The organism is Collinsella aerofaciens, assembly GCF_039836695.1.
Lineage (GTDB): Bacteria > Actinomycetota > Coriobacteriia > Coriobacteriales > Coriobacteriaceae > Collinsella > Collinsella aerofaciens_BD.
The window spans coordinates 57672-143301 of the sequence record NZ_JBDPAC010000004.1 but is presented as its reverse complement, the minus strand read 5'-3'; the positions used below and the strand labels follow the sequence as shown (position 1 = coordinate 143301).

Below are 85630 nucleotides of genomic sequence, written 5' to 3'. Positions count from 1 at the left end.
AGGTATCGGGTTCCCACATTCATCCGCACATGTGCGGATGAATGTGGGAGGTGTTCGGATAAAGTTGATAATCAAGGGGAGGGACCCAAAAAATTTTTTCAAAAAAGTTGTTGCGCGCCAGACAGACTTCTGTGTATACTAATCCCCGCAGCACACGCGAGCGGAAACAAACGCGAACGTCTGCCTGGGGAGTTAGCTCAGTTTGGTTAGAGCGCCGGCCTGTCACGTCGGAGGTCGCGGGTTCGAGCCCCGTACTTCCCGCCAACGCAATTAAAGCCACGTCTTCGGACGTGGCTTTTTGCGTTTGATGCACTTTGTTTCGATAGAACGATCGCCCTGGTGCATCTTCGCCCAGAATCCCCGCGCCTTCGGGAACGCAAGTAAAATCTAATAAGTATATCTGTCTGAACAACAGCTTTGTTGCGCAACACCTGTTCTACGAGACAGGGGGTTAGGCTATACTAAATTGCACTGTGCGCCGCATCTGATGCATTTCGCTCCAAGCGCGGCACTCAGTGGATATCCGATTTACCATTTGGATGTCCTGGCGGTCATTTAGCGTCTCGACACAAGCTCGGCCCCGGAGCTCGTTCGAGCTGTTCGTATTCCTTGAAAGGGGAAAAATGGACATATCGAGGAAGACTGATTACGCCCTTCGAATGCTGGCGATGCTTGCTGAGGATCCGGAGTGTTTGCTTTCTGTTCGCACCGCTGCCGAAGAGGTCAATGTCCCGTATTCGTTTGCCCGCTCGATTCAGCACGGTTTGGTCCGGGCCGGTATTGTGGAGAGCCTGCGTGGCGTCCACGGTGGCATGCGTCTCAAGGTCAGTCCGGACGACGTCACTATCCGCCAGGTCGTCGAGGCCGTTCAGGGTCCTATGGTTATGAACGATTGCACCGCGCCCGATGGTGACTGTGCGCGCATGGGCGCGTGCTGCTATCATCCCCTGTGGGCCGGAGCTCAGGCGTTGATGCGCGACTACCTCGATTCCGTTTCGCTCGGCGACATCGTCGCTCACCGCCAGTTCCCGGCCGTCGATCCCAAGTTCGCCAACCGCGAAGCGTTTCCCGAGTACGCCACCTGCGCGTGCGCTTACCGGGAGGAATAGCGCCGCATAAGGAGCATAGCCATGATTCAGGACCCCTTTCGTTCGATGATTCGTTCGGAAGGGGTCCTGCGTTATCGCGACCTTCCGTGGCGCCGCACACGCGATCCGTACATCATTTGGCTTTCTGAGGTCATGCTGCAGCAAACACAGGTGCCGCGTGTGGAGGCGCGCATGCCGGTGTGGCTCGATCGTTTTCCGACTGTGCAGGCGCTTGCCCAGGCCGCGCCTTCCGATGTTTTGGACGCTTGGCAGGGCATGGGCTACAACCGACGCGCTCTGGCGCTTCACGGGGCCGCTCAGCGCGTTGTAGAGGACTGGGACGGGGAGTTTCCGCGTGAGACGCGTGACTTGGTCGCTCTGCCTGGTATTGGCCCGGCAACGGCGCAGGGTATCCGTTCGTTTGCGTTTGATCTTCCGGGCGTGTATTTGGAGACCAATGTGCGCACGGTCTTTTTGCATCATTTCTTTCCCGATGTGCCGGCCGTTCCCGATCGCGAACTGGTGCCGCTGATCCAAGCTGCCTGTCCGGCGGTCCCCGGTGCGGCGGCGGACGAGATCGCGCCCTTTGCCGCGCCTCAAGACGATGCCGACACGCCGCGCGCGTGGTATTACGCATTGCTGGATTACGGCGCGTATCTTAAAAAGACACTGCCCAATCCGTCCAGGCGGTCGGCGGGCTATAGTCGTCAGTCCAAGTTTGAGGGCTCGCGCCGCCAAAAGCGCGCGCATATCGTGCGTATGTTGTTGGCAGCGCGCGATGGGCAGCCGGCGGGGATTACGGTTGATGAAGCTGTTGCAGGCGTTAACGAGATGGAGACGGCAGCCGGCCGAGATTCGGTCGAGCGCGAGCTGGTCGCAAGTATTCTTGCCGATCTGGAGCGTGAGGGCTTTTGCCGAGCCGAGGGCGATCGCTGGCTGAGCATCTAGCCTGTGCAAATCTGAAGAACAGGATTGTAAGGTTTAGATTTCCGGCATGAGGGCATCCTAAAGACAAGGTCGCTCAAAGCCTATGGGCGGCACGTGTTGAAGGGAAGTACACCTATGGATTTTGAGAATTCCCAAACCAAGAAGAACCTCGAGACCGCTTTTGCCGGTGAGTCCCAGGCACACACCAAGTATCGCTACTACGCATCTAAGGCCAAGAAGGATGGCTACGTTCAGATTTCGAATATCTTTGCCGAGACGGCGGGCAACGAGTCCGAGCACGCCAAGCTGTGGTTTAAGTATCTGCACGACGGCGCCGTTCCGGGCACTCTGGACAACCTGCGCGACGCCGCCGCGGGCGAGAACTACGAGTGGACCACGATGTACGACGAGTTCGCCAAGACCGCCGAGGAGGAGGGCTTTGCCGAGATCGCCGAGAAGTTCCGTGGTGTCGCCGCCGTCGAGAAGGCCCACGAGGAGCGCTACAACAAACTCGTCGAGCGCATCGAGTCGGGCGAGGTGTTTGAGCGTGAGGGCGTGAAGGTATGGAAGTGCCTGAACTGCGGGCACCTGCACGTTGGTGCCGAGGCGCCTGAGGTGTGCCCGGTGTGTAACCACCCGAAGGCGTACTTTGAGGAGCAGGTGGTGAACTACTAGCGCTTGGCGCTGGCTGCTGCGGAGCGCAGGGCGGGAGGCCTGATCGCCTTCCCTCCCCGCTCACGGCTCCGCAGGGTCGCGTTGAGGGAAGGCAATCCGGCCTCCCGCCCTGCGCTCCGGCGTTGGGTCGTCGCGTGCTCGTTACAGAAAAGCTGATAAGAAGTTTGTGTGCCGCCCCTTATGGGGCGGCACGTTTTTGTGGGGGCCGGTTGGGGCGGTGACGTTGCTTAGAGGGTACACTGGGTAGCGTTGGCTATTCGTTTCCTCTTGTGAGGTGTTGGTTATGGGTAAGAAGTCTCGGGCTCGGGTTGCTGCGGCGGGAACTCGCAAGGATCCTGGTCGTCGGGTTGCCGAGGGTAAAAAGGCCGATCGTGCCGAGAAGGACAAGAAAGTCGGCGCGCATGCTCATCCTGAGTGGGCGCCTCATTTGAATTCGGCTAGTGAGGATTTGACTGCCAAGTTGTTTACTCTGGTCGAGGTAATTTTGGGCGTGGTGCCCCTTGTGGTTATCGGTTTATTCTTGGCTTCGAAGGACGCCACGAGTGTCGATAAACTCACCGAGGTCTTTTCGCAGGACCCCTCGATGGTGGTCTCGTTTATTTCTGCGTGCTTGCAGCCGTTTGTGGCGTACATGCTGTATATGGTCTACCGCAAATACTGCGAGGGTGATGCGGGCTTTGCCGCCGGTAACCTGATCGGTCTTTTGTGCTCCGAGATCCTACTGCTCAATATCCCGGGCGTCATCGGTATGGGCATCTTGCTGTGGCGTGTTTGGCGCAACGTTGCCCCGCACTTCGAGAGCTGGTTGTTTGAGCGTCGCTTTGCGGGCGTGGTGGCCGATATTGCGGGCTCGCTCGTGATTCTAGCCTTGGCGTTTCTGTGCGCCACCGCCGCCCGCGGTCTCGCGGGCATGTAGTCTGTTCTCACCGACCACGGGGCGCAGGGCGGGGAAACCTTCCCCTCTCGCTCACGGCTTCGCAGGGTCGCGCGAGGCAAAGGTTTCCCCGCCCTGCGCCCCGGCGTTGAGTCGTCGCATGCTCGTTACAGAAAAGCTGATAATAAGTTTGTGTGCCGCCCCTTTGGGGCGGCACTTTTTGTGTGGGGTCCCGGTCTCCACAATTTTCGTCAAGCTTTTGGTTAGATTTTGGTCAGTTGGCGTAAGGGTGGAAGGCCAAAAGATTGCTGGCGAAAAAAGCTCAGAGAAAGTGCTGGTAGGGGAGTTGTTGAGCTTTTCGACAGCTTTTGAGCAAAAGAAACTTTGTGGCTATTGCCGGCGATTGCGTTGTCGCGGTCATGGCGGTGCGGGATGCTGGTCGTAAGCGTCGAATGCTCCGATTTTGGAGGCCAGCATGGATCTGTTTCTTGAGACTCCGCAGCAGCAAGCCGAGCGCATGTTGCGTCAGCAGCAACGACTCATGGAGATACAAATGCAAGGGGCGGCAGTCCAGCCCTTTGCGCAAAATGTCGTGCCCGCTGCTGTACCTGCAGCTGTGCCCGGGTGCGAATCGGCACCAGAGGCCTATTCCGTACAGCAAGATTCATATGCGCAGGAGCTCGCGTTCGACAAGTGTCGTGCGCGTCGTCGCCGTGTGGGCCAGCGCTTGCGCACATTGGCGATGATCGTGCTCATCCCGTTAGGGCTTGCGGCCATCTTTCTGGCGTCGTATGCGCTCACCTGCATCCTCAACGGTGCTTCGCCCGGCGAAGTGCTCCAACATCTGTCGGCCCTCGGCCAGCGCCTAGGCGATGTCATAACAACAATCCGCGCCGGCTGGGAGAGTTAGCGTTTGTCACATTAGGACTTCTAGGGTGTAGGGATTATCGCCACGAGCGGAATTCTTGCATCCTGTTGGTCCTGTCGTGCGACTGAATAGTATTATTGAAGATGAATAATAATAGGATTTGTTATGTATAAGCAGGATTTAGAACAGACTCTGTTGGGCATTGACGAAGAGGCAGAGCTGGAAATAGGTCCAAGAGACGACAGGCCGAGCGTTGTATTGGTGGGAGGAGGCGCCTTCATGCTAAACGATGTGACGAATCGTTCGGTTACACATGACATCGATGTGTTTGAGGCAGACAGGTGCCTCCGCGAGATCATAGCTCGATACCCCGAGGTGAATGGTATGGCGGTGGCATATTGTAATCAGATGCCATTCAATTACGAAGATCGTTTGATCCCCTTGGATATTGGGGCGCGTTTTATCAGGTACTTTACGCCATCCTTGGAGGACCTGGCGGTAATGAAGCTCTATGCCTACCGCCCGAACGACATCGTCGATCTTCATAGCCAGGCATTCGTCGACCGACTTGATTGGGGACTGCTCGAACGGCTTATATTCGACGAGGGCGAGGCGCTGGCGTCGTCGCCTTCGGAGCGGAGTTATCAAGAGATGGTCTGCGCATACAGCCAATACAAAAAGGAGGTGCTCGGTTGAATCTGACCTTTGAGGGATTCTTAAAAGGCTATTGCCGAGAGCTATCCGGACAGCAGTCGCTCAGTTTTAGAAAACTGGTTAAGCAGGCGACGACGGTTGCGCCGCGCGTGGCGGAGCCCCTGTTTTTGCTCGCTTTGGCACAGGGTAAAGCCGAATACGTTCTGGGCTTATCCGAGGGTTTGTGGATGGAAGAGGGTTACCGAGGCGTTTTGTCCTTGTACGCCCAAACGGGTAGCCTGGCATCTCTATGCGCCGAGGACAAACTTCCTAATCGTTATGCCAACGTTTGGCGTGCGTATAGAGCGGTGAAGGAAAAGCCGACGGTCGACAGAAGGGTGAACGCCCTGATGAGAAAGAAAACGCTGGGAGCATTGGAGGAATCGGGTGAAACGCGCTATGGCCTCTGCCGTGCTCTGCACCTGAATAAGGGAAACGTTTACGCATACTTAGCCGGTGATGACTCAAAGGTGAGCAGGAAGACAGCGCGCCGTATTATGGAATATGCGGAAGAGAGAAGCACCCAAGAAGGCGCCGGGCGCCCGGTGCGTGTGGCGGGGTAAGATTGATCGCGGTTTTGATTGATGGTCGATTGAGTTTGTTGGGCGAAGTCTATGTCTGCTATTGATATCGTGCTTGTTGTGATCGTCTTGGTGGCGGTGGGGGTTGCTGTGGCTTGTGCCCTGCAGCTCAAGGGCCTTCGCGCCGAGCTGCAGGAGCGTGGCGATGACGGGGCAGAGATGCTGGCTGCGCTCGAGCAGGCCAACAACGCGCTCGACACCCTCAACGTCGCGTTGGCAGAAACCCGCCGCACGGCAAATGCCATCGCGCAGCAGCAGACGACCGATGCGGCCGTAGAGCAGCAGCGTTACCTGACCATCGCGCGTGAGTTCTCGCAGGCTGGCGACCGTATGGATGACCTTCGCCGCGAGACGGCCCAACAGCTCGGTGCCAACCGCGAGGGCATCGAGCACCGCCTGGACAAGGTGCGCGAGACGGTCGATGCCCAGCTGGGCGCCATCCGCAAGGACAACAACGTGCAGCTCGATCAGATGCGCGCGACGGTGGACGAGAAACTCTCCCGTGCGCTCAACGATCGCCTGTCTGCATCGTTTAAGCAGGTGAGCGACCAGCTCGAGGCCGTGTATAAGGGTTTGGGCGATATGCAGTCCATTGCCACCGGCGTGGGCGACCTCAAGCGCGTGCTGGGCAATGTAAAAGCGCGCGGCATTTTGGGCGAGGTACAGCTGGGTGCAATCCTGGCGGACATCCTTACGCCCGACCAGTATCTGGAAAACGTCGCCACCAAGCCCGGCGCCTCGGAGCGCGTTGAGTTTGCCGTCAAGCTGCCGGTGGACGAGGGCGATCCCGTGCTACTGCCGATCGACTCCAAATTCCCGGGCGACGCGTACGAGCATCTGCTCGACGCGCAAGAGTCGGGTGATGCCGAAGCTGTGGCCACCGCGCGCAAGACACTCGATGCTATGGTGAAACGCGAGGCAAAGGACATCTGCGAAAAGTACCTGAGCGTGCCCGCGACCACCAATTTTGGCATTATGTTCGTGCCGTTTGAGGGCCTGTACGCCGAGGTCGTCAGCCGCCCCGGGCTTATCGAGACCCTGGGCCGCGACTATCACGTTAACGTTGCCGGCCCCAGCACCATGGCGGCCATCCTCAACAGCCTGCAGATGAGCTACCAGACGTTTAAGTTGCAAAAACGCACCGATGACGTGCTGCGCGTGCTCTCTGCCGTCAAGGCCGAGCTGCCGCGCTATCAGGCGGCGCTGCGCCGCGCCCAGCAGCAGATTGAGACCGCAGGAAAGACGGTCGAGGGCATCATCACCACGCGTACCAACGTTATGGAGCGCAAGCTCAAGGATATCGACGCGCTGGAAGACGCGCGGGAGGCCGACGAGATCTTGGGACTCACGTCTGCGGAGCTGCTCGCAGACCAAAAAGACGAGGACTAGCTGCATCTGACGGCGGGGCGCCTGCGCAAGCGCGGGACGCGGGCGCTTTTCGCGTCGCACTTGTCTGAAGTGCGCTTTAGTGTGCAACAATGGCGTTTCGCCCTATCAGACGCGAAAGGAAGCCCATGTCTCAGAGAAACACCAGTCCGCTCAAACGCTCCACCGTGCGCCGCACGCTGCAGCGCTTTTGGGACGTCACGCGCACGCGGCCACTGATCGTCTTTCTCTCGGTGTTCTCGTCGGCGGGCTACATCTTTTTGCTCACGTTTGCCAACACCTACGTGATGGCCCTCATCGTCGACCGCGTCCAAGCGGGTCCCGTGGCGGGCGACCAAGTATTCGAGGTCTTTGGCCCCTACATTCTGGCGCTCGTGCTCGTTAACCTAGTGGGCCAGATCCTCTCCAAGCTGCAGGACTACACCGTCTACAAGCTCGAGATTGCGGGCAACTATCACCTGGCGCGCCTGTGCTTTGACACGCTCTCCAATCAATCCATGACATTTCACACCAGCCGCTTTGGCGGATCGCTTGTGAGCCAGACGAGTCGTTTTATGAGTGGCTACACGGGCTTGGTCGACGTGACGGTGTATTCGCTCATTCCCACCATCACCTCGGTTGTCTGCACGGTGGCGGCGCTCGCTCCGGTGGTGCCGACGTTTACCGTGATCCTGGTGGGCATCATGGTCGTCTACATTGCGTTTGTCTGGCTTATGTACAAGCGCATCATGCCGCTTTCGGCCGCGACGTCCGCCGCTCAGAACAAACTGTCGGGCGTGCTGTCCGACGCGGTCACGAATATCCTGGCCGTCAAGACCTGTGGGCGCGAGGACTTTGAGCGCGACCTGTTCGATACCGCCGACCGCGCCGCGCGCGATGCTGAAACGGTTTCGATGCACGCCATGATGCAGCGCAACTTTACGACCTCGGGCCTTATCGTCATCACCATGGCCGTGGTGAGTGTGTTCGTCGCGGGTGGCAACGCGTGGTTTGGCATCTCGGCCGGCGCGCTCGTCATGATCTTTACCTATACGTACAACCTCACCATGCGTCTGAACTACGTGAGCTCCATGATGCAACGCATCAACCGCGCGCTGGGCGATGCGGCCGAGATGACGCGCGTGCTGGACGAGCCGCGCCTGGTAGCGGACGACGAGAACGCTCCCGAGCTCAAGGTGGGCGAGGGTGCGATTGATTTTGAGCACCTGAGCTTTGCATACCGTGACGCCGCGGCGGGCGAGAGCGTGTTCGACGACCTGACGCTCCATGTGGCGGCGGGCCAGCGCGTGGGCCTGGTGGGCAAATCGGGCTCGGGCAAGACGACGCTCACCAAGCTGTTGCTGCGCCTGGACGACGTACAGGGCGGCTGCGTGCTCGTGGACGGCCAGGACGTCTCGCGCTGCACGCAGCAGAGCCTGCGCCGCCAGGTTGCCTACGTGCCGCAGGAGGCGCTACTGTTCCATCGCTCCATTCGCGAGAATATCGCCTACGGTCGCCCCGACGCCACCGACGAGCAGATCCGCGAGGCGGCTCGCTTGGCTAACGCGACCGAGTTTATCGACCGCCCGCCCCGTGGCTTTGACACCATGGTGGGCGAGCGCGGCGTTAAGCTTTCGGGCGGCCAACGCCAGCGCGTGGCCATTGCCCGCGCTATCCTGACCGACGCGCCGATTCTGGTGCTCGACGAGGCGACGTCTGCCCTGGACAGTGAGTCCGAGGCGCTGGTGCAGGAGGCGCTCGAGAACCTGATGCGCGGCCGCACCTCCATTGTGGTGGCACATCGCCTGTCCACCGTGGCGGCGCTCGACCGCATCGTGGTGCTGGCGGACGGCGAGATTGTCGAGGACGGTACGCATGCGCAGCTTGTCGAGGCGGGCGGCGAGTATGCGAGCCTGTGGGGCCGCCAGACCGGCGCATTTTTGGAGGCGTAAAGACCCCATACGTGGGACAATCGTGCCCATAGGTTTGTTATGCCGCCGAGCCGAGGAGTCGATATGCCACGCGAGACCAATGCCGCCAAACGCGAGCGCGCCGTTGAGGTGTGCGAGCGCCTCAACCGTCGCTATGGCCCGGTCGAGTGTTTTTTGGATCACGAGAATCCCTTTAGGCTGCTCATCGCGGTGCTGCTCTCGGCGCAGACGACCGACGCGCAGGTCAACAAGGTGACGCCGAAGCTGTTTGCCCAGTGGCCCACACCCGAGGCCATGGCGGGGGCGAGCGTGGCCGATGTGGCCGATACCATCAAGTCGCTTGGCTTTTATAAGAGTAAGGCCAAGCACGCCGTGGAGGCCGCGCAGATGATTGTCGCCGATTACGGCGGCGAGGTACCGGCCGACATGAAGGAGCTCGTCAAACTGCCGGGCGTGGGGCGCAAAACGGCGAACATCGTGCTCAACGTGGGATTTGGCATTGTCGAGGGCATCGCGGTCGATACACACGTCAACCGCATTGCGCACCGCCTGATGCTGAGTCCCAAGACGCATGCAAAGGAGCCGCTCAAGACCGAGCAGGATTTGCTCAAGATTTTGCCGCACGAGTATTGGGAGTCGGTTAACCATCAGTGGATCACCTTCGGTCGCGAGATCTGCGACGCCCGCAAACCCAAGTGTGACGAGTGCCCGCTGGCAGATTTGTGCCCCAGCGTGCGCGTAGCGGGGTAGGGCGGAACGCATCTTCGTCTGGCGTTTTTTGCGGGGCTGGGTTTGCCCTTGAGCCGGAGTCCTCTCCATGCGCTACCATGACAGACAATGTATTTGACGTACGACCCGCCGAGCTTGCCTCGGCGGGCTTTTGGCGTTGCAATGCCGGAGGAACAGCATGCTCATTCACCGTATAGCCGCGCAGCTCTACACTGCCGAGGCACTGCAGACCGTCGAGGCCGGGCTCGATTCTGGCGAGGACGTGACGCTGGCCGTGTCGCAGTCGGGCCGCACGCTTATGGCCGCCGCCCAGTTTGCGCGTCGTCCGCGCCCCACGGTCTACATCGTGAGTGGCGAGGATGCGGCCGATCGCGCCGCACGTGGTCTGGCCGCCTATGTGGGCCTCGCGCGCGTGTGCCGCTTTCCCGAGCGCAAGGACTACCCTTGGCGCGAGCAGGCGCCCGACGACGCCGTGGTAGCCCAGCGCTGCGAGGCGCTCGGGCGCATCGTGCGCGGCGACAACTGCATCATGGTCGCCTCGGCTCGCGCGCTGCTGCGCTGCGTGCCGCCGGTCGAGAGCCGCTACTGGGAGTCCACTACTTTTGCGGTGGGCGAGGAGATTCCTTTTGACGAGGTGCCGCAGCGTCTGGTGGGCATGGGCTACACCAATGCCGGCGCCGCCGACGCGCCCGGCCTGTTCCGCGTGCACGGCGACACCGTCGAGGTGTTTCCCGCGCAGGAAAAAGCGCCCGTGCGCATTGAGTTCTTTGGCGACGAGATCGACCGCATCCGCCGCATGGTGAGTTCAACGGGCCAGACCATCGGCAACGAGGACAGCATCGAGATCTTCCCCTGCCGTGAGCTGGCGCTTACCGACGAGGCCGTCCACAACATGCATGTGGCGCTTTATCGCGCCAGCCAGGACGACAGCAAACTGGCCGCATTGCTCGAGATGGTGGATGCGCGCATCGTCACGCCCGAGCTCGACCGCTTTTTGCCGGTGATGTACGGCCAGACCGTGAGTCCGCTGTCACACGTGAGTGGCAAGGCGCTCGTGGTACTGTCCGAGCCGCGTTCGCTGTTCGACGACTGCCTGCGTGCCTATGAGGATATCGAGGCCCGTGCCGGCGAGGCGGGGGTTGACCGACTGGATGGCCTGTATGTACGTGCCCAGCAGCTCGATTTTGGTGCCCAGCAGCGCTTGAACTATGTGAGCCTCATCCGTGCCGGCGGTGCGGTGACGGCCGAGCTCAAGATTGAGCAGCCGGCCATCGCGGGCTCGGACAACCGTTTTATGACGCGCATTCAGGAAGTCGTGGGCAAGCGCTACGCCTGCGTGTTTGCCATTCCCGACCGCGGCGCGCGCGAGTCGATGGAGCTCACCTTTGGCGACGAGGGCATTACCTTTGAGGAATCGCTGACCGCGGCGCCCGAAAATGCCGGTGCCATCGGCGACCGCGTGCGCGTGGCAGCGGCGGATTCCGCCGATCGCGCCGCACGCCAGGAGGCCCATGCTTCCATTCGCGAGCGTCGCGCCGACGCGCTCAACGCCCGCTCGCTCGAGGCGGGCGCCGCGCAGGCTGCCGCCGGCGCCGCCGTGCCCACCATCTCGCGCGGGCGCGTGACCTTTGTGGACGCTGCCCTGCCGCAGGGCGTGGTGGTGCCCGACGCCAATTTGGCCGTGTTCTCGATCGCCGACCTCAACGCCCGCATGGATGCCAACCGCGCGCGCAGCCGCCGCAAGGTTGACATTACGCAGATCACCTTCCCGTTTAAGCCGGGCGACTACGTGGTGCACGCCACTCACGGCATCGCGCTCTTTAGCGAGATCGCGCGCCAGGAAGTGGGTGGCAAGGAACGCGACTACTTTTTGCTGGAATACGCCGATGGCGACAAGCTCTACGTGCCGCTGGAGCAGGTTGACCGCATTACGCGCTATGTTGGTCCCGACGGCGATAAACCGCGCTTGACCAGGCTCAACACCGCCGACTGGACGCGGGCTACCAACAAGGCGCGCAAGAATGCCAAAAAGCTGGCGTTTGACCTGGTCGACCTGTATACGCGCCGCTCGTCGATTACCGGTATCGCCTGTCCGCCCGATACGCCCGAGCAGATCGAGATGGAGGAGAGTTTCCCCTACGACGAGACGCGTGACCAGCTGGAGGCTATCGCCGACATCAAGGCCGACATGGAGGCGCCCAAGCCCATGGACCGCCTGCTGTGCGGCGACGTGGGCTTTGGCAAGACCGAGGTCGCCCTGCGCGCGGCCTTTAAGTGCGTGGACTCCGGCCGCCAGGTCATGGTGCTCTGCCCCACGACCATTCTGGCCCAACAGCACTACGAGACATTCTTTGAGCGCTTTGCCCCGTTTGGCCTCGAGGTCGAGGTGCTCAGCCGCTTCCGCACGCCGGCGCAGCAGAAGCGCGCGCTCAAGGCATTTGCCGAGGGCACGATTGACGTGCTTATCGGCACGCACCGCCTGCTTTCGGCCGATGTGAACCCCAAGAACCTGGGCCTAGTGATCATCGACGAGGAGCAGCGCTTTGGCGTGCAGCACAAGGAGCAGCTCAAGAACCTGCGCGAGCAGATTGACGTGCTCACGCTTTCGGCAACGCCTATTCCGCGAACCATGCAGATGGCCACGAGCGGCGTGCGCGACATGAGCCTGATCACCACGCCGCCCACCGGGCGTCGTCCCGTGATCGTGCACGTGGGGGAGTACGACCCCGATGTGGTGAGCGCGGCGATTCGCCTGGAGGTGGGCCGCGGCGGCCAGGTGTACTACGTGTCCAACCGCGTTAAGACCATCGATGACGCCGTGGCGCGCGTGCATGAGGCCGCGCCCGAGGCGCGCGTGGGCGTGGCACACGGCAAGATGAGCCCGCGCGAGGTCGAGGACGTGATGATCGAGTTCGCGACCAAGAAGATTGACGTGCTTATCGCTACGACCATCGTGGAGAGCGGTATCGACAACGCAACGGCCAACACGCTCATCATCGAGGACTCGCAGCGTTTGGGCCTGGCGCAGCTCTACCAGCTCAAGGGCCGTGTGGGCCGCTCTGCCACGCAGGCCTACGCGTACTTTATGTTCCCGGGCGAGCTGCCGCTCACCGAGGAGGCAACGGCGCGCCTGACCGCGCTTTCCGAGTTCCAGGACCTGGGCAGCGGCATGCGTATCGCCATGCGTGACCTGGAGATCCGTGGTGCCGGCTCGCTCATGGGCGCCGAGCAGCACGGCAACCTGTCGAGCGTGGGCTTTGATCTGTTTACGCAGATGCTGGGTCAGGCAGTGGCCGAGGCGCGCGGCGATGATGACGCCGGCGTGGAGGCGGCGAGCGTGGGCATTAATCTGCCGGCCGACTACTTCTTGTCCGAGGAGTACATGCCGGCGGTGGACCAGCGCGTGCTCGTGTACCGCAAGCTCGCTGCGGCTGAGGACCTGGAGAGTATCGACGAGGTGCAGGAGGAGACCGAGGCCGCGCATGGCGAGCTGCCGTTGGCGGGACTCAACCTGTTCAATCGCGCGCGCATCCGCATTCGCGGCGAGCGCCTGGGGCTCGAGAGCGTCACGCTCAGTGGCGGCCGCATCACGTTTTTGGGCGTCGACGTGCCCAAGAAGGTGGCCTTTGAACTAAAGACCCGCTATGGCGCGGTGAACTTCCCCAAGAGTCGCAAGCTGTCGGTGCCCTACAAGGCGGGCGCCGGCGCGGGCAGCGGCCTGGGTCGCGGCCTCGATGCCAACGACGGCACCGGCCCGGTGGCGGCCGCGCTCATGCTGCTGCAGCAGCTGGGTGCCAGCGACGACGACTAACAAGTAGGGGCGTGGCGGGACGGAGCTATCAGCTGCTCTTTGCCCCGCCGCCTCGCAGGTTGATTCTGACCCCATCGAAAGGAAAGCATGTTCGGATACATCTATAAAAAAGATGTCGCCATGATCGCGGTTGTCCTGTGTCTTTGTCTGGGCGTGGGCAGCTTCTTCGATTATCAGATCTCGAGTGCGCTGTTCAACATCGGTAGCATGTACGGTCGCCTTATCGAGGCCGCCGGCGAGCTGCCGTTCGAGCTGACGGCAAGCGTCGCGGGCGTCATGCTCGTGCGCGCGGTGCGTCCCGATTCCAGAGGGAGCAAATGGCTCGCCGTGCTCGGCATCCTCGTCAACGTTGGCCTGGCCGGCTACGAGATCGTCTCGTCCCTGAAAGTCGGCGGCAAACTCATCGCTGTTCAGTTGGTGCTGACGTTTGTGCTGGTCATCGCCGCCAACCTTATCGTCTATCGCCTCACGCGCACGACCGCGCCCGACGAACTCACACGCTGGGCGTTGATGGTGCTTGCCGTGTGGGTCGCTCAGGCCATTATCCTCAACGTGATCGTCAAGCCGCTGTGGTCGCGCCCGCGCATGCGCGTGATCGAGGTCACGCCGGGGCTCAATTTTCAGCCGTGGTGGGTGATCGGCAATCCCGACAAGTGGACCTATATCGCCGCCGGCGTGATCAAGGACGGGTTCAAGTCGTTTGCGAGCGGACACACGGCGCATGCGGCGATCGGCCTTATGCTCGCCGGGCTTCCTGCAGCCGCCTTTAAGGAAAAGCCGTCGCGCCGCCGCGTGGTCTTTTGGACGGCGGCTGTGGTTGCGGCGCTCGTCGCGCTTGGCCGCATCGTGATCGGTGCGCACTTTTTGAGCGACGTGAGCTGCGGCTTTGCCCTGGTACTGGCACTTGAGTGCCTTGCCGCGCGCATTGCCTATCCCAACGGCGTACAATAGCTCCGTTTGAATCATCTGGCCGATACCCGGTAAGAGAGGATTGCCATGCTCGCGTTTAACAACGACTATTCCCACGGCGCACATCCGGCAGTGCTGCAGGCGCTCGTCGATACCAACATGGAGCCGCAGCCCGGCTACGGTACCGATGTACACACCGAGCGTGCCAAGCAGCTTATCCGCGAGGCCTGCCAGGCCCCCGATGCCGACGTGTTTTTTCTGGTGGGCGGCACGCAGGCCAACGCGACGGTGATCGACATGCTGCTCGCGCCGTACGAGGGCGTCGTTGCTGCTGAGACTGGCCACGTTGCCTGCCACGAGGCGGGCGCCATCGAGTTTGGCGGTCACAAGGTGCTCACCATCCCCGGCTACGAGGGCAAGATGCACGCCGAGGACCTCGAGAGCTATATCCAGGTGTTCTACGAAAACGAGAGCTACGAGCACACGGTGTTCCCGGGTGCCGTGTACGTGAGCCTATCGACCGAGTACGGCACGCTGTACTCCAAGGCCGAGCTCGCGGCGATTCACGCAGTGTGCCAGAAGCGCCAGATTCCGCTGTTTGTGGACGGTGCTCGCCTGGCCTATGCGCTGGCGGCCGATGAGTGCGACATTACCCTGCCCGAGCTGGCACAGCTGTGTGACGTGTTCTACATCGGCGGCACCAAGTGCGGCGCTCTGTGCGGCGAGGCCGTGGTGTTTTGCGGCATGCATGCTCCGGCGCATCCCATTCCGCGCATTAAGCAGCACGGTGCGTTACTGGCCAAGGGCCGCCTCACGGGCGTGCAGTTTGAGGCGCTCTTTACCGACGGCCTGTATTTTGAGATTGGGCGCCAGGCGATTGAGACCGCTCAGACGCTGCGTCGCGTGCTGCACGAGCGCGGCTACCGGTTCTTCTTGGAGACGCCGACCAACCAGCAGTTCGTGATTCTGCCCAACGAGGATATGGCCCGCATTCGCGAGCATGCGGCGATCGAGTACTGGGAAAAGTACGACGATACCCACACGGTGGTGCGTTTTTGCACCAGCTGGGCCACGACGCAGGAGGACATCGACGCACTGGCGGCTGTCCTGTAAGTTGACATGATGACGGGGCCGCCTTGCGCTGGGTTTGGCGCAAGGCGGCCTTTGTTTTTGAGGAGGAAGGGTTGTATGACCGAGATGTCCGAGCCGACGATTCGCCTGGCGACGCCCGAAGACGCACCGGCGTTGCTTGCCATCTATGAGCCGTATGTGCGCCAGACGGCGATTACCTGCGAATACGAGGTGCCGAGCGTTGAGGAGTTCGCCGGGCGCATCGAGCGTACGCTCAAGCGCTATCCGTATCTGGTGATGGAGCTGGACGGGCGTCCGGTAGGTTATGCCTATGTGAGTCCGCTCAACAGCCGCGAGGCATACGACTGGTCGGTCGAGACGTCGATCTACCTGGCGCGCGACGTGCGTCACGGCGGGCTGGGCCGCAAGCTGCACGATGCGCTCAAGCAATGCCTGATCGCGATGGGCATCACCAACATGTGCGCCCTCATCGCCGTGCCGCACGACAAGGACGACGAGTACCTGACGCACAACAGCCAGGATTTCCATGCCCATATGGGATATCGCCTGGTGGGTGCCTTTGACCGCTGCGCCCAAAAGTTCGGCCGTTGGTACGACATGTGCTGGATGGAGTTGGTCCTGGCCGAGCGCACACCCAACCAACCCAAACCAACCTGGTTCCCCGACCTCCCCAAACCTACCATTTAGGGACAGGTTTATTTTGGCAGGTTAGCCGATGGGCTCGGTGTATTTGGCGCGGTCGGTGCGTTGGATGCGCTTGGAGACGTGGAGCGGGCGACCGTCGGTGTCGTAGACGTAGTCGGTGATTAGGATCAACGCCTGCCCGCGCTCAACGTTGAGCAAAAACGCCTCGTTTTGCGAGGCGTAGCACACCTCAAAGGTCTTATGCCCCTGTGCCGGCGCGCGATGGAACTCCTGTCGCAGCGTGGCGTAGAGTGAACCGTTAATATCGCGATCGATGAGCGTCTCGAAGCTTGGCGGCAGGTAGGTGGTCTCCAGGCACAGCGGCGCGTCGTCCAGGTAGCGCAGGCGGACAAGTTTGACGAGCTTGCTGCCCACGGCGGCGTCAAAGAACTTAGCTATGCTGCCGGCCGCCTTGGCAAAGCCCGAGTCCACGGTGCGCGTGGTGGGCTTCATGCCCTGGCCTTCGACCTGCTTGGTATAGCTCGAAAACACCAGGTTGTTCTCGTGGAGCGCGGGCGTGTCGGCCACAAAGGCGCCACGCCCGCGCTCGGTGCGCACCAGGCCCTCATCAACGAGCACCTTAAGGGCGTGGCGCACGGTGCTGCGTGACAGCCCCGATTCGTCCATGAGCTCCATCTCGGACGGCAGCTTGTCTCCGCGTGCGTAGGTGCCGGCGGCGATGCGGTCGCGCAGCATGCCCGCCAAGCGTTCGTATTGGCTCAGTTTCTTTTTAGATGAAGCGTTCATACGATCAACCTGTATCTAACTTGTATGCTAACCTAATCAAACATGTATTCAATACAACAACAAAACCGCTGGTATCGAGCTATCGAAAACCTTACCAGCAAAATTTCTAAGATAAATATAGCATACAACTAGTCGACATAACCAAAACATGTATGTAACTTGTATGGCATCGAGAGCATCAAACGAGAAGAAAGGCTGATGCACGATGACTACTCAGGAACAGGTTAAGGATGTCGTCTCCCAGGTTTTGGCTGACAAGGCAGACAAGGGCGGCATCAAGCGCGTCGTGTGGATTGGCGCTGGCGGATCCAACGGCGGCAACTATCCTGCCCAGTACTTTATGGAGCACGAGGCCACGCAGGTCGTGAGCTCCAGCTATACCAGCAACGAGTTCGTGCACGCAACCCCGGCCTACGTCAACGAGAACACCCTGGCCGTGGTCGTGTCCATGCGCGGCACCAAGGAGACCATCGTCGCCGCCCAGGTCGCCAAGGACCACGGCGCCAGTACCATCGCCATCTATGTTGACGAGTCCGGCCTTACCGAGGTCTGCGACTACAAGATCCAGTACGATAGCCTGGCCGTCGATGAGTCCTGCATGGGCCGCACAAACTCCGCCGTCGTGACCATGATCGCCATGGAGCTTACGCAGCAGACCGAGGGCTATGCCGAGTACGAGACCGCTATGGCCGCGTTCGACTTGGTCGACCCCATCTATCGCAAGGCCGTCGAGTACACCCGTCCGCTCGCTGCTAAGTGGGCCGAGCAGAACGCCGACAAGCCCTGCATCAACGTCATGGCCCAGGGCCCGCTCTTTGGTGCCGCCTACGTCTTTAGCATCTGCAACGTGCAGGAGATGCTGCAGATCGACTCCTGCACCATCAACACCTGCGACTTCTTCCATGGCCCCTTCGAGATCCTGGACAAGCGCACCTCGCTGTTCCAGCTCATCAGCGTCGGCCGCAGCCGCTGCAACGACGAGCGCGGCATCCGCTTCGTCAACCAGTACGGTGGCGAGCGCGTCTATCAGCTCGACGCCAAGGAGCTCGGCCTCAACGACATCAAGGACAGCGTGAGCGAGTACTTCAACCACCTGATCTTTGCCCCGATCCTCAACAACGTGTACATGCGTGCGCTCTCTGCCGTAACTCACAAGGACTACATGACGCGCCGCTACATGTGGAAGCTTGAGTATTAGTTACGCGGTTTTACCAAACCGCGTAACGGCTCGACGCTGCAAACCCGCCAGAGGGGCAAATCTGCCTTTCAGCTTCAGCGGCATGACCAGAAGGTCAATGCCGCTTCGCTTCAAGGCACCTTGCTCGCTCTGGCGGGTTTTCGCTGACGCTGCCAAAGCATCGGCGTCGCCTTGGTCCAGATGTGGCACTTGGGGGCGTTCCTTTTCTGCCGGCAGTTGGGGACAGTCCTAGTCGTTGGGGACGTCCCCAATGACTACCCAATGAGTGTGTGGGCGAGCAGATTTTTCCGTTCGGCGATTTGTGTCTTGAAAAATGTATATAACGACTATAACGTAGTATGAAACATATTGGAAACAATACCGAGGAGGCTGCGTTGAAGAAAAGCAATCTGGGCTATGTGCTGGTGCTGATCGCCGCGCTTATGTGGGGCACCATCGGAATCTTTGTTAACGGAATATCGGCCCTGGGTGTTTCGTCTCAGAGCATGGCGGCCTTTCGCCTGTTGTCGGGTGCTGTCTTAATGGCTCCGGTCTTGGCATTTATAGGTTGCCAGGGAGGTGCTCGTGAGGGAAAAGCCTCGGGTCCCATGGCACTGTTCAAGGCAAGTCCTAAAGAGCTTGTTCCCTGCGCGCTTCTTGGCATTATCGGCCTCGCCACCGCTAACACGCTTTATTACGAGTGCATGGGCGAGGTGGGCATGTCCACGGCCTCGGTGCTGCTTTACACCTCGCCGGTGTTTGGCGTCGTGCTCGGCCGCGTGCTTTATCGCGAGGACGTGACCCCCAACAAGCTCGTCGCCATCGTCTTTAACATTGTGGGTTGCGTGCTCGCGGTGACGAGCGGCGACCTGTCCGGTTTCCATTTCTCGGCTTGGGGCGTCGTGTCGGGTGTGATCGCCGGACTTTGCGGTGCGCTACTGGCTGTGTTTAGTCGCATGGCCACCAAGACGCTGCATCCTCTGGCGGTGACGTTTTGGGGCTTTGTCTTTGGCGGATGCTTTATGGCAGTGCTTTCGGCTCCGTGGTCCGATGTGGCCGCGGCAATGTCCCCGCAGCTCATTCTGCTGTTCGCGGGCTTTGGCTTTATTCCGACGGCTCTTGCGTACATCTTCTATATGCAGGGCCTTTCGATGGATCTTGAGACGTCAAAGGTGCCGGTCGTGGCTTCGTTTGAAACCGTGGCGACCGTTTTGGTCGGTATTGGCATCTATGCCGAGCCCGCCGGCGCGATCAAGGTCCTGGGCATTGTGCTGGTGCTCATGTCCATCCTGATCATGAACACCGACTTCTCCAAGCTGCGCAACAGTGAGTTTGTCGGTCATGTCGTTGAGAGCATGACCTTTAAGCCCAACGCGTGGTGGACCGAAAAATCTCAGGACATGGATCTGTTCCGCGAACGCACCGGCATCGCGCTGGAACCCACCGTGCAGGAAAGCCCCTGGTACTTCGTGCGATAGAGGATTGCACGCAGGGTCTGACCTGGGGTTATCCAGCCAGCGCTGGCCTACCCGTCCCCAACGTTTCAAGTGCGTTAAACCCGTCAACGGTCGATTTTCACCCGCGAACGGTCTTTATACTAATTAGCAATATAAGCAACGTATAAGACGTTATAATGACCATAACGAAAAGGAGGAGGCAAGATGAATCAGATCATTCTCGCATCTCATGGCGGCCTGGCCGCAGGCGCCAAAGACACGCTCGAGATGGTTCTCGGCGACGTGTCGAACGTCCACGTCGTGTCGCTTGCTCGTGACGACAAGGAGCCCATCACCAATAAGGTGGACGCCATGATCGCCACGTTCAACACGGACGACACCGTCTATGTGCTGACCGATATGCTCGGCAGCTCGGTCAACAACAACATGGTCGAGCTTTCCAAGAACGGCACGAAGTTCACGGTTGTCAGCGGTTTCAACATTCCGCTGGCACTGACGCTCGCTATGAGCCCCGTCCCCGTCAAGGGCGCCGAGCTCGCGGCCCTCATCAACGAGGCCCGCACCGGCCTGACCAACCCCAACGCACCGGTCGAGGCTGCCGCGGCTCCCGCCAAGAAGGCCAAGGCGCCCCGTCACAGCTCCGGTCCCGCCAAGATCGTCCTCGCACGTCTTGACTACCGTCTGCTGCACGGCCAGGTCGTCTTTACCTGGACCACCAAGGTTCAGGCCGAGCGCATCATCGTCGTCGACAACGCTGCCGCCAACGATGACATCAAGAAGGGCGCTCTTAAGCTGGCCAAGCCCCAGGGCGTTCGCCTGAACGTCTTCACCGTCGAGCGTGCCCTCGCCAAGATGGACAAGCTCAACACCCTCGGCGAGCGCGTCATGTTCGTCTTTGGCAACACTGCCGAGATGCTGCAGTTCTGCCAGGGCTACAAGCTCGACGCCATCAACCTGGGCGCCACCGCCAACCACGACGGTGCTGATCAGGTCGGCGGCAAGGACAGCTCCGTCTTCCTCGACGCCACCCAGAAGGCAGACGTCAACCAGCTGCTCGACATGGGCATTAAGCTCTACGTCCAGCAGACCCCTACGTATCAGAGCGTCGACATCGACGCCAAGCTGTAATCAACCAGGCTTTTGCCTGACTGAAAGGAGAAGGGTATGAATACGTTCATCAGTGCGGTGCTCGTCGGCCTCGTCGGCGTGTTCTGCATGTGGGACTCCCGCCTGCTCGGTCGTCTTAACTTCGAGCAGCCCCTCGTTGGCGCTACGCTCGTCGGTCTGCTGCTGGGCGATGTGCCCACCGGCCTTGCCGTCGGTGCCGCCGTCGAGCTCGTGTCCATGGGCCTGGTGCAGGTCGGCGCCGCCGTTCCGCCCGATATGGTCCTGGGCGGCATCGTGGCCGCTGCCTTTGCGTGCCTGACCGATGCTTCCGCCGAGACCGCCATGACGATCGCCATCCCGGTCGCCGTCCTGGGTCAGCTCCTCGGCATCGTGTTCCGTTCCATCATCGCCGCCCTCACCCATGTGGCAGATAGCGCGATCGATAACGGAAAGTTCAAGACCGCCTACCGTATGCACATCTGCGCCGGCTCCGGTCTGTACGCCGTCATGTACTTCCTGCCGATCTTCCTCGCCGTCTTTGTTGGCACCGACCTGGTTCAGGCCATCGTCAACATGGTTCCCGAGTGGCTGTCCACTGGTCTTAACGTTTCGACCAAGATCATGACCGCCTACGGCTTGGCCCTGCTGCTCACCATGATGATCAAGAAGGGTATGACTCCGTTCCTGTTCATCGGTTTCCTGCTCGCCGCTTACCTCAACCTGTCCGTCATCGCGGTCGCTCTGATCGGTGTGTGCCTGGCTGTCGTCTTCATGGGCTTCAAGTTCAACGGTTCCCATGCAGCCGCCGGTGTCGATTCCGACTACGATCCGCTCGAAGACGACGAAGACTAAGGAGGAACACACTATGGCAACCGCAACCAAGGACGTGTCCCTGAACAAGAAGGTCAGCCAGTTCTTCTGGCGCTCCTGGGCCATCCAGGCCTCTTGGAACTACGAGCGTCAGATGAACATGGGCTTCCTCTACGGCATGGTTCCCACGCTCGATCGCCTCTATCCGGATGAGTCCGACCCCAAGCAGCTCGCTGCTAAGAAAGAGGCTTACCACCGTCACATGGCGTTCTACAACTGCACCCCGCAGACGAGCGCTTTCATTCTGGGCCTCTCCGCCTCCATGGAGGAGGAGTACGCCAAGGATCCCGAGAACTTCGATCCCGATTCGATCAACGCGGTCAAGACCTCCCTCATGGGTCCGCTTTCCGGTATCGGTGACTCCTTCTTCCAGGGCACCATCCGCGTTATCGCCTTTGGCCTGGGCGTTCAGCTGGCTCAGCAGGGCTCCATCATGGGCCCGATCCTGGCCATGCTCATCTCCATCGTCCCCTCTGTGCTGATCACTTGGTTCGCAGCCAAGATGGGCTATCAGGGCGGCCACGAGTACCTGAGCAAGCTTCAGGGCGGCGACCTCATGGAGAAGCTCATGTATGTCTGCGGCATCGTGGGTCTTATGTCCGTGGGCGGCATGATCGCTACGCTGATTGGCGCCACCACCCCGCTGCAGTTCGCTGAGGGCACCGTCGTTATCCAGGACATCCTGGACGGCATGATGCCTCAGATGATTTCCCTTGGCCTCACCGGCCTTATGTACTGGCTCATCAAGAAGAACGTCAACACCGGTTGGCTTCTCGTGATCGCCATCGTGGGCGGCATCGCCCTCTCCGCGGCCGGCATCCTGGCCTAGTCGCGACCAAGCGTCTAACCGCTTTCCCCCGGGGGCCTGCCTGGCATCCCATACCCCAGGCAGGCTTCCATCCCTATACGTGACAATGGGACAGTCCCTTTGTCGCATCCTTAACGGGCCGGCGACTCGGTCCAAATCACGGTAACCCTGCGAGCGCCCGGCAATGTGGTGCCGCAAAAAATCGAAAGGAATGTGTCAGATGTACGAGATCGACCTTAACCTCCCTAAGCAGATCGTCGCTGACGTCCTGTCCAACCACGAGATCCACAGCGTCGCTTTCGTCGGCTGCGGTGCCTCCATGTCCGACCTTTACCCCGCCAAGTACTTCCTGGCCAACAACACGGACAAGCTGAACGTTCAGATCTTCACCGCTAACGAGTTCAACTACGACACGCCTTCCTGGGTCAACGAGCACACCTTCGTGATCACCTGCTCTCTCGGTGGCTCCACGCCCGAGACCGTCGAGGCCAACAAGACCGCCAAGAAGCACAACTGCCCGGTCGTCTCCCTCACCAACAAGGCTGGCTCCGCTCTGACCGTCGACGCCGACCACGTTATCGTTCACGGCTTCCACGCCAACTACGCTGCCAAGTGCGAGAAGCCCGGCTATGCCATCGCTCTTGCTCTCGAGATCCTTCAGCAGACCGAGGGCTATGACCACTACGAGGACATGATCACCGGCCTCACCAACGTCTTCGAGCTCTGCGAGAACGCCGCTCAGCACTGCAAGAAGCTCGCCAAGAAGTTCGCCGAGGACTTCAAGGACGACAAGATGATCTACTTCATGGCTTCCGGTGCCTCCGAGAAGATGGCTTATTCTAACGCCGCCTTCCTGTTCACCGAGATGCAGTGGATCGACGCCGCCGCCTACAACACCGGCGAGTACTTCCACGGCCCGTTCGAGGTTTCCACCGAGGGTAAGCCCTACGTCTTCCTCATGTCCGATGGCGCCACCCGTCCGATGGACGCCCGCGCCCTCACCTTCCTTGAGCGCATGGGCGCCAAGGTCGCTCTGATCGACTCCAAGGACTACGGCCTGGCCGACGCCGTGCCCGCGAGCGTCGTCACCTACTTCAACCCGCTGCTGCACCTCGCCGTTATGCGCGAGTACGGCAACCAGATCGCCGAGGCCCGTCAGCACCCGCTGACCATGCGTCGCTACATGTGGAAGCTTTCCTACTAATCACAAGTAAGTAGACCTTACGGGTTGATTGAGAGGGGATGGGGTTTGCGCCCCATCCCCTTTTTTGCTTTGGGGAGGGCGTGTCTGTCGCGTCGCAAAGCCCCAGATAAAACCTACCAAAATAAACCTGTCCCTTTTTGGCAGGTGGGAGGAGATGCGTATGATCAAGGCAGTGCTGTTTGACATGGACGGCGTGCTGGTCGATACCGAGTGGTTCTACAACCGCCGCCGCGTGGCGTTTATGGAGGAGAAGGGGTTCCACTTTGACGAGATCCCCGATCTTTCGGGGTCTAACGAGCCGGCCATTTGGGAGGCGCTGGTGCCCGACGATGTTGAGCTGCGCGAGCGTCTGCGCGTGGAGTACAAGCAGGTCTACAGCCCGGATCACCCCGTTCCGTATGCCGAGCTGCTCAACGAGCAGACGGAGCCGGTGATGCGCGAGCTGCACGAGCGTGGCGTGAAGTGTGCCATCGCGAGCTCGTCCTATCGCGAGCTGATCGACGAGCTGGTGGATATCGCCGGCATCGCCGACGTGCTGGATTACACCATCAGCGGCCACGAGTGCAGCGCGTTTAAGCCCGATCCCGAGATCTACCTGCGCGCCATGGAGGCGCTGGGGGTGGAACCTGCCGAGTGCCTGGTTATCGAGGACTCGCCTTTGGGTATCGAGGCCGGCAAACGCTCCGGCGCCCGCGTCCTGGCGCTGCGTCCGCACGAGGGCGTCAACCTCGATCAATCGCGAGCCGATGCCGTTATCGATAATCTGACCGACATTCTGGCCGCTTTGTAGTGTCAATCCGCCGCGAGAAGCACGGGTTCACGCGTCTTTTGCTGCGGATTGGCTTAATTTGTCATCTATTTTGATCCGTTTGGCTTCGATTCGGACTAAGTGAGTAGACTTTTTGGCGCAGGCCGAGCACAATGCATATCTTCCTTTGTAAAACCGCAGGTCACAGAGTTGGCGGTTTTGGGTGTGCTCGGCAGATCGTAAAAAGTCTACTCACTTGTAATTTGGGCCTTTGGTCGTGGGGGTTGTTGGTCCCGCTTTGGTTGTCGAGGGAGGGTGAATTGAAGCGCCCCCGTACACTCCATGCTACAATCGCGGGCATGCCCCACAACTACATCTGCCTTCGAAAGGAGCCTGCGTGGCGAACGCCATCGATCAGCTCACGGACCGAGTGCTCGTGCTCGGCCGCCTTACCATCGTCCGCCGCGCCATTACTGCCGTGGCGGTCGCCATTTCCGCCGTTCTCCAGACATTCCTGATCCAGGCGTTCATTCGGCCCGCCGACCTGCTTCCGAGCGGTCTTACCGGCGTCGCGGTCCTGCTCGATCGCGTTACCTCGCTGGGCGGCGTTCACATCGACATCTCTCTCGGTATGCTCGCGCTCAACATTCCCGTGGCGCTCCTATGCTGGAGCGGCATTAGCAAGCGCTTCGTCATCTTCTCGATGATGCAGGTCGTGCTCTCGTCGCTGTTCCTCAACGTCTTTCACTTCGCGCCGTTTTTGGGCGACAAGATTATGCTCATCATTTTTGGCGGCGTGGTCTCGGGTCTGGGCGCTGCCATCGCGCTTAAGTCCGGCGCATCCTCCGGCGGCACCGACTTTATCGCGCTGTGGGTTTCCAACCACACGGGCAAGACCATCTGGGGCGTCATCTTTGGTTTTAACTGCTTTATCCTGGCGATCTTTGGTTTTATGTTTGGCTGGGACAAGGCGGCGTATTCCATCGTGTTCCAGTTTATTTCGACTAAGACCATCGACAGCTTCTATCGTCGCTACGACCGCGTGACGCTGCAGATCACGACGCGCAAGGCAGACGAGGTCATGACCGCCTATGTTGACCATTTTCAGCACGGCATTAGCTGCGCCGAGGTCATCGGCGGATACAGCCGCGAAAAGATGTACCTGCTGCATGCCGTTGTCTCGACCTACGAGAGTCAGGACATTATCAAGCTGGTGTGCGACATTGATCCCGGCGCCGTGATCAACGTGTTCCACACGCTCAACTTTGTGGGCGGCTGGTGGGGTGGTCATGTCGACGAGCCCATGCCCACGGCCGTACCCGATCCCGACAAGCCCGCACGTATGGCCAGCAGGCGGGCGCACCTCTGCGAGCAGGACAGCCTGCAGCAGGATGACGGGAAGTAGGGTTTTGGCATTTTGCCGGCCAAGCGTAGTCCATCCGAATGAGCCCCTCGAAAGCCTCGTTGCTTTCGAGGGGCTCTCGTTTGCCCAGATAAAACCTACCAAAATGAAGCTGTCGCTTTTTGGTAGGGAGGGTGTATCGTTTTATCAATATGAGGTAACATGAAACTAGACGTTATATACGTATTAGTTATTTCAATATTTCGATAAGAGTGATTAGATATGCCTGCGCCCAAAAATGCACCGCTTTACCAGCAGATTTACGACGAAATCAAGGATGCGATCGAGAAAGGTGTTTATGCACCCAAGGAGCGTATTCCGTCCGAGCTTGAGCTAGCCGAGCAGTACGACGTGAGCCGCATTACGGTGCGCCGCGCCGTCGAGGAGCTGTGCTCCGATGGCTACCTGGTTAAGCAGCAGGGCCGTGGCACCTTTGTCTCCACGCCGCACATCAATCGCCAGTTTCACGCCTCGACGTTGCAGACGTTTACCGCGCTGTGTGCCGGCAATGGCATGAAGGCCGGTGCGCACGTGATCGATCGCCAGATTGTCCCGGCGCGCCAAAACGAGATGGAGTTCTTTGGCCTGCAGAAGGATGCGCTGCTGCTGCATATCAAGCGCGTGCGTACGGCCGACGGCGAGCCCATCTTTGAGGAGAACATCTTTGTGCCGTTTGATGCCTACCGCGAGCTGTTGACGGCCGATCTTGAGGACAAGTCGATTTTTGCCGAGGTCGAGCGTGTTGGCGGAATCCCGATTGTCTCGGTTGGCTACCGCACGGTCGAGGCCGTTCGTGCCAATACCGAGCAGGCGGCCGAGTTGGGCATTGCTCCGCACGATCCGCTGCTCAACCTGCGTGCCAGCTTTACCGGTCCCAATGGAGAGCCGGTCCTGATGGGTAAGCAGTACTACGTGGGATCGCGCTACGTTATGGTCATGTAAGTTACGCGGTTTTACCAAACCGCGTAACGGCTTGACGCTGCGCCTTTGGTTCCGCCGTTCTAACGAACGGCGGACCGGTCGACGCTGCAAACGCCCCTAAGCGGCAATCTGACGTTCAATCGTCGGTCGCGTACAAAAGTACGCTTCCCTCCTCTTTCACGTCACCTTGCTCGCCTAGGGGCGTTTTCGCTGACTTATGCTCAACCTACGATAATTCCGCGTTTGTCAAGAGATTAGCCGTTGGGGGCGTTCTTAAACGACTAGTCTGGGCGGCGGCCGTGTGCTGCTGTCTGCGTGGCGGCGTATAATCGGCGGCAGATGACTTGAACGTTAGGAAACCATGACCGATAGCATGCAGCAGATGGCGCTCGACACGCTCGGCGCCTATTTTGGCTACACCTCGTTTCGCCCGGGACAGGACCGCATGGTCGATGCGATCCTTGCCGGTCGTGATGCGCTGGGTGTTATGCCCACGGGCGCCGGCAAGTCCATTTGCTACCAGGTGCCCGCGCTCATGCTGCCCGGCATCACCTTTGTGGTGAGTCCGCTGCTGTCGCTTATGGAGGACCAGACCCGTGCGTTGCTCGCGGCGGGTGCGCGACCCAGCTATCTCAACTCCAGCCTTACTCCGGCCCAGCAAAACACTGTGCTCAAGCGGGCGCGCGAGGGCCGCTACCAGCTTATGTACGTGGCGCCCGAGCGCTTGCTCGAGCCGCGTTTTTTGGCCTTTGCGCAGGAGGCCGCGGCGGACGGCGGCATTGGCGTGCCGCTCGTGGCCATTGATGAGGCCCACTGCGTGAGCCAATGGGGTCAGGATTTTCGCCCCGCCTACCTGCAGATTCGCGAGTTCATCGACTCACTGCCGCAGCGCCCCATCGTGGCGGCCTTTACCGCTACGGCAACCGAGCGCGTGCGCGCGGACATTCAGCAGATGCTCGGCCTGCAAAATCCCGCGACGGTGGTGACGGGCTTCGATCGCAAGAACCTCTACTTTGGCTGCGAGGAGATGGGCGACAAAGCCAAGGCAGCGTGGGTGCGCGACTATGTGATCGCGCATTCGGGCGAGAGCGGCATCGTGTATTGCTCGACCCGCAAGACGGTCGATGCGCTGGCAGGCGAGCTTGCCGAGGCGCTGGGCCCCAGCGGCATTCGCGTTGGCCGCTACCATGCCGGCATGGGCAACGACGCCCGCCGCCAAAGCCAGCGCGCCTTTATCGATGACGATATCCAGGTGATGGTTGCCACCAACGCCTTTGGCATGGGCATCGACAAGCCCAACGTGCGCTACGTGATTCACAACAACGTGCCCGAGAGCATCGAGGCCTACTACCAGGAGGCGGGCCGCGCTGGCCGCGATGGCGATCCGGCCAGCTGCTACCTGTTGTGGAACGGCAACGATTTTCGCATGCGCCGCTTTCTGATCGACCGCGGCGATGCTGCCGATGAGGCGCTTGACGACGAGCAGCGCGCGTGGGCGCTCCAGAATCGATATCGTCTGCTCAGCCAGATGGAGGGCTACTGCAATACCACCGGTTGCCTGCGCGAATACATGCTGCGCTACTTTGGCGACGAGGCCGCGGCCGAGCATACTGCCGCGGCTGGTGCGGGCGGCACCGCTATGGACGAGGCCGACGGCTGCGGCAACTGCAGCAATTGCCTCACGCAGTTCGAGGTCGAGGACGTCACCGATATGGCCCGCGCCGCCGTGCGCTATGTGGCCACGCGACCCATGCGCTTTGGCAAGTCGCTCATCGCCGACGTGCTCCACGGCGGCAACACCGAGCGCATTCGCCAGATGCATCTGGACGAGGACCGCGGCTACGGTGAGCTGTCAAGCGAATCGGTCGGGCGCATCAAGGACATCATCGGCCAGCTGTGCGGCCGCGGTTACCTGGCCACCTCGCAGGGGCAGTACCCGGTCGTGGGGCTGGGCCCGCGCGCCGCCGAGGTCGAGGACGAAGCGTTCGCCTTTACCGTTAAGCGTCGCGCGTCCAAGCGCAAGGCCTCGGCTCGCGCCCGCCGTGCGGTGGATCTGCTGCGCGAGGAGGCCGAGCTGGATCAGCGCCCGCGCGTGGGTGACGATGCCGAGCTGTTCGAGCGCCTGCGTGCCCTGCGCAAGGAGATTTCGACCGAGCTGGAGATGGCGCCGTACATGGTCTTCTCCGACAAGGCTCTGCGCGGCCTGTGCCGCCTACGCCCGCAGACGCGCGACGAGCTTATCCAGGTCAACGGCATCGGCGAGAAAAAGGCCGATGCCTTTGGCGAGCAGTTTATGGCGGCGATTGAAGAGTTTGAGTTCGAGCATGCACGGAATGGAGCATAACGATGACATCCGACGATAAAACCGAGCGCACTGAGGTGTCCGCCGTGCCGCTGTACCAGCAGGTTATGGACGACCTAAAGGGCGAGATTGCGCGCGGCGTGTACGCATCCGGCTCGCGCATTCCTTCCGAGATGGAGCTCGCGAAGTCTTACGGCGTGGGGCGCGTCACCGTGCGCCGCGCCGTCGAGGAACTGTCGCGCGCGGGGTATCTCAACCGCCAGCAGGGGAGGGGCACGTTTGTGTGTGCGCCCAAGCTCAAGCGCAAGATTGTCCAGAAGGGCGACGTTCAGAGCTTTTCCGAGGGCTGCGCTGCCAACGACATGGTGGCCGGAGCGCGCCTGGTGTCGCGCACGGTGGTTGCGGCGACGCGCGAGGACGCGGCGTTTTTTGGGGTGGAACCCGGCTGCGAGCTCATCGTTGTCGAGCGCGTGCGTACGGCAGATGGCGTGCCCGTCATGCTCGAGAACAACGCCTTTGTGCTGGCCGATCATCCCTATCTGCAGACGCTTGCCGACAAGGACCTCACGGACAATTCCATCTTTGCGCTCGTTGCCGAGCATTCGGGCCGTGCGCCGCTCAAGTCCGACCCCTGCACCGTGGAGATTGCGCTTGCCGATGCTCAGGCGGCCCCGCTGCTGGAGGTGCCAGTCGGCGAGCCGCTGTTTTATATGGAGGCGTACTTTACGGATGCGGACGGGCGGCCCTTGCTGCTCGGACGCCAAAAGATCGTGGGCTCGCGCTACGTGTTCGACATCTAACGTCCACAGATAGAACAATATAGAACAAGTTTGGTGAAATGACTTCACGGGCGTCGTCGTGCGTGCTATAAATAGGACAACATAGAACGACTGCAGGTACGAGCTGCAGTCGTTCAAAACCGCCACACAAGAAGGGGCATCACCATGAACGCACACGATCTGATTCAGGAAATCATCGAGCGCAAGGGCAAGATCGAGAATGTCTTTTGGATCGCCTGCGGCGGTTCGATGATCGACCTGATGCCGGCCAACGAGCTGCTCAAGCGCGAGGCAACCACGTTTACCTCGACGGTCTACACGGCACGCGAGTTTTGCCTGATGGCTCCCAAGAGTCTTGGCGAGAAGTCACTCGTCATCGCCTGCAGCCACAGCGGCAACACGCAGGAGGTCGTCGACGGTTGCGAGATGGCGCTGGCCGCCGGCGCCGAGGTCGTGGCCATGACCGACTGCGAGGGCTCCAAGATCGATAACGGCAAGTGGACCACCTGGGTCTATCCGTGGGGCGAGGGCGTGCCGCAGGCCGAGGTACCGCAGGGTATCGGCGCTCTGATCGCCGCCGAACTGCTCGACCAGCAGGAGGGTTACGAGGCGCTTGCCGACATGTACGCCGGCCTCAAGCAGATGGATGCGCTGTTGCCCGCCGCCCGCGAGAAGGTCAACGCCGAGCTGGGCGATCGCTTTGCCGAGCTCTGCCAGCAGCACAAGTTCTTCTATATCCTGGGATCCGGCCCCAACTTTAGCCAGACCTACGCCATGGCCATCTGCTCGCTCATGGAGATGCAGTGGCAGCACTGCTGCTACATCCACTCCGGCGAGTACTTCCACGGCCCGTTCGAGGCCACCGAGCCCGGCGTGTTTTACTTTGTACAGCTCGGATCGGGCGAGTGCCGCCCCATGGAGGAGCGCGCGCTGGCGTTCCTCAACACGCACACCGATACGGTCATGGTGCTCGATGCGCTCGAGTACGGCGTGGGCGAGGTGCCCACCAGCGTGCGTTCGTTCCTGGAGCCGATCTTCTTCTATGCGATGAGCTGCGAGCTGCGTGCCGCTCGCGGCAAGGTGTTCGACCACAGCCCCGAGGTTCGTCGCTACATGGGCATCGAGCAGTACTAGGTACCGGGAATTATCTTTTTTGACGGGGTCTGCGCTGCGCGCGGGCCCCGTTTTGCGTTGTGGCGGCCGGATTCGTGTCTGCGCGAAAACGAAGGTGAATACTTTTCCGCGAAGTGAACGACCTGTTTTGAGCCCCTGAAGCATCCACACTTTTTGGCGGCAAAACCGCAGGAAAAACTCGACGAAACCGCAGGAAACAGCGCCTGAAAAATGTCGATGCTTCGGGGGTCCAATTTTGCTCGTTCACTTCGCGGAAAAACATTCACCTTCGATTCGCAAGGGCACTGCGCGAGTCAAAAAAAGCGGGCTACGCCGGGGATTGCCGGCGCGGCCCGCTTAGTATCGCGCTTAGATTCGTAAAGTTGCGGCAGCCAGCGGTCTACTTGCCGACAACGCCTTCGGCGTCCCACCAGTCGAGCTGGGCGATGTTGTCGCGGATGTGCTGGCAGCTCTTGTGGAAGCCCTCGAGCTCGTACTCGGACAGGTCGAGCGTGTAGACCTCCTCGACGCCCTCGGCACCGATCACGCACGGCAGGGATGTGAAGATGCCCTCCTCGCCATACTGGCCGGTCATAAGCGTAGAGGCCGAAAGCACGGCGTGCTCGTTATGCAGCACGGCGGCGCAGACGCGCGCGGCGGAGTTGGCGACGGCGTACTCGGTGCACTGCTTGCCCTGGTAGGTCACATAGCCGCCCTTACGCGCGAGCTCCTCGACTTCCATGTGGTCGAAGGCGTACTTGTCGGGGTTCTCGGCCTGAAGCTCGGTGAGGCTCTTGCCGGCGATGGTTGCGGCCTTAAAGGCGGCCAGTTGGCTAAAGCCGTGCTCGCCGATCATGTAGGCGTCGATGGACTTGGGGCTCACGCCGACCTTCTTGGAAATCTCGGTGCGCAGGCGGGCGGAGTCCAGGCCGCAGCCCGAGCCGATAATCTTCTTGGGATCGTAGCCGGTCAGGTGCCACAGCTCGGTGCACACGACGTCGCAGGGGTTGGAGATGCTCACGAAGATGCCGTCAAAGCCGGCGTCGACGATGCGCTTGGCAAAGGTGCGGGTGGCGTCGGTGGTAAAGAACAGCTCGCCGTCGCGGTTGCCGGCGGCCAGTGCGACCTTGCCGGCGGCGTTGACGATGACGTCGCAGCAGGCCAACTCCTCGTAGTGATCGTAGCAGTTGACGATCTTGGTGTTGTACGGGACAAACGAAAGGGAGTCGCGCAGGTCCTGGACCTCGGACGTCACCTTGGCCTCGTTGATATCGCACAGGTACAGCTCATCGGCAATGCCCTGCATGAGCAGGCTGTTGGCGACATGTGCTCCTACGTGGCCCTGGCCGACCACACCGATCTTACGCGTCTGGTACATATATGTATCCTTCCGGCCGAGTTTTTCGCGTCGAACCATTGTAGCGTCCTGCTACCACTTTGCTAGGCTAAAGCGTCGCAGATTTTTGGGACATGCCTTAATCTCTACTTTTGGAGTGATTTGGCCGCTGACGGCATCGCTGGGCGATGTGCTCGCGCGGATGGGGCCGCTCGTTGTACCATAGCTGCAACTGACTCGTAAGGAGCATCCATGCCCATTCGTATTCCCGACGCCCTTCCTGCCGCTGCGCAGCTCGAGAGCGAGAACATTTTTGTCATGACCGAGTACCGCGCGCTGCACCAGGACATCCGTCCGCTGCGCGTGCTCATCCTCAACCTCATGCCCACCAAGATCGCCACCGAGACGCAGATCATGCGCAAGCTCTCCAACACGCCGCTGCAGGTGGAGGTGGACCTGCTGCGCACCAAGACGCACGAGGCCACGCACGTAAGCGCCGGCCACCTGGAGACGTTCTACCGCACGTTCGACGACATCCGCGACATCCACTATGACGGCCTGATCATCACGGGCGCGCCGGTGGAGCAGATGCCGTTCGAAGAGGTCGACTACTGGCCCGAGCTCTGCCAGATCATGGATTGGTCCACCACGCATGTGCACTCTACGCTGCACATTTGTTGGGGCGCACAGGCCGGCCTGTACCATCATTACGGTATCCAGAAGCACGACCTGCCGGCAAAGGCGAGCGGCGTGTTCGAGCATTATCTGGTGAAGCCGCAAAGCCCGCTGGTCCGCGGCTTCGACGACCGTTTCTATGCCGTGCATTCGCGCAACACCGATGTGCGCCGCGAGGACGTGGAGGCCGAGCCGCAGCTCGAGGTCGTGGCCGTGTCCGACGAGGTGGGCCTGTACATCGTCAAGTCGACCGACAGCCGCCGCTTCTTTGTCTTTGGCCATCCCGAGTACGATACCGACACGCTGCGTCTGGAGTACGAGCGCGACGTGAAGCGCGGGCTCAACCCCCAGGTGCCGGCGCATTACTTCCCAGGTGACGACCCCACCGCCGAGCCGCGCAACGTCTGGCGCAGCCAGGCTCAGCTGCTCTACACCAACTGGCTCAACTACTACGTCTACCAGACCACGCCCTACGACCTAGCCCGCGCCGGCGAGGAGCACTAGGCTACGGCTGCTGCTGTGCCGGCGGCGTGACGAGCGTGGATATCCGGACGGACGAGCGTGGATTTTCGGACATTTACAAATCGAGCGTGGATAATCTCCCACTTTTGGCTTGAAACTAGGCTCAAAACGGGAGATTATCCACGCTCATTTTTTAGGCATGTAGATGCCGATGGCTCGGCTAAGCGACGGTGCGTGCAGAGGCAAAGTCGCATTTGGCGTAGTCTTGAATCTCGACGGGTTTTTCTTTCTGATAATCCGATGGACTAAGGCCTCAAAATGTGGAGACAGGGACCTCTCGACAACCGCCCTACCTGCAGATATAAGACATCAGCCTAAAACGTCCAAAACCGTCAAGCATTTGGTCAGCGCCTGGACGGTATTTGGTCAGACTTCGCATGAAACCGTCTGGTACGTTTGCGCCGTTCCAAGATTTGGGAGGCGACATGGGAAACATGACGGCGAATCAAAGGCTTGCAAGTCACATTAAAGCATGCGAACAGCAGATGAGCTGCGTGTACGCGCGCACGGCGGCGGAGGCAAAGCAGATTGAGCGGCGGGCGGAGGCGGGAAGTCTCGAAGCGGTCATGCCGGGGCTGTATGCGCGTCCGGAATACTGGTCCGAGCTCAAGTTTCGGCAGCGTTATCTGCATCGGGTGCGGGCGCTTGCGCAAAAGCACCCCGACTGGACATTTTGCTCCTATACGGCGGCTGTTATCTATGGCCTTTCGGTTTCGCATGCCAATTTGACGCACATCCATATCGCCGCGATGCCAGCCCAATCGACGACGCCGGGCTCTCAGGTCATTCGTCATCGCTATGCTCGTCAAACACGGGCCACCCAGATGGATATCGCCGTAACCGATATCGATCAAACGATTACGGATTGCTTGGTCGATGCATCGTTTGTCGAGGGACTGATCATCGCGGACTCGGCGCTCCATGAGCAACTTTTGTCGAAGGAGCATCTCGTTGAGACTGTCGACAAGCTTGGTCTGAATCGTCGCGGCGTTGTGACGGCGCGCAGGGTTGCACGATGTGCCGATGGGCTGTCGGAAAGTGGCGGCGAGTCCAAGGCGCGTGCCCTGATGATCGAGCGCGGTTGGCAGACGCCGGAGCTGCAAGTTGAGCTGTTCGACCCGGTTGAGCCGGGACGACCGTATCGCGTCGACTACTTGTGGCGCGTGGGCGACCGGCTGATTATCGGGGAGTTCGACGGATTCGTTAAAAGCGAGAAGGCGGCGGAGGAGGGCAAGCTCGCGAAGGCGCAGTTCGATGAGCGTCAGCGCGAGTCGAGACTTTCGCTGCTTGATAACTGCAAGATTGTGCGCTTGTGCTGGGATGATCTAAGGGATCCGACAAAGCTCGATCGCAAGCTCAAGGTCGCCGGCGTGCCGCGTGCGTGCTGAGGCAGTTGCAGGGCGTTTGGCTGGACAAGCGTGGAAAATCGGACGGCCGAGCGTGGATTTTCGGACGCTTGTTGAATGAGTGTGGATAATCTCCCGTTTTTGGCTCGTAAGGGGGCTCAAAGTGGGAGATTTTCCACGCTCATCTTGCGGGTGCGATACAGCGGCGGCTAGGCGCTGACGATGTTGGGCAGTGGCAGGTCGTGGGCGTCGGTGGGAACGTGGTCGACACGCTGCTCGTCAAAGGCGATGCCGATGATTTGGCATGCGGGCGAGAGCATGGGCAGGTAGCGGTCGTAGCAGCCTCCGCCGTAGCCCAGGCGCGCACCGGTTCGGTCGAAAGCCACGAGCGGCACCACAACCATGTCGAGAGCCTTGGCGGGCACGATGGGGAAGTGGTCGCTGTCGACGTCCGTGGCTGCGAAGGCCCGCGTAGGGTGGGCGATAAACGGGGCCTCGGACGCATTGCCGGCAGAGACTGCCCGCATGCACATGCGCTGGCCACAAGCCATGGCGTCTGTTGCCGAGAGCATGCACGGATAGGCTACGCGCCAGCCCCGCGCGACGGCCGCGGCGGCAAACGCGGCGGGGTCGACCTCGGAACCCATGGCGGCATAGACGGCAACGGTGCGTTGGCCCGTAGTGTCGCTGGACTCCATCAGCTCAACAAGCCGTGCGCATACAACAGCAGACTTCGCTGCCCGAACATCCAGATCAATAGCATCGCGCCGAGCAATCACCGCCCGCCGCAACTCAGCCTTATCCATCCCAGCCTCATCTCCCAAACCTACCAAAAAGGGACAGGTTTATTTTGGCAGGTTTTATCTGGGCAAACGCGACGGACTTACCCAAAACCACCACAAAGGTGCCTGTCCCCTTTGTGGTGGTTTGGCTCTACGCGTAAACGCTATAACGCCGCGGCGATTGCTTCAGCTACAAACTTATTGAGTGACTCGCCCTTTTTAGCGGCTGCCAACGCGGCCTGTTTATGGAGTTCAGAGCCTGTCCTTACATTAAACGAGCCCTTGAAAGCCCGCTCGGGCTCCTTGCCCTTTTCCGCGCAAAACTCAAGATAGTCGTCAACGGCGTCGTGGAAGCACTGCTCCACCTCTTCGACTGTAGAGCCCTCGAACACAATTGCGTCCCTAATGCCTGCGACCATGCCCGTTAATACATGCTGCTCGGCATCGAACTCGACCGGGGCAAAGTAGCCCTTGTAAGCTAAAACGTTACTCATGGCAGCCTCCGACATCCTGTAGAAAACGAACAATGTTTCGAATGGTGCCCGCCGTCAACTCATCAGATGGGTGGGGCGCATGCATCACGAACATCCTGCCGTCCGATGGCCTGTAAAAGCGAATGCGCGATCCGGATGTCTTGCCCTTGCTGTCCATCTCAAAGCCATATGACGTCATAACTTTAAGAAAGTCGGCAAATCTATACGTCGAAGGGCAACTGAGCAGTTGAGCAATAAGTTTATCGACCCGGGTCATCTCGGCCTCACATTCTGCAACTACATTCTAGTTGCAATCTGACGCTGATGCAAGCAACCCTACTATAGAACATATGTACGTATAGAACAAGCGTTCGTACCACCACAAAGGTGCCTGTCCCCTTTGTGGTGGTTTTGCTTAGCTGTGGCTAGGCCAGCAGGTCGACGACGGTAAAGCCGGAGTTGCTCTTGGCGACGACGTCGCGGCCGCCAAAGACGCAGGTGGGCGACGCGGCTGCGATGCGCGTCACGTCGGCGCCGAGCGAGCGCAGCTCAGCGGGTGTGGCCGCGAGCATCTGGGCGCGACGCTCCTCGCGCGCGTGCGGATCGAGCCCAGCCAGGTAGGTCGTATTGCGGCGCTTGGTGAGCGCGTACGGCTTCACGGGCGCGTCCATGCCGCTCACGCAGCTCACGATAAAGCCCTCGAAGGCGGCCTCGTCGGGCTCAAAGCTGCCGAGCCATGCGCCTGCGCGCGCCACGCGCTCAATCGAGGGGTCGACCGCCGGGTCGCGGTAGGTGTAGAACGCAGTCTGGCGCTCGCCGGCCGCGCGGAATCCGCAGCCGTACGCACCGCCCTTCACGCGGATCTCGTTCCACAGGTAGTCGTAGGAGAGCGCGTTGGCGGCAACCGCCCAAGCGCCCGTCACGTCGATGCCCAGGCGACGCGGATCGCACGCGCGCGCCGCAAAGCAGATGTCGCTGGGGATGACGAAAGCCTCGTGACGGTCGCGCGGCGCCGGCACCACGAGCGTGCCGCTGCCAGCACCGTCGCCCGCGCCAAGCCCCAGGTCGCCTGCGGCATCCCAGTACGCATCGAAGTCCTCGTCGCTGCCGGTAAAGCTCGCCATGCAGCCATCGGCCACAAAGATGCGGTCTGCCAGAGCGGCAAGCTTGGCGCGCAAGTCGTCCAGTCGCTCGTCAAAGTGCTCGAGCAGATCGCGCAGGAACAGATAGAAGTCCACGCCCGAAAGCTGCTCGCGTACCACGGCCGAAGGCGAGCTGTAGCTCATCGCGCGACCCAGCGCCGCCGAGTGACCGTTGTTGATAAATCCCTGCTCAAGCCCAATGCGAATCTGCGTGAGCACGTCGCGCACGCGGTCGGCGTCAGCATCGAGCAAAAGCGTGCTCGACCACACCTCGCGCGGCAGGCTCGCCAGCGCGTCGATCTTCTCGGACAGGGCGCCGGCGCTCACCAGCAGGTAGGGGCGCACGCCGTCCACGTCGGGCTGCGTCATGACCTCGGTCGTAAAGCTCAAAAAGCCCAGCTTGCCGGCGAGCAGGTTGTCGAGTTCCTCGGCCGAATGCTCGCGCGTGGGCAGCTGCTTGAGCAGGCGGCAGAGCAGCGTCACGTAGGGCAGGTCCTCAAATGCGACGCAGCTCAGGTCGAAGTACTGCATGGCGTAGGCCAGGCGGTTGGTGGGAATGTCGTGGCGCAGGCAGGGGATGGGCGCAGTCGTGTCCACAACGAGCGGAGGCTCGGGGCGCGCCGCGCCAATGTCGGACACGCGCAGACGCGGTAGCGTGGCCTTGTCCTCGGCCTCCTGCGCGGCACGCAGCGCGGCCGTGCGCTCGACCACGTCCGCCAGCTCGGCATCGGTCATGGCGTCGCGCTTGGCAGCCAGCTCGGCAGCTTCGGCGCCCTCCGCACCCTCGGCAGCGTCTATCGGAACCAGCTCGACCAGAGCCATGTGGTCGTTTTCCAGCACGAGCTCGCGCAGCAGGTCCTCAAAATAGTTGCCGTCCAGCTCGCCACGCAGCTCCTCGTACACCGGGCCGTACTTGAGCGCCAGCGTCGCGGCGTCGTCATCGTAGAGCCAAGTGCTCAACGCGTCGCACGCAATGGCCACGCCGTCGGCGATACCGTAGTCGCGCTGGCGCAGGTCGTATTCGTTGCTGCTGATGATGGCTTCCAGACGCTCGCGCGGAACGCCGTGCTCGCACAGGTCGCGGCAGGCGTCCTGGAACACGCGGCGCAGCTCGCGCGCCACGCCGGGCTGCGCGTTTTGCAGCATGATGAGCTCGTAGGGCTGCAGGCTCTCGGCCGCGGTGTAGCTCACCACGTTGCCGCCCAGACCTGCCGCCAGAATGGCCTTCTTAACCGGCGCTTCGTTGGAGCCCAGCAGCGCCTCGAACAGGATATCCGCCGCGATCGTGCGCTTGCGGTCGAGCGCGCTGCCCAGCACAAGGCCCAGGCCCACCAAGGCGTTTTCGGGCGTGGTGGCCATCTCGATACGCTTGTACTCGCAGGTCACAGGCGCCTGCACGCCCAGCGGATTGGGCGCCAGCGTGGACGGGTCCTCGCCGGCGGCAACGGCAGCGTCCATGCGGCGGCTCGCGGCACTCGGCTGCGACAGATAGCGCTCGTCCAAAAAGGCCAGCGCGCGGTCCACGTCCAGGTCGCCGTAGAGCGTGATGTAGGAGTTGGAAGGATTGTAGTGGCGCGCGTGCGTGTCCAGGAACTGCTCGTAGGTGAGCGCAGGGATTGCGCGCGGGTCGCCGCCGCTCTCGTGCGCATAGGCGGTGTCGGGGTAGAGCGCGGCGTTGACGGCGTCGTCCAGCACACTCATGGGGTCGGACAGCGCACCCTTCATCTCGTTGAACACCACGCCGTTATAGCGCAGCGTGCCCTCGCGCAGGCTCGCGGAGCCGCCGTCGCCCTCGCCCTCGACGCTCTCCGGCAGGTCCAGCTCGTAGTGCCAGCCCTCCTGCTCAAAAATGGTGGGCTTGGTATAGATGGCCGGGTTGAACACCGCGTCCAGGTACACGTCCATCAGGTTGTACAGATCCTGCTCGTTGGTGGTGGCAACGGGGTAGATGGTCTTGTCGGGGTAGGTCATGGCGTTGAGAAACGTCTGCATGGAGCTCTTGATCAGATCGACAAACGGCTCCTTGACGGGGAACTTAGCCGATCCGCACAGCACCGAGTGCTCAAGAATATGGAACACGCCGGTGGAATCGGCCGGCGGCGTCTTAAAGCCAATGGCAAAGGCCTTGTTTTCGTCGTCGCACGCCAGGTACAGCAGGCGAGCGCCCGAGGCAGTGTGTCGCAGCACGTAAGCGTCCGAGTCGAGCTCGGGCACGGTCTCGCGGCGCTCGACGGCAAAGCCGTGGCAGGTAGTGCCGGGCACCAGCAGTGCAGCGGCTGCGGCGCGCGGGTCGGTTGAGGTGGTGGGCATATGCAGTCTCCTTTGACGCCCCAGCGGGGGCGAATCGAGTCGAATCCACGAGAGTATACCCATATGGGGCCGCGACCCTGCGGCGAACTGGAGACGATGCCAGCGGATTGGGTAAAGGCCCCGCGTGCCCGCCGCGCGAGCGTGGAAACTTGGACGCCTATCGAATGAGAGTGGATTTTCGGACGGAATCAGCCTCAAAACGCCCAAATACCGTCCAAATATCCACCCTCATTTCCCGACCGTCCAAAATCCACACTCATCCGCCGCCCGCACATCTCTCATTCGTCACGAATACGAGAGATAACAGAAAGACGAGAGATAAATATGAGAGATAACTGAGCAGCAAAGAGACAAGCAATCATGGTATTATCTCAATACCGATTGTTCTACCAGCAAAAACATGTTTATATGAAACAGATGGCAGACATCTTATCTGTTATCTCTCACTCATTTCTAATATGAGAGATAACAGAAAGATGAGAGATAATTACGAGAGATAACTGAGAGACGAAGGAAATCCATTCGCGGCATTCTTCGCAGAACCGAGCGAAAGGACGTGCAGATGAACGAAAACGAACTGACCGGTCTGCTCGAGTCTTTAAGGCGCATGGGCTCGGACGATCTTAACGTCGAGGTCAAGGAGAGCGCCACAACGCTTTCCCGCGACGTATGGGAAACGGTCAGCGCTTTCGCAAACACCGCCGGCGGCATCATCGTACTCGGAGTGAGTGAGCGCGCGGGTTTTGTCCCAGTTGCAAACTTTGAGACCGAGAAAGTGCTCAACCAATTCGTGGCGGGCATGGGCGATGCCGGCGGTCGAGGAAAGCTGGCCAATCCGCCTAAATACACGATCGAGCGAGTGGAGCTTCAGGACGTCATCGTTCTCGTCATTACGATTGAGGAGCTCGATCCGTCGAGCAAGCCCTGCTATGTCATAGAGCGGGGCGCCCAGGGCGGCAGCTACAAGCGCATCGATGACAAAGATGTGCCGCTTTCATCGACCGAGGTGCTCGCATTGGCGTCATACGGTCGAGCGACTCCGAGCGATCGCGACGCGGTGGCGGGTGCGGGCGCGGACAATCTCGACGAGACGCTGGTCGACCGTACGATAGATCGGGCTTTCTCGTTGACGCCCCGGGCAATGCGCGGCGCGCCGGACAAACAAACGAAGCTGGAGCGCCTAAATATCCTTGATTCCCAGGGCAATGTCACCAAGGCTGGACTCCTAGTTGTGGGCACCTACCCTCAGCAGTTCTATCCCAAGCTCTTCATTGACGTGGCTGTCCATGCGGGAACTCAGAAGGGCATGGCGGGGTCGCTGAGATTCATGGACCGCACAATCTGTGAGGGAACGTTGGGCGAGATGATCTCGGATGCCGTCGCAGCCGTCGCCAAGAATTTGCGGCGAACCTCGACCGTCCAAGGTGTCTCGCGTGTCGACTCGCTTGAGATTCCCGAGGAGGTTCTGCGCGAGGCAATCGCCAACGCCGTAATCCATCGAGAATACGGGGATCGGTTCTGTGGACAATCGATTGCCGTCGACGTCTTTGACGATCGTGTCGAGGTGACGAATCCTGGCGGCCTTTACGGGGGAAAGACTCGCGAGAACTTGTTTGACGGCAGCTCCCGATGCCGTAACGCGACGCTCGTGAAACTCATGTCGATTGTCCCGCTGCCGGATGGCGCAGGTTCGCCGGCTGAGGGCAATGGCTCGGGCATCCCGATGATGATCGATGCCATGCGCGCGCATGGTCTGGCCGAGCCCCTGTTCTGCCCGGGGTTCGATCGGTTCAAGGTCGTACTTTACCGTTCAAAGATCGAGCCGGTCGATCATGGCGGGGGCTTAATTGTGGCGGCACTCAAACACTACGGCGAGCTGGGGACGCGTGAGCTGGCAGAACGCACGGGGCTTACAATTTCCCAGGTTAGGTCGCGCGTCAACGCGCTCATTGCTCAAGGCGAGCTTGAGCCCACGGCGCCGGCGACGAGCCGCAACCGCAAGTATCGACTGTCAGAGCGCGTGGAATAAATGCGTTAGTGGACGAGGCGACCCAATAATCGACCCTCAATTGGCGTCCACTAAGGTAAAGCGGTTGTTGCTCAGTCGACGGTGATGCTAAAGACTCGGCTTACGCCGGCATGGCCCCGAACCCGTCCATCAAGAACAGCCTAAGAACCAGCTTGATGACATTTCCCGGTTTGACTTCTGCCGCGTCAAAGACGTGGCGCTCGGCGAGCTCGCTGCAGTATGCATAGATGTCGCGGATAAGGTCCGCGCCCGAGAGCGTAAACATGTAGCCTGCGTCCGAAAGCGTATTGGGCGCGGCGGGCAATTTGGTCATGCGACAAAAGGTCAACAGGTCGGGCGCCATAGCGTCCTGGTAGCCAAGATGGCTGCCGTCTTCTTGTGCGACGAGTTCCAGCTGGCGTACTCGATTCAGCGCCGCTGCCAGCACAAAGCTCGGTGTGGGAGCATTGACGTCCTCCGTGCTCGCCACGAGTCTGCCTGCTGCCTGCGTGACAAGCCAAGCGACCTCGCGCTGGCAACGCACGGCCTTGCGCGTAACCGGCTTGATGGACGAAGAAGAAACGCTTCCCTTAGGCGGATTCGAAACAGCCACAAGAACCTCCCATGAACGACCCGGCCCAACAAGCCCGGATGAAACACGTGCTACATCAGTATACAGGGAAGTGGGATGGAAAAAACGGAGTCGACAGCGTGAACTGCCGGCTCCTGATTGCTTGCCTTAGAGGCTGTACACTTCGACCATAGCTTCGCCAATGCGATGGGGCACGCCGGTGACGAGTGCGTTGCCCATGCAGAAGGCTCGATGGCCGTCAGTCATGCCCGTATCGGTCCAGCCTTTCGGGAATCCCTGAAGCTGATCGAGCTCGTCGGGAACAAGACGGCGGAAACGGCCATCGGGACATTCGATGACGTGCTTGAAGCGGCTCGCTCCCGTGCCGCCTTCTCCTGTGAGGATGGTGCGGCTCGGCTTGTCGGTGGCATCCGGGAAGCTCATGGCTCCTTCGGAATACGTGTACGTAAAGCCTGTCTTTTTGTTAGTGCGCTCTTCGCGCTTGCTGCCCTTAAGGTAGCGCCAGTCGGGAAGCTTTTCGTCGGAGATGTAGAACTGCTCCGGGACATAAGCCTCGTCGACAAGCACGTCGCCAAGCACGTGGCGCTCACCGTGATAGTCCTCGGCAAAGTCGCAGGTCAGAACATGACAGCCCTGCATGACGCCAGCATTCTTGAATTGAGAGGTCTTTTGGCCGACGCCAAAACGAGTTGAGTTCTCGTAGGGGTCGGGTAAAACATCGAGCTCGGACATCTCGTCGGGATAGATGGCGGGGAAGGCTTTAGCCATGACGCCGTTGTGCATGCGATCAACGAGATCAACCTTGCCAGCGTCCTTTTCGCAGAAGATATAAACACGCTTGCGACGCTGGGGAAAACCATATTCCGCGGAGTTGACCACGCGCCATTCGACCGTGTAATCGAGGTCGGCAAGGCAGCTTAGGATGATGGCGAAGTCGCGACCGCGCTGAGACGCGGGCGACTTGAGCAGACGATCGACATTCTCAAAGAGACCGAAGCGCGGCTTCTTCATCTCGAGGAAGTGGTAGATGTCCCACCAAAGGACACCCTTCTTGCCCTCGATGCCATGTGCCTGGTTAAGCGGGCGAGCGACGGAGTAATCCTGGCAAGGGAAGCCGCCGACAACCATCTGGACGTCGGGGATTTCAACCTCTCCGGCTTCAGCCTGTTCCAGGACTTTATTGATATCTTCGTTGACTACGGAATCCTCGCCAAAGCGGTCCATATAGCAGCGTGCCGCGAACTGACGAGCCTTGGTTCCGGGCGGTTCCCACTGATTGGCCCAAATGGTGCGAAAGGGTCCGGCGGGCTTCATGTAGAAATCTGGATAACGAGGGTCAGCATAGCCTTCGAGGCCCAAACGAAATCCGCCGACGCCAGCAAAAAGCTCGGCGATTTTGACCTCTGACATACTCACTCCCCCAAATCGCTGCAAATGCAAAGATCAAGGGTACAGAAATCGGGTTGCAAATGGAAGATCCCTTAGGGGATCTTCACGGTATAACCCGAATTTACAGTAGCATACGTATTAGATCATGTCTTATTTCGAGAGGATTTGCCATGTCCAAGAAGCACCTCGATTTCAAGCGCATGCTTGACGATACTGATTTTTCTGACCCCTCTAGCATCGAGCGGTATGCTGCCAATCTCGACGGGATGACGTTTCGCGACATTCTGGAGCTTGGCATTGCGCCGGAGGGGGAGAGCGCGCCTAAGGACTTTGGATCCAAGAAGTACAAGGGCGGTATGGGAACCCTGATCGAGGAGCGTTACTTTGGCTACAAGGCCAACAGCGACGACCGGCCGGACTTTCCCGAGGCGGGTGTCGAGCTCAAGGCAACGTGTTTTGACGTACTTAAAGACGGTCGTAAATCTGCCGGTGAACGTCTTGTCTTGACGATGATTCCCTACGACCGTCCCGTTTCGCTCGACTACGACAGCTCGCATCTCAAGACCAAGCTCAGCAATATCCTGCTGATTTATTACGGCCGTGACCGCTCCATCGACAAATACGACCAGCGCATTGAGCGTGCAGTCATGGTTCGTCTGCCCGAAGAGGATATGAAGATCATTCGCGCCGACTACGAGAAAATCATTTCGTACATTCAGGATGGTCGCGCAGACGAGCTGTCGGAGGGCATGACCACCTACTTGGGCGCCTGCACAAAGGGCGCAACCGAAGCGACAATGTGGGTCGACCAGTACTACGAGTACTTCAATACCGATACGGGCGAGATCGAACGCCGTCGCGCGAAGCGTCGCGCCTTTTCTCTCAAACGCTCGTACATGGACTATGTGCTTCACGCCTATGTTCTCGGTGCCCCGCGTATCGGCGAGAGCATCGTTCGAGGCGACGACGAGTCCATTGATTTCGAAAGCTACGTAACTGGACTGATCGAGCAACACTATGGCGAAACTGATCGCCAGATTGCGGAGCAGTACGGCTTGGAATACACAGGAAACAAGGCGCAATGGACGACACTCGTTTATCGCATGCTCGGCATAAAAAACAATGCTGCCGAGGAGTTCGTTAAGGCTGGGATTAACGTCCGCGCTTGTCGCGTTAATAAGAGGGGGCACATCGAGCAAGCAATGTCCTTCCCTCCGTTTGAGTTTAAGCAGCTAATCAATGAGGATTGGGAAACGTCTTCCTTCCGTGCGCGCCTTGAGACCAGTCGTTTCTTCTTTGTCGTGTTCCGTGAGGACCACGAGGGGGAGTGGCGCCTTGACCGCTGCCTATTCTGGGCAATGCCGGCAAACGAAATCGAAGGCCCCGCAAAGGCTTGTTGGGATGAGACACGAAAGGTCATTCGCGAGGGCGTTGAGCTCAATCCGTATCGGGATGCAAGCGGAAAGCTCAAAGTGACCAACAACCTGCCCGGTATGGCAGACAACCCGATCGTTCACGTCCGCCCGCATACCTCAAAAGCTGCGTACAGATTCGCCGACGGAACCGAAATCGGCGATATTGCGAGGAACGCCTACGAGTTGCCCGACGGACGTTGGATGACCAGGCAATCGTTCTGGTTTAACAAGGGCTATTTGGAGCATATTTTGGGACTGTAACAAGACCGTCTTCACATGCTGGTGCGCCCCGGACGCTGTCACGGCTGTGGTATCGATGTCGTGTATGACGATGCGGACACCTAATTGTCTGTCGGGTGCTTCTGCCTTTGGGCGATACCTTGCCGCCAGGAGCGCTCGCCGGTACCTAAGATATCTTACAGGTAGATCCCCTCGCACAGGGGCTTGTGGAACTGGGTGTGGTGGTCGCGTGCCCAGGTAAAAAGTGCCTGGTCAAAGTTGCCCTGTCTGGCGTGGATGCCAAAGACGCCGGCGACTTCCACGCGCACGAACTCCAGCGCGGGCAGCTTGTTGATAGCCGTGAGCGCAAACGGCGACATGGGCTCCTCGAACAGGTAATGGCTGCCTTGCAGCGCGCCACAGGCGGTGCAGGTGCTGGCGAGCGATACGGTTTTGGTGGTGCGCGACGTTACGGGCTTGTAGCCGCAGCGCTCGCGCAGGTAGTCGCGGATCTCGGCCGGCACGCAGCCCAGCGCGGGAACGATGGCTATGGCGTTGGCGCGGGCGGTGTCGATCGCGATGTGGCCCGCGTCGTCCATGGCGGGCGCAGCGCCGGGCGCGGCCTTGCTGCCCGAGTCCTCGGCCAACCGATACGGAATGCCAAAGGCCGCGACCGTCGTCTGCTCGTGGCACTTCCAACATTCGCGCTTGCCAAGCACCAGATAGATGTAGGGCGCGCTGGGGTCGGAACGATCCACGCCGGGCAGCCACGCGGCAAAGGGCTCGGGGTTGACGCCATCGGGCACGTACCAGATCTTCTTGACCCGGTCCCACTTGGCGCCCAGGGCCTTGGCCTGGTCTTTGTGCGAAAAGGGAACATCGAGCTCGGTGCGCATGGCGGCTCCTTTGTGCGGCTTGCGGTGCATGTGCTCCAAGGATACCCCAGCGGCGGACGTCCGATGCATGCCGACGGAATTGCTGATGTTCTTGCTGTTGGCCGCGGCTGTTTGCGAACGCGACGGTGCCGTTGGGGCATTGCTATAAGTCAGCAAATGAGCAATTTGGCCGTCCAAGCAGTCGCAAAGCAAAATGGAAGTCCCGCGCCGTCAAGCAGTTTTGCCACTGCTGCACTACATAACCACAGTTAAACGCGGCAATTCGCTCTTGTACAGTCTTAACCGTGATCACACGTCATTAGTAGCTCAGAGGTTAGGGCGGTGACTGAATGGCTCGGTACAAAGGCGAGAATAGGGCATGGGAAGGAGCCGCTCGGCTGCTCGCAAATCCGGCGCGCGGACGTGAAGGTGTGCGAGACCCCCTAAGCACGTGGCCGAGATTGGCGGGTGGAGCCTGCGCCAAGTCCAGAAGTGGTGCGCGGACGGGACGCTCCCCGCGATGATGATCGGCGGCACCTGGGCGATCAGCGGGCAGAAAATCTGCGACATGCTCGGCATTGAGGACTAGCGATGCCTATGGAAGCATTCAAGGAAAATGACACCGGTGGCCGTATACTTGGCGGCGGGGCCACCGGCGGCGAGTGGACAGGCCGGGGGCCTGTCGTGGCTGCATCTTACAGCTCGGTCACGGGGAGCGCCGCCTCGCAGCTCGATTGCGGGGTGAGCCAGCATGAACGATAAGGAGAAGGCCGACTTGGCGTTCCTCTCTATGGAGCCGCCCAAGAACTACGAGACTTGGAAGAACATCGGCATCAGCTACGAGGCCGCTGGAGGCGACCACGACACGTTCCTTAGCTGGTGCTCCCACGACCCCGAGAAGTACGACGAGGCCGTTACCCGCAAGCTCTTCGAGCATGTGGACGAGGGCGGTAGGATCACGGCGGGCACGCTCTTCTGGCATGCGGCGAACGCAGGCTGAAAGAGCACGGGCGACCATACAAGCGGAGCGCTTTGCACGGCCTCCGGCGGCCAGGACCTCTCCGGATTGCCGTACTTGGAGCAGGCGATCAAGCAAATCGAGGCCAAGGCGTTTTACCTGCACTTCTGCTGTTTACGGGAAGCAAACAGCCGTTCGGTGACGTTTTCAAGCTCAGGTCTCCAATCCCTCTGATTGCTGCTAATCTATAAAGTTAGCGAGTTGAATTCTTTTCGAGTTTGTGACGCTCGCATACGGTCATTCTAGGACGCCGAAGGGGTGATTGCGATGAGCGTTGATAGTTCCACGGAGGATAAGGCTCAGAGCGCCTCCATTGGTGCTGTGGATTTGTTTTGCGGGGTCGGGGGCCTGACCTACGGTTTACGCACCGCTGGCATCGATGTGGTGGCTGGGTTTGACCTCGATTCCTCTTGCCAGTACGCCTACGATGCGAACAACGGCAAGGACAAGTTCATCTGCAAGAACATCGCCGAGGTCACCGGGGAGGAAGTCAAGGAGCTCCTGAAGGACTTTGACATCAAAGTCTTGGTAGGGTGCGCTCCTTGCCAGCCCTTCTCGAAGCACCGCAAGGACAAGAAGCATCGCGAGAAGCACAAGGACTGGGGGTTGCTTGCGCAGTTTGGGAGGCTTGTACGTGAAGTGCAGCCAGATTACGTGTCCATGGAGAACGTGCCCGAGCTCGAGAAGGAGAGCATCTTCTCTGGTTTCTTGAACACGCTTAAGGAGTCCGGATACTCGGTGGAATACAGCGTCGTAAAGGCTGAGGAGTACGGTGTGCCCCAGCATCGGCGGCGATTGATTCTGCTAGCTTCTAGAAATGGGTCCATCAGCTTGATTGACCCTACGAATGATAACGCTCATACTGTTACGGTTCGGCAGGCAATAGGTGCGCTGCCTGCCGTGAGCGCTGGCGGCTCTTGCAGGGGGGACTCTCTGCAAACGGCGTCGGCGCTATCAGAACTAAACTTGAAGCGCATTAAGGCTTCGACGCCTAATGGCACGTGGCGAGATTGGCCTGAGGATCTGAGGCTTGATTGTCATAAAAAGGCTGCTGGCCAAACGTACCCTGCGGTCTACGGGAGGATGGCTTGGGACGAGACGTCCCCAACTATAACTACGCAGTTCTATATGTACGGTACGGGCCGGTTTGGGCATCCAGAGCAAAATCGAGCCCTAACCTTGCGTGAGGGTGCCGTCTTGCAGAGCTTCCCGCAGGATTACAAGTTCATTAGGCCTGGCGAGAAGATCAGCAAGAAAGCTGTGGCACGGCATATTGGAAACGCCGTGCCACCAAAGCTCGGCGAAGCGGTTGGCAAAAGCATAATTGCCGCTTGCGTACACTAGCCCTCTTCTGATTCGGTCATACCGCGCCGATATTCACCGGCGTTGAGGTAGGTCGAAACATCCTTGCGGAGCTGCATCAAAAATGAGTCAACATGATTGACTAGCTCCGCAAGCTCCGATGTTGTCACCTGATTGCTTGCTTCTGCAAACGAAATTGATCCATGAGCTAGGTCATTCCGTCGATTCTTGATGTCTTTAAGCTCGCTCTTAATCTCATCCCTCTTGCAGTTCGCTATATCATCATGAATCGATATTCCGTGGTCATCAAAGAGCTTGAGGATTTTGTCTGCATCTAGATTTCCACCGGCGATGGTGTTCCGAACGCTGAATTGAAGTACGTTATTTTTAACAGCATGATCAAGCAACCTCTTGCTTATGGACTCGGCAGTACTATTGCTGGCTTTTGGGTCGCTCAACCCGTTATACATTTGGGTATGGTGCCAAATCGATTGAAGCTTTTCGGAAACCTCAGCGTAGCCGCAACCCTCGTCCTTTACTCTGTCGTAAATCGCCTGCATGAGATTAGTGACTGAGTACTCAATGATGTTGTAGATCATAAGCTTGACGTTGGAGCGGATGACACTGGAAACGAGGGTCACATCTGGTGTCGATGAGGGCAGGCCACTGGGATTTGCCTTTTCAGCGATTTCGTACGCTCCTCGCATTACAGCATTGTAGCGCACGCCCTCTGCACCTTGGTCAAGCGAATCGAGCAGGGTCGCGAGCGTAATCATGCTCTTGGTCTCACCAAGGCGGTCGTTGTAGACCTCTTCGTACCCCAAGTTAAAGTCATTGGAATCCATAAGGTTTACCGCTCCGCCTTCAGCTTGTTGGCAACGAAATCAATGCGAGCTTTCAACTTGGCCTTTACGTTTGCCGAGTCTGACCGCACAAGGGTCTGGAACTCTTCGCAATCAATCCAAGACATGTCTTTGCGCGAAAGGTCCTTGTCCTCCGACAACGCCACGGCAACGCCGACCGCAATAGCTTCGAAACGCGCATGAGGAGTCGTTTTTCCTGTCGGTGTCTTTTTGAAACCCCTGTCTCCCAAGCACTTCTCAACGTATTCCAACATTTCTTTGAAGCGAGCGACGAGTTCATTGCGCTTGTCAGGTGACTCGGCAAGCTCGATGTTCATGCGATTCGTGTATTCATCCAGGTAACTAGCAACGCGGTCTTTGTAACCCTCGAAATCTGGGTAGCCGTCTGCATAGGCGAAGAAACGAGTGACAAGTTCCATGTCATCGTAGTGTTTGCGCGCCGTCTCGCTTAACGGGGCAAGTTTTATAAAGAGCGGATCTTTGGAGAGCTCGCTTACTAGTTTTGTAAAATCGCCGCCCATGGAGCCACGGCGAATTTCTTGCGATTTGAGCTGCTTGCCCGATGAATTGATACGACGAAAAATCTCCTGTCGGACGTCAAAGGTGGTCCCTTCCTCAAGGTAAACCACTCGAAAGCTCGCGTTATCGAATCTTCTTTGTACTTCTATGGGAAGTTCTGAATAGGTCTTTCCGTTGACAGATGTAAGGATGTCTAGATTGCACAAGGTTAAATCGCCTCTGGCAAAGTTCACCAAGGCGTTCATCCTTTGCGCTCCATCAACGATTTCCGTTCTGCCATCTTCAGCATCGGCAAAGAACATGTAGGGAATGGGCAGGCCAATTAGCACAGACTCAATAAAGTAGCTGCAGTCAACGTCCGTCCAGACGAAGTTCCGTTGATAGTCAAGCGGAATGTAGAATGCATCAGCATTGAACTTATTGATGAGGTATTCCGCAACGTATTCGCGAGTGCTGAATCGCACATCCTTTTTCTTGTCGCGAATCTGTTCGGAAATCTCGATCGTCTCACTTTGTTGATCAGTCAATCGCCTTCACCTCAATCTATAGCAGGACGAAGCCAACTTAGGTCTGACTGGCTGTGGGATGTGAAGCCCTCTCCCATAACCAATGCTGCACTCTAATGATACCAGCAGATGCCTGGCATTAGAGTCGTGCCCCTCTGCCACTTTGTGACGCCCGTCTAGGCTGCTCGTATCGAGTAACTGGGCGGGCGCCTTGTTGTGCCTGCCGCGATTTGAAAGCAGGATACATGGACGGTGAGACTCATGGCGACGAGGCGGCGAAGGTCGAGCTCGCGGAAGGGCAAGAGGACGCGAGGTCGGCAGAGGTGGCGGACGCCCTTCGCTCGGGGATCGAAGCGGTGGAGGGCGCAGCAGCCGACGAGCGCGTGGAGTACTGAGCTCAGGCTCGCTGGGGCGCGGAGCGTCAAGGCCGCGCGTGCCCTTCTCGACGAACACGGGGGCGACGTGGGCGCGCTCAAGGAGGCGGAGCCCTGACTCTTCTCGGTCTCCCCGCGTCCGCTGGGACCACGGGGCTGCCAAACGCGGGAGCCGCTGTTTGTGTCGACGACAAGCTGAACATTGTGGCGCGACCAAATTGAGCACTTTGGCAAACACGCCGCGTTAACCTATCCCACCGCCTTGCCGAGTATGAGCGTCGCCTCCATACGGTGACTCGCGCCGGTGAACTCGACCAGGCGGCCGTGGTGGACGATGCGGTCGATCATCGCCGCCGCCATCTTGTCGTCCCCCAGGACCGTGCCCCACTTGCTGAACTCAATGTTTGTGGTGATGACCAGGCTGTGCCTCTCGTAGCAGTCCGACACCCCCTGGAACAGCAGCCTCGCGCTGTCGAGGTCCAGCGGCACGTAGCCGAACTCGTCCAGGATGACCAGGTCGTTTCTGGCGATGTCCCTCATCGCCGCCTCCAGCGAGTGCTCGCGCGCCGCCTTTTGGGATACATTTGGGATACAGCGCTATATACAAGAAACCGGTCTACCGCATTTCCGCAGGTAGACCGGTTGAACAATTGGTGGGCGTTAGAAGATTTGAACTTCTGACCTCTTCCGTGTCAGGGAAGCGCTCTCCCCCTGAGCTAAACGCCCGATCAAGGGTGCGCAAGTGCGCAAGGGATAATATAACGGAGCCTGAACTCGGTGGCAAGAACATTTTTAAAAATCGCTTACATTGTGGAATTCGAGGGCTTTGTCATATCCATTTCAAAAGAGTCTGCTGCCGCGATTTGGCTGTCGCATAATGCAGGGCCATTGCGGTATCGAGCTATAGAAAGACGCCTGCGGAATTGTCCTACCGATAAGCGGACAAGCCACCGGCTGGTGCCTTCGCCGTGGTAAGGTAAGCCGAATTGTTTCCAGGCTGTTTCGGGGGAGTGGAATGAGCAAAGAGTGTGTCGAGCAGGTCGAAGGCGCAGGGGCTTCGGTGCCGATGACCGATATATCGAACATTGATGTGCCCGAGGGCACCGACGAGCTCAGCCGTAGCACCCGCCGCGCCTGGCGCGACCGCCTTAACGATGCGTCGTCGCGCAAGATGATCACGGGCGTCTTGGCTACGCTGGTGGGCGGTTCGTTTTGGGGCTTCTCGGGCACCAGCGCGAGCTTTCTGTTCGATACCTACCACGTCGACACCTTGTGGCTTATGAGCGTGCGTCAGATTCTCGCCGGTCTACTCTTTATGGCCGTGGTTGTTACGCGCGACCGCGAGCGCCTGATTAAGCTCTGGACCACACCCGCCGATCGCAAGCAGCTGCTGCTCTTTACCGCCTTTGGCCTGCTGTTCAACCAGTTTTGCTATCTTTCGGCCGTGCGCCTGACGAACGCCGGAACCGCGACGGTGCTCCAGTGCCTGCAGCTCGTTATCATCATGGGCTACACCTGCGTGATCGATCGCCGCATGCCGCGTACTCGCGAAGTCATCGGCATTGGCCTGGCTCTGGGTGGAACCTTTTTAATCGCCACCGGCGGCGACCCCACCAGCCTGAATATTTCGCCGCTTGGCCTGGCAGCAGGTCTTATGTGTGCGGTCAGCGCCGCGTGTATGGCGGTGATTCCCGCCAAGATCCTGCCCGAATACGGCAGCCCCATCGTCACGGGTTCGGCAATGCTCACGGCGGGCGTGGTCTCGTGCGTCTTCGTGCAGCCCTGGGCGCATATGCCGGCGCTCGACGCTGCCGGCGTCGAGGCGCTCGCGGTGTTCGTGGTTATCGGCTCGTTTTTTGCTTACATGCTCTATATGCAGGGCGTTAAGGACATCGGCTCGGTACGTGCGAGCCTCATCGGAACTGTGGAGCCGGTTTCGGCGACCATCACCAGCGCCGTTATGCTGGGTACGGTGTTTTTGCCGACCGACCTTATCGGCTTTGCCATGATCATCGTGATGATGTTCCTCACGGTGTAGCTAGCGCCGCCGCCAAGACAGAAAAGGTGTTGTGCCGCATTTTCGCCAATTGACGTCCGTGTCTGGAGTTTAGCTGTCGATGCTCAAAATGCCATAAACTAGTAACGTTATGGACTTTTTCATTGCGACTCAATTGCGAGGATTTCTTTATGGCTGGTAATCACTTTAAGGGCAGCGATAGCGGCCGTCCTGCAGTTCCGCCGCGTCCGAACGGGGCTGGTAAGGCCGGCACGCCGGGCGGCGCTGGACAGGGCGGTTCCGGTAAGCGTGTGTCCCCGGGCGAGACGGCGATGTTTACCGCTCTGTACGAGCAGTCTCAAAAGGCAAAAAAGACCGGCCGTGCAAAAGGGAATGTCTTTGCGGGCGGTGCAACCTCCGCGTCGCAGCCGAGCGGGGCTCCTTCGGTGCCTGCGAACAACGCAGGTGCTGCCAACGCCGCGAATGCTGCCGGCAACGTTAATGCCGGCAAGGCCGCCAACAATACTCCTTCTGCCGGTGGCGCGGGGCTTGCGGGTAACCTTGGCACGATTTACACCGGCGCCTCCGAGACTGGCACGTTCGCCCGCCTGGATGATAGCGGTGCCGAGTTTGCGGGCTCGGGTTCCAAGGAAGATTATTACGATTTTGGCTTGAACTACGGTAGCGACGCTTCGTCGAGTTCGACCTCTGACGGTCTGGTCCGTCATCGCCATCGCAAGGGCGAGCGCAAAAAGCGTCACACCGGCGCCATTATTGCCGCTGTAGTCGCGGTGCTTCTCGTTGCGCTTGGCGCAAGCGGCTTTATGCTGCTTAACTCGGCAAAGACCGTAAAGAGCGAAGCGAAGGAGGCTGTCGAGATCGTCGGTGGCCTTAAGGACAAGGTCACGTCGGGCGATTTTTCGACGCTGCCTGACGACGCGAAGAAGATCGATGAACTCTGCGACAGCATGAAGGCGGAGACTTCGAGCCCGCTGTGGACGGCGGCTTCGTTTATCCCGGTGTATGGCAGTGACATCAACGCAGCCCGCACCATGATTGATGCCCTGTCCGATGTCTCGAGCAACGCGCTGGTTCCCATGGCCGACAACCTTTCGCAGGCCACGCCCGGCAAGCTGTTCCAGGACGGCATGATTAACGTGTCCGCGCTGCAGGCGGTCGCCGATTCGCTTTCCAGCAGCTCGAAGGTGTTCAAGAGCGCCAACGAGAAGGTCCAGGGCATTGGCGATACTCATATTTCCCAGGTGACCGAGCTGGTCGATAAGGCCAAGGACGGCTTTGCCACCCTCAACGGCGCGGTTGACGCGGCGGAGAAGGTCGCCCCCGTCCTTCCCCAGATGCTCGGCGCCAACGGCCAGACGCGCAACTACCTTGTGTACGCCATGAACAACGTCGAGATTCGTGCCTGCGGCGGCTTTGGCGGTTCGCAGGGCCTGATTTCGGTCACCGACGGCCAGATGTCGATTGGCGAGTTTGTTCCCCGCATTGGACTCAGCGAGGATGAGGCAGTCGAGAGCGTCGACGAAGAGGATGAGGCGCTGTTCGGCAACCACAGCAACCTGTACAACTCGGGCAATACCTATTCGCCTGATTGGCCCCGCAACTCGCAGCGTGTCGCCGCGCTGTGGAAGTCCCAGTATGGACAGGACGTTGATGGCGTCATCGGTATCGACCCGGTGTTCCTGCAGTATCTGCTGGGCCTGGTCGGTAATGTCTCGCTGCCCGACGGAACGGTTGTCGACGGCACCAACGCCGCAAAGGTCCTCATGCACGATGTGTACTGGAACTATCCGGTCGAGGAGTCTGACGGCATCTTTGCATCCGTCGCCAGCGCTGCCTTCGACAAGATCCTTGGCGGTATCGGCGATGTCGATGTTGCGAAGCTTGTCGGCGCCGTTGAGCGCGGTGCCGAAGAGGGCCGCCTGATTGCGTGGATGAGAAACGATGATGAGCAGAATGCCATCAAAGAGACGGGCATTGACGCTTCGCTGCCCGATCCGGATGACCCGAGTGCCGATCCTGTTGCCGGCGTTTACTTTAACAACCTGAGCTTCTCCAAGCTCGACTGGTACCTGAACGCCGATACGCAGATTGGCCAGGGCATCAAGAACGGTGACGGCACGTGCTCCTATCGCATCACCGTTACCCTGACGAACATCATGACGCAGGAGGAGGCTGGCAAGCTGCCCGACTACGTTGCGGCGAGCGCACCCGATGCCGCGCGTGACGACGAGCGTCTGAATGTCTCGTTGTTTGCCCCGACGGGCGGCAACATTACTGATCTGACCGTCGAGGGCACCCAGTTTGGTCTTGGCGCCGCTACGTGGCATGGAATCCCCTTCTATTCGGGCACCGTTGACCTGCATGCTGGCGAGACGACGATCACGTATACGCTGACCACGTCGGCCGAGGCGGGGGACAAGCCGCTTACGCTGCGTCAGACTCCTACATGCCAGGCGGCTCGCGACAGCGCGTCGGCGTAGGGTTTTTCTGGTAGCGCAGATAATCGAGTACCATTTTGGGGCGGACAGGCAATCTGTTCGCCCCTATTTTGTAAGGAGAGCGCATGAAGTACTTTGGCACCGACGGCTTTCGCGGTGAGGCCAACGTTGGGCTGACGGTAGAGCACGCTTATAAGATTGGCCGTTTTGTGGGCTGGTATTACGGTGCCAACCGCGAGCGCAAGGCACGCGTGATCGTGGGCAAGGACACGCGTCGCTCGAGTTATATGTTTGAGGCGGCGCTGGTGAGCGGCCTGGTCGCGAGCGGTGCGGACGCCTATATGCTGCACGTGATCCCCACGCCGGGCGTAGCGCATCAGACCGTGGAAGGCTGCTTCGATTGCGGCATCATGATCAGCGCGAGCCACAACCCGTTTTGCGATAACGGCATTAAGCTCGTCAACAGCGACGGCTTTAAGATGGACGAGGACGTACTGGAGCTCATCGAGGACTATATCGATGGCAAGAGCGAGGTGCCGCTGGCCACGGGCAACCACATCGGCGCCACGGTGGACTACATGCAGGGTCGCAACCGCTACATTGCTTCGCTCATTGCAAGTGCGAACTTTTCGCTGCAGGGCGTCAAGATCGGTATCGACTGCGCCAACGGCTCGGCTTCCTCGGTGGCCAAGCCGGTGTTTGACGCGCTCGGTGCCGACGTGCGCGTGATCAACGCCGCGCCCGACGGCTTTAACATCAATGTCGACTGCGGCTCTACGCATATGGAGCGCCTGCAGCGCCACGTGGTGGAGCAGGGTCTGGATGTGGGCTTTGCCTACGACGGCGATGCCGACCGCTGCCTGGCCGTGGACGAGCGCGGCCGCGTGGTCGACGGCGACCAGATCCTGTACGTGTGCGGCGTGTACCTGAACAAGCACGGACGTCTCTCGGGCGGTACCGTGGTACCGACGATCGCCAGCAACTTTGGCCTGATCAAGTCGCTGGAGCTTGCCGGACTGAGCGCCGTGACCAGCGGCGTGGGCGACCGTCACGTGTATGCCAAGATGCGCGAGGGCGGCTACAGCCTGGGCGGCGAGCAGACGGGCCATACGATCTTTGGCGATATCGAGCGCACGGGCGACGGCATTATGACCTCGCTGCGTGTGATGGAAGTGATTCGTGCCGAGCGCGAGACGCTCTCGCAGCTCACGGCTCCGTGCAAGCTGCTGCCGCAGGCGCAGGTGGCCGTGCACGTGGCGGACAAGGACGCCGCGCTCGAGAACATGGGCGTGCAGAACGCCATCGCCGAGGCCGAGGCTGCGCTGGCAGGCGAGGGCCGCGTGCTCGTGCGCAAGAGCGGAACCGAGTCGGTTATCCGCGTGCTGGCCGAGGCGCCCGACCAAGCATCCGCCGATGCCGCCATGAAGCGCATCGGCAACGCGCTGGAAGCTCTGTAAGGTAGTCATTGGGGACGTTCTTAAACGACTAGGTGGAAAGGGGACGCTGCGGATTGGTTCCGCGGCGTCCCCTTTGCGTTGGCGTGTCGGTTATGCCTTACAGCTCGTAGAGCGTGGTGAACTTGTCCTGCAGGTAGCTGCAGTAGTAGCGGGCATCGAACGCCATGCCGCACGCGCCCTTGATGAGCTCCGGCGCGTCCTTGGCGCGGCCCCACTGCCAAATGTGCTCGCCCAGCCAGGCACGGACGGGCGCCAGATCGCCGCTCGCGCAGGCACCGGTAAGGTCGATGCCGTCGCGGCACATGGCCGGCACGAACATGGCGTCGTAGGCGCTGCCCAGCGCATAGGTGGGGAAGTAACCAAACGAGCCACCGCTCCAGTGTGTATCCTGCAGGCACCCGTGCGTGTCGTCAGGAACGGGAATGCCCAGGTACTCGTTCATAAAGCGATTCCAAAGTGCGGGGATGTCCTTGGCCGTGGCCTCGCCGGCAAACAGCATGCGCTCGATCTCGTAGCGCACCATAACGTGCAGCGGATAGGTGAGCTCGTCGGCCTCGGTGCGGATCAACGACGGCTGCGCGATGTTCACGGCACGGTAGAGCGTGTCCTCGTCGACGCCGCCGTAGACCTCGGGTGCGTGTCGGCGCAGCACCTCGAGCAGCGGTCCCATAAAGGCGCGGCTGCGACCCACGGTGTTCTCAAAGAAGCGGCTCTGGCTCTCGTGGATGCCCATGGAGGTACCACCCTCAAGACAGGTGCGCGCATAGACAGGATTGACGCCCAACTCGTACATGGCGTGTCCTGCCTCGTGGATGATGCTGAAGACGTTGGAGATGCAGTCGTTCTCGTAGATGTGCGTCGCGATGCGCGCATCACCCACGGCAAAGCCCTCGCTAAACGGGTGCTCGGTAAAGGCGAGCGTGGTGTCGTCCAGGTTCAGGCCGACAAGCTTCATCAGATCGAAGCTCATGGCACGCTGGGCAGCCTCGGGCACGCGGGCATGCAAAAAGTCGGCAGCGGGCTGCTGGCCGCGCTCGCCGATGGCGTGCACGAGCGGCACGACCGTGGCCTTGACCTCCTCGCAAAACGCGTCGAAGCTCTTGGCGGAAAGGCCGCGCTCGTACTGGTCGAGCCAAACATCGTAGGGGTCGCGCTTGGGATCCATGAGCTCTGCCTGATGCTTAAGTTGGGCGACGATTCTATCCACATAGGGCTCAAAGCTCGCCCAGTCGTTGGCCGTCTTGGCTTTGTGCCACACGGCGTCGGCCTCGCAGGTGAGCCTGGTCCAGGCCTCGGCCTCCTCGGTAGGAATAACGCTTGCCTCGCGTTGATCGCGGCCGAGCACGCGGATCTCGTCAAGCAGCTGCGGGTCGTCGATCTTGCCGCCGGCGACGGTCTCGCGTGCCAGCGAGTGCACGAGTTCGACAGACTTTTCGCTGGTCAGGAGCTTATGGTGCTCGCCGGCAAGGGTGCCCATGGCGTCGGCACGGGCGGCGGCACCGTTGGCGGGAGCAATAGTCGCGCCGTCAAACTCGGCAATCTTGAGCAGGTACTCGCGAGTCCACAGCTTGCCCTCGAGCTTGCGGAATTTTTTGACGGCCTTGTCGACTTTAGCGGCCTTGACGCCCTTGGCGGACTTTGCCACGGCGGCCTTGGCCTTCTTATCGAGTTTCTTTCCCATACCGTATCCTTAATCTCGCAGGCCGAGCGCCGCAGGCGGGTGCGCGGCCAGTTTGCACAGCCACCTGCCTTGTACCCAGCGCGAACAAAACGGAACGCGGCGATACGACCACACAATGTGGTATCCTATAGCCCGATGCGTTGACGGAGAGGGTTTTGCCCGCCGCGTCGCCGGCAAGAGAGGGAAGGTCATGGGCTGCAAGCCTTCCTGCGGTGGCAAGGGCCAAGCGTTCACTCCCGAGCAGCGACCTCAACGGGCACGCGGCCAGTGGCAGCAAAGTCCCAGTAGGGAAGCCGTGAGCCTCGCGACAAGAGGCACAGAGTGGGCGCGGCGGGCCAGACATCCGCCGGGTCAAACAAGGTGGTACCGCGGAATTCAACCGTCCTTGGGCAATGTACATGCCCGAGGGCGGTTTTTTTGTTACCGAACCGGGCCGCGCATCCGCAACATCGGGCGGCGTCAGCCGTCCCGGAGCGCGGATGTGCGAGAGACGAAAGGGAAGACATGAGTCTGATTGATGATCTGGTCAAACTCGAGGAAGAGGCCAAGGAGCTCGTCGCAGGCGCTGACGACGCCGCCAAGCTCGAGGCCGCGCGCGTTGAGCTGCTCGGCCGCAAGGGCCGTATCACCGGCCTGATGCGCATGATGGGCAAGCTCGCTCCCGAGGATCGTCCCATGATGGGCAAACGCGCCAACGAGATGCGCCAGCTGATCGAGGGCATGCTCGACGAGCGCACCACCGAGATGAAGGCCGCCGCCCTCAAGCACGCACTCGAGCACGAGGCCGTCGACATCACGCTGCCGGGCATCCGTCCGCAGATCGGTCACCAGCACCTGATCAAGCAGATCATCGAGGAGGCCGAGGACATCTTCTGCGGCATCGGCTACACCGTCGAGTCCGGCCCCATGGTCGATACCTCCTACTACAACTTCACCGCGCTCAACGCGCCCATGGATCACCCGAGCCGCTCGGCTCGCGACACGTTCTATGTGGTCGACAACAACCCCGGCAGCGTCGCGCATCCCGAGGCTCACGCTCACGGCGAGTCCGACGTGCTGCTGCGCACCCAGACCTCGGGCGTGCAGATCCACACCATGGAGTCGCAGAAGCCTCCCATCTACATGATCTGCCCGGGCACCGTCTACCGTCCCGACACGGCCGACGCCTGCCACCTGCCGCAGTTCAACCAGATCGAGGGCCTGGTCGTCGACGAGGGTATCACCTTTGGCGATCTTAAGGGCACGCTCGACTACTTTGTTAAGTGCATGTTTGGCGAGGATCGCAAGACGCGCTATCGCCCGCACTTCTTCCCCTTCACCGAGCCTTCCTGCGAGGTGGACGTGAGCTGCCACGTGTGCGGCGGCAAGGGCTGCAACTTCTGCAAGCACAGCGGCTGGATCGAGATCCTGGGCTGCGGCATGGTCGACCCCAACGTCCTGATCAACTGCGGCATCGACCCCGAGAAGTACACCGGCTTCGCCTTTGGTATTGGCGCCGAGCGCGTCGCGGCACTGCGCTACGATCTGCCCGACCTGCGCACGTTGATGACTGGTGACATGAGGTTCTTGAACCAGTTCTAAAACGCTTTCTTCTTAGTTGCAGTTTCCGGCTCAAAGCCGCATTTATGAAAGGAGACCAGTTAGATGCGCGTTTCTTACGACTGGCTCAAGACCATGATCGATATTCCGGAGGATCCTAAGACCCTTTCGGACGAATACATCCGTACCGGCACTGAGGTCGAGGCGATCGACACCGTGGGCGAGTCCTTCGACCATGTGGTGACCGCCAAGGTGCTCACCAAGACCCCGCACCCCGATAGCGACCACATGTATGTGTGCTCGGTCGACGTGGGCGACAAGAATCTCGACGCCGACGGCAACCCCGCCCCGCTGCAGATCGTTTGCGGCGCGCAGAACTTTGAGGCTGGCGACCACATCGTCACGGCAATGATCGGCGCTGTGCTTCCCGGCGACGTCAAGATCAAGAAGAGCAAGCTTCGCGGCGTCGTGTCCATGGGCATGAACTGCTCTGCGCGCGAGCTCGGCCTGGGCGGCGACCACTCCGGCATCATGATCCTGCCCGAGGATACGCCCTGCGGCATGCCGTTTGCCGAGTACGTGGGCTCGAGCGACACCGTGCTCGACTGCGAGATCACGCCCAACCGCCCCGACTGCCTGTCCATGATCGGCATGGCCCGCGAAACCGGTGCCATCTTCGACCGCGATTTCCACGTTGAGCTGCCCGCCATCAAGGTCGAGACCGGCCGCGCGACCGACGACGAGCTTTCGGTCGAGATTGCCGACGAGGGCCTGTGCGACCGCTACGTCGCCCGCATCGTGCGCAACGTGAAGGTCGGCCCCTCGCCCGACTGGATGGTCAAGCGCCTCAACGCCCTGGGCGTGCGCCCACACAACAACATCGTCGACATCACCAACTACGTGATGATGCTCACCGGTCAGCCGCTGCACGCCTTTGACCTGGACACCTTTGCCGAGCGCGATGGCCATCGCCGCGTGGTGGTTCGCGCCGCCCAGCAGGATGAGAAGTTCACGACCCTCGACGGCGAGGAGCGCACGCTCGACGCCGGCATGGGCCTCATCACCGACGGCGAGCGTCCCGTGGCGCTGGCCGGTGTCATGGGCGGCATGGATTCCGAGATCGAGGACGATACCGTCGATGTGATGGTCGAGAGCGCCTGCTTCAACGCCGGTCGCACCTCGCACACCAGCCGCGATCTGTCGCTGATCTCCGACGCCTCCATTCGCTTTGAGCGCCAGGTCGATGAGACCGGCTGCGTGGATGTCGCCAACGTTACCTGCGCGCTCATCGAGGAGATCGCCGGCGGCGAGGTTGCTCCCGGCTATGTCGACGTGTTCCCCGCGCCCAAGACCATCGACAGTATTAAGTTGCGTCTGGCCCGCGTGCATGCCATCTGCGGCGCCGACATCGAGCCTGATTTTATCGAGCGCTCGCTCACCCGCCTGGGCTGCACCGTCGAGCGCGACGGCGAGGACTTTATGGTCACTCCGCCGAGCTTCCGTCCCGACCTGCCGCGCGAGATCGACCTGATCGAGGAGGTCCTGCGCCTGTGGGGCATGGGCCGTGTGACGGCGACCATCCCAGCCGCCAAGAACCACATCGGCGGTCTGACCCGCGAGCAGAAGCTCACCCGCAAGGTCGGCGAGATCCTGCGCGCCTGCGGCCTCAACGAGACCACGACCTTTGGCTTTGCCGCCCCGGGCGACCTGGAGAAGATCGGCATGTCCACCGAGGGCCGCGGTTGCCCCGTGGTGCTCATGAACCCGCTGGTGGCCGAGCAGACCGAGATGCGCCGCTCGCTGCTGCCGGGCCTGCTGCAGTCCGTGGCCTACAACGAGGCCCACGGTACGCCCAACGTGCACCTGTACGAGGTCGGCAGCCTGTTTCATGGTCGCGAGAACGCCAGCCTGCCCAAGGAGACCAAGTCCGTGGCGGGTGTGCTCTCGGGCCAGTGGAGCGAGCAGTCCTGGAGCATGAAGTACCGCAAGCTGCGCTTCTTCTTTGGCAAGGGCATCGTCGAGGAGCTGCTTGCCCAGCTGCGCATCGAGAAGGTTCGCTTCCGTCCCGTCGAGGGCGAGGGCTACGCTTTCTTGCAGCCGGGTCGTGCGGCCGAGGTCCTGTCCGGCGGCACCGTGCTGGGCTGGGTCGGCGAGATTCACCCCAAGGCGCGCGAGGCGATGGGCATCGACGAGGTCGTCGTTGCCTTTGAGCTCGATCTGGACAAGCTGATCAAGGGCGCCCGCAACCAGGAGAACTACCGCGAGTTCTCGCAGTACCCGGCTGTTGAGCATGACCTGGCTATCGTGGTCGACAACTCCGTGACTTGCGAGGATCTTGAGCGCCGTATTACCAGCGCCGGCGGCAAGCTGCTCGAGGGCGTGCGCCTGTTCGATGTCTACCGTGATCCGGTCCGCGTGGGTGTGGGCAAGAAATCCATGGCCTTTGCGCTTACGTATCGCTCCGACGACCACACGCTCACCAGCGAAGAGGTCGAGAAAGCGCACCAGAAGATCGTCACCAAGGTGTGCAAGGGCGTAAACGGCGAGGTCCGCGGCTAGGGCTTGCTCTGGGGGCGTAGGGCCTGATGGCGGTTGCTGTGGGCTCTGCGTGACCGCGGTGTTCGGAATAAGGCACCGTTGAGCCTGCATATATGACACGCGCATTACATAACGGCGTGCTGCTTTGTCGGCAGCGCGCCGTTTTGCTATGATAGCCCGCGGCGTGTTACGAATCTGACAAAGCGTAACACTGACAAGGTGATTTAAGCGGCGTTGCAATTCTGTGCGCCGACAACCGGGAGGCGTACATGCACATTCCAGATAATTATCTGTCCCCGCAGACCGATGCCGTCATGGCGGTGGCAATGGTGCCCGTTTGGGTCCACTGCATCAAGAAGGTGCGCGCCACGCTCGATCGCGAGCACATGGCTTTCCTGGGCATCTGCGCCGCGTTCTCCTTCCTGCTCATGATGTTCAACGTGCCGCTGCCCGGCGGCACCACAGGCCACGCCGTCGGCGGTGCCCTCATTGCGCTGCTGCTGGGCCCCGAGGCCGCGGCCATTGCGGTTTCGGTCGCGCTGGCGCTGCAGGCGCTGCTGTTTGGCGACGGCGGCATCCTGTCCTTTGGCGCCAACTGCTTTAACATGGCTTTTGTGCTGCCGTTTGTTGCCGCCATGGTATTCCGCGCGCTCAACAGCCGCCTGCACGACAAGAGCTGGGGCACCTCGGTTTCGGCCATCGTAAGCGGCTGGGTCGGCCTGTGCCTGGCGGCCCTGTGCGCGGCAATCGAGTTTGGTATTCAGCCGATGCTCTTCACCAACGCCTCGGGTGCTCCGCTGTACTGCCCCTTCCCGCTGTCCGTGGCCATTCCGGCCATGTTGATCCCGCATATGCTGGTTGCCGGCGTGGTCGAGGGCGTGGCGACGGCCGCCATCTACGGCTTTATCAAGAAGACTGCGCCGGGCATTATCGTCGGTCCCGAAGCCGCCGATGGCCAGCTTGCCGCCGAGGGCGCTGCTGCCAAGAAGACGTCGCTGATCCCCACGCTTATCCTGGTCGCCGTGCTTGTCGTGGCTACGCCGCTCGGCTTGCTTGCCACCGGTGACGCCTGGGGTGAGTGGGACGCCGAGGGCGCCGCGACCGCCGTTCAGGAGGCTGGTGACGACAGCCTGCAGGCTTCGGTCGGCCTTGATACCCCGACCTTTGCCGACGCTCTGCCTACGGGTGATTACCTGCAGGCCTATTCCGAGGAGCAGGGCCTTGGCTTTGCCGGTCAGGCTGCCATGTATATCCTGTCCGGCGTGATTGGCGTGGCGGTGCTCACCATCGCATTCCGCCTGATCTCGCTGACGGTTAAGGAAAGCGGTGCTCATGGCAATAGCCGAGCTGCCTAGCTGGCTTGCGGCCGAGGAGCGATATGAGCCCGTGGGGGCTCGGCATCGTGTGATGCAAAAGAATGTCCTGCACCTGGCGAGCCTGCTTGAGCGGGTTCATCTGGGTGGAGGCGCGCACGAGGGCGGGTCGATGGTCGACCGCGCCCTTTCTTGCGTTTCGGCTCCGGTGCGCCTGGTGGGGATGTTCGTTTGCGTCCTGTGCGTGTGTCTGACGCAGAGCCCGCTGTACCTGATGCTGATGGCGGCTATCGCGCTGGTGCTGGTCGCGGTGCGCCCCGCGCGCGGGTTGCGCGCGACCTTTGTGCCGGCGCTTGGCGCCGCGGGGCTCGCCGTGGTTTTGGCGCTGCCTGCCCTGCTGCTGGGCGCTTCCGCTACGGGCGCCATGCTCACAATTGCGCTTAAGACGTTCATTAACGTGTCGCTCGTGCTGGGCGTTTCGTGGACGCTCACCTGGAGCCGCATGTCGGCGGCGCTCAAGATGCTGCATCTACCCGACGAGGTCATCTTTACGTTTGATATGGCGCTCAAGCACATTGAGGTGCTGGGTCGCACGGCGCACAATCTGTGCGAATCGGTCATGCTGCGCAGCGTTGGCCGTGCGCCTGAGGGATTTTCGCGTACCGATTCGATCGCGGGTATCATGGGCATGACCTTTATCAAGGCGATGGAATGCAGCCGCGCGATGGACGAGGCCATGCTGTGCCGCGGTTTTGCGGGTGCGTATCCGGCGCCCGCGCGCGCCGGGTTTGGCTGGCGCGATGCGGTCTATGCGGCCGGCGTGGCGCTGCTGGCGGTGTTGTGCGCCGTGCTGTAGGCGCTGCTGGTTCCGGCTGGGGATGCAAATAGGGAAGGGCGACGTTTTGACGACCGATATGAATAGTGCGGCGGGCACGAACGGTGCGGGCGGCGCCGAGGGCGCGCCGCTTATTGAGTTGCGCGACGTGGTGTTCTCCTATGCGGGACATACGGTTGTCGATGGCGTGTCGCTGCAGGTCGATCGTGGTGAACTCGTTGCCCTGCTCGGTCCCAACGGCTGCGGTAAGACGACGATTATGCGTCTTATTAACGGCCTTGAACTCGCGGACGCAGGGGCATACCTGTTTGACGGGTGTATGGTCGATGCGGCATATCTCAAGGATTCCGCGACGGCCCAGCGGTTCCATCAGCGCGTGGGCTTTGTGTTCCAGAATGCCGACGCCCAGCTGTTCTGCGCTACGGTGGGCGAGGAAGTTGCTTTTGGTCCCGCGCAGATGGGGTTGCCGGCAGACGAGCTCGAGCGCCGCGTGCGCGATGCCATGGGGCTGTTCCAGGTTGCCGACCTTGCCGACGCCTCTCCCTATCAGCTTTCGGGTGGGCAAAAGAAGCGTGTGGCGCTGGCGGCAGTCGTATCGATGAACCCCGATATCTTGGTTCTCGACGAACCTACTAATGGGCTCGACGAGGATTCATGCGACATCGTGGTCAACTTCTTGCTGGCCTACGTCGCGGCGGGTAAGACGGTCTTGATGAGCACACATCACCAGGATTTGGTGCGACGCCTGGGCGCCCGCGCCATCTATATCGATCGATATCACCATGTGGTCGAGGCGCCTTCGCCGTCGTATGGAACCGAAAGCGGTGCTACGGACTAGTTGCTGCGTAGAGCGTGCGTAGCCGCTCGCGCGGCTTTGCCGTGATGGTATAGTTATCCAGGTTTTTATGGGGGTGGCTATGCCAAGCTGGAACATTCATATCGCTCAGACGGAGCGTTTGCTGGAGCGCACCGGTGCGCTTGCCAAGAGCGTGCGCGACCGCAATGCCTTTTTGTTTGGCTGCGTGGTTCCGGATATCTTCGTGGGCTATATGGTCCCTGGCATCGCCGATCCCATCCCGTATCGCATTACGCACTTTGCCAAGCCTGAGCCCATCCCTAAGCCTCGTGAGCATGAATTCTGGGATACCTATGTGGCACCGTTGCTTAAAAGTTCGCCCACCGGTGCGCCGGCCGCGGCGACCTCGATTATCGAGGAGCGCGAGCGACTGAATCGCGTGCACTATCCCCAGCGCTACAAGGATGCCGAGCCGGTTGTCGGTCCCGGCGCTCGTGAGTTCTCGCTTGCGTCCGAGGACGTGGCTCAGTCGTTGCTCGATTTGACACTGGGCGTCTGGTCGCATCTGGTGGCCGATACCGTATGGAATACGCGCGTGAATCAGTACCTGGAGGCGCACGACGGCAGGCCGTGTGAGGAGTTCCGCATTAAAAAGCAAGGCGACTTTGACTGGTTTGGCAAGACACTGGGCATTGTTTCGATTCCGCGTGCGACCGATCGCCTGTATACCGCTGCGACGCGTTTTGGGCAGTATCCCATCCATAAGGAGTATGTGCTCAAGACCATCGGCGTTATGCACGAGATCGTGCGCGAAAACCCCGGCGAGCCCGACCATCCGCCATACCGCCTGCTGACCGAGAAATTCTTCGACGCAACGTTTACCGAGGTCATCGAGCTGACCGAGGCGGGTTTTGCCGCCCGTGTCGAATCGCCCGATGTGCCTGCGCTGCCCCTGATTGCTAGCTGCTAGCTGGCCGGCCCGGCAGTGAATAGCTCAACCCAATCGACAAGTAGCTCTTGCCGTAAGGTATCTTCGGCAATGCGCTCCTGTTTGGTCTTTGGGATGTGGGGAAGCCCGGCCTTTTTATGGATGAGCTCGGCTATGTGGTCGAAGCTCTTCTTCTCCTTGATCTGGTCATAGGTAATTTGGATGACGTCGTAGCCCATGCTTGTGAGTGCGGTGGCGCGCTCGGCATCGGAGAGGCTCGCGGCTTCGCTGTCGTGGGCAGAGCGGCCTTGGCATTCCAGAATGACGCCCATGCTGTCGGTGGCGCTTTCGATGAGGATATCGGCGTAGCAGCAGGTTTTGTCATACAGCGAACGTGCGGCTTCACTGAGCGGGATGCGCGCGTTGTTGGCGATCTCGATGCCCTGGCCGCCCTCGTCTCGGGGGAGCGAGATAAGCATGGAGGTCTGTACTTCGAAGGGCGAGGCGGCCTGCCCCGTCATGTGCTCGGCCGCCCAGCGCAGTTGTTTGACGCCGCGCAGGCCTGCGGCTTGCTTGGCGAACGCGGCGATATCCGTTGCGGTAAGAAGCGGCGTGCGCTTCCACAAGTTGGTGTCATTGCCCTTGGTGTCGTTAACTCGCTCCCAGCCGCAGTTGGGTGGGATGAACTTAAGCGAAATAGCTTCATCGAGTTGTTGTTGCGTTCGCTCGCAGGGCTTAAACACTGCAAAGGAGCCGCACATCTCGTAGCACGCCATGAGTAACTGGTTGCGTGAGACCTGCGTGGCAAGGCTGAGCAGCGTGAACTCCGGTGAAGTGACATCAAACCCATGTTCAGTCTGCCTAAACGACCCCGGAGGTGGCTCCTGGGTCAGGAGGTGCGACTTGAACAAGCTACGTGATCCGGATTGTGCCCGAGTGAATACAAGCCTGTGAAGCGGTGCGTGAAGCAGATCTTTTACAACTGCATGACTTCCGAGGCCGCAACATCTGCGATCCATATTGCCAAGGCTAATGGCGGGGTAAAGGCCTAATACCTGCGGCGGGATACGGTGATAGTAAAAAGCGGATTGACCGCATAGCGTCAGGTCCATAATGCCCTCCTGGCCGAAATCATCTCTTTGAAGCGAGTGATGCCAGCGTCAATCCGGAAGTATGCGGCAAAATCTGAACCCTATGAGCAGACCTGGCTTTTGAGGCTAGTTTATCAGGCATTTTGTTGTGAAAAAACAGGGTGTGCTCGGAGGTTCCAGAATTTGCCGCATACTTCCGAAAACCAGGTCGATTTGGACTTTGCTAAAACGATTTATCAGCCCTGCGTGAGGTGTGGTCTTGCCGCCGGGTGAACACTTCTAGCGCCTGAGCTATATTTTTTGGGCCTCGAAGGGTGGTTTTCGCGCTTTTGGTAAAGAAATGAGTGCGTGTTTTGCCGTGCGCCGGCATTGACGCAAAGAAAAGGGTCCGAAAGGCGAAGCCTTCCGGACCCTTTGCAATGCAAATCTGCTTGCAAGTGCGATTTAGCGCACCTGAGCGACGTAAGCGACGTTGGTCGAGGAGACCTTGTCCTCGAGCTGGACGCTCATACGGGGATCGCCGGCGGTAGCGACGGTCAAATCGCCAGTCTTGACGTAGCCGAGTTCCTTAGCGGTCTCGATCGCCTTGACGATCGTGCCGTTGATGGTGCCCTGGGTAATCTCGGCCTGGTGCGGGATAACGCCCCAGTACATGATCATCTGCTGGACGGCCCACTCGTGGCGGGAGAACGCGCAGATCGGCATGTTGGGACGGAAGTGCGAGATCAGGCGGGCAGTACGACCAGTGGTCGTCGGCACGGTGATGCACTTGGCGCCAACGGTGGTGGCCATGTTCACAGCGGACATACCCACAACGTTGTTGACGACGCGGGTGCCGTGAGCGTCAGCCGGAACCTCGAGCGGAGCGTGAGCCGGGAGGTACTTCTCGGTCTCGAGAGCGATGCTGGCCTGCATCTTGACGGCCTCGACCGGGTACTTACCGGCAGCGGACTCGCCAGAGAGCATGACGGCGTCGGTGCCGTCGTAGATGGCGTTAGCGACGTCAGCAACCTCGGCGCGCGTCGGGCGCGGGTTCTGCTGCATGGAGTCGAGCATCTGCGTAGCGGTGATAACGGGCTTGTAGGCCGCGTTGCACTTGGCGATGATCTCCTTCTGGATGTGGGGAACGAGCTCGGGCTTGATCTCGATGCCCAGGTCGCCACGGGCGACCATGATGCCGTCGGAAGCCTCGAGGATCTCGTCGAAGTTCTCGACGCCCAGGGCGCACTCGATCTTCGGGAAGATCGTCACGTGCTCGCCACCGTTCTCGCGGCAAAGCTTGCGGATGCCGCGGACGGACTCGCCGTCACGGATGAAGGAAGCAGCGATGTAGTCGATGTTCTCGGTCAGGCCAAAGAGGATGTCCTGACGATCGCGCTCGGTGATAGCGGGCAGCGAGATGTTGACGTTGGGCATGTTGACGCCCTTGCGCTCGCCGATCAGGCCGTCGTTCTTAACGACGCAGGTCATGTCCTGGCCGTCGACGGACTCGACCTCGAGGGCAACCAGACCGTCATCGATCAGGATAAGGGAGCCCTTCTCGACCTCGGAGGGCAGAGCCAAGTAGTCGAGGGAGATGTGCTCAGCGGTGCCGTGGAAATCCTCGGACGTGGGCTGAGCGGTGACGACGATCTTATCGCCGGTCTTGACGGCAACCTTCTTGCCATCGACCAGAAGGCCGGTGCGGACCTCGGGGCCCTTGGTGTCGAGCAGGATGCCGACGGGCAGACCGAGCTCCTTGGAAATACGACGGACGCGCTCGATGCGACCGTGGTGCTCGTCGTAGGATCCGTGCGAGAAGTTAAAACGGGCGACGTTCATGCCCGCCTTGATCATCTCACGGATGGTCTCGTCGCTATCGCAGGCGGGACCCATGGTGCATACAATCTTGGTGCGCTTGTACATTCAGACCTCCATCTGACATCGTCTTGCGCTGATAGATAAACCATAAGAAATAAAACTGAGATGATTATAACGAAATGCCGACCGAATACCCCAAAAAATCGACCGTATGCCGAATTAGAAGTTCATTTTTTGCGGTAAAAACGGTATATGAAAAATCTTTACCAACCGCTCTGACCGCTGCTATCTGGGCGATATTTCAGTTTGACGATGCGCCGAAGAAAAAACGTTTTATCAATGTTGAGCATCACACGGTCTGCATCGTTGCACTCGAGCCGTGTTTCCAATTGGAATGTTTTGGCTAGACGCGCCGCTTTGGGGTACCATAGCTCCACTATCAACTGCCGCTCAGCACGGCAGCCTTGATGAGCCCTTGCCCTTCTCCTGGGAATTATGATCGGGCATCAATCTGCTGAGTGGCCCGAATCCCAGGAGGGGACTCTATATGCAAAAGGAATACCTGTCCGCCGCGGCGGAGGTACTCAGCGACCAAGGTGTCGATGAGAACCTCGGCCTGAGCAACGACGAGGCGTCGTCGCGCCTCGCCAAGACAGGCCCTAACAAGCTCGAGGAAGCCGAGAAGACACCGTTGTGGAAGCGCTTCTTTGAGCAGATGGCCGATCCCATGGTCATCATGCTGATCGTTGCCGCCGTCATCAGTGCACTCACGGGCATGGTCAAGGGCGAGGCGGACTTTGCCGACGTCGCCATCATCATGTTCGTCGTTATCGTCAACTCGGTGCTGGGCGTGGTTCAGGAGGCCAAGAGCGAGGAGGCTCTCGAGGCCCTGCAGGAGATGAGCGCGGCGCAGTCCAAGGTGCTGCGCGACGGCAAGCTCGTGCACCTGCCGAGCGCCGAGCTCGTGCCCGGTGACGTGATCATGCTCGAGGCGGGCGACTCCGTCCCGGCCGACTGCCGCGTGCTCGAGAGCGCCACGATGAAGATCGAAGAGGCTGCACTCACCGGCGAGTCCGTGCCCGTCGAGAAGCATGCCAACGTGATTGAGCTCGCCGCTGGCACCGACGACGTGCCGCTCGGCGACCGCAAGAACATGTGCTACATGGGTTCCACCGTGGTATACGGCCGCGGCCGCGCCGTCGTGGTCGGCACCGGCATGAACACCGAGATGGGTAAGATCGCCGGCGCCCTGGCCGAGGCCAAGGAAGAGCTCACGCCGCTGCAGGTGAAGCTTGCCGAGCTCAGCCGCATCCTCACCATCATGGTTATCGTCATCTGCGTCGTCATCTTTGGTGTCGACATCATCCGCCACGGCGTGGGCAACGTTCTCACCGATCCGACCGCGCTGCTCGACACCTTTATGGTCGCTGTCTCGCTCGCCGTCGCCGCCATCCCTGAGGGCCTGGTTGCCGTCGTGACCATCGTGCTGTCGCTTGGCGTGACCAAGATGGCCAAGCGTCAGGCAATCATCCGCAAGCTCTCTGCCGTCGAGACCCTTGGCTGCACGCAGACCATCTGCTCCGACAAGACCGGTACCCTTACCCAAAACAAGATGACCGTCGTCAAGCACGAGCTCGCCGCGCCTAAGGAGAAGTTCCTGGCCGGTATGGCTCTGTGCTCCGATGCCCAGTGGGACGAGGAGCTGGGCGAGGCCGTGGGCGAGCCGACTGAGTGCGCGCTCGTCAACGACGCCGGCAAGGCGGGGCTCACCGGCCTGACCGCCGAGCACCCGCGTGTGGGCGAGGCCCCGTTCGACTCCGGCCGCAAGATGATGTCCGTGGTCGTCGAGACCCTGGATGGCGAGTATGAGCAGTACACCAAGGGCGCGCCCGACGTGGTGATCGGCCTGTGCACCCATATCTACGACGGCGACAAGGTCGTTCCGCTGACCGAGGAGCGTCGTGCCGAGCTCGTGGCCGCCAACAAGGCCATGGCCGACGAGGCCCTGCGCGTACTGGCGCTGGCAAGTCGCACCTACACCGAGGTCCCGGACGACTGCAGCCCCGCTGCGCTCGAGCACGACCTGGTCTTCTGCGGCCTGTCTGGCATGATTGACCCGGTTCGCCCCGAGGTCGCCGACGCCATCCGCGAGGCGCACGACGCCGGTATCCGCACCGTCATGATCACGGGCGACCACATCGACACCGCCGTGGCCATCGCCAAGCAGCTGGGCATCGTCACCGATCGCAGCCAGGCCATCACCGGTGCCGACCTCGATCGCATGAGCGACGAGGAACTCGACGCGCACATCGAGGACTACGGCGTGTATGCCCGCGTCCAGCCCGAGCATAAGACACGCATCGTCGAGGCTTGGAAGTCGCGCGACCAGATCGTGGCCATGACGGGCGACGGCGTCAACGACGCCCCGTCCATCAAGCGCGCCGACATCGGCGTTGGCATGGGCATCACCGGTACCGATGTCACCAAGAACGTCGCCGACATGGTGCTTGCCGACGACAATTTCGCCACCATCATCGGTGCCTGCGAAGAGGGCCGTCGCATCTACGACAACATCCGCAAGGTCATTCAGTTCCTGCTTTCGGCCAACCTCGCCGAGGTCTTCTCGGTATTCATCGCCACGCTCATCGGCTTTACCATCTTCCAGCCGGTGCAGCTGCTGTGGGTGAACCTGGTCACCGATTGCTTCCCCGCGCTCGCGCTGGGCATGGAGGACGCCGAGGGCGACATCATGAAGCGCAAGCCGCGCAACGCCAAGGACGGTGTCTTTGCCGGACATATGGGTCTGGACTGCGTGGTCCAGGGCCTAATCATCACCGTGCTGGTGCTGGCGAGCTTCTTTGTGGGCGTGTACTTTGACATGGGCTACATCCACATCGCCGATATGATCGCCGGCAATGCCGACGAGGAAGGCGTGATGATGGCGTTCATCACGCTCAACATGGTCGAGATTTTCCACTGCTTCAATATGCGCAGCCGTCGTGCGTCGCTGTTCACCATGAAGAAGCAGAACAAGTGGCTGTGGGCTTCCGCCGCGCTGGCACTGGTGCTGACGGTGATCGTGACCGTGCAGCCGACGCTTGCCGAGATGTTCTTTGGCCCCGTGACGCTTGAGCTCAAGGGCGTTCTTGCCGCGCTGGGCCTGGCCTTCCTGATCATCCCGCTGATGGAGATCTACAAGGCGATCATGCGCGCTGTGGAGAAAGAGTAACGTACCTGTCCGGGCCCGCCCCACGCCCTTTCTCCCTCACTGGTCCTCGCGCTTCGCGCTGCGGGATCGTTCGGGAGAAAGGGCTTCCGGGGCGGGCCCTGCGGTATCCTTGCTGGCTTTTCTCCCGCGCGGATGATAAAGGGCTGAGGGAAAGTTTGTGAGCTGGTCGGGCTTTGCCCGGCCAGCTCTTTTTGATTTAAAATACCTGCTCAGTTGTGATTTATGGTGCTGGGAGGCGCTTGTGGGCAAGGCTAAGGCTAAGGCGAAGAAAAAGACGACGGGGGCGCGGGCTAAGCGCGATCGTCGTCGGAAGCTTGCGACCGAGGCTCCCGCGTCTGCCGAGGAGTTGCTGGCAAGCGTGCCGGGACTTGACGCGCTGCAGGATGTCCCGGCGTTTGATGACCTGCCGGTCGATGGGGCTCAGCGGGCGGCATTTGACGACTTTTGCGCACATGCTGAGGAGCCCGAGCAGATGCAGCTTGGCGCCGTGGTGCGCTTAGATCGCGGGTTTCCGCTGGTGGTGACGGCCGACGATACCTTTCGTGCCGAGCATGCCGTGGGGTTTGCCAAGTCGCGCGGCGAGGACGAGGTGCTGCTGCCCGCCGTGGGCGACCGTGTGGCGGTGCGCCGCGCTCCCGGGCACGATATGGGCGTGATTGAGTGCGTTCTGCCGCGCCGTACGAGCTTTGAGCGTTGGCGCGGCCGTGCCCGCGGAGAGCGTCAGGTGCTCTGCTCCAACGTGGATAGCGTGCTAATCGTGCAGGCGCTCGGTGCCGGTGAGGTGCTGCTCGACCGCGTGGCGCGCTCGCTGGTGTTGGCGCTCGACTGCGATGCCGAGCCGGTGGTGGTGCTCACCAAAGCTGATCGCTGCGATGCCGAGGAGCTCGAGCGCGATCTGGACCGCGTGCGCCGCCTGGTGGGTCCGGACGTGCGCGTGATCGTGACGTCCTCTGCCGAGGGCCGCGGCCTGGACGAGGTCCGTATCTGCGTGCCTGCCGGGAGCTGCGCCATGATTCTGGGCGAGTCGGGTGCCGGCAAGTCGACGCTGCTCAATGCACTGCTGGGCCACGATACGTTGGCGACCGGCGGTGTGCGCGAACGCGACGACCAGGGCCGTCACACAACTGTCGCGCGCGTGATGGTGGCGCTGCCGGGCGACGCCGGCGTGATCGCCGATGCCCCGGGCCTGCGCAGCCTACCGCTCGTGGGTCACGAGCGGGGTCTGGCGCGCGCCTTCCCCGAGATTGTCGAGGCATCGCGCGCGTGCCGGTTTGGCGATTGCACGCATACCCATGAGCCGGGTTGTGCCGTTCGCGAGGCCGAGGACGCCGGGCAGATCGACAGTCTGCGTTTGGAAACGTTCCAAAACCTGGCGTCATCCATGCGCGTGAGTGCTCAAATGCTCGATCCCGATGTCCATCTGTAATTGATTTTTCCTATGACAGCCGTCTCCCAACTGTTCGGGAGACGGCTTTTTTGCTGCGGAAAAGCCTCGAAACATGCAGTTTGCTGACGTGCTGGCCAAAACCTTGCCACGAGCTTGACGGGCTGGTCAGCTTTTGGTCAGCGATTGGTTTGACATCGAAAACCAAGATCGCGATTGCGCCGCTTTGCGCTCTGACCGCCCAGACAATGGTGGTACGGGCATTCGCCCGGCACTGCCATGAGAGGAGCGGCCGTGAACAAGAGCAAGCGCATCGCCATCAGTCTGGTCGCGGGCGTGCTCGCTGCTCTGCTCTGCATGGTTTACGGCTCGTCGATCCGCTCGCAAGCCGAACAGGTCCAGGCTGAGACCTTGGCCAAGTACGGTGGCGATCGCGTCGAGGTATGCGTCGCGGCGCGCGATATCGATGTGGGCGAGACCCTCGATGAGACCAATGTCATAACCCAGGAATGGCTGACGAGTCTGCTGCCGCGTGACGCGGCGACCGAGCTGCGCCAGGTGCGCGGCGACGTGACGACTTCGCGTATTCCCAAAAACGCCGTGATCTGCAATGTCTACACCAAGGCCGAGAGCCACAAGCTCGAGGTGCCTAAGGGCAAGGTCGCCGTTTCGGTGGCGGTCGATGCCGAGCACTCGGTCGGCGGTGCCACGGGCGTGGGCAGCTATGTGGACGTGTACGTGCAAAAAGATGGCGTAATCGATCGACTGTGCGGCGCGCACGTGATCGATACCAGTGAGAATTCCGGTGCCACGCGCGAGGGCAAGATCGAATGGGTGACGCTGGCGGCTGACCCCGAAGACGTCAAGGAACTGCTGGGGGCATCGGGCAAGGGAACGGTCAGCTTGACGATTCCCGCCACGGCGCGCGGCAAAAAGAGCGGAGGCGACGAGTGATGAAGGCGATCTGGCTTGCGTGCTGCGCGTGCGGCGATTACGGGCTGTTGCAGCAGGAAGTCGAGGGCCGTGATGCGGGTGCACAGGTGCTTCGCGTGGGTGACCTGGACGGGCTGGTTTCCATGGCGCGGGCGTTTCCGTCGCGCCGCGGGGCTGCCATCATCGCGGCGTCTCTGTTTGATATCGAAGATGTGCGCAAGACTGTTGCGCGCCTGACGGCCGAAGGCCGCGTGAGTCGCGTGGTCGTGTTGATAGAAGTGCTCGATCCGTCGGATATCGAGGGACTGTTTCGCGCGGGGGCGACCGAGGTCATCGCTGCGCACAGTATATGCGGCAACGGGCGCGCGGGCGAGGGAGCGGTTGATTCCGATCGGCGCATGACGATTGAGCCCGATGCTTTTGTTGATAGGGAACCCGGGGCGCCTCGCGCTACAAGAGGCCCGCGTGTTGATGATTATGGAAAAGCGGAAGCCGAGCATGGTCGGCGCCCCCGGAACCCCCTTGTATACGATGACGCTGGAGGGCCGGCACAGCATGCTGGCGACTCCCCGGCTGTAGATATGGGATACGTGCACGGCGTGAATCTGGCGGATGAACTCGACGAAGTTGAGGGCTTTGCCGGGTGCGGCGAGTTGTCGCTGATGCAGCATGAGCAGATTGCACAGAACGAGCCTGCCTTGCAGACCGAACAAGCCGCCATGCCGGCTTGGACGCAGCGTGTGGTTGCGGCGGGGGAGACGGGGACGCTGTCGCCGACGCCCGCCCCGCCGCCTCCGATGCCGCCGGCAGACGCTGCCGCTCCGCAGCATCGAGCTCCGGTCATCTGCGCCATTTCGGGTTCGGGCGGTTGCGGCAAGTCGACGATCGTTGCCACCATGGCACACACATCGTCGCTGTTGGGCTTGCGTGCCGCCGTGCTCGACCTGGACCTGATGTTTGGAAACCTTTACGACTTGTTAGGCGTCGATGCTCCGCGCGATATGGCGGCACTTATCGAGCCGTCGGCGGCGGGCGCGCTCACCGAGCCGGATATCGTAGCCGCATCGATGCGCGTGGCGCCGGGCGTTACGCTCTGGGGTCCCGTTGCGGCGCCCGAGCAAGCCGAGCTCATGGCACGTCCGGTGGAGCTGCTGTTTGATGTCCTGCGTCGCGAATCCGACGTGGTCTTTATCGATACCTCGGTCTTTTGGGGCGATGCCGTGGCGGCTGCGGTGGCGGCGAGCGACCGTTGCCTGGTCGTTGGCGATGCGGCGGTGTCGTCCGCGACATCGGCGTCGCGCGTCATTGAACTGGCAAGTCGAGTAGGTGTGCCGCGCACGCGCATGAGCGCCGTGTTCAACCGGTTCGGTGCGCGCGGGGCAGACGAGGACGTCGCCATGCGCTTTGAGATTGCCTGTGCGTTGAGCTCCAAGATTCGTATCGCCGATGGCGGGCAGGATCTCGCCGCGCTCATGGCGTTTGGGCGCGCCGACGAGGCAGTGGGCCAGACGAGCGCTTTTGCGACCAGCGTGCGCGAGGCCACGCGCGAGATGCTCGTGGAACTGGGGTGCGCCGTCGGCCCTTGGAGCGATATAGTCGCCGACCGTGCAACGCGTACCGAACGCCCGCGTATCCGCCTTCCCTGGTCGCGCGAGGGTGATCAGCGATGAGCCTGCAAACGAGGATTAAGGCTGCCGGCGCTGCAGCGGCGGCAGCGCCTGTAGATGCGGGGCGTCGCCGCGCGGTGAAACGACGCACCAAGCGCGCCGTGATGGACCGCATGGGTTACGACGAAGTGGCGCGTATCAGCGCCTATATCGACCCGGCACTTGCCCGCTCGGAATTGCGTCCTGCGGTGGAGGCGGCGCTCAATGTTGAGGAGCCGACCGATCTCGCGACGCCCGAGCGCGAGACTATCATCGACGAGATTTTGGATGACGTGGTGGGCTTGGGGCCGTTGCAGCCGCTCATCGAGGACGACACCGTTACCGAAATCATGATCAACGGCTGCCGCTCGGCTTTCTTTGAACGCGGCGGCGTCTTGTACCCCATCGAGCATGCGTTTGAGGATGATGAGCAGATCCGGGTGCTTATCGACCGCATCATCTCGCCACTTGGCCGCCGTATCGACGAGCGCAGCCCCATCGTCAACGCCCGCCTCAAAACGGGCTATCGCGTCAACGCGGTGATTCCGCCTGTGGCGATTGACGGACCGATTCTCACCATCCGAAAGTTCTCGGACCGTATCTGCTCGCTGGACGAGCTTGTGGGGCTGGGGTCGCTGCCGCTTTGGTATGCGCAGCTGCTGTCGTGCGCTGTGTCGCTGCGACAGGACCTGGCGGTTGCGGGAGGCACGGGATCTGGTAAGACCACTCTGCTCAACGCGTTGTCATGCGAGATCTCCACCGGCGAGCGCATCGTGACGATCGAGGACTCTGCCGAGCTCAAGTTTGCGCATCATCCGCACGTGGTGCGCCTAGAGGCGCGCGAGGCTTCAATTGAGGGCGAGGGCGCGGTGACGATCCGCGACCTGGTGACCAATGCCCTGCGCATGCGCCCCGACCGCATCGTGGTGGGCGAGGTGCGCGGTGCCGAGTGCTGCGACATGTTGCAGGCCATGAACACGGGCCACGACGGGTCGCTCACCACGCTTCATGCGGGTTCCGAGCAGGAGACCGTGGTGCGTCTGACGTTGCTTGCACGTTATGGCATCGATCTGCCGAGCGAGCTCATCGAGGAGCAGATTGCCATGGCGCTCGACGGCATCGTGATGTCCGAGCGCCACGCCGATGGCAGGCGTTTCGTCTCCTCGTATTCGGGGGTGCGTCGCGCCGCGTCGGGCGGCGTAGAGCTCGAGCGCTATGTGACTTTCGATGCCGCCGAGCGCACCTGGACACTTGACCGCGAGCCACCGTTTATCGCAGAAGGCCTGCGGTCGGGGACGCTCACACAAGAGGAGGTGGACGAATGGAGGTCGCTGTGCCCCTCGTCGTAGGGGGTTTGGCAGGGTTTTCTGTTGCGACGGCGTGCGGGGCGGAACCTCGTGTGCCGCAGGTACCGCCGGCGGAGCTGGCGCGTCAGGCGCTCGAGACGGTGGCAGAGAAGCTGCCGCGTGAGCTGGTGGAAAACGATCTGCTGAAAAAGATCGCCCGTTCGTGGGCATCGCTGGCTCCGGCGCGTCGCCTTGGCCTCGCGATCGAGGATGCTTCGGGGCGTTTGGCGTTTCTGCTGCTATCGAGCGGTGTCTGCTGCGTATTGCTAACGATGGTGTCGTTATCGCCCCTCGGATTTGCCTTGGGACTTGTTGCTCCGTTTGCCGTTGGCGCCGCTCGGGATGGCTTTGAGAGCCGGCGCGAGCAACACGATGCAGAAGAGGCCATGCCCGAGGCGTTTACCGCACTTTCCATGTCGCTTGCCTCGGGACATTCGCTGGCCCAGGGCATGCGCTTTGTGGGCGCTCATGCGCAAGAACCGGTGCATACCGAGTTTTTGCGGGTGGCGGCGGCAATCGATTGCGGCATCTCGGCGACCGACGCGCTCGATGACTTGCTCGTGCGCATCGACGCCCCTGGCCTTTCGCTTGTGACCTTGGCGCTTAAGGTGTCTCAGCGCACCGGTGCTCCGCTTGCCGACTTACTGTCCGAGGCGTCGAGCATGGTGGGGGAGCGCATTGAGCTCAAGCGCCGCCTGGATGTTAAGACGTCGCAGGCTCGCATGTCTGCGCATATGGTCGCGGCGATGCCGACGGGCATGTGCGCGGTGTTGGCGCTGCTTTCGGCAGATTTTCGTCGCGGTCTTGCGACGCCTGCCGGCGCGGGCACTGTGGTGCTGAGTCTTGCCCTCAACGCCGTTGCCCTGGTGGTTATCCGGCGCATTATGCGGGTGGAGCTATGAGCGCCCCGGTTGCAGTTGCGGCTTGCCTGTGCGCTCTGAGTGTATTTGTCGCGACGGGTTTGGATCGGGCGGATGCACGCAAGATCGCAGAGGCCTGCAAGCGCGAGGCGGTGCTGGTCGCTGCCGCGGGTCGCTCGGTGGTCGATGCTCTGGCCGCGCGAATGAAGGGCGCGGTTGGAGCGGGCGGCCCGGCGCGAGTATCGCTCGGCGAAGTGTCCGAGATGATCGATGTTGTGCGCTTGGGTCTTTCGGCCGGTCTTTCGTTTGATGCGGCGCTTGAGATTTTCTGCGCCAACCGCCGGTCAGTGCTGGCTCTTCGACTTGAGCGGGCCTGCATGGCGTGGCAGGTGGGCGTGGGCACGCGTGAGGACGAGTTGTTGGCCGCCGCGCACGACCTGGACGTGCGAGCGCTCGAGACCTTTGCCATTACGGTGGGACAGGCGCTCGCCCTGGGTGCTCCACTTGTCGAGACGCTGGCCGCTCAAAGTCGCGAGATCCGTGCGGCTCATCGCGCCGCGGTCGAGCGCGAGATTGAGCGTGCGCCCGTCAAGCTGCTGATTCCCACCGGCACGCTCATCTTGCCGGCGTTGCTTCTGTCCATATTGGGCCCGCTGCTGGGAGCAGGCGGGATGATGTAGGGAGGAATACATGAACACGATGGTCGAAGTTGCTGACAAGGCTTGGAACTGGGCTTTTTGCCGGGCGATCCGCGCTCGCCAGCATGCCAAGGAGCTGTTGCGGGAGGAGAGCGCGCAGGGTACCACCGAGTACGCCATTTTGGTGGGCGTGCTTGTGGTGATCGCGATTATTGCCATCGTTGCATTTAAAGGCAAGGTCCAAGATCTATGGAACGCTATCAGCGAGGGCATCAACAGCCTGTAGAGGGCGAGCGCCCCATCGGGGTGCTGCTGGTGTTTGCTTGCCTGACCGTGGCGATAGCGGCGGTGCTTTGGGGGCTTAACGCCGCGCGGCAGCAGCGTCCTGGGGCCGCCTTCGATTCGGACTCAGATTCGGCGGTGGCGTCTCAAAAAGATGAGATGCGAGATGCGGACGATTCGGATGTCGCTGTCACGGCGCAAACCTTTCTGCGGACGCTCGACAAGCGGTCTGGCACTGCGACGGATTCGCCTGAGGACAACGCGATTGCGGTCCGGCTTGCATGGTCCGAGGACCGACCGATGACCGAGGCAGCGGCGGATATGTTACGCGCCTACCGCGAGGTGCCAACGGCCCAGCTCGCCCTGAGCGGCTATCTCGATATTAAGGGCAACGTATGGGGCGCCATCGTGCGCGATGGGCGCGGCTGGGTCGATATGGTGACGGTTGCCGCGGATGCTGGCGATGCTTCGTGTCGTCTGCGCGCCGTGCGTCTGGTCCCGCAAACAATAAGCGCAAAGGAGGGATTGTGAAATGCATGGCGTTCTGCGTGAGGAATCTGCCCAGGCGACGGTCGAATACGCCATCGTCACGGTGGCGCTGTTATCGATCGTGCTGGCGATTGTGGGGCTTTGGCGTGCTGGCACCGATGGACGCTTGGCGGCGCTGGTTGAGCGGGCGGCATCCCATGGCGTTGCCTCGACGTCGGTTATCGACGCCGCTGCGGGCGCTAAGGACATCGCGTTGTATTGATATCGCGCGCGAGGACCGGGCGCAGTCTACGGTCGAGGCCGCTTTTTTGCTGCCGACGTTTCTGACGCTCATCCTTCTCGCACTGCAACCGGTGTGCCTGCTTTATACGCGCGCGGTCATGGAGTCTGCCGCCGCCGAGACCGCGCGGCTCATGACCACGACGACGGCGGAGGACGACGATCTTAAGGAGTTCACCCGCCGCCGGCTTGCCGCAGTGCCCAACGTTTCGATCTTTCATGCCGGCGGGCCGTTGTCGTGGGATATCGAGCTTGGCCGGGCCGGTGCGGGTGGCGTCTCGTCCGTGTCCGTTTCCGGCGAGGTCAAGCCGTTGCCTGTGATCGGTGCGTTTGCGCAGGCTATGGGTGGTACCGCCGAGGGCGGCTACGTTGAGCTCAAGGTCGATGTCTCGTATCAATCGCGTCCCGAATGGCTGGAGGGAGATTATGATTCGTGGATTGCTGCATGGGATTAAGCGTTTCTGGTCTAGATGCGTTTTGACGCGCCGTCCGAGCTGCCATCGCAAACGAGGCGGCTTTATGGGCCGCGCCGGTATCGACCTGTTTATCGAAGACGGTGCCTACACCACGCTTTCTTCTGCCGTGGTCATCCTAGTGGTGCTCACGTTGTTGTTTTCGTCGACCGCGGCGATATGGAGCATGTCGCGTGCCGGGGATACCCAGGTGGCGGCCGATAGCGGCGCGTTGGCGGGTGCCAACGTGGTGTCGTCCTATCACACGGCTGCCACGGTGGTTGATGCGAGCATCTTGAGTCTGGGGCTAGCGGGGTTTGCCACAATCGGGACGGGCCTGGTTGCCATTCTCATCCCAGGTGCCGAACCAGTTGCCGGCAATATGGTCGACACCGGGATTGAGATCATTAAAACGCGCAACAAGTTTGCCAAAAGCGCATCGGAAGGCTTGCAGAAAACCGAGACGGCTCTGCCGTATCTGATTGCCGCGCGTGCCACGCAGGCGGTGTCGGCGCAGGATACCGACGGCGTGACCTATACCGGTACGGCGCTTGCCGTGCCCAGGACATCCGAGTCGGATTTTGTTGCGCTCGAAGGATCAGAAATCTCGACCGATGCCATTAAAGATGCGTCGGAAGATCTGGAGCGCGCGGCCGAGGAGCTACAAAAAGCATCGGAGGAGACGGCGAAGGCCAAAGAGCGCGCCTGGCTAGCGGATTGTGGCGGGTCGGACAAGGGCTCGGTCAGCAGCTGTTCTTGCATGTGGGAGCGTGCGAAAAGCCTAGCGGATCTCTCTGGTGCTCAAAATCCACATTACGCTTCGAGCGTTACGTGGGAGCCGCAAGTGGCGCTCGATCGCGCGAAGGCCTACTATCGCCAGCGCCTGGCAAATGAGAAACCGCTTGGCGAGGGTCCGGAAAAACAGGCAGATTCTGCTGCACGAAAGGTGTTCTTCGCTTATGCGAGTGAAGAAGTCGAGCGGGCATATATAACTGAAAAGGACGGCAAAGTTTCCGCCCGCATCCCTTTCCTTCCGCGAAATCCAGATGAGGCGAGGACGACTGAACTCTATACCGATGCACGTTGGCCCACGAGTGAAGTAGATAAAGTTACCTATTTGCATTATGGGACTGACTGTCCAAATTACAAAAAAGGAAAGCCGGGTGGGCTGGCATCCGTCGCAGATTTTGACGGTCACGAAACGTGTAGCGAATGCCATTTCGGTGTGTCGTCTTTAGGGTACGTTGCGATTGCAACGACTTCTGTCGAAAGGGGCTTCGAGTACCACTTCGATAAGTTCAAAGAGGCTCTGGAAGACTACGTCGAATGCCGCAACAAAGAACTCGAACTTGAGCGTCAGACCGAGGATGAGGCCGACCGTGCGGGCAATGCGTTTGACCAGGCCATTAAAGCGCTTTCCGGCGAGCGCCCGCGTATCGCCCCACCTGGTCGCAACGGCGTGGTCGCCTTTGCAGTTTCGGGTGACATTACCAGCCCCGATCAACTTAACTCCTCGTTTAACGCGGCAGTCAGGCTTGGCGATCGCGGTGCTATCTCTGCCGCGGTGCTGGCGCCCGATGAGGCGACGGCGCAAAACAACGTGCTTTCGCGATTTTTCTCGACATTGAAGGAACGCTCGGGCGGCGTTGCCGGCGTGCTCGACGGCGTCATGGATGTTTGGGGACGGCTACTCGTGGGATACGGTGATATCCAAGGCTCAGCCGACGAACTTATGGACGAGATGATTAAAGGCCTAGGAGGGGGCAGCGGCGCGTTGGACTCCATCGCATCGTGGCTCGGCGATACCGTTTCGGCGTCCGTGGCGGCGCTGGGTTTGGAACCGTGCGACTTGCGCCTGCGAAAGCCAGTGCTGACCGATTCCGCCAACGTCATTAAGAGTCCGGGGTCTGACATTGCTGGTTTCTCTCAAGCGCAAGACAAGCTGCGAGGTATTCCGTTGGGCGTGACCGATCCCAAGGCGCTTTGCGAGGCATTGGAATATCAAGTCGAACGCACCATTAGCGGTACGGTGCTCACGCTTGCGGAGATTCCTCTGCCCGGCGGCGGCTCCATCCCACTCACCGTCGATGTCGCCACGCTGGTTGGCGCTCTGGGCGGTGGGTCGTAATGAGTATCCGCATACGGCTGCGTGAGGAGCGCGCCCAAGCGACGGTGGAGATGGCAGTGGTTACGCCCGTTTTACTGGTGCTGGCGCTCATCGTGTACAACGTCATGATCTTTGCCAGCGCTGTCGCGCGCTTCGACCGCGTGGTGCCCGACATCGTGCTGGCGCACGCTGTGGCGCCGGGCGGGGAGGGTGACGAGAGCTCTGCCGATGCCTCGGCGACGGTTCAGACTCAAATTCTGAATGCCATGGAAGGCTATGACTTGCAGATCGAAGTGTCGAGCGAGCAAGGCGCGGAGGCATCGGATGGTGGCCTGCTCTCCCTATCCGGTACGTTTAGGACCTACACCTGCACCATGCACTATGAGCCGTGGCCGACTTCTCTCAGCATCGCTGGCGTTCCGCTGGGGGCGCCGACAACGTTGTCGCACGAGCGTGCGGTGACGGTCGATCCATGGCGTCCGGGGGTGGTCATGTGACCGCGGTCTCGTCCTACATCGCCTACGCGCGGGCACTCAATAGGCTGGGTTGGACGCCGGCCGAGTTTGTGGTGGCGGAGTCGTTTGTCGTGCGTTTGCGCGGCATGCTGGGACGGCATCCGGTTGCCGCCAACGGCCTGCCGCTCGTCATGGCGTTTCCACGCTGCTCTTCGGTCCATACGTGTTTTATGGCCTATCCCATCGACATCGCCTTCATCGATCGCGATGGCAATATCCTCGCGCGCTACGAAAACGTCCGTCCTTGGCACATGTGTTCCTGTCCCGGCGCCTGGGCCGTACTAGAGCGTCCTTCAATCATTGTTTCGACCCCTGCTCTCCAACGCGTGCCGGCTTAAGAATTGGCGACAGTGGACTTTCGTCATACGAAATTGGGTAAGATGGAGGAGAAGATGCATGGATGTTGAGATCCATCCCAACGCTAAAAAGCACCTGACGGAAAAGCAGGTGCTTAGCGCTTGGTTTGCGGTTACTGAGTGCATTCGTCGCGAGTCGAAGGACGAGCCGCCGAGATGGCTTGCGATTGGATGGCTCCCAGACGGACGAAGCGTGGAGCTTGTCGCGGTCGAGCTTGTCCGTGGGTGGCTTATCATTCATGCCTTGTCTCCAGTCCAGAAGAAATTTTGGCAGGAGATTGAACGAGCTCGGCAAAGGGGTCGATGATGGGCAAGACGTATACGGCCGCTAATGGTCAGGTTGTAACGGATGAAATGATTGACGCGTGGTGCGAGTCGTACGAGCGCGGAGAGTTTCCGGATGGCGAACACACCGTTGGTGGGATCGTGCGTGGACGGCCCCCGCTCTCAGGTGAGGGGACGGCAACGCTGTCGGTCAAGATTCCTCTGGGAATGAAGGAGGCCATTCGTCGACGGGCGGCTGCCGAGGGGATGACGCCAAGTGAGTTTGCCCGTGCGGCTCTGAGTGAAAAACTTCTTGCTGCCGGCTGATGCCTCTGACGTGCCGATTTATAGAACCGAGGCTGTGCTCAAAAACTTTTTTAAAATTCTCGGTTGACCGGAACGCGTCCTTGGTTATACTAATCAAGCCTTGAAACAAGGCACACCTCAAATGGCTGGGTAGCTCAGTTGGTAGAGCAGAGGACTGAAAATCCTCGTGTCAGGGGTTCGATTCCCTTCCCCGCCACCTTGAATTGACTAGGACCTCTGTAAAGGGGTCCTTTTCTTTTATGCAGCCCCCACATGGAATCGAACCCCGTGAGGGCGCGGAGCTGAGTAAACGCGTAAGCGTTTGCCAGCGCAGCTCGCAAGGCGCGTAAGCGCCGCAGCGGTCCGTCCGCGCAGCGCGCGGACGCGATTCCCTTCCCCGCCACCTTGAATTGACTAGGACCTCTGCAAAGGGGTCCTTTTCTTTTATCGAGGGCTCTGCGGAAATTGCGTCCCGGAATTTGGCTTCAGAGTGGGATGCGTTTTCCGCTTTGATGTCGCTTGGGAAAGCGCGACCCGGAATCCGGCGTCAGAATGGGACGTGCTTTCCTTTTGCGGCCTTTGGCGGAAACTGCGTCCCAGATCTCGCGCTCAGAACGGGATGCATTTTCCGATTGAGGCCTCGAACGGAAAATGCATCCCAGTCTTTTGCGAAAAACGGGATGCGCTTTCCGGCGCTTACTTCCGACGTGCGTGCACATCTCGGGCCCGCCCGCTCAGACATTCCTCCCGCTTTTGCGCCACTTTACAGACCGTTCGGTCGTCTGTCCGCACGCGCGGGTATACTCAAAACGATACTTTTCCTATGCAATACGATGCAGGTTCGGCCTGCACGATCCGAAGGGGGCAGTGATGGAGAGGATACTCGGCGTTAATCTCTCTGGCTGGTTTATTCCCGAGCCTTGGGTGACCCCGTCGCTATACGCGGCGACCGGTGCATCCAACGCGGCCGAGCTGCAGGAGGCCATGGGCACCGCCGCCTATAACGAGCGCATGCGCCGTCATTACGAGACGTTTGTGAGCGAGGACGATTTCCGTCGCATGGCGCAGATCGGCCTCAACGCCGTGCGCCTGCCGGTGCCTTGGTATGCCTTTGGCTCACAGGAGTCCGATGCCTCCTACATCTCGGTTGTCGATTACATCGACCGCGCGATTGAGTGGGCTGCCAAGTACAACATTCGCGTGCTGCTTGATCTGGCAACTGTGCCCGGTGGCCAGGGCGATTCCAACGATTCGCCCGCCACGCCGGAGGCTGTCGCCGAGTGGCATTCGTCCACCAACGGCCGTCATGTCGCGCTCGACGTGCTCGAGCGCCTGGCCGATCGCTACGGCGAGGCCGAGAGCCTGCTGGGCATTGAGCTGCTGGACACGCCGCAGATGAGCGTCCGCAAGAGCCTCTTCACCATGACGGATGGCATTCCGGCGCACTACCTGCGCAACTTCTATCGCGACGCCTACGAGCTCGTCCGTTCGTATATGCCCGAGGATAAGATCGTCGTCTTCTCGTCGTCGGGGCATCCCAACGAGTGGAAGCATTTTATGCGCGGCGCCAAGTACAAGAACGT

General features: G+C 60.6%; 74 protein-coding genes and 3 tRNA genes (1 of these 77 running past the window's edge). 61 read left to right on the top strand and 16 right to left on the bottom strand.

Annotation, left to right across the window (positions count from 1 at the left end):
* Positions 1–186 precede the first annotated feature (186 nt).
* From ABG996_RS03740 to ABG996_RS03670, 15 genes are all read left to right on the top strand, one after another.
* Positions 187–264: transfer RNA gene (locus ABG996_RS03740), tRNA-Asp, on the top strand.
* A 359-nt stretch (positions 265–623) separates the two neighbouring features.
* The gene (locus ABG996_RS03735; protein ID WP_347478018.1) at positions 624–1109 is read left to right on the top strand and encodes an RrF2 family transcriptional regulator; all 486 of its coding nucleotides are present in this window, start codon (positions 624–626) and stop codon (positions 1107–1109) included.
* Positions 1110–1130: 21 nt separating this feature from the next.
* Positions 1131–2036 (top strand): HhH-GPD family protein, encoded by a 906-nt coding sequence (locus ABG996_RS03730; protein WP_347478019.1) that lies wholly within the window; start codon positions 1131–1133, stop codon positions 2034–2036.
* Positions 2037–2150: 114 nt separating this feature from the next.
* Positions 2151–2690 carry a rubrerythrin gene (rbr, locus tag ABG996_RS03725; RefSeq protein ID WP_006235152.1) on the top strand — a complete coding sequence of 180 codons (540 nt, stop codon included), beginning with the start codon at positions 2151–2153 and terminating at the stop codon, positions 2688–2690.
* A gap of 283 nt (positions 2691–2973) precedes the next feature.
* Complete coding sequence (locus tag ABG996_RS03720; protein ID WP_347478020.1) at positions 2974–3606, top strand: hypothetical protein; 633 nt, start codon at positions 2974–2976, stop codon at positions 3604–3606.
* A 433-nt stretch (positions 3607–4039) separates the two neighbouring features.
* Positions 4040–4474: a hypothetical protein gene (locus ABG996_RS03715; protein ID WP_347478021.1), complete on the top strand. Its 435-nt coding sequence runs from the start codon at positions 4040–4042 to the stop codon at positions 4472–4474.
* A gap of 123 nt (positions 4475–4597) precedes the next feature.
* Complete coding sequence (locus ABG996_RS03710; RefSeq protein WP_052043995.1) at positions 4598–5128, top strand: DUF6036 family nucleotidyltransferase; 531 nt, start codon at positions 4598–4600, stop codon at positions 5126–5128.
* A complete protein-coding gene (locus tag ABG996_RS03705; protein ID WP_347478022.1) occupies positions 5125–5688 on the top strand; it encodes a hypothetical protein in 564 nt (187 codons plus the stop codon). The genes ABG996_RS03710 and ABG996_RS03705 overlap by 4 nt, the downstream gene beginning before the upstream one ends.
* A gap of 51 nt (positions 5689–5739) precedes the next feature.
* Entirely contained in the window at positions 5740–7095 is a 1356-nt protein-coding gene (locus ABG996_RS03700; protein WP_347478023.1) for a DNA recombination protein RmuC, read from the top strand.
* Positions 7096–7220: 125 nt separating this feature from the next.
* Entirely contained in the window at positions 7221–9023 is a 1803-nt protein-coding gene (locus tag ABG996_RS03695; protein WP_347478024.1) for an ABC transporter ATP-binding protein, read from the top strand.
* Positions 9024–9086: 63 nt separating this feature from the next.
* Positions 9087–9752 carry an endonuclease III gene (nth, locus tag ABG996_RS03690; protein ID WP_271743087.1) on the top strand — a complete coding sequence of 222 codons (666 nt, stop codon included), beginning with the start codon at positions 9087–9089 and terminating at the stop codon, positions 9750–9752.
* A 157-nt stretch (positions 9753–9909) separates the two neighbouring features.
* The gene (gene mfd / locus ABG996_RS03685; RefSeq protein WP_347478025.1) at positions 9910–13542 is read left to right on the top strand and encodes a transcription-repair coupling factor; all 3633 of its coding nucleotides are present in this window, start codon (positions 9910–9912) and stop codon (positions 13540–13542) included.
* Positions 13543–13629: 87 nt separating this feature from the next.
* Positions 13630–14493 (top strand): phosphatase PAP2 family protein, encoded by an 864-nt coding sequence (locus ABG996_RS03680; protein ID WP_347478026.1) that lies wholly within the window; start codon positions 13630–13632, stop codon positions 14491–14493.
* A gap of 45 nt (positions 14494–14538) precedes the next feature.
* Positions 14539–15564, top strand: coding sequence for a threonine aldolase family protein (locus ABG996_RS03675; protein WP_347478027.1), 1026 nt, complete (start codon positions 14539–14541; stop codon positions 15562–15564).
* Between the two features lie 75 nt (positions 15565–15639).
* Positions 15640–16230 carry a GNAT family N-acetyltransferase gene (locus tag ABG996_RS03670; protein ID WP_347478028.1) on the top strand — a complete coding sequence of 197 codons (591 nt, stop codon included), beginning with the start codon at positions 15640–15642 and terminating at the stop codon, positions 16228–16230.
* Between the two features lie 21 nt (positions 16231–16251).
* On the opposite strand, the gene ABG996_RS03665 is transcribed toward ABG996_RS03670, so the two are convergent.
* Complete coding sequence (locus ABG996_RS03665; RefSeq protein ID WP_347478029.1) at positions 16252–16974, bottom strand: GntR family transcriptional regulator; 723 nt, start codon at positions 16972–16974, stop codon at positions 16252–16254.
* Between the two features lie 205 nt (positions 16975–17179).
* Between ABG996_RS03665 and ABG996_RS03660 the strand changes: the two genes are divergently transcribed.
* From ABG996_RS03660 to ABG996_RS03605, 12 genes are all read left to right on the top strand, one after another.
* Positions 17180–18172, top strand: coding sequence for an SIS domain-containing protein (locus ABG996_RS03660; RefSeq protein WP_118226093.1), 993 nt, complete (start codon positions 17180–17182; stop codon positions 18170–18172).
* A 374-nt stretch (positions 18173–18546) separates the two neighbouring features.
* A complete protein-coding gene (locus ABG996_RS03655; RefSeq protein ID WP_347478031.1) occupies positions 18547–19629 on the top strand; it encodes a DMT family transporter in 1083 nt (360 codons plus the stop codon).
* 183 nt (positions 19630–19812) lie between these two features.
* The gene (locus ABG996_RS03650; RefSeq protein ID WP_347478032.1) at positions 19813–20736 is read left to right on the top strand and encodes a PTS sugar transporter subunit IIAB; all 924 of its coding nucleotides are present in this window, start codon (positions 19813–19815) and stop codon (positions 20734–20736) included.
* Between the two features lie 36 nt (positions 20737–20772).
* A complete protein-coding gene (locus ABG996_RS03645; protein ID WP_006235136.1) occupies positions 20773–21567 on the top strand; it encodes a PTS mannose/fructose/sorbose/N-acetylgalactosamine transporter subunit IIC in 795 nt (264 codons plus the stop codon).
* 13 nt (positions 21568–21580) lie between these two features.
* Positions 21581–22414, top strand: a complete 834-nt coding sequence (locus tag ABG996_RS03640) for a PTS system mannose/fructose/sorbose family transporter subunit IID (protein WP_035136780.1) — start codon at positions 21581–21583, stop codon at positions 22412–22414.
* Positions 22415–22613: 199 nt separating this feature from the next.
* The gene (locus ABG996_RS03635; RefSeq protein ID WP_347478033.1) at positions 22614–23597 is read left to right on the top strand and encodes an SIS domain-containing protein; all 984 of its coding nucleotides are present in this window, start codon (positions 22614–22616) and stop codon (positions 23595–23597) included.
* A 160-nt stretch (positions 23598–23757) separates the two neighbouring features.
* Positions 23758–24387 (top strand): HAD family hydrolase, encoded by a 630-nt coding sequence (locus ABG996_RS03630; protein WP_347478034.1) that lies wholly within the window; start codon positions 23758–23760, stop codon positions 24385–24387.
* 355 nt (positions 24388–24742) lie between these two features.
* Positions 24743–25750, top strand: coding sequence for a YitT family protein (locus tag ABG996_RS03625; protein WP_347478035.1), 1008 nt, complete (start codon positions 24743–24745; stop codon positions 25748–25750).
* Positions 25751–25969: 219 nt separating this feature from the next.
* Positions 25970–26689 carry a GntR family transcriptional regulator gene (locus ABG996_RS03620; protein WP_347478036.1) on the top strand — a complete coding sequence of 240 codons (720 nt, stop codon included), beginning with the start codon at positions 25970–25972 and terminating at the stop codon, positions 26687–26689.
* 340 nt (positions 26690–27029) lie between these two features.
* Positions 27030–29012: a RecQ family ATP-dependent DNA helicase gene (locus ABG996_RS03615; protein WP_347478037.1), complete on the top strand. Its 1983-nt coding sequence runs from the start codon at positions 27030–27032 to the stop codon at positions 29010–29012.
* Between the two features lie 2 nt (positions 29013–29014).
* Positions 29015–29770 carry a GntR family transcriptional regulator gene (locus ABG996_RS03610; protein ID WP_347478038.1) on the top strand — a complete coding sequence of 252 codons (756 nt, stop codon included), beginning with the start codon at positions 29015–29017 and terminating at the stop codon, positions 29768–29770.
* Between the two features lie 144 nt (positions 29771–29914).
* Positions 29915–30883, top strand: a complete 969-nt coding sequence (locus ABG996_RS03605) for an SIS domain-containing protein (RefSeq protein WP_347478039.1) — start codon at positions 29915–29917, stop codon at positions 30881–30883.
* Between the two features lie 379 nt (positions 30884–31262).
* On the opposite strand, the gene ABG996_RS03600 is transcribed toward ABG996_RS03605, so the two are convergent.
* Positions 31263–32240 carry an L-lactate dehydrogenase gene (locus ABG996_RS03600; protein ID WP_347478040.1) on the bottom strand — a complete coding sequence of 326 codons (978 nt, stop codon included), beginning with the start codon at positions 32238–32240 and terminating at the stop codon, positions 31263–31265.
* A 210-nt stretch (positions 32241–32450) separates the two neighbouring features.
* On the opposite strand from ABG996_RS03600, the gene metA reads away from it, so the two are divergent.
* Entirely contained in the window at positions 32451–33377 is a 927-nt protein-coding gene (gene metA, locus ABG996_RS03595; protein ID WP_117773265.1) for a homoserine O-acetyltransferase MetA, read from the top strand.
* A gap of 443 nt (positions 33378–33820) precedes the next feature.
* Positions 33821–34783 (top strand): hypothetical protein, encoded by a 963-nt coding sequence (locus ABG996_RS03590; protein ID WP_347478041.1) that lies wholly within the window; start codon positions 33821–33823, stop codon positions 34781–34783.
* A 167-nt stretch (positions 34784–34950) separates the two neighbouring features.
* On the opposite strand, the gene ABG996_RS03585 is transcribed toward ABG996_RS03590, so the two are convergent.
* The 4 genes from ABG996_RS03585 to ABG996_RS03575 all read right to left on the bottom strand — a co-directional run bounded on the left by ABG996_RS03585 (position 34951) and on the right by ABG996_RS03575 (position 39448).
* Positions 34951–35547 (bottom strand): 5-formyltetrahydrofolate cyclo-ligase, encoded by a 597-nt coding sequence (locus tag ABG996_RS03585; protein ID WP_347478042.1) that lies wholly within the window; start codon positions 35545–35547, stop codon positions 34951–34953.
* A 140-nt stretch (positions 35548–35687) separates the two neighbouring features.
* Entirely contained in the window at positions 35688–36017 is a 330-nt protein-coding gene (locus ABG996_RS03580) for a type II toxin-antitoxin system HicB family antitoxin (RefSeq protein WP_138113916.1), read from the bottom strand.
* Positions 36010–36273 carry a type II toxin-antitoxin system HicA family toxin gene (locus tag ABG996_RS10820; RefSeq protein WP_138113918.1) on the bottom strand — a complete coding sequence of 88 codons (264 nt, stop codon included), beginning with the start codon at positions 36271–36273 and terminating at the stop codon, positions 36010–36012. Before ABG996_RS10820 ends, ABG996_RS03580 begins: the two co-directional genes overlap by 8 nt.
* Before the next feature lie 148 nt (positions 36274–36421).
* A complete protein-coding gene (locus ABG996_RS03575; protein ID WP_347478043.1) occupies positions 36422–39448 on the bottom strand; it encodes an insulinase family protein in 3027 nt (1008 codons plus the stop codon).
* A 562-nt stretch (positions 39449–40010) separates the two neighbouring features.
* Here ABG996_RS03575 and ABG996_RS03570 point away from each other — a divergent pair.
* Positions 40011–41477, top strand: coding sequence for an ATP-binding protein (locus tag ABG996_RS03570; RefSeq protein ID WP_347478044.1), 1467 nt, complete (start codon positions 40011–40013; stop codon positions 41475–41477).
* A 100-nt stretch (positions 41478–41577) separates the two neighbouring features.
* On the opposite strand, the gene ABG996_RS03565 is transcribed toward ABG996_RS03570, so the two are convergent.
* Positions 41578–42069, bottom strand: a complete 492-nt coding sequence (locus ABG996_RS03565) for a hypothetical protein (protein ID WP_316365714.1) — start codon at positions 42067–42069, stop codon at positions 41578–41580.
* A gap of 126 nt (positions 42070–42195) precedes the next feature.
* The gene (gene dcm / locus ABG996_RS03560; RefSeq protein WP_347478045.1) at positions 42196–43458 is read right to left on the bottom strand and encodes a DNA (cytosine-5-)-methyltransferase; all 1263 of its coding nucleotides are present in this window, start codon (positions 43456–43458) and stop codon (positions 42196–42198) included.
* Between the two features lie 149 nt (positions 43459–43607).
* Between dcm and ABG996_RS03555 the strand changes: the two genes are divergently transcribed.
* Entirely contained in the window at positions 43608–45113 is a 1506-nt protein-coding gene (locus ABG996_RS03555) for a Sau3AI family type II restriction endonuclease (RefSeq protein ID WP_347478046.1), read from the top strand.
* Between the two features lie 155 nt (positions 45114–45268).
* Here ABG996_RS03555 and ABG996_RS03550 read toward each other — a convergent pair whose 3' ends face one another.
* Entirely contained in the window at positions 45269–45967 is a 699-nt protein-coding gene (locus ABG996_RS03550) for a DUF5710 domain-containing protein (protein WP_347478047.1), read from the bottom strand.
* Between the two features lie 430 nt (positions 45968–46397).
* Here ABG996_RS03550 and ABG996_RS03545 point away from each other — a divergent pair, with 430 nt between their 5' ends.
* The 3 genes from ABG996_RS03545 (at position 46398) to ABG996_RS03535 (ending at position 48308) form a co-directional block, all read left to right on the top strand.
* Positions 46398–46535 (top strand): helix-turn-helix domain-containing protein, encoded by a 138-nt coding sequence (locus ABG996_RS03545; RefSeq protein ID WP_138113932.1) that lies wholly within the window; start codon positions 46398–46400, stop codon positions 46533–46535.
* Positions 46536–46697: 162 nt separating this feature from the next.
* The gene (locus tag ABG996_RS03540) at positions 46698–46946 is read left to right on the top strand and encodes a PriCT-2 domain-containing protein (protein WP_117765514.1); all 249 of its coding nucleotides are present in this window, start codon (positions 46698–46700) and stop codon (positions 46944–46946) included.
* 285 nt (positions 46947–47231) lie between these two features.
* Positions 47232–48308, top strand: a complete 1077-nt coding sequence (locus ABG996_RS03535) for a DNA cytosine methyltransferase (protein ID WP_347478048.1) — start codon at positions 47232–47234, stop codon at positions 48306–48308.
* Here ABG996_RS03535 and ABG996_RS03530 read toward each other — a convergent pair.
* A complete protein-coding gene (locus ABG996_RS03530; RefSeq protein ID WP_138113936.1) occupies positions 48305–49111 on the bottom strand; it encodes an MAE_28990/MAE_18760 family HEPN-like nuclease in 807 nt (268 codons plus the stop codon). The genes ABG996_RS03535 and ABG996_RS03530 overlap by 4 nt on opposite strands.
* 5 nt (positions 49112–49116) lie before the next feature.
* Positions 49117–50175 (bottom strand): GmrSD restriction endonuclease domain-containing protein, encoded by a 1059-nt coding sequence (locus ABG996_RS03525; protein WP_346978998.1) that lies wholly within the window; start codon positions 50173–50175, stop codon positions 49117–49119.
* Positions 50176–50399: 224 nt separating this feature from the next.
* Here ABG996_RS03525 and ABG996_RS03520 point away from each other — a divergent pair, with 224 nt between their 5' ends.
* The gene (locus ABG996_RS03520; protein ID WP_175406107.1) at positions 50400–50549 is read left to right on the top strand and encodes a hypothetical protein; all 150 of its coding nucleotides are present in this window, start codon (positions 50400–50402) and stop codon (positions 50547–50549) included.
* Between the two features lie 228 nt (positions 50550–50777).
* Here the strand turns inward: ABG996_RS03520 and ABG996_RS03515 are convergent, their stop codons facing one another.
* Together ABG996_RS03515 and ABG996_RS03510 are read right to left on the bottom strand one after the other, a co-directional pair.
* The gene (locus ABG996_RS03515; RefSeq protein ID WP_346979024.1) at positions 50778–51119 is read right to left on the bottom strand and encodes an ATP-binding protein; all 342 of its coding nucleotides are present in this window, start codon (positions 51117–51119) and stop codon (positions 50778–50780) included.
* 60 nt (positions 51120–51179) lie between these two features.
* Positions 51180–51254, bottom strand: a tRNA-Val gene (locus ABG996_RS03510).
* Positions 51255–51543: 289 nt separating this feature from the next.
* On the opposite strand from ABG996_RS03510, the gene ABG996_RS03505 reads away from it, so the two are divergent.
* The 3 genes from ABG996_RS03505 to glmM all read left to right on the top strand — a co-directional run bounded on the left by ABG996_RS03505 (position 51544) and on the right by glmM (position 56440).
* The gene (locus ABG996_RS03505) at positions 51544–52566 is read left to right on the top strand and encodes a DMT family transporter (RefSeq protein WP_347478049.1); all 1023 of its coding nucleotides are present in this window, start codon (positions 51544–51546) and stop codon (positions 52564–52566) included.
* 149 nt (positions 52567–52715) lie between these two features.
* Complete coding sequence (locus tag ABG996_RS03500; RefSeq protein WP_347478050.1) at positions 52716–55025, top strand: DUF4012 domain-containing protein; 2310 nt, start codon at positions 52716–52718, stop codon at positions 55023–55025.
* Between the two features lie 83 nt (positions 55026–55108).
* A complete protein-coding gene (gene glmM, locus ABG996_RS03495) occupies positions 55109–56440 on the top strand; it encodes a phosphoglucosamine mutase (RefSeq protein WP_347478051.1) in 1332 nt (443 codons plus the stop codon).
* A gap of 97 nt (positions 56441–56537) precedes the next feature.
* Here the strand turns inward: glmM and ABG996_RS03490 are convergent, their stop codons facing one another.
* Entirely contained in the window at positions 56538–58121 is a 1584-nt protein-coding gene (locus ABG996_RS03490) for a carboxypeptidase M32 (protein ID WP_347478052.1), read from the bottom strand.
* Between the two features lie 504 nt (positions 58122–58625).
* Between ABG996_RS03490 and pheS the strand changes: the two genes are divergently transcribed.
* From pheS to ABG996_RS03460, 6 genes are all read left to right on the top strand, one after another.
* Positions 58626–59702, top strand: coding sequence for a phenylalanine--tRNA ligase subunit alpha (gene pheS / locus ABG996_RS03485; protein ID WP_035136801.1), 1077 nt, complete (start codon positions 58626–58628; stop codon positions 59700–59702).
* Between the two features lie 63 nt (positions 59703–59765).
* The gene (gene pheT / locus ABG996_RS03480; RefSeq protein WP_347478053.1) at positions 59766–62219 is read left to right on the top strand and encodes a phenylalanine--tRNA ligase subunit beta; all 2454 of its coding nucleotides are present in this window, start codon (positions 59766–59768) and stop codon (positions 62217–62219) included.
* A gap of 248 nt (positions 62220–62467) precedes the next feature.
* Complete coding sequence (gene cbiM, locus ABG996_RS03475) at positions 62468–63553, top strand: cobalt transporter CbiM (RefSeq protein WP_347478054.1); 1086 nt, start codon at positions 62468–62470, stop codon at positions 63551–63553.
* Positions 63531–64367, top strand: a complete 837-nt coding sequence (locus tag ABG996_RS03470; protein ID WP_347478055.1) for an energy-coupling factor transporter transmembrane component T family protein — start codon at positions 63531–63533, stop codon at positions 64365–64367. Before cbiM ends, ABG996_RS03470 begins: the two co-directional genes overlap by 23 nt.
* A 46-nt stretch (positions 64368–64413) precedes the next feature.
* Complete coding sequence (locus ABG996_RS03465) at positions 64414–65184, top strand: energy-coupling factor ABC transporter ATP-binding protein (protein ID WP_347478056.1); 771 nt, start codon at positions 64414–64416, stop codon at positions 65182–65184.
* 79 nt (positions 65185–65263) lie between these two features.
* The gene (locus ABG996_RS03460; RefSeq protein WP_347478057.1) at positions 65264–66112 is read left to right on the top strand and encodes a hypothetical protein; all 849 of its coding nucleotides are present in this window, start codon (positions 65264–65266) and stop codon (positions 66110–66112) included.
* Here ABG996_RS03460 and ABG996_RS03455 read toward each other — a convergent pair.
* Together ABG996_RS03455 and pyk are read right to left on the bottom strand one after the other, a co-directional pair.
* Positions 66109–67182, bottom strand: a complete 1074-nt coding sequence (locus ABG996_RS03455; protein ID WP_347478058.1) for a hypothetical protein — start codon at positions 67180–67182, stop codon at positions 66109–66111. The two genes, ABG996_RS03460 and ABG996_RS03455, sit on opposite strands and share 4 nt — an antisense overlap.
* Positions 67183–67605: 423 nt before the next feature.
* Complete coding sequence (pyk, locus tag ABG996_RS03450) at positions 67606–69066, bottom strand: pyruvate kinase (RefSeq protein ID WP_347478059.1); 1461 nt, start codon at positions 69064–69066, stop codon at positions 67606–67608.
* A 442-nt stretch (positions 69067–69508) separates the two neighbouring features.
* Between pyk and ABG996_RS03445 the strand changes: the two genes are divergently transcribed.
* From ABG996_RS03445 to ABG996_RS03365, 17 genes are all read left to right on the top strand, one after another.
* Positions 69509–72190, top strand: coding sequence for a cation-translocating P-type ATPase (locus ABG996_RS03445; protein WP_347478060.1), 2682 nt, complete (start codon positions 69509–69511; stop codon positions 72188–72190).
* Between the two features lie 472 nt (positions 72191–72662).
* On the top strand, positions 72663–73616 hold the full coding sequence (rsgA, locus tag ABG996_RS03440) for a ribosome small subunit-dependent GTPase A (RefSeq protein WP_430733161.1): 954 nt from the start codon (positions 72663–72665) through the stop codon (positions 73614–73616).
* Positions 73617–73868: 252 nt separating this feature from the next.
* Positions 73869–74528, top strand: a complete 660-nt coding sequence (gene cpaB / locus ABG996_RS03435; RefSeq protein WP_347478061.1) for a Flp pilus assembly protein CpaB — start codon at positions 73869–73871, stop codon at positions 74526–74528.
* Positions 74528–76177, top strand: coding sequence for a nucleotide-binding protein (locus tag ABG996_RS03430; protein WP_347478062.1), 1650 nt, complete (start codon positions 74528–74530; stop codon positions 76175–76177). The genes cpaB and ABG996_RS03430 overlap by 1 nt, the downstream gene beginning before the upstream one ends.
* Positions 76174–77502 (top strand): TadA family conjugal transfer-associated ATPase, encoded by a 1329-nt coding sequence (locus ABG996_RS03425; protein WP_006235095.1) that lies wholly within the window; start codon positions 76174–76176, stop codon positions 77500–77502. The genes ABG996_RS03430 and ABG996_RS03425 overlap by 4 nt, the downstream gene beginning before the upstream one ends.
* Before the next feature lie 50 nt (positions 77503–77552).
* Positions 77553–78401, top strand: coding sequence for a type II secretion system F family protein (locus tag ABG996_RS03420; protein WP_347478063.1), 849 nt, complete (start codon positions 77553–77555; stop codon positions 78399–78401).
* Positions 78398–79039 (top strand): type II secretion system F family protein, encoded by a 642-nt coding sequence (locus ABG996_RS03415; RefSeq protein WP_347478064.1) that lies wholly within the window; start codon positions 78398–78400, stop codon positions 79037–79039. Before ABG996_RS03420 ends, ABG996_RS03415 begins: the two co-directional genes overlap by 4 nt.
* Positions 79040–79049: 10 nt before the next feature.
* Positions 79050–79283, top strand: coding sequence for a Flp family type IVb pilin (locus tag ABG996_RS03410; RefSeq protein WP_118288839.1), 234 nt, complete (start codon positions 79050–79052; stop codon positions 79281–79283).
* Complete coding sequence (locus ABG996_RS03405) at positions 79247–79810, top strand: hypothetical protein (RefSeq protein WP_347478065.1); 564 nt, start codon at positions 79247–79249, stop codon at positions 79808–79810. The genes ABG996_RS03410 and ABG996_RS03405 overlap by 37 nt, the downstream gene beginning before the upstream one ends.
* 1 nt (position 79811) lies before the next feature.
* Positions 79812–80030 carry a hypothetical protein gene (locus ABG996_RS03400; RefSeq protein ID WP_152067496.1) on the top strand — a complete coding sequence of 73 codons (219 nt, stop codon included), beginning with the start codon at positions 79812–79814 and terminating at the stop codon, positions 80028–80030.
* Entirely contained in the window at positions 79966–80502 is a 537-nt protein-coding gene (locus ABG996_RS03395) for a TadE/TadG family type IV pilus assembly protein (protein ID WP_195193371.1), read from the top strand. The genes ABG996_RS03400 and ABG996_RS03395 overlap by 65 nt, the downstream gene beginning before the upstream one ends.
* The gene (locus ABG996_RS03390; RefSeq protein WP_347478066.1) at positions 80474–82627 is read left to right on the top strand and encodes a hypothetical protein; all 2154 of its coding nucleotides are present in this window, start codon (positions 80474–80476) and stop codon (positions 82625–82627) included. The genes ABG996_RS03395 and ABG996_RS03390 overlap by 29 nt, the downstream gene beginning before the upstream one ends.
* Complete coding sequence (locus tag ABG996_RS03385; protein ID WP_347478067.1) at positions 82627–83103, top strand: TadE/TadG family type IV pilus assembly protein; 477 nt, start codon at positions 82627–82629, stop codon at positions 83101–83103. The genes ABG996_RS03390 and ABG996_RS03385 overlap by 1 nt, the downstream gene beginning before the upstream one ends.
* The gene (locus tag ABG996_RS03380; RefSeq protein ID WP_347500968.1) at positions 83100–83459 is read left to right on the top strand and encodes a DUF192 domain-containing protein; all 360 of its coding nucleotides are present in this window, start codon (positions 83100–83102) and stop codon (positions 83457–83459) included. The genes ABG996_RS03385 and ABG996_RS03380 overlap by 4 nt, the downstream gene beginning before the upstream one ends.
* A 324-nt stretch (positions 83460–83783) precedes the next feature.
* Positions 83784–84068, top strand: a complete 285-nt coding sequence (locus ABG996_RS03375; RefSeq protein ID WP_099432624.1) for a ribbon-helix-helix domain-containing protein — start codon at positions 83784–83786, stop codon at positions 84066–84068.
* 123 nt (positions 84069–84191) lie between these two features.
* Positions 84192–84264 (top strand) — tRNA-Phe (locus ABG996_RS03370).
* A gap of 653 nt (positions 84265–84917) precedes the next feature.
* Positions 84918–85630: the 5' portion of a glycoside hydrolase family 5 protein gene (locus ABG996_RS03365; protein ID WP_347478069.1), read on the top strand. Its footprint extends 349 nt past the window's final position; only the first 713 of its 1062 coding nucleotides appear in the window; the start codon lies at positions 84918–84920; its stop codon lies off the right edge, out of view.

Excerpts from the sequence above, each read along its gene's own strand:
- ABG996_RS03555 (WP_347478046.1), top strand. The coding sequence starts at position 43,608 with ATGTCCAAGAAGCACCTCGATTTCAAGCGCATGCTTGACGATACTGAT.
- ABG996_RS03445 (WP_347478060.1), top strand. The coding sequence starts at position 69,509 with ATGCAAAAGGAATACCTGTCCGCCGCGGCGGAGGTACTCAGCGACCAA.
- ABG996_RS03520 (WP_175406107.1), top strand. The coding sequence starts at position 50,400 with ATGGACGGTGAGACTCATGGCGACGAGGCGGCGAAGGTCGAGCTCGCG.
- rsgA (WP_430733161.1), top strand. The coding sequence starts at position 72,663 with ATGCAGCTTGGCGCCGTGGTGCGCTTAGATCGCGGGTTTCCGCTGGTG.
- cbiM (WP_347478054.1), top strand. The coding sequence starts at position 62,468 with ATGCACATTCCAGATAATTATCTGTCCCCGCAGACCGATGCCGTCATG.
- glmM (WP_347478051.1), top strand. The coding sequence starts at position 55,109 with ATGAAGTACTTTGGCACCGACGGCTTTCGCGGTGAGGCCAACGTTGGG.
- ABG996_RS03530 (WP_138113936.1), bottom strand. The coding sequence starts at position 49,111 with ATGGATTCCAATGACTTTAACTTGGGGTACGAAGAGGTCTACAACGAC.
- ABG996_RS03550 (WP_347478047.1), bottom strand. The coding sequence starts at position 45,967 with ATGCGCACCGAGCTCGATGTTCCCTTTTCGCACAAAGACCAGGCCAAG.
- ABG996_RS03660 (WP_118226093.1), top strand. The coding sequence starts at position 17,180 with ATGACTACTCAGGAACAGGTTAAGGATGTCGTCTCCCAGGTTTTGGCT.
- ABG996_RS03570 (WP_347478044.1), top strand. The coding sequence starts at position 40,011 with ATGAACGAAAACGAACTGACCGGTCTGCTCGAGTCTTTAAGGCGCATG.
- ABG996_RS03470 (WP_347478055.1), top strand. The coding sequence starts at position 63,531 with ATGGCAATAGCCGAGCTGCCTAGCTGGCTTGCGGCCGAGGAGCGATAT.
- ABG996_RS03610 (WP_347478038.1), top strand. The coding sequence starts at position 29,015 with ATGACATCCGACGATAAAACCGAGCGCACTGAGGTGTCCGCCGTGCCG.
- ABG996_RS03700 (WP_347478023.1), top strand. The coding sequence starts at position 5,740 with ATGTCTGCTATTGATATCGTGCTTGTTGTGATCGTCTTGGTGGCGGTG.
- ABG996_RS03460 (WP_347478057.1), top strand. The coding sequence starts at position 65,264 with ATGCCAAGCTGGAACATTCATATCGCTCAGACGGAGCGTTTGCTGGAG.
- ABG996_RS03430 (WP_347478062.1), top strand. The coding sequence starts at position 74,528 with ATGAAGGCGATCTGGCTTGCGTGCTGCGCGTGCGGCGATTACGGGCTG.
- ABG996_RS03710 (WP_052043995.1), top strand. The coding sequence starts at position 4,598 with ATGTATAAGCAGGATTTAGAACAGACTCTGTTGGGCATTGACGAAGAG.
- ABG996_RS03715 (WP_347478021.1), top strand. The coding sequence starts at position 4,040 with ATGGATCTGTTTCTTGAGACTCCGCAGCAGCAAGCCGAGCGCATGTTG.
- ABG996_RS03620 (WP_347478036.1), top strand. The coding sequence starts at position 25,970 with ATGCCTGCGCCCAAAAATGCACCGCTTTACCAGCAGATTTACGACGAA.
- ABG996_RS03580 (WP_138113916.1), bottom strand. The coding sequence starts at position 36,017 with ATGAGTAACGTTTTAGCTTACAAGGGCTACTTTGCCCCGGTCGAGTTC.
- ABG996_RS03615 (WP_347478037.1), top strand. The coding sequence starts at position 27,030 with ATGACCGATAGCATGCAGCAGATGGCGCTCGACACGCTCGGCGCCTAT.
- ABG996_RS03585 (WP_347478042.1), bottom strand. The coding sequence starts at position 35,547 with ATGGATAAGGCTGAGTTGCGGCGGGCGGTGATTGCTCGGCGCGATGCT.
- nth (WP_271743087.1), top strand. The coding sequence starts at position 9,087 with ATGCCACGCGAGACCAATGCCGCCAAACGCGAGCGCGCCGTTGAGGTG.
- ABG996_RS03500 (WP_347478050.1), top strand. The coding sequence starts at position 52,716 with ATGGCTGGTAATCACTTTAAGGGCAGCGATAGCGGCCGTCCTGCAGTT.
- mfd (WP_347478025.1), top strand. The coding sequence starts at position 9,910 with ATGCTCATTCACCGTATAGCCGCGCAGCTCTACACTGCCGAGGCACTG.
- ABG996_RS03425 (WP_006235095.1), top strand. The coding sequence starts at position 76,174 with ATGAGCCTGCAAACGAGGATTAAGGCTGCCGGCGCTGCAGCGGCGGCA.
- ABG996_RS03600 (WP_347478040.1), bottom strand. The coding sequence starts at position 32,240 with ATGTACCAGACGCGTAAGATCGGTGTGGTCGGCCAGGGCCACGTAGGA.
- ABG996_RS03730 (WP_347478019.1), top strand. The coding sequence starts at position 1,131 with ATGATTCAGGACCCCTTTCGTTCGATGATTCGTTCGGAAGGGGTCCTG.
- ABG996_RS03405 (WP_347478065.1), top strand. The coding sequence starts at position 79,247 with ATGGAACGCTATCAGCGAGGGCATCAACAGCCTGTAGAGGGCGAGCGC.
- ABG996_RS03675 (WP_347478027.1), top strand. The coding sequence starts at position 14,539 with ATGCTCGCGTTTAACAACGACTATTCCCACGGCGCACATCCGGCAGTG.
- ABG996_RS03535 (WP_347478048.1), top strand. The coding sequence starts at position 47,232 with ATGAGCGTTGATAGTTCCACGGAGGATAAGGCTCAGAGCGCCTCCATT.
- ABG996_RS03590 (WP_347478041.1), top strand. The coding sequence starts at position 33,821 with ATGGGAAACATGACGGCGAATCAAAGGCTTGCAAGTCACATTAAAGCA.
- metA (WP_117773265.1), top strand. The coding sequence starts at position 32,451 with ATGCCCATTCGTATTCCCGACGCCCTTCCTGCCGCTGCGCAGCTCGAG.
- ABG996_RS03720 (WP_347478020.1), top strand. The coding sequence starts at position 2,974 with ATGGGTAAGAAGTCTCGGGCTCGGGTTGCTGCGGCGGGAACTCGCAAG.
- rbr (WP_006235152.1), top strand. The coding sequence starts at position 2,151 with ATGGATTTTGAGAATTCCCAAACCAAGAAGAACCTCGAGACCGCTTTT.
- ABG996_RS03670 (WP_347478028.1), top strand. The coding sequence starts at position 15,640 with ATGACCGAGATGTCCGAGCCGACGATTCGCCTGGCGACGCCCGAAGAC.
- dcm (WP_347478045.1), bottom strand. The coding sequence starts at position 43,458 with ATGTCAGAGGTCAAAATCGCCGAGCTTTTTGCTGGCGTCGGCGGATTT.
- ABG996_RS03490 (WP_347478052.1), bottom strand. The coding sequence starts at position 58,121 with ATGGGAAAGAAACTCGATAAGAAGGCCAAGGCCGCCGTGGCAAAGTCC.
- ABG996_RS03375 (WP_099432624.1), top strand. The coding sequence starts at position 83,784 with ATGGGCAAGACGTATACGGCCGCTAATGGTCAGGTTGTAACGGATGAA.
- ABG996_RS03695 (WP_347478024.1), top strand. The coding sequence starts at position 7,221 with ATGTCTCAGAGAAACACCAGTCCGCTCAAACGCTCCACCGTGCGCCGC.
- ABG996_RS03680 (WP_347478026.1), top strand. The coding sequence starts at position 13,630 with ATGTTCGGATACATCTATAAAAAAGATGTCGCCATGATCGCGGTTGTC.
- ABG996_RS03540 (WP_117765514.1), top strand. The coding sequence starts at position 46,698 with ATGAACGATAAGGAGAAGGCCGACTTGGCGTTCCTCTCTATGGAGCCG.
- ABG996_RS03635 (WP_347478033.1), top strand. The coding sequence starts at position 22,614 with ATGTACGAGATCGACCTTAACCTCCCTAAGCAGATCGTCGCTGACGTC.
- ABG996_RS03735 (WP_347478018.1), top strand. The coding sequence starts at position 624 with ATGGACATATCGAGGAAGACTGATTACGCCCTTCGAATGCTGGCGATG.
- ABG996_RS03665 (WP_347478029.1), bottom strand. The coding sequence starts at position 16,974 with ATGAACGCTTCATCTAAAAAGAAACTGAGCCAATACGAACGCTTGGCG.
- pyk (WP_347478059.1), bottom strand. The coding sequence starts at position 69,066 with ATGTACAAGCGCACCAAGATTGTATGCACCATGGGTCCCGCCTGCGAT.
- ABG996_RS03395 (WP_195193371.1), top strand. The coding sequence starts at position 79,966 with ATGGCGTTGCCTCGACGTCGGTTATCGACGCCGCTGCGGGCGCTAAGG.
- pheS (WP_035136801.1), top strand. The coding sequence starts at position 58,626 with ATGAGTCTGATTGATGATCTGGTCAAACTCGAGGAAGAGGCCAAGGAG.
- ABG996_RS03640 (WP_035136780.1), top strand. The coding sequence starts at position 21,581 with ATGGCAACCGCAACCAAGGACGTGTCCCTGAACAAGAAGGTCAGCCAG.
- ABG996_RS03650 (WP_347478032.1), top strand. The coding sequence starts at position 19,813 with ATGAATCAGATCATTCTCGCATCTCATGGCGGCCTGGCCGCAGGCGCC.
- ABG996_RS03390 (WP_347478066.1), top strand. The coding sequence starts at position 80,474 with ATGATTCGTGGATTGCTGCATGGGATTAAGCGTTTCTGGTCTAGATGC.
- ABG996_RS03575 (WP_347478043.1), bottom strand. The coding sequence starts at position 39,448 with ATGCCCACCACCTCAACCGACCCGCGCGCCGCAGCCGCTGCACTGCTG.
- ABG996_RS03605 (WP_347478039.1), top strand. The coding sequence starts at position 29,915 with ATGAACGCACACGATCTGATTCAGGAAATCATCGAGCGCAAGGGCAAG.
- pheT (WP_347478053.1), top strand. The coding sequence starts at position 59,766 with ATGCGCGTTTCTTACGACTGGCTCAAGACCATGATCGATATTCCGGAG.
- ABG996_RS03410 (WP_118288839.1), top strand. The coding sequence starts at position 79,050 with ATGAACACGATGGTCGAAGTTGCTGACAAGGCTTGGAACTGGGCTTTT.
- ABG996_RS03455 (WP_347478058.1), bottom strand. The coding sequence starts at position 67,182 with ATGGACCTGACGCTATGCGGTCAATCCGCTTTTTACTATCACCGTATC.
- ABG996_RS03630 (WP_347478034.1), top strand. The coding sequence starts at position 23,758 with ATGATCAAGGCAGTGCTGTTTGACATGGACGGCGTGCTGGTCGATACC.
- ABG996_RS03385 (WP_347478067.1), top strand. The coding sequence starts at position 82,627 with ATGAGTATCCGCATACGGCTGCGTGAGGAGCGCGCCCAAGCGACGGTG.
- ABG996_RS03645 (WP_006235136.1), top strand. The coding sequence starts at position 20,773 with ATGAATACGTTCATCAGTGCGGTGCTCGTCGGCCTCGTCGGCGTGTTC.
- ABG996_RS03400 (WP_152067496.1), top strand. The coding sequence starts at position 79,812 with ATGCATGGCGTTCTGCGTGAGGAATCTGCCCAGGCGACGGTCGAATAC.
- ABG996_RS03505 (WP_347478049.1), top strand. The coding sequence starts at position 51,544 with ATGAGCAAAGAGTGTGTCGAGCAGGTCGAAGGCGCAGGGGCTTCGGTG.
- ABG996_RS10820 (WP_138113918.1), bottom strand. The coding sequence starts at position 36,273 with ATGACCCGGGTCGATAAACTTATTGCTCAACTGCTCAGTTGCCCTTCG.
- ABG996_RS03415 (WP_347478064.1), top strand. The coding sequence starts at position 78,398 with ATGAGCGCCCCGGTTGCAGTTGCGGCTTGCCTGTGCGCTCTGAGTGTA.